The 102606-nt window shown below is 34.2% G+C and carries 69 protein-coding genes; 54 read left to right on the top strand and 15 right to left on the bottom strand.

What is annotated here, in order from left to right:
- Window positions 1–602 (top strand): NUDIX domain-containing protein (locus ABI657_RS03720; protein ID WP_348095892.1); only part of this gene is annotated, 602 nt, incomplete at its 5' end.
- 233 nt (window positions 603–835) lie between these two features.
- Here the strand turns inward: ABI657_RS03720 and ABI657_RS03715 are convergent.
- Complete coding sequence (locus ABI657_RS03715; RefSeq protein WP_348095891.1) at window positions 836–1186, bottom strand: DUF2200 domain-containing protein; 351 nt, start codon at window positions 1184–1186, stop codon at window positions 836–838.
- A 165-nt stretch (window positions 1187–1351) separates the two neighbouring features.
- On the opposite strand from ABI657_RS03715, the gene ABI657_RS03710 reads away from it, so the two are divergent.
- Window positions 1352–2701, top strand: coding sequence for a DEAD/DEAH box helicase (locus tag ABI657_RS03710; protein WP_348095890.1), 1350 nt, complete (start codon window positions 1352–1354; stop codon window positions 2699–2701).
- Window positions 2702–3030: 329 nt separating this feature from the next.
- The gene (locus tag ABI657_RS03705) at window positions 3031–3477 is read left to right on the top strand and encodes a hypothetical protein (protein ID WP_348095889.1); all 447 of its coding nucleotides are present in this window, start codon (window positions 3031–3033) and stop codon (window positions 3475–3477) included.
- Window positions 3478–3562: 85 nt separating this feature from the next.
- Here the strand turns inward: ABI657_RS03705 and ABI657_RS03700 are convergent, their stop codons facing one another.
- The 4 genes from ABI657_RS03700 to ABI657_RS03685 form a co-directional block, all read right to left on the bottom strand.
- Window positions 3563–4141 carry a PhnA domain-containing protein gene (locus tag ABI657_RS03700; RefSeq protein ID WP_348095888.1) on the bottom strand — a complete coding sequence of 193 codons (579 nt, stop codon included), beginning with the start codon at window positions 4139–4141 and terminating at the stop codon, window positions 3563–3565.
- Window positions 4142–4218: 77 nt separating this feature from the next.
- The gene (gene coaD / locus ABI657_RS03695) at window positions 4219–4677 is read right to left on the bottom strand and encodes a pantetheine-phosphate adenylyltransferase (RefSeq protein WP_348095887.1); all 459 of its coding nucleotides are present in this window, start codon (window positions 4675–4677) and stop codon (window positions 4219–4221) included.
- Window positions 4678–4718: 41 nt separating this feature from the next.
- Window positions 4719–5411 carry a YetF domain-containing protein gene (locus ABI657_RS03690; protein ID WP_348095886.1) on the bottom strand — a complete coding sequence of 231 codons (693 nt, stop codon included), beginning with the start codon at window positions 5409–5411 and terminating at the stop codon, window positions 4719–4721.
- A 124-nt stretch (window positions 5412–5535) separates the two neighbouring features.
- Complete coding sequence (locus tag ABI657_RS03685; RefSeq protein ID WP_348095885.1) at window positions 5536–6507, bottom strand: D-alanine--D-alanine ligase; 972 nt, start codon at window positions 6505–6507, stop codon at window positions 5536–5538.
- A 255-nt stretch (window positions 6508–6762) separates the two neighbouring features.
- Here ABI657_RS03685 and ABI657_RS03680 point away from each other — a divergent pair, with 255 nt between their 5' ends.
- Window positions 6763–7383: a PASTA domain-containing protein gene (locus tag ABI657_RS03680; protein ID WP_348095884.1), complete on the top strand. Its 621-nt coding sequence runs from the start codon at window positions 6763–6765 to the stop codon at window positions 7381–7383.
- Window positions 7373–8416, top strand: coding sequence for an RluA family pseudouridine synthase (locus ABI657_RS03675; RefSeq protein ID WP_348095896.1), 1044 nt, complete (start codon window positions 7373–7375; stop codon window positions 8414–8416). Before ABI657_RS03680 ends, ABI657_RS03675 begins: the two co-directional genes overlap by 11 nt.
- A gap of 61 nt (window positions 8417–8477) precedes the next feature.
- Here ABI657_RS03675 and ABI657_RS03670 read toward each other — a convergent pair whose 3' ends face one another.
- The gene (locus ABI657_RS03670; RefSeq protein ID WP_348095883.1) at window positions 8478–9710 is read right to left on the bottom strand and encodes an ATP-binding cassette domain-containing protein; all 1233 of its coding nucleotides are present in this window, start codon (window positions 9708–9710) and stop codon (window positions 8478–8480) included.
- A 333-nt stretch (window positions 9711–10043) separates the two neighbouring features.
- On the opposite strand from ABI657_RS03670, the gene ABI657_RS03665 reads away from it, so the two are divergent.
- Window positions 10044–10778 carry a hypothetical protein gene (locus tag ABI657_RS03665; RefSeq protein WP_348095882.1) on the top strand — a complete coding sequence of 245 codons (735 nt, stop codon included), beginning with the start codon at window positions 10044–10046 and terminating at the stop codon, window positions 10776–10778.
- Window positions 10779–10826: 48 nt separating this feature from the next.
- Window positions 10827–12278, top strand: a complete 1452-nt coding sequence (locus tag ABI657_RS03660; RefSeq protein WP_348095881.1) for a family 43 glycosylhydrolase — start codon at window positions 10827–10829, stop codon at window positions 12276–12278.
- A 117-nt stretch (window positions 12279–12395) separates the two neighbouring features.
- Here ABI657_RS03660 and ABI657_RS03655 read toward each other — a convergent pair whose 3' ends face one another.
- The 3 genes from ABI657_RS03655 to ABI657_RS03645 are packed head-to-tail and all read right to left on the bottom strand — an operon-like array spanning window position 12396 to window position 14674.
- The gene (locus tag ABI657_RS03655) at window positions 12396–13253 is read right to left on the bottom strand and encodes a sulfurtransferase (RefSeq protein ID WP_348095880.1); all 858 of its coding nucleotides are present in this window, start codon (window positions 13251–13253) and stop codon (window positions 12396–12398) included.
- Window positions 13254–13272: 19 nt separating this feature from the next.
- Window positions 13273–13662, bottom strand: coding sequence for a DUF1398 family protein (locus tag ABI657_RS03650; protein ID WP_348095879.1), 390 nt, complete (start codon window positions 13660–13662; stop codon window positions 13273–13275).
- A 19-nt stretch (window positions 13663–13681) separates the two neighbouring features.
- The gene (locus ABI657_RS03645) at window positions 13682–14674 is read right to left on the bottom strand and encodes an alpha/beta hydrolase (protein WP_348095878.1); all 993 of its coding nucleotides are present in this window, start codon (window positions 14672–14674) and stop codon (window positions 13682–13684) included.
- Between the two features lie 385 nt (window positions 14675–15059).
- On the opposite strand from ABI657_RS03645, the gene ABI657_RS03640 reads away from it, so the two are divergent.
- Complete coding sequence (locus tag ABI657_RS03640; protein ID WP_348095877.1) at window positions 15060–18065, top strand: LamG-like jellyroll fold domain-containing protein; 3006 nt, start codon at window positions 15060–15062, stop codon at window positions 18063–18065.
- A 78-nt stretch (window positions 18066–18143) separates the two neighbouring features.
- Here the strand turns inward: ABI657_RS03640 and ABI657_RS03635 are convergent, their stop codons facing one another.
- From ABI657_RS03635 to ABI657_RS03620, 4 genes are all read right to left on the bottom strand, one after another.
- Complete coding sequence (locus ABI657_RS03635) at window positions 18144–18581, bottom strand: acyl-CoA thioesterase (protein ID WP_348095876.1); 438 nt, start codon at window positions 18579–18581, stop codon at window positions 18144–18146.
- Window positions 18582–18705: 124 nt separating this feature from the next.
- Window positions 18706–19731: a saccharopine dehydrogenase NADP-binding domain-containing protein gene (locus ABI657_RS03630; protein ID WP_348095875.1), complete on the bottom strand. Its 1026-nt coding sequence runs from the start codon at window positions 19729–19731 to the stop codon at window positions 18706–18708.
- A gap of 52 nt (window positions 19732–19783) precedes the next feature.
- The gene (locus tag ABI657_RS03625; protein ID WP_348095874.1) at window positions 19784–20251 is read right to left on the bottom strand and encodes a hypothetical protein; all 468 of its coding nucleotides are present in this window, start codon (window positions 20249–20251) and stop codon (window positions 19784–19786) included.
- Window positions 20244–20666: an RDD family protein gene (locus tag ABI657_RS03620; RefSeq protein ID WP_348095873.1), complete on the bottom strand. Its 423-nt coding sequence runs from the start codon at window positions 20664–20666 to the stop codon at window positions 20244–20246. Before ABI657_RS03620 ends, ABI657_RS03625 begins: the two co-directional genes overlap by 8 nt.
- Before the next feature lie 336 nt (window positions 20667–21002).
- On the opposite strand from ABI657_RS03620, the gene dnaK reads away from it, so the two are divergent.
- From dnaK to ABI657_RS03530, 18 genes are all read left to right on the top strand, one after another.
- Window positions 21003–22886: a molecular chaperone DnaK gene (gene dnaK, locus ABI657_RS03615; RefSeq protein WP_348095872.1), complete on the top strand. Its 1884-nt coding sequence runs from the start codon at window positions 21003–21005 to the stop codon at window positions 22884–22886.
- A gap of 140 nt (window positions 22887–23026) precedes the next feature.
- A complete protein-coding gene (corA, locus tag ABI657_RS03610) occupies window positions 23027–24097 on the top strand; it encodes a magnesium/cobalt transporter CorA (RefSeq protein WP_348095871.1) in 1071 nt (356 codons plus the stop codon).
- Between the two features lie 61 nt (window positions 24098–24158).
- On the top strand, window positions 24159–26252 hold the full coding sequence (gene pta, locus ABI657_RS03605) for a phosphate acetyltransferase (RefSeq protein ID WP_348095870.1): 2094 nt from the start codon (window positions 24159–24161) through the stop codon (window positions 26250–26252).
- A 538-nt stretch (window positions 26253–26790) separates the two neighbouring features.
- A complete protein-coding gene (locus tag ABI657_RS03600; RefSeq protein WP_348095869.1) occupies window positions 26791–27975 on the top strand; it encodes an acetate kinase in 1185 nt (394 codons plus the stop codon).
- Window positions 27976–28077: 102 nt separating this feature from the next.
- A complete protein-coding gene (locus tag ABI657_RS03595) occupies window positions 28078–30822 on the top strand; it encodes a histidine kinase (RefSeq protein WP_348095868.1) in 2745 nt (914 codons plus the stop codon).
- Window positions 30823–31065: 243 nt separating this feature from the next.
- Complete coding sequence (locus tag ABI657_RS03590; RefSeq protein ID WP_348095867.1) at window positions 31066–34071, top strand: SusC/RagA family TonB-linked outer membrane protein; 3006 nt, start codon at window positions 31066–31068, stop codon at window positions 34069–34071.
- 4 nt (window positions 34072–34075) lie between these two features.
- Complete coding sequence (locus ABI657_RS03585; RefSeq protein WP_348095866.1) at window positions 34076–35536, top strand: RagB/SusD family nutrient uptake outer membrane protein; 1461 nt, start codon at window positions 34076–34078, stop codon at window positions 35534–35536.
- 73 nt (window positions 35537–35609) lie between these two features.
- Window positions 35610–36983 carry a glucoamylase family protein gene (locus tag ABI657_RS03580; protein ID WP_348095895.1) on the top strand — a complete coding sequence of 458 codons (1374 nt, stop codon included), beginning with the start codon at window positions 35610–35612 and terminating at the stop codon, window positions 36981–36983.
- A 113-nt stretch (window positions 36984–37096) separates the two neighbouring features.
- Window positions 37097–39397: a beta-glucosidase BglX gene (gene bglX, locus ABI657_RS03575; protein ID WP_348095865.1), complete on the top strand. Its 2301-nt coding sequence runs from the start codon at window positions 37097–37099 to the stop codon at window positions 39395–39397.
- Between the two features lie 90 nt (window positions 39398–39487).
- Entirely contained in the window at window positions 39488–41392 is a 1905-nt protein-coding gene (locus ABI657_RS03570) for a discoidin domain-containing protein (protein WP_348095864.1), read from the top strand.
- A gap of 102 nt (window positions 41393–41494) precedes the next feature.
- Complete coding sequence (locus ABI657_RS03565) at window positions 41495–42883, top strand: M20/M25/M40 family metallo-hydrolase (protein WP_348095863.1); 1389 nt, start codon at window positions 41495–41497, stop codon at window positions 42881–42883.
- A 7-nt stretch (window positions 42884–42890) separates the two neighbouring features.
- On the top strand, window positions 42891–43418 hold the full coding sequence (locus ABI657_RS03560) for a hypothetical protein (RefSeq protein WP_348095862.1): 528 nt from the start codon (window positions 42891–42893) through the stop codon (window positions 43416–43418).
- A gap of 514 nt (window positions 43419–43932) precedes the next feature.
- Complete coding sequence (locus tag ABI657_RS03555) at window positions 43933–44256, top strand: DUF6660 family protein (RefSeq protein ID WP_348095861.1); 324 nt, start codon at window positions 43933–43935, stop codon at window positions 44254–44256.
- Window positions 44257–44364: 108 nt separating this feature from the next.
- Entirely contained in the window at window positions 44365–48681 is a 4317-nt protein-coding gene (locus ABI657_RS03550; protein ID WP_348095860.1) for a CusA/CzcA family heavy metal efflux RND transporter, read from the top strand.
- A 2-nt stretch (window positions 48682–48683) separates the two neighbouring features.
- Window positions 48684–49958: an efflux RND transporter periplasmic adaptor subunit gene (locus tag ABI657_RS03545; protein WP_348095859.1), complete on the top strand. Its 1275-nt coding sequence runs from the start codon at window positions 48684–48686 to the stop codon at window positions 49956–49958.
- A gap of 128 nt (window positions 49959–50086) precedes the next feature.
- A complete protein-coding gene (locus ABI657_RS03540) occupies window positions 50087–52111 on the top strand; it encodes a heavy metal translocating P-type ATPase (protein ID WP_348095858.1) in 2025 nt (674 codons plus the stop codon).
- Window positions 52112–52208: 97 nt separating this feature from the next.
- Window positions 52209–52703 (top strand): TlpA disulfide reductase family protein, encoded by a 495-nt coding sequence (locus tag ABI657_RS03535; protein ID WP_348095857.1) that lies wholly within the window; start codon window positions 52209–52211, stop codon window positions 52701–52703.
- Between the two features lie 176 nt (window positions 52704–52879).
- Entirely contained in the window at window positions 52880–55294 is a 2415-nt protein-coding gene (locus ABI657_RS03530; RefSeq protein WP_348095856.1) for a TonB-dependent receptor, read from the top strand.
- Window positions 55295–55354: 60 nt separating this feature from the next.
- Here ABI657_RS03530 and ABI657_RS03525 read toward each other — a convergent pair whose 3' ends face one another.
- Window positions 55355–56953, bottom strand: a complete 1599-nt coding sequence (locus ABI657_RS03525) for a DUF6377 domain-containing protein (RefSeq protein ID WP_348095855.1) — start codon at window positions 56951–56953, stop codon at window positions 55355–55357.
- Window positions 56954–57409: 456 nt separating this feature from the next.
- Here ABI657_RS03525 and ABI657_RS03520 point away from each other — a divergent pair, with 456 nt between their 5' ends.
- The 8 genes from ABI657_RS03520 (at window position 57410) to ABI657_RS03485 (ending at window position 67685) form a co-directional block, all read left to right on the top strand.
- Window positions 57410–57931, top strand: a complete 522-nt coding sequence (locus ABI657_RS03520) for a DUF5004 domain-containing protein (RefSeq protein WP_348095854.1) — start codon at window positions 57410–57412, stop codon at window positions 57929–57931.
- Window positions 57932–58021: 90 nt separating this feature from the next.
- The gene (locus ABI657_RS03515; RefSeq protein ID WP_348095853.1) at window positions 58022–59101 is read left to right on the top strand and encodes a hypothetical protein; all 1080 of its coding nucleotides are present in this window, start codon (window positions 58022–58024) and stop codon (window positions 59099–59101) included.
- Window positions 59102–59130: 29 nt separating this feature from the next.
- Entirely contained in the window at window positions 59131–62127 is a 2997-nt protein-coding gene (locus tag ABI657_RS03510) for a TonB-dependent receptor (RefSeq protein WP_348095852.1), read from the top strand.
- 25 nt (window positions 62128–62152) lie between these two features.
- Window positions 62153–63664, top strand: coding sequence for a RagB/SusD family nutrient uptake outer membrane protein (locus ABI657_RS03505; RefSeq protein WP_348095851.1), 1512 nt, complete (start codon window positions 62153–62155; stop codon window positions 63662–63664).
- Between the two features lie 74 nt (window positions 63665–63738).
- Window positions 63739–64983 carry a glycoside hydrolase family 71/99-like protein gene (locus ABI657_RS03500; RefSeq protein WP_348095850.1) on the top strand — a complete coding sequence of 415 codons (1245 nt, stop codon included), beginning with the start codon at window positions 63739–63741 and terminating at the stop codon, window positions 64981–64983.
- A 25-nt stretch (window positions 64984–65008) separates the two neighbouring features.
- Window positions 65009–67033, top strand: a complete 2025-nt coding sequence (locus tag ABI657_RS03495) for a glycoside hydrolase family 97 protein (protein ID WP_348095849.1) — start codon at window positions 65009–65011, stop codon at window positions 67031–67033.
- Between the two features lie 422 nt (window positions 67034–67455).
- Window positions 67456–67593, top strand: coding sequence for a hypothetical protein (locus tag ABI657_RS03490; protein ID WP_348095848.1), 138 nt, complete (start codon window positions 67456–67458; stop codon window positions 67591–67593).
- On the top strand, window positions 67533–67685 hold the full coding sequence (locus ABI657_RS03485; RefSeq protein ID WP_348095894.1) for a mechanosensitive ion channel domain-containing protein: 153 nt from the start codon (window positions 67533–67535) through the stop codon (window positions 67683–67685). The genes ABI657_RS03490 and ABI657_RS03485 overlap by 61 nt, the downstream gene beginning before the upstream one ends.
- 102 nt (window positions 67686–67787) lie before the next feature.
- Here the strand turns inward: ABI657_RS03485 and ABI657_RS03480 are convergent, their stop codons facing one another.
- Entirely contained in the window at window positions 67788–70412 is a 2625-nt protein-coding gene (locus ABI657_RS03480; RefSeq protein ID WP_348095847.1) for a glycoside hydrolase family 3 C-terminal domain-containing protein, read from the bottom strand.
- Window positions 70413–70652: 240 nt separating this feature from the next.
- Between ABI657_RS03480 and ABI657_RS03475 the strand changes: the two genes are divergently transcribed.
- From ABI657_RS03475 to ABI657_RS03380, 20 genes are all read left to right on the top strand, one after another.
- Window positions 70653–71684, top strand: a complete 1032-nt coding sequence (locus ABI657_RS03475) for a LacI family DNA-binding transcriptional regulator (protein WP_348095846.1) — start codon at window positions 70653–70655, stop codon at window positions 71682–71684.
- A gap of 297 nt (window positions 71685–71981) precedes the next feature.
- Window positions 71982–73034: a LacI family DNA-binding transcriptional regulator gene (locus ABI657_RS03470; RefSeq protein ID WP_348095845.1), complete on the top strand. Its 1053-nt coding sequence runs from the start codon at window positions 71982–71984 to the stop codon at window positions 73032–73034.
- 229 nt (window positions 73035–73263) lie between these two features.
- Window positions 73264–75423: an alpha-glucuronidase family glycosyl hydrolase gene (locus tag ABI657_RS03465; RefSeq protein WP_348095844.1), complete on the top strand. Its 2160-nt coding sequence runs from the start codon at window positions 73264–73266 to the stop codon at window positions 75421–75423.
- Window positions 75424–75445: 22 nt separating this feature from the next.
- Window positions 75446–76183, top strand: coding sequence for an SDR family oxidoreductase (locus ABI657_RS03460; RefSeq protein WP_348095843.1), 738 nt, complete (start codon window positions 75446–75448; stop codon window positions 76181–76183).
- A 178-nt stretch (window positions 76184–76361) separates the two neighbouring features.
- Entirely contained in the window at window positions 76362–77525 is a 1164-nt protein-coding gene (gene uxuA / locus ABI657_RS03455) for a mannonate dehydratase (protein WP_348095893.1), read from the top strand.
- 36 nt (window positions 77526–77561) lie between these two features.
- Entirely contained in the window at window positions 77562–80432 is a 2871-nt protein-coding gene (locus tag ABI657_RS03450; RefSeq protein WP_348095842.1) for a glycosyl hydrolase 115 family protein, read from the top strand.
- 22 nt (window positions 80433–80454) lie between these two features.
- Window positions 80455–81564, top strand: coding sequence for an endo-1,4-beta-xylanase (locus tag ABI657_RS03445; protein WP_348095841.1), 1110 nt, complete (start codon window positions 80455–80457; stop codon window positions 81562–81564).
- Window positions 81565–81769: 205 nt separating this feature from the next.
- The gene (locus tag ABI657_RS03440; protein ID WP_348095840.1) at window positions 81770–83203 is read left to right on the top strand and encodes an MFS transporter; all 1434 of its coding nucleotides are present in this window, start codon (window positions 81770–81772) and stop codon (window positions 83201–83203) included.
- A 28-nt stretch (window positions 83204–83231) separates the two neighbouring features.
- Window positions 83232–84266, top strand: a complete 1035-nt coding sequence (locus tag ABI657_RS03435; RefSeq protein ID WP_348095839.1) for a glycoside hydrolase family 43 protein — start codon at window positions 83232–83234, stop codon at window positions 84264–84266.
- Window positions 84267–84443: 177 nt separating this feature from the next.
- Window positions 84444–85454: a GntR family transcriptional regulator gene (locus tag ABI657_RS03430; protein WP_348095838.1), complete on the top strand. Its 1011-nt coding sequence runs from the start codon at window positions 84444–84446 to the stop codon at window positions 85452–85454.
- A 3-nt stretch (window positions 85455–85457) separates the two neighbouring features.
- Window positions 85458–86942: an FGGY family carbohydrate kinase gene (locus ABI657_RS03425; RefSeq protein ID WP_348095837.1), complete on the top strand. Its 1485-nt coding sequence runs from the start codon at window positions 85458–85460 to the stop codon at window positions 86940–86942.
- Window positions 86943–86949: 7 nt separating this feature from the next.
- Entirely contained in the window at window positions 86950–88275 is a 1326-nt protein-coding gene (xylA, locus tag ABI657_RS03420; protein ID WP_348095836.1) for a xylose isomerase, read from the top strand.
- 162 nt (window positions 88276–88437) lie between these two features.
- Window positions 88438–89094 (top strand): fructose-6-phosphate aldolase, encoded by a 657-nt coding sequence (fsa, locus tag ABI657_RS03415; RefSeq protein ID WP_348095835.1) that lies wholly within the window; start codon window positions 88438–88440, stop codon window positions 89092–89094.
- Window positions 89095–89922: 828 nt separating this feature from the next.
- Entirely contained in the window at window positions 89923–93024 is a 3102-nt protein-coding gene (locus ABI657_RS03410) for a TonB-dependent receptor (protein ID WP_348095834.1), read from the top strand.
- A 12-nt stretch (window positions 93025–93036) separates the two neighbouring features.
- Window positions 93037–94983: a RagB/SusD family nutrient uptake outer membrane protein gene (locus tag ABI657_RS03405; RefSeq protein WP_348095833.1), complete on the top strand. Its 1947-nt coding sequence runs from the start codon at window positions 93037–93039 to the stop codon at window positions 94981–94983.
- A gap of 306 nt (window positions 94984–95289) precedes the next feature.
- Complete coding sequence (locus ABI657_RS03400) at window positions 95290–96630, top strand: glycoside hydrolase family 43 protein (protein ID WP_348095832.1); 1341 nt, start codon at window positions 95290–95292, stop codon at window positions 96628–96630.
- A gap of 7 nt (window positions 96631–96637) precedes the next feature.
- The gene (locus ABI657_RS03395; RefSeq protein ID WP_348095831.1) at window positions 96638–98572 is read left to right on the top strand and encodes a glycoside hydrolase family 97 catalytic domain-containing protein; all 1935 of its coding nucleotides are present in this window, start codon (window positions 96638–96640) and stop codon (window positions 98570–98572) included.
- Between the two features lies 1 nt (window position 98573).
- On the top strand, window positions 98574–99938 hold the full coding sequence (locus tag ABI657_RS03390; protein ID WP_348095830.1) for a glycoside hydrolase family 43 protein: 1365 nt from the start codon (window positions 98574–98576) through the stop codon (window positions 99936–99938).
- A gap of 128 nt (window positions 99939–100066) precedes the next feature.
- Window positions 100067–101830, top strand: coding sequence for a glycoside hydrolase family 43 protein (locus ABI657_RS03385; RefSeq protein ID WP_348095829.1), 1764 nt, complete (start codon window positions 100067–100069; stop codon window positions 101828–101830).
- Between the two features lie 70 nt (window positions 101831–101900).
- A partial coding sequence (locus tag ABI657_RS03380) for a beta-L-arabinofuranosidase domain-containing protein (RefSeq protein WP_348095828.1) occupies window positions 101901–102606 on the top strand: 706 nt, incomplete at its 3' end.

Here is a 102606-nt window from a genome sequence, read left to right as displayed (position 1 = left end):
TGTATAAAGTTTTTGTGAACGACAAACCACTTTTTTTGACAAATGAAATCTCAAGAGAGACTGACTTTCAATTATTTTTGTTAGAGAGTATTGATATTGAGCAGCTTATTGTCAAGATGTTTCAAAATAAAATTCAAAAGGCTTATTTATACCATCCTGATGAAAAAGAGATTATGAAAACTTTAAAAGCTAAAATTCCTGTTAATAAGGCAGGTGGAGGCTTTGTTTATAATAAAAAGAGGGAAGTTTTATTTATTTTTAGAAATGGAAAATGGGATCTGCCAAAAGGTGGAATCGAGAAAGGTGAGGAGATTGAAGATACTGCTATGAGAGAGGTTGAAGAGGAAACAGGTGTAGGTAAACTTCAAATAATAAATAAACTTCAAAAAACGTATCACGTTTTTAAACGCAACGGGAAATACAAACTTAAAATTACCCATTGGTTCGAAATGCATTCTGATTTTGAAGGAACTCCACAAGGCCAGCTTGAAGAAGGAATAGAAAAAGTAGCCTGGTTGAATCCGGAGGAAATAAAAGAAGCCTTAAAAAATTCATACGAAAATATTAAATTGTTATTTGAACAAGAAAATCAATTGCAATAGGAGTTATCAGAGGCTATTTCAAATTAGAATTGAATAGTAACTTTTGCTATTGCATCTCAAATTTGATATTGATAAGTTCGTGCCGAATTAAAAAAATGCCCCAGCGATCTTTGCGTTCGGGCATTTTTTTAATCGAAATAAGAAAGCATTTGTAATGACTGTAAAAACGGATCATTCTCATAAGATTCTAATTGGTATTATCCTGAATTTATTTAATATATTCCTGATTCAGACTAACTTCTTAAAATTTTTTCCATTGACTTTTCTTTAGCCAGTTCATCAATTAGCTTATCTAAGTAGCGAATCTTTTGCATGAGTTTATTTTCGATTTCTTCAATCCTGTATCCACAAATAACACCAGTTATTTGTGAAACATTTTCATTTAATCGAGGCGCTTCTGCAAAAAAAGTTTCAAAATCTTTTTTGTTGTCAATTTGTTGTTGCAGTTGTTCCTGAGTATATCCTGTCAGCCATCTAATTATGGTGTCAACTTCATCTTTTGTCCGGCCTTTTTTCTCTGCTTTAGTGATATAATGTGGATACACGCTAGCAAATGATGTTGTGAAAATTCTATGTTTTTCCATAGTTTTTGATTTAGAATAAAATAGACATAAATTGTTACTTTCAAAAATAGTTAAAAGAATGAAAAGAAAAATTGAGTTACAGTGAAAAAATTTATCAGAAATCATAGTAATTAATTGTTATCTAAAAGGGTATAATCTCCAGTCTAATTTTCCTATTTTTGCAAAATGAATAAAAATCACCATTCCAACAATATACTTTCGAATTTAGGTATCGAGAGTCTTAACGAAATGCAGGAAGCTGCACAGGATGCTATTTTAAACGAAAACAATGTTTTGCTTCTTTCTCCAACCGGATCAGGAAAAACGCTGGCTTTTTTACTGCCAGTATTAGAATTATTACAACCTGAAATTTTATCAGTTCAATGTCTCATTTTAGTGCCTTCTCGTGAATTAGGTTTGCAAATTGAGCAGGTTTGGAAAAAAATGGCGACCACTTATAAAGTAAATATTTGTTACGGAGGTCATTCAATAGATACTGAGATCAAAAATTTAAGCAATCCGCCCGCTGTTTTAATTGGAACTCCCGGAAGAATTGCAGATCATATTGACAGAGAAACTTTCAGGACAGACAAAATTCAGACTTTAATTTTAGATGAATTTGATAAATCACTTCAATTGGGTTTTCATGAGCAGATGTCTTTCATTATCGGAAAATTATCAAAACTGAATAAACGTGTTCTGGTTTCGGCCACTTCTGATATTGAGATTCCGAAATATACACGCGTTGTAAATCCAACTATTTTGGATTTTATTCCTGAGGAAGAGGAGAAAGCAAACCTTTTGATAAAAATGGTTGTGTCATCTTCAAAAGATAAATTAGAGAGTTTGTTTAGTTTGATTTGTTCATTGAAATCACAATCTGCTATTGTTTTCTGTAACCATCGTGATGCTGCAGAACGTATTAGTGATACTTTAAACGAAAAAGGAATTTATGCTACATATTATCATGGCGGAATGGATCAGGATGAGCGTGAGCGTGCTTTAATTCAGTTCAGGAATGGAAGCATGAGTTACTTAATTACTACAGATTTGGCTGCTCGTGGATTGGATATACCTGAAATGAAACACGTAATTCATTATCATCTTCCTTTAAAAGAAGACGAATTTACGCACCGTAATGGTCGTACTGCACGTATGCAGGCTTCTGGAACTGCCTATATTATCATCCACGAAAGTGAAAAACAACTTGATTACATTGATTATGGTATGGATGTTTTAAAGGTCGGAAATGCCACAACTTTGCCTAAACCTCCCGAATATCAAACCATTTACATCAGTGGAGGAAAGAAAACAAAACTTAATAAAATTGATATTGTTGGTTTTTTTTCCCAAAAGGGAAAACTGGAAAAAGGCGATTTGGGCCTCATTGAAGTAAAAGATTTTATATCATTTGCCGCAGTAAAATACAATAAAGTAAAAGATCTTCTTAACCACATCAAAGATGAAAAAATGAAAGGTAAGAGATTTAAAATCGAGGTTGCTAGAAAAGTGGTTAAGAAAGAAGAGGAGAAATAATTTCTATCACAATTTTTTCATTGCGGATGTTTTTAGATTTTTTTTTTTTAAAATTGTAAAATTCAATTATATTTTGTTAGCGCATTTTGTAGTATAATATTTAATATTAAGCATGTTTTTAGTTGTTCTAATTTTATAATACTCCTATAATGATATTGCTACGAAACACTTATTGTGTTGATTTTTAGGTATTTAATTTAAAATCATAACCAGTTGAATGAATTATAAACAACAATTATAATATTATGTTAATAAAATAACGCTATATACTTTAATTTATCACAATTTCTGCGTTTATTGCAGAGCAAATATTAAACCCCAAATTAATTATGAAAAGAATCCTTACCATTGCCATTTTGTTTCTGAGTTTCATCTCTTTTGCACAAATTAAAGTTTTGGAAACTGTTCCAGTTGAAAAATTAGGAAAAGTAAATAACAACTATATTCAAAAAATTGGAGATGAATATACAGTATATTATACAAGTATTCAAAACGAAGATGAATCATCAAGCTTAAGAAAGTTTGCATTTAAAAACCTTAATAATGATTATACAAATCTTTATAATATTATTATAAATGGTTTTACTGCAAGTCCATTATATGATATAAAATTAGAATTGCCTAATAATTATATTTGGTTGCATTATACAGGAAGTGTAAGTCCTGATAAAGCTACTGTTCAGTTTATGGTTTCTTCTAAAGATGCTACTTCTGTTACAAGCAGTATTTCTGAACCACTTATAAAAGATCAGATTAATAAATTATTTCAAAAATAATTATTTCAAAATTATAAATTAAAAAGGCTGTTCAAACTGAACAGCCTTTTTGCTTTGTAATAAATAACTTAATTTATAAGTGTGCTTATATTTTTTTTACGTATTGTGTAATAATTACAATTTGCTGGCCATCGACTTTTCCTTCGATATATTCAGCATTTTCATGGTCAAGACGAATATTTCGTACGGCAGTTCCTTGTTTGGCTACCATACTGGATCCTTTTACTTTTAAATCCTTAATTAAAACCACAGAATCACCGTGTTCCAGGATTACTCCATTGCTGTCACGGTGAATAATTTTGTTTTCATCCTCTTCGCCTTCGCCGGTTGCTTGTGCCCAAGCTAAAGTATCTTCATCTAAATATAGTATATCTAACAATTCCTGTGGCCATCCTGCATTGCGCATACGACTTAACATTCTCCATGCTACCACCTGAACAGCAGTATTTTCATTCCACATGCTGTCGTTTAAACATCTCCAGTGATTCAGATCTACATTCTCAGGGTTTTCAATCTGGTCGATGCAGGTTGTACAGGCTAAAATACTTTCGTCAAGTCCGCCTTTTTGAGCGGGTAGTACCTCATATACTTTTAGGTTTTCTTCAGCGCCGCAAAGTTCACATTTAGATCCGCTGCGTTTGTTTAATTCTCTTTCGATGCTCATTGTTTGGTGTTTATTTGAGAGGCGAAATTAGTTTTAATTTGTATGGCTTACAAATTTATATTGTTTGTCTTGCGTGTTTATTTCTTCACTCTAACCGCATCCGGAACCAGCATTTCATATTTACCACCATTACGCAATACATCACGAACTATGCTCGAACTGATAAAGGAAGTTTGTGCAGCGGTCAGTAAAAAGACGGTTTCAATTTTAGAAAGACGCCTGTTAGTGTGTGCTATGGCTTTTTCGAATTCGAAATCTGCGGGATTGCGCAATCCTCTTAATATAAAATTGGCTTTTAGTTTATGGCATAAATCAAGTGTCAGACCTTCGTATGTTATTACGGATATCTTTGGTTCATCTTTGAAAGTTTCTTCAATAAAGCGCTTTCTTTCTTCGAGTGAAAACATGTATTTTTTTTCGGCATTTACGCCAATGGCAATTACTATTTCATCAAAAAGGGATATTCCTCTTTTGATAATATCTTCGTGACCCAATGTGATGGGATCAAATGATCCGGGAAATATGGCTTTTCTCATTTTTGAGTTTGTATGATTTTGATTGTCTAAGCTTTAAGTTTCTAAGAAATTCTTAATGTTTTTATGGATGAAACCCATTCTTCTTTTTTGCAGACTTTACATTTTGCATTTCCTGCTTGTTGTTCTTCTGTATGACCGCAAAAAGTACAGGAATAAGTACCATCTGTTGGGATTATTTTACTTTTTTCATTAAATAAAGCTGGTAAGATTGGTAATCCGTATCCAACTTTCTCATCTTCATAATAAAATATGCTGACTTCTCCGCTTGGCTCTATAAAGGCATGTTTTACCTGTCCTAAATGTTCAACTGAGTTTACACGAAGCTCAGAAAAAAATTCATCCTGTGCCAAAGTTTCTTTTTTGAAACTAGTTAAAGAAAATTTTCCGTCATCTATAAGGCATTCTGTTTTCCCTTCAATAAATTCTTCAAATTTTTTGCTTTTTCCTGTAAGCCAGGTTACACCGCGATACAGAATGATAATAACTAAGAATACTATGGCAGCCGGCACAATACCTACATCTTCATAAAACATAGGATCGCCTGCCGCAGAACCCAATGCTATTACAATCACAGTTTCGAAAATTGATAATTGTTTTACACCACGTTTTCCGGCAAGTTTCAGGGTTAGTAATAAAATAATGAACATTACTGTAGAACGAAATATGACTTCCAGAAGAAAAATTCCCGGCAATTCGTTAAATAATACTCTATTCCATTCGAAAATTTCTTTCATTTTTGATGTTGCTAAGTTTCAGAGTTACTAGTTTCAGAGTTTTTAGTATTAAAATTTGATCTGTATAACTTCAATATTAAAGGTGCTGAGAATCTTAGAACTTAGCACCTTTAATGTTTAATGACTATTCTAAAGCTAACTCAATAGCATTTGTAAACAATTCTTCAAGTGAAATACCGGCTGCTTTGGCTTGTTGCGGAATCAGGCTTTCGGTTGTTAGTCCTGGAATCGTGTTCATTTCGAGCATATACGGTTCGTTGTCTACAATAATGAATTCGCTTCTTGAGAAACCTTTCATTTTTAAGACTTCGTAGGCGCGTTTTGCCACTTCACTTACTTTTTGGGTTAGTTCATCTGAAATTCTGGCGGGAGTAATTTCCTGTGATTTCCCTTCGTATTTGGCTTCATAATCGAAGAAATCATTGTCGGAAACGATTTCTGTAATTGGCAATACCTTGATTTCTCCTTTGTAATTGATGACACCAACTGAAACCTCGGTTCCGTCAAGAAAACTTTCTATAATGATTTCGTTATCTTCTTTATAAGCTACTTCAATGGCAATTGGCAATTCGGCAGCGGTTTTTACTTTTGAGATTCCGAAACTTGAACCCGCTTTGTTTGGTTTTACGAAACACGGCAAGCCGACTTTTTTAACGATTTCCTCTGTATTGATGATATCCCCTTTGTTTAGGTAATAGGAAATAGCGGTTTTGATTCCGTATGGTTTTAAAACCGATAATAAATCACGTTTATTGAATGTCAATGCCGATTGGTAATAATCGCAGGATGATTGCGAAATACCTAACAATTCAAAATACGCCTGCATTAATCCGTCTTCGCCCGGAGTTCCGTGGATGGCGTTGAAAACACAATCGAATTTGATTTTTTCTCCGTTTACAGTAACTGAAAAATCATTTTTATCAATTGGAAATTCAGCTTCATTTTCATCAACATATACCCATTTTTCCTTAAAAATATGAATACGGAACCCGTTGTATTTTGTTTTGTCAAGATATTGATTTACGACGTTTCCTGAGATAAGCGAAATTTTGTATTCGCTTGAATATCCGCCCATGATGATGGCAATGTTTTTCATTTTTTACTGTTTATATGTTGAATCGAAATATATTTAATAGCTAATCGTTTAATCAAAATGTTGTTATAAAACCCGGAGCCCTAGCCCTGATGGAAGCGGCATCCTTTTGGGCCGGGGTTCGGCGGAAAAGATACAGCGGACAGCAGGAAAAAGCTACTTCTGATAACAGGTAGATAAAGCTTTCTTTTTTTAAACAAAATTATCATTTTTTTTGAAACGAAATAGCTTTATCTTTGCCACAAATAAAAATAAATTATGAGGATACATAAGTATTTTACAAGCAAGGTTTTTTTAATACAAATATTAATTGCGTTTGCTATTATTGCAGTTTTGGCTTATTTATTTATGCATTGGCTGACCTTTACAACTGATCATGGCCATGAAATAGAGGTTCCGAATTTAGCTAAACTGACTGAAGAGCAGGTAGAAGAGAAGCTGGACGAACTGGATCTGGATTATGTGCTTTTGGACAGTGTGGATTACAGAAGTCAATTTCCTAAGTACAGTGTTGTTGAGCAGGATCCGTTGCCGGGGACAAAAGTAAAAGTAGGAAGAAAAATATATATTAAGATTAATTCTTCAGGATTTTCATCTGTTAAAATCCCGGATTTAATTGAAAAAACATACCGTGAAGCTGTTCCGACATTGAAAGCTTTAGGGCTTGAGGAAGGAACAATTACTTATATTCCGAACCTTGGAAAAGATATGGTTCTGGAACTCCGATATAAAGGCAGAAACCTAAAAGCCGGAGACAGAGTGCTGAAAGCGTCCAAAATCGATTTGGTTTTAGGAGACGGTAAAGCAAGTTATGTAGATGAAAGTGAGGCCACAGACAGTACTGCTGTGCCAAATGAAACCCCAAATGATGAACAATAATATTGAAAATTTAGATCTGGAAGACGAGTTATTTGAACATTATAGATTTGAAATTCCGAAAGGTCAGGCGCTTTTGAGAATAGACAAATATCTCATGAATATGATTCAGAATTCTACTCGAAATAAAATTCAGAATGCGGCAAGTGAAGGGAATATTTTTGTGAATGATATTCCGGTAAAATCGAATTATAAGGTAAAACCACTTGATATTATTACGGTGATGTTAACGCATCCGCCGTTTGAAAACCATATTCTGCCGGAAGATCTTCCGTTGAATATTGTGTATGAAGATGATGCTTTGCTTCTGATCAATAAAGAACCTGGAATGGTAGTACATCCAGGTCACGGAAATTACACCGGAACTCTGGTAAATGCTCTGGCGCACCATTTTGATAACCTGCCAATGAACAGCAGTGAACGCCCGGGACTGGTTCACAGAATCGATAAAGATACGTCAGGACTTTTGGTTGTTGCCAAAACAGAAGCTGCCATGACACATTTGGCGAAACAATTTGAAGCCAAAACGTCTGAACGTGAATATATTGCCCTTGTTTGGGGAAATGTTGCGAATGAAGAAGCAACAATTGAAGGAAACCTTGCCAGACACCTAAAAGACCGCATGCAAATGGCGGTTTTTGCAGATCCGGAAATAGGTAAACCCGCAATTACGCATTATAAGGTTTTAGAACGGTTTGGGTATGTGACTTTGATTTCCTGCAGATTAGAAACCGGAAGAACACACCAAATCCGTGCACACTTGAAACACATTGGACATCCGTTATTTAATGATGAACGTTACGGTGGTCACTTGATTTTGAAAGGAACTACGTTTACGAAATACAAACAGTTTATAGAAAATTGTTTTAAAGCTTTGCCGCGTCAGGCACTGCATGCCAAAACACTTGGTTTTATACATCCGAATACTAAGGAAATGATGCGTTTTGATACGGAATTACCGCAGGATTTTCAGGATTGCCTTGATAAATGGCGCAATTATTCTAAAACACATCATGTAGAGGAAGAAGAGAATTAATTAGATAATTACTTTTGAAGATATAAAAGCTCCTTAACGGAGCTTTTTTTTGTTTTAATTGTTACTTTATCTTTCCAATTGATCCTGTTTGTGTTGGAGTCAATTCGAAAACCGAAGTAGGAGAGAGGCCAGCTTCAATTCTATGTGAAACATATAAAATAGTCACATTGGTTTCTTGTTTGATCGTATTAATCAATTGAATGACCAAATCTACATTTTCGTCATCTAGACCTTCAACAGGTTCATCTAAAATTAATAAAGGCGGGTGTTTTAAAACGGCACGAACAATCAGTGCGACTCTTTGCTGACCAATTGAAAGATCAATGAAACGCTTTTTTCTTAAGGAAGCCATCTCAATAACTTCCAGCCATTGCGAAACGATCTGTTTTTGAAGCGTTGTTGGTTCAATATATAATCCGATAGAATCAAAGAAACCAGAGAGGATCATTTCTTCTAAAGTGTGGCTTTTTTGAAATAAATCGGTCATGGAGGTACTGAAGATTCCGATTTGTTTCTTGATATCCCAAACGCTTTCTCCGGTTCCTTTTTTTCTTCCGAACAAATATAATTCCTGTCCAAATCCCTTTGGATTATCTCCGGAAATTAAAGATAATATAGTGCTTTTGCCCGAACCATTCGGACCAATTAACTGCCAGAATTCGCCTTGTCTAATTGTCCATGAAATAGTGTCCAGAATCTTTCGATCATCATAACTGACTGAAATATTATTCATTTTAATTAATACACTTTCGTGGAAGGAATGCAGCTCAACAGCTTTTGGAATTGCTGATGCATTTACGGTTTTAAAATTAGTTCCGGTTTTTGGAATGGGGTGTAACTCAAAAGTATCGTCCTTAATCTGAGCTTTATTTTCAACAAAATTGAGGATATCTGTAACCCGGTTCACAATTTGAATGATAGCAATACTATTAGCTAAATCTTTTAAGGATTCTGCCAGAATTACCCTCGAAGCGTTATCCAAATGATCAAATGGATTGTCAAATATTATAAAATCCGGTTTTTGGCAGATGCAGTATTTTAAAAACTCTTTTTTACGTTCTCCGGATGAAAAAGTTCTTAATTGCCGGTGTGATTCAGGTAAAGCTTCAACAGAATCGTATTGGTATTCTTTTTCGATAAATTTCTCGATTGCAATATCAGAAAAAAGAATTCCTTTTTGATTATTGAAAACAGCTAATTCTTTTTTAGCCTGACCCATAAGTAAAGTATCTATGAACTTTTTTTTGTTTACCTGATTGGATAAGAGGATGTCCCAATGTTGTTTTTGATGCATTATTTATTTATTGAAGATATTGTTTTGTTGTTTAGAGATATCGGTATTCATTCTAATATAATATTTATTCCACTCTATTTAGTGTCAAAATTAGATAACATATTAGCATCGTAAAGATAATTTATTTAAAAAATCTGAAAAACAAACAAACAAATCACTTTAATTCTTTTGATTGTCAATTAAATTCATAAGTATCTCTGCTAATTCATGATTTCATTATTTTAAACGTAAAAATTACACATATAATTACAACCGGTTGCTTTTATTTGTATTTTAGTAAAAAATTGTGCTAATTTTTTAAACAAAAACCAACCATAAACTTTAAAATTTACTATGAACATTAAACACAAAACGTCGTTGAAAGTGATGTGCTTTGTATTTTTGGCAACATTAGGGTTACAAGGATTTACTGTCTCATCGAGAGGCAAAATTGATTCAAATACCAAAAACGATACTGTAAGAAGTATCGAGCCTTACTTTAGTCCGGCAACAAAATCAAAAAAAACACCAGATTCGGATGGATTCATTCAACGTTGGTTATTATTAGAACCAATTAACAAACCAAACCGTAGTAATGCTGTTTTTACTGATAGCTACCTCAGAACGGCATTTTCTACCGAGTATTTTCCAAATCAGTTTACTATTCTTCCTAAAAATGGAGAAAAGGTAAAAGTTGGCGATCAGGAACTAACATGGCATGCACTCGACAGCAAAAAATTCAATGTAAAATTATTTCGTTTAGCTTATGGGTTAAAAAAAGAAATATACGGAGTTGTGTTTTGGTCAGTAACAGTAGTTAACAGCCCAAAAGAAATGAAAAATGTAAGAATGGCAGTAGGGTCAAATTCGGCATCTATGTGGTGGGTAAATGAAAAGGAAGCTGTATTGCTTTCAGGAGACAGACGGATGGTAATGGATGATTGCGTTTCACCTCGTCTTACTCTTAACAAAGGGAAAAATATAATTCGCGGTGCAGTAATCAATGGACCCGGAATGAGTGATTTTTGTGTTCGTTTCCTGGATGAAAAAGGGCAGCCAATAAAGGATTTAACTATTACTCTGGAATAATTAATTAATCCTAATTAAAAATCTCATTTGTAAAAATTTGTAATTATTATGAAAATAAGAAATAAACTAATAGGCGCAATAGCCCTGTTATCAATATGGTTATCCGGAACAGTAAATGCCCAGACAGGAAAACCATTTATACATGATCCATCAACAATAATGGAATGTGAAGGGAAGTATTATACATTTGGCACTCGTGGAGGAGGTTTAATATCCGATGATGGCTGGACTTGGAATGAAGGAGGCGTAAGACCAGGCGGAGGAGCTGCTCCGGATGTAGTAAAAATTGGTGATCGTTATCTTATAGCGTATGGTTCTACCGGTGGTGGTTTAGGCGGCGGACATGACGGACAAATAAATACGATGTGGAACAAGACACTTGATCCAAATTCTCCGGATTTTAAATATTCCGAACCAATAGTTGTTGCTTCTTCAAGTAATATGGAAGATAACGATGCCATTGATCCGGGACTTCTTTTAGATCCTACCAATGGCAGATTATGGTGTTCTTACGGAACCTATTTTGGATTTATTCGTATTGTAGAACTTGATCCTAAAACAGGAGCGCGTGTAAAAGGCAATAAGGCAATAGATATAGCAATTGACTGTGAAGCAACTGATTTGATGTATCGTGATGGATGGTATTACCTGCTTGGAACACATGGAACCTGTTGTGATGGTGCCAACTCTACTTATAATATAGTGGTGGGACGCTCGAAAAAAGTCACAGGCCCTTACCTAGATAATATGGGAAGAGATATGCTGAAAGGAGGCGGTAAAATGGTAATTGCTGCAGGAGGAAGAGTTAACGGACCGGGACACTTTGGACTAATTGACCTTGGTGATGGAGTTCAAAAAATGTCCTGTCATTACGAAGCTGATTTAGACCAAAGCGGACGCAGTGTATTAGGTATTCGTCCTTTGTTATGGAAAAACGGCTGGCCAGTTGCAGGGGATAATTTTAAGGAAGGAACTTATGAAATTGAATCAGAGAGAAGAGGTTATGCCTTAGAATTAGTGGTAGATTTTGTTCGAATGGAGGATAGAAAGCGTCCGTGGGAGCATGACGTTAATGAGCCTGTAAAAGCTATTCCATCACAGCAATTGTCAGATGTAATTGATACATGGCCAAAAGGAGATACAAAAGTTCGTACTGGTGATTATATGTTCCGTCCTCATCAAAAATGGACCATTACAGCGGATCCAAATGCAGGAGGATATCTTGGAGCACCTTATTATAAAATAGTAATAGCAGGAACAGATCGGGCACTAGCAGCAACCGCAGACGCAGAGCTGATAACAGTTCCAAAATTTACCGGTGCATCTGAACAACTCTGGCGTATTGATCAATTAATTGACGGGACGTATAGAATAATGCCTAAGGTTGTTCCAAATTCTAATGAAAAATTAGCTTTGGTGTCTTCTGGTGACAGCACAATCACACTTGCAAAGTTTGATAGGAATAGTGATAATTCTAAATGGAATTTTAGAGCGCACTAATATATTCTTTCTGAAAAAAATGAAAAAGACGCACTTATATTAAGTGTGTCTTTTTTTTGTAGAAAATGAATGTTGTATCATTTGTTAATAGTTTTCAATGAGTAATGACTTATGCTTTTAGCTGAATTGTTTGATTACCATAGGCTTATCATTTCGTGACCATTCACTCCAGGAACCTACGTATAATTTTGGAATCGGAATTCCGGCATAGTCCATTGCCAGCAAAGTATGACAGGCTGTAACACCAGAACCGCAATGTATAATGATGTTTTCAGTTTTTATGTCGCCAATAATTCCTGAATATTTTTCTTTTAATGTTTCTGCTGTATGATAGAACCCACTTTCATCTAAATTTTCACTAAACGGAACATTTATTGCTCCCGGAATATGTCCTGCAATTAAATCGATAGGTTCTGTTAGGCCGTCAAAACGATTTTTATCTCTTACATCAATTACAATATTTTCGTTATTATTTCGAGCTTTTTCGACGTCTTCTATATTTGAAATGCCCAATTTCCATTCAGAAAGTGGATAGATAACTGTTTCTTCAAAAATTTCTATTCCTGAATTTAAAGGAAATCCGGCTTTTATTGCCGCTTGCAATCCACCGTTTACAACCTGAACTTTTTCATGTCCTATTGATCTTAGCATCCACCAAAATCTAGCAGCAGCGTTTGAACCGTTTTTGTCATCATAGACAATGACATGACTAGTAGGTAAAATGCCGATTTTTGAAAGCACTTCTGAAAATTTTTCCAAAGAAGGCAACGGATGTCTTCCTCCATTTTTAGGATTACAATCAACTGTTGACAAATTCCGGTTTAAATGGACATAACGGGCGCCTTTTAAATGTTCAGAGTTGTAATTTTCTTCAGCACTAAGACCCGCTCTGGCATCTATTAAAATAATTTCAGAAGAATTTTTTAACTGAATTAATTCCTCAGGATTAATTATGGGAGACAATTTTTTTGACATCTGGATTCGTTATAACTGATTAACCCGGAATTTTTTCAATCAAAATTTCGGCACCTGATTTATCAAAATACGTACAGTTCATTTCAATAATGTCAACACGCCATTTGGCAATTCCGCATTGTCCGGAGTGATTGCAGAAAGTAATATAATCAGTTTGCCCATCCTGATGCGCTACCAGAAACTCAATAAAACGCTCTTTGTGGGCAGCATCTTCAATTTTTATTTCAGGATATTTTTCGTCAGAAGTTACCATGTAATTGTTTACGCCATAATATTCCACATGTCCGTCATTAACAAAAGTATCATAGCCTTTTACACCTAAAATAATCAGGTCTTGTAAGTAGTTTGGAAAATCAGCACCGCTTTTTACTTTCGCATGTGCTTCTTTTATTTGTTCGATTGTAAACATAAGTTGTGATTTTAATGTTTTATTGTTTTAAAAATACGATTAATGGATTTATAAATTGATCAAAAGATTCGATATGCGGCAAGTGTCCTGTATTTGGGACTTCAACTAATTTTGAATTCAGAATTGCCTTTTGCGTTTTTTTACCTAATTCGGCATAATTTCCCAGCTTCTTTCTGACTTCTTCAGGTGCCCATTGTTTTCCAATTGCCGTTTTGTCCCTTGTTCCAATGATTAAAAGCGTTGGGCTTTTGATATTTTTAAATTCATACAAAACGGGTTGTGTAAAAATCATGTCGTACATCAAAGCAGAGTTCCATGCCACCTTATTATAATCGGGTGCTGTAGTCCAGCCAGCAGCAAGTTCTGCCCATTTTTGGTAATCGGCATTCCATTTTCCATTGTAGTAATTTTCCATTTGGTATTTTTTTATGGCTTCGTAATTTTGTTTTAGTTCACTTTCATACCACCAATCTACTGGTTTATAGGGAACAGCTGTTTTCCAGTCTTCTAACCCTATTGGGTTTTCCAAAACTAATTTTTCAACAGTTTCAGGATACATCAACGTAAATCTTGTAGCTAACATTCCGCCCATCGAATGTCCTAAAATCGTTGTTTTTTCAATGCCCAAATGATCTAATAATTTTTTGGTATTCTCAGCAAATTGCTGAAAAGTATATTGAAAATTATCTGGTTTGGATGATTTTCCAAAACCAATCTGATCAGGAACAATTACACGGAAACCCTCCTTTGCCAAGGCTTTAATAGTAGTCTCCCAATAAGCTCCGTTGAAATTTTTTCCATGCAGTAATACTATGTTTTTAGTATTATAATTATCGGGTTTAATCTCCATGTAGGCCATTTTTAAAACTTGACGCTGGTTGTTAAGTTCTAAAAAATGTACCGGAAATGGATATTCATAATTAGTTAAAAAGATGTCTAAATCCTTTATTTTTTGTGCTTGTGAAAAGCACAAAAAAGGGAATAGAAATAGTAAGATTTTTATAGTTTTCATTTGAAATACATTTCATTCATTATAAATTTACTGTTATGTATTTTCAAAAACAAAATGAGAGCCTTAAAATTATCAAAAAATGGAAATAACATAATATTATGCTGTGACAGATATAATATTCAAAGCTATTGAACAAAATTGTTTATCTCCAATAATTTTGTGTTTTTTGCTTCATCCCAGTCTTTTATAGCGAATCATAATTAAAGAATTCTGTTGTTTAAGTTTATTATAAATTATTTCTATTACTTAGATGGTAAAATACAACTGCACTTCTAATTAATAATATACTGATATTAAAACGACTAACAGGATACGACAGGACGCTCTACTTTTATCTTATAACTAAATTGGTTATAGCTATTTAACCAATTTTAAACCAAGTAAGATGAAGAAAATTACTTTAAACTTTAATTTAACACTAAAAATTTTCATGATTTGTGTGTTAATGCCCACGATTAATAATGTAAATGGACAAACACTTGCATTTCCGGAAGCTACCGGTTTTGGAAAATTTACTACAGGTGCCAGAGGATCGTCAAATCCACAGATTTATTTAGTTACTAATTTAAATGATAGCGGACCAGGTTCATTTCGCGATGCAGTTAGCCAGGAAGGCAGGTTTGTACTATTTAAGGTAGGAGGGATTGTTAATTTACTTACTCAGATTGTCGTTTCGCCTAATACAACTATTGCCGGGCAGACAGCAACGGGAGAAGGAATTGTATTTTTAGGTCCACGTGTAACTTTTTCAGGAGCAAGCAACACTATTGCTAGATATCTTCGTATTAGATATGGTGGAACAGCGCAAAATCAGGATGCATCAGGGCTGTCAAGCGGGACAGACATGATTTTCGACCATATGACTTTTACGTGGGGAACTGATGAAGTTTTTTCAATTAATTGGGATGGCAAAGGTGTGAGTCCTGATAATATCACTATTCAGAATTGTATTATTGGACAGGGATTACATCGCCACAATCACTCAGCGGGAGGATTGATTCAGCCTTCAGGCGGAAAGGTAAGCTTAATTGGAAATTTATATATCTGTAATAAAACACGTAACAACAAGATTAAGGGAATTAACGAGTTTGTAAATAATGTTGTTTATAACTGGGGTAACTATGGCAATACTTATGGACATACCGAATCCGGAGATGCTTACATAATGGGAGGCGATTCTGCCGGAAGATCAGATGTAAACATTATCAATAATTATTTTATTGGAGGCCCAAATACCAGCAGTTCGGTTTCTACACCTTTTAACAGAGGAAATGCGAATTTCTTTTTATATGGTTCAGGTAATTATTTTGATAATAATAAGGATGGAATATTAAATGGTACTTTGGTACCGGCAGATTTATCCGGATATCCGACGGAAGATGCGGCATCAATTCTGTCAACACCGTATGATTATCCCATGAAAAATACAACACTAACTGCCGAGGATGCGTACAATAAAATTGTATCGGGTGTTGGAGCTTCATACCCAAGACGAGATCAGGTAGAGAATTTAATGATTTCTGATTTGATGTCTAAAGGAACGACCGCAACGTATGTATATGTTCAATCTGATTTGACAACAAAATTTGGGTTTATCAACGGAGGCTCAGGACATGTCTATGGTGCTCCGGCTCCTCTGGATACGGATAATGATGGTATACCGGATGCATGGGAAGATAACAATGGATTAGATAAAAATACTGCTGATGCTTTAGCAGTAAGCACAACAAATGCGCCTTATCTGAATATTGAAGTGTATATTAATAGCTTAACGAATGAAACACCGGCAGATTTTCTTATTCCGCCATCAAATGTAAATTTTACCAATGTGGTTACTACCGAAGTTCCGCCATTAAGTTCTTTAACTGTCAATTGGATTGACGGTGCTGCAAATGAAGATAATTATGTAGTAGAGCGTTCAATAAATGGTACCGATTATACTGAGATTGTTACCCTTAATACAAATGTTACAAGTTATAACGACACTGGTTTACTGCCGAATACTACCTATTATTATCGTCTTAAAGCAACAAATAGTACAGAATCATCAGTGTATGAAACCGGAAGCCTGACTACACCGCCAATTCCGTCAGCTCCTGTAAAAGCATCAGCACCTAATCCGGGTACAGGACTTAATAGTGTTCAGTTGACAGGTGGTAATTTAACATTGAAATGGAGTGGCAGTACAAACACACAAACCTATTCTGTATATTTTGGTACTGATCCTTTAAACTTAACTAAGTTGGCCGATTTAGCTTATGTTGCGGCGCCATCATACCTGGTGACAGGTTTAAGTCCGGTAATAACTTACTACTGGAGAATTGATGCTTCTAATGAAAAAGGAACTATTATGGGTGATGTATGGAATTTTCGTGCTCTGGCCCCAGAACTTGTTGGACATTGGCCGTTTAAAGAGGCTGCGGGCGAAGGTCAGCAAATAACAGATATTTCAAATTATGCAAACAATGGACAGTTGGATGCGGCTTTCGATAATAGTACTGTAAGAGTTCCCGGAAAAGCAGACAAAGCTATAGATTTTGCAGCATTATTGCCAAATAAGCTAATGGTAAGCATCCCCAATCAGGATCAGATATTATTTGACAAAAACTCTTTTACTCTTTCATTTTGGATGAAAGCCGATGCCAGTTTAATACCAACCGGATCAACGTTGAGTTCTTATATATTATGCAAAGGCTCGATGACAAAAAATCCAGTAACTGGTGCAACAGGCCGACGATTTAATGTAGAAATTAAAAGTAATCAATTGCGTTATGCTATAGATGATGATAAAACAAAAACAGAACTTGCCTCTACATTAGCAGCGACTAGTTATTTTAATGGGAATTGGGTCAATGTAATGATTATGAGAGATGTTACGGCATCAAAATTAAGAATATTCACCAATGGTATTTTAACCGGTGAAAAAACTGATGCCACAGGAACATCAGTAGGCATAGGAGAGGCAACAGATTTAGTAATTGGTAATATCGGTGCACTTGAATTGTATGCCAATACTACTCCAGCACCTTACAAAGGATTGTTTGATGAACTCAAAATGTTTAACTACGCATTAACAGCATCTGAAGTATTGTCTGCATACAATGAAGCATTATTAAGCACTGAAAAATTTATTGAAAACAAAAACAATGTTACTGTATATCCTAATCCTGTAAAAGAGCAAGTTTTCATCACTATTCCAAACAATAATTTATCTTTTGTAACGGCTACTTTAAGCGATATTACAGGAAGAATTATTGTGAAAGAAAAGATCCAAACTGACGGAAATGGAAATTTTACTTTAAATATTGCCAATAAAAAAGTATCAGGACTTTATATATTAAATGTTTTGGGAGAAAATTTAAACAGCAATTTTAAAATTGTTGCAGAATAATAATCAAGCCATTTATTAAAAAAGAAACCGTTACATTAAGTTGTAACGGTTTTATATTTAGAATGAACAAGTTTTTTATTATAGTCCGATAAAATCATCACTTTTTGGGAAAACACGCAAAGCTTCAATTGCAATTTCCGGAGTTGGAGAAGCTAATTTTCTAAGTTTGGTATCCATCCAGGCTCCGTCAACTGTAATGGTTGCGCAAAGTGTATCATCTTCTCTCCTGAATTCGTGAATAATCGACCAGCGTGAAGCATCGGCTTTCATCTTTGATGTTTTGGTGTGGATAAAAATTTTATCCGAAAGTTTCAATTCTTTTCTGAAAACGCATTCCTCCCTAAATAAAACAGGACCAAATCCCTGAGTTTGCATAACTTTTAATGTTAAACCTAATTGCTCCAGAATTTCAATACGATGCTGAGCACCAAAATCGTAATAAGCACTGTGACGAACGTGAAAATTAGGATCAAGATCTGACCAGCGAAAAGATATTTCTTTTATAAATGATGCCATTTTTACTTCTGTTTTTATGATAAAATTTGAAAATCGAAATTACAAATAAAATGATAAAAGCTGCTTTTTTTATTTATTGAAATTATCATTATCGGAAAGTAAATTCTTGTTGTTATTGAATATTTTAATTCAATTCAGATTCTTCAATGTCTGAAATTACAATATCATCAGTATCCAATGATCGCAAAAAATCGGCTGCATCAAATATTTCTCCCATAACGGTTACGCCTGTATTTTTTATTTTACCTGACAATATTCTGTTTACGGCTTCAACCACCAAAGGTGAAGTTACAGCATAGATATCCTGACCCTGAGCGGTAATTGTTCGTTCTGTTTTGCCATTTTTAGCCAATACTTCTACAGAAAATTGTTGAGACGATCTGTTCTTTTCATCAGTAGGTTTTGGCTCCGGTGTGTTTTCATTTCTAAGATCATCCAAAGAGTTTTGACTCAGATAAGTATTGATGGAATTTACATTCAAATGACGGGAAATAGTGATGATTTCCGAAAGCGGCAAACCAACAACCTCCTTAGTTCCGATTGGGTTTTTGAAATTCCATTTTGTTGTAGGACCGGATTGAAATTCCAGTAATTTTTTGTCTTTAAAAGTTAATCTTTTATAATGATTTCGATCTCCCGTTAATCTGGTTCCTTTTGTTGGATGCCAGGAATCCAGCCCGATATAAATGTTTATTTCGTCAATTTGATTCCAATCCTGAGTTACCGCTGTACTTAATAAGTCGCCTAATCCGCCGTAAAATGCCGCAGCCGGAATTATTATAATCTTATCGTTTTTTGCCTGTTCAGAAAATTGTTCAAATATATCCAATACCGATTTTTGTTCGGCACTTAAATCAATATAATGAATACCTAATCGCAGCGCAGACTGAATGACAGGTGTTGCCGTGTCTAAAAAAGGACCGGCACAATTTATAATAATTTTTGCATCAGAAAAGGCGTTATCTAATGCTTCAGAGTCCTCGATATCTGCCGCTTTTATTTCAGAATTAGGATATTGCTTTTTTAGATCTGTTAACTTTTCATGATCTCTTCCTGAAAGCATTAGTTTATAACCCAGTTTGTAAAGCTGGGCTACAATAAATTTTCCGGTGTGACCGTAAGCTCCGTAAACTGCAATGGTATTTTTCATAGAAAGAATTATTTTATTATTTTAAAAAAGCAGCTATTTAAATGACAGAACTTTAAATGGTTTTTAAGTTATTCCACTCATATTCTATTTTGTTTAATCTTAGATAAAAAATAATAAGAAGTATGAGTTCAAATCTAAATTCAAAACGAATACTTCTGAAAATAAAAGGAAGTATAATCATAGAAAATAAACAAATTGCAATTCCTGCAATAGCATCAAACTTTCCAATTAAAATAGCATTTTGTTTTTCGAACCAGAGCGTATAAGCAGCATATCCTTTGAATATAATAATAGCAATGATAAACAGTCCAATTCCTGAAAAAGCGGTATAAGTTGTAAATCCATAAATTGATAAACGAATATTTGGCGTAAAAAGATTAAAAATTAACGCACCTACAGAACAGCCTCCCATTAGCATAAAAATCCAGCAAAAAGTTTTAATCCACCATGGCAAAAGTTTTCTTCTTATTATTAATGGCTTTTCAAATTCTGTAAATTGGCTCTCTAATTCTTCATTCATGGTTTTTTATAGTTTTTGATTGTATGCTTTGGACTTTTATCATTACCGTTCCACTAAAAATATCGTGAATTGCTCTTTTTTTGTTGTTTGAAAAAATAGTAATAAAAGAAAGCCAGCCAAACAGAAGTTTGAAAAAATAACGGATAAAAGCCTGAAAGAAATTAATTGACTGGGCTTCGTCTTCATTTTTTCGAACTCTGATTCCTTTTATATTATTGCCGATTGTTCCGCCAGCCGCTGTGGCAATTGGTTCGTACAAAAAGAGAGAAATTAGTAAAATCGCTCTTAACCAATTTGGAACGTCTTTAAAATTGGATAAAATATCTGAGAAAATTATCATAAAAGCGATTATTAAAACAGAATCTATTAGCATGGATTGTATTCTTTCTAACATAAAAGGGTATTTTTCTTCCATAGTTTTTTGACGAAGATAATTAAATCCCTGAAATTTTTTAGATATAAGGTTTTCTGATGAAATCTAAGTTTATAGCCCTGATAGAAATGAAAATCCTTTTGTGGCGGCGTTCGCCATAAAAGATTGTAATGTATAGCAGGAATCAGCTCCTGATAATGACACCTAAAGTACTGATATGCCATAGTTGTCAGGTTTTGAAAATGTCATGTTGTCAGATTAATTTTAGTGTGCCGACATGAAACTGACATTTTACTTTGGTTTTTTATATTGGCACAAAGATTGACTTATGCCACCTTGAGTTATAAAATTAGTATATCAAAAATAAATTATATAAAAATGGGTAAAATAATCGGAATTGACTTAGGTACGACGAACTCTTGTGTTTCTGTAATGGAAGGTAACGAAGCAGTTGTTATTCCTAACGCAGAAGGAAAAAGAACAACGCCATCTATCATCGCTTTTGTTGAAGGTGGAGAAATTAAAGTGGGTGATCCTGCAAAAAGACAAGCAGTAACTAATCCAACTAAGACTATTGCTTCTATTAAACGTTTTATGGGACACACTTTTGCTGAAACTACAAATGAAGCAAAGAGAGTATCTTACAAAGTAGTAAAAGGGGACAACAATACGCCACGTGTGGATATTGATGGTCGTTTATATACTGCTCAGGAATTGTCTGCAATGACGCTTCAAAAAATGAAAAAAACTGCTGAAGACTATTTAGGTCAAACTGTAACTGAAGCGGTTATTACTGTTCCTGCTTACTTTAACGATGCACAACGTCAGGCTACGAAAGAAGCTGGAGAAATTGCAGGTCTTAAAGTAATGCGTATCATCAACGAGCCAACTGCTGCGGCACTTGCTTACGGATTAGATAAAAAAGGAACTGATCAAAAAATTGCTGTTTACGATTTAGGTGGAGGTACTTTTGATATCTCTGTTCTTGAATTAGGAGATGGAGTTTTTGAAGTATTGTCTACAAATGGTGATACTCACTTAGGTGGAGATGATTTTGACCACGAAATTATTGACTGGTTAGCTAATGAATTCTTAGCTGAAGAAGGTATTGATTTACGTCTTGACCCAATGTCATTGCAACGTTTGAAAGAAGCTGCAGAGAAAGCAAAAATTGAATTGTCTTCTTCTTCAGAAACTGAAATCAACTTGCCATACGTTACGGCTACGGCTTCAGGACCAAAACACTTAGTTAAAAAATTATCAAGAGCTAAATTTGAGCAATTATCTGATTCATTAGTTAAACGTTCTATGGAGCCAGTTGCTAAAGCATTAAAAGATGCAGGTTTATCTACATCTGATATTGACGAAGTAATCCTTGTTGGAGGTTCTACCCGTATGCCAAGAATCGCTGACGAAGTAGAGAAATTCTTTGGTAAAAAAGCATCTAAAGGTGTTAATCCTGATGAGGTTGTTGCTATTGGAGCTGCTATTCAGGGTGGAGTTTTATCTGGAGATGTAAAAGATGTATTGTTACTTGACGTTACACCTTTATCTTTAGGTATCGAAACTATGGGTGGTGTATTGACTAAATTAATCGAGTCAAACACAACTATTCCAACTAAAAAATCTCAAGTATTCTCAACTGCTGCTGATTCTCAACCATCTGTTGAAATCCACGTTATTCAAGGAGAAAGAGCGATGGCTGCTGATAACAAAACTATCGGTCGTTTTCACTTAGACGGTATTCCACCAGCACCAAGAGGAGTTCCTCAAATCGAGGTTACTTTTGATATTGATGCAAATGGTATCATCAAAGTTTCTGCAACTGATAAAGGAACTGGAAAATCTCACGATATCCGTATCGAAGCTTCTTCTGGATTAACAGCTGAAGAAATCGAAAAAATGAAAAAAGATGCTGAAGCTAATGCTGATGCTGATAAAATAGCTAAAGAAAGAGCTGAGAAATTAAACGAAGCTGACAGCATGATTTTCCAAACAGAAAGTCAATTGAAAGAGTTAGGAAGCAAACTTGCTGACGACCATAAAGTTGCAGTAGAATACGCTTTAACTGAATTGAGAATGGCGCACCAGTCTCAGGACATTCCAGCTATTCAAACCGCTCTTGACAACATCAATGCAGCTTGGAAAACAGCTACAGAAGCAATGTATGCTCAAGGTGAACAAGGTCAACAAGCAGCTCCTCAACAAGAGCAGTCTCAAGGTGACAATGTTGAAGACGTTGAATTTGAAGAAGTAAAATAATTTACTTTTTAGTTTATAAATTAAAAGCCGGATCAGAAACGATTCGGCTTTTTTTATGTCTAAAAGAATCTACAAAATGACTATTCTCATTTCCTTTTTGGATTCTTTTTCGTAATATTACTATAATAAATCATTTTTGAATGAGAAAAATAAAATATAAAAAAGGCCGTAAGCTGCAGCATGTCACATTAGAATATACAGGATCACAAAAAGAGCACAAATCAGAAATGCAGCTTTTTGTATATAATAATGAAGATGTTGTTGAATATGAAAAGTTTACTGTTGAATCTTTAAATACCTGCATTGATTATTCAAAAAACAATTGGCTTAATATTCACGGATTAACCGATATTAATTTAATAAAAACAATTGGTGCTCATTTCAAATTAGATGATTTTTTATTGGCCGATATTTTAAATACTACCAAAAGAACCAAGTTAGAGGAGCAGGAAGGAATTTTATTTTTTAATATAAAATCGCTTTTGCCTTCAGAACACTCAGATGGACTTAAAGTCGAACAGCTTACTTTTATAGTTAAAGATGGAATACTAATTTCATTTCAGGAAAAACGAAGTGATTTTTTTTCGCATATTCGGGAGCGTTTAAGAACGCATGCAGGAATAGTAAGAACTAAAAAAGTAGATTATCTGCTGTATTTATTACTCGATGCCGTAATGGAAAATTTTTACATTACCATTGAAGATGAAGAACACAATATTGAAGAACTTATTGATTTGACCAAAAAAGGAGCGGATCCGGTTATTCTTGAAAAGATTGAAAACCACCGTGATAATTTTAATTTTTTAAAACGTTCTATTATTCCGCTTCGGGATTCGTTGTATTATTTAAAAACCATCAAAGAAGATGATACAAACGACCTAATTCAAAAAGAAACGTTTAATTTTTTCATCCGGCTGCACCAAAAAAGCCTGGAACTTTTAGAGCAAATCGATTCGGATATGAGTTCATTGGAAAGTGCTTCCAATTTTTATTTCTCGGAGCAAACCCGAAAAATGAATGAGATTATGAAAACACTCACAATAATTTCGGCCGTATTTATTCCGCTTACTTTTATTGTTGGGGTATACGGAATGAATTTTGATAATATGCCTGAATTGCATGCCCGAAACGGCTACTTTATTGTTATGATAGTAATGTTTCTATTGGTTATAGCCTTAATTGTTTATTTCAAAAAAAGGCGTTGGTTCTAATCTTAGTCAGTACATTAAAAATACAATTCAAATACATCTTTATAGATTGAAAATATAAATTATGAGTAAAGCGATATATATTGCAACAAGTGATCAGGATAGCGGAAAATCAATTATAACACTCGGTTTGATGAGTATTTTGATTGGTAAAACGTCAAAGGTAGCGTATTTCAGACCAATTGTAGAGGATTTTGTGGATGGAGAATTAGACAATCATATTGAAACGGTTTTGTCATATTTCAACCTTGATATTGAATTTGAAGAGGCTTATGCCATCACCAAAAGCAAACTCATCAAAAAGAAAAATAAAGGAAAAATAGGCGAAGTTTTAGATTTTATTATTGAAAAATATAAAAAACTCGAAGAACGTTTTGATTTTGTTCTGGTGGAAGGAACCAGTTTTACAGGTGAAGGAACTTCAATAGAATTGGATCTGAATGTCCTGATTGCTAAAAATCTCGGAATTCCAACTGTTATTATTGGCTCTGGAGTGGGAAAAACTTTAGATGAATTGGTTGACAGTCTGTATTTGGTTTACGATTCTTTTAAAGTTAAGGAAGTAGAAGTTTTAGGAGTTTTTGCCAATAAAGTTCAGCCTGAAAACATTGAACTGGTTACCAAAGGATTGCAAAAAAGTTTACCTGAGAATGTTTTGATCAATACAATTCCTTTAATTTCGAGTCTGAATAACCCGACAATACAGGAAATTGTTAATGAATTGGATGCAAAAGTACTTTTTGGAGAAAACTACCTCAATAATGAAATTGGGCATTTTAGTGTGGGTGCGATGCAATTACATAACTATCTGGTTCATTTGCAAGATAATGCTTTAGTAATAACGCCTGGAGATCGTTCCGATATTATTTTAGGAGCTTTACAAGCGAATGAATCTGCAAATTATCCAACCATTTCAGGAATTATCTTAACAGGAAATATTCTCCCTGAAGAAAGCATTTTAAAATTAATTGAAGGACTTTCAGCTATTGTTCCGATTCTTGCTGTAGATGGCGGAACGTATCAGATCACAAATAAAATTGGCGGTATCAAGGCAAAAATTTATGCCAATAATACTAATAAAATTGAGACTTCTATAAATACGTTTGAAAAATATGTTGATAATGATGCGTTATCCGAAAGATTAATCACTTTTGTACCTGAAGGAATGACACCCAAAATGTTCCAGTACAATATGGTCAAAAGAGCTAAGCAGCACCGTAAACATATTGTTTTACCGGAAGGAAATGATGATAGAATTATCATGGCCGCATCAAGATTGTTAGATATGGATGTGGTAGATATCTCGATAATTGGGGATAAGAAACAAATTGAAAATAAGATTATCGAGTTAGGAATTACTTTTGATTTTTCCAAAGTCAATATCATCAACCCGATTGAATCGGAAAATTATGAAGATTATGCCAATACCTATTATGAACTTCGCAAAGCAAAGAATGTAAGCATAACAATGGCAAGGGATTTAATGGAAGATGTTTCCTATTTCGGAACCATGATGGTGTATAAAGGCCATGCTGACGGAATGGTTTCCGGAGCTGCACACACCACACAACATACCATTTTACCGGCACTACAATTTATTAAAACAAAACCCAATTCATCAGTAGTTTCCTCTGTGTTTTTTATGTGTCTGGAAGACCGGGTTTCCGTATTTGGAGATTGCGCCATCAATCCAAATCCAACTGCCGAGCAATTGGCCGAAATCGCTATTTCCTCAGCAGATTCGAGTGCTGCTTTCGGAATAGAACCTAAAATTGCGATGCTTTCGTACTCATCAGGATCATCAGGAAAAGGAGATGAGGTGGAGAAAGTTCGGGCGGCAACCGAAATTGTAAAACTAAAACGTCCCGATTTAAAGATTGAAGGACCAATTCAATATGATGCGGCTGTAGATCGTGCAGTAGGAAAAAGCAAAATGCCGGATTCTGAAGTTGCAGGTCAGGCGAGTGTGCTGATTTTTCCTGATTTAAATACAGGAAACAATACCTATAAAGCCGTTCAGAGAGAAACCGGAGCTTTAGCCATTGGACCCATGCTGCAGGGTTTAAACAAGCCTGTAAATGATTTAAGCCGTGGCTGTACGGTAGATGATATTATAAATACAGTAGTTATTACAGCCATTCAGGCGCAGGGATTCTAAATTTTATATTTAAAGATTAGGTAATTAATTTAACAAATATGTTTGAGCATTGAATATTAAAAAAATATACAATTACTTCTTTTATCTGAATACAGGAGCTAAATCTTCGGGAAAGGAAACTACTATTATTTCAAGTTTTGAAGCATTTGTAATATTGGTAATTTTTGCAATTTTAAAGAAAGGTTTATTTTCAAAATTAAAAACTAATTCTCTTTTTGTCTTTGCGTGTTTTTTAGTAATTGTTTTAGTGTTGAATTATTTCAATAAAAAAGTATTCAAAAGAAGAAATTCTGAATTTGCCAGACAATGTATACAAGAATTAAAAAGTAATAAAATTGCATTTAAGGTATACAATGTAATATTTATAATTATTACTTTTTTTATGTCAATCTATATGTTAAGTTATTTTGATTAAATTAAAAATCTGTTTTTATCAGCGTTTTTGCTTAGCAAATCCGTGTCATCCATGTTCCGCTTTGAATAAGATTGAAAAATTAATAATTCAATTTTGAATCTTTCAATAATTAAATAAATTTACATGAAAATATTAATAATAAACTCAGGAAGCTCATCGATAAAATATCAATTAATGGTCATGCCGGAAAACGAAGTAGTTTGTTCGGGTATGATTGACAGAATAGGACTAGAAACTTCCAACATCACCTTTAAAACTGCAGAAATTTCAATAGAAGAAATAATACCGGTCCCAACTCATAAAGTTGGTTTGCAAAAAGTAGCCGAATTGCTTCTGAATGCTGAAAAAGGAGTTATTAAGTCAACTTCGGAGATTAAAGCTGTGGGTCATCGTGTCGTGCATGGAGGATTTTATTTCTCAGATACTACGATTATTACTCAGAAAGTAAAAGATAAAATAAAAGAACTTTCAGAATTGGCTCCCTTGCATAATCCGGCGCATTTAGTTGGAATAAATGTTGCCGAAGAAATTTTTTCAGATGCCAGACAAGTAGCCGTTTTTGATACCGCTTTTCATCAGACCATTCCGGTAGAAGCGTATAAATATGCAATTCCCAATTACCTTTTAACAGAAAACAAAGTAAGGGTTTATGGTTTTCATGGAACGAGCCACAAATATGTTTCTGAAAAAGCAATTGACTATTTAGAAAATAATTCTAAAATAATAACAATTCATTTAGGAAACGGCTGCAGTATGGCCGCTATTAAGGAAGGAAAAAGTATTGATACCACAATGGGATTTTCTCCTTCTAACGGCTTAATTATGGGTACAAGAGCTGGAGATATTGATCAGTCAGTAATTTTTTATTTAGTAAAAAACCTCGGATATACTGCTGATGAAGTAAATGCAATTTTACTAAAACAAAGCGGAATGCTGGGCCTTACCGGTTATAGTGACTTGCGTGATATCGAATCAGAAGCGGAAAAAGGAAATAAGGACTGTCAATTGGCATTATCGATGAACGCATACAGAATTAGAAAAACAATAGGTGCTTACACGGCTGCATTGAATGGTCTGGATGCCATAATCTTTACAGCAGGTATTGGAGAAAATTCATCTTATATGCGTAAGTTGGTTTGTACGGATATGAATTATTTTGGAATTGAAATAGACGATGAAAAGAATCAGATTCGTTCTAAGGAAATTAGAGAAATCAGTAAAACAGATTCAAAAGTGAAGGTTTTAGTGGTTCCGACTGATGAGGAATTTGAAATTGCTAATCAGGTTTATCAGTTGCTTGAAAACTAATTTTAAAAATATATTTTTACTCAAAAGCTTCTCAATAGGGAAGCTTTTTACTTTTTATAAATTAAATATTTGTCAGTATCTTTGAATATAAATCCGAATATTTTGAAATCGATACTTCTAAAATCATTTTTCTTCTTTTTCATCGCATCTCAAATTCAGTCTCAGGAATTACTTCCATTTGTTGAAAACTATAATAAATCAGATTATCAGGGAGATAATCAATTTTGGAATGTTGCCCAGGGAAATGATAATGCCATGTATTTTGCCAATAATCATTATTTATTGCGATATGATGGCGTAGTGTGGGAAAAATATACACTTCCTAATAAAACTATTATTCGTTCTATTCTGATTGAAGGAGATAAAATTTACTCCGGCTCTTATAAGGAATTTGGTTACTGGTACAGAAAAGAGGGTAAAATGCATTATGTTTCGATTACCAAAAACGTTAAATTATTTGATGAAAAAGATAACGAAGAGATCTGGAAAATTTTCAAATTTAATGGTTCGATTTATTTTCAGTCCTTTAATGGTGTTTTTATCTATAATGGAAAAAGTATCCAAAAAATAATTTTTCCTTTTTTAATATCCTACTGTTTCGTAGTGGATAGAAACCTCTATGTTGCATCTGTTGAAAAAGGAATTTTCAAAATGAATGGTTTCAAAATTGCCAGTCCAAAAGGATGGAATGTTCTAAAAAACACTGTTGTTCACGCCATTGAAAAATATCAGGGTGATGTATGGGTTTTTACCCAGAAAAAAGGCGTTTTTATTCAAAAAAACAACAATCTGACAGCTTGGAATAATCCATTAAATGAAATACTAAAGACTGCTACTATTAATGTGGCAAAGTTCGCAAAAAATAATCAGCTTATTATTGGAACAGGCAATAAAGGCATTTATATTTTGAACCTGAATACCAATACCTACAAGAATATCGATCGGGATAATGTTCTGATGAACAATTCGATTTTGAGTATCGGTTTTGATAAGGAGAACGATTTATGGCTGGGATTAGATAATGGTATTGCTCATATTGAAGTGAATTCTCCCATCTCCATTTTTTATGATAATTCCGGAATTTTAGGTTCAGTTTATTCAGTAGCAAACACTCAACAGGGATATCTTATTGCTTCTAACCATGGCGTTTTCGAATACTTATCAGGGAAATTCAACATGCTTCCAAATACTCAGGGGCAAGCATGGAATATTGCTAAAATTGAGGATAAGTATGTTATAGGCCATAACGATGGAACTTTTTGTTATGATAAAGGTTCTTTTTACAAAATTAATAACGTAAGTGGCGGCTGGAATTTATCAAAAAGCAGTATTAGTAACACCTATTTTCAATCGACTTATAGTGGGATTTTAGTTTATGATGCTATTTCCAAATTAAAAGAGCATAAGATAATTAAGGGGATTGCAAAACCTATAAAATATGTAGCCCAAAACAAAAAAAATGAAATTTTTGCTGCCGATAATTATCGTGGTTTGTACCGTGTTTTGTACAATGATAAATATGAAACCCAAAAGGTTGAAAATATTACCCAACAAAGTAAAATAGAAAATGATTTTGGGGTTAAAATTTTCGAATTCAGACAAGAAATACTTTTTCTGATTAATAATTCCTGGTATACCTATAATTCCATTACTAACGAATTAGATGCAAATGATGTTTTTAATGCTAATTTTAAACGTATTAGTGATATAGTTTCAATTGATGATGACCACTTTATGGTACTTCAGGACGGAATTTTGCATCACATTTATGCAGTGGGTAATAAATTTGTATGGAATATTATTCAGGAGAAATATTATAAAGGAAAATTGATTAACGATAATCTCAAAGTCTTTAAAAAAGAGAATCAATACTTATTAAATCTGGATGACGGATTCATTTCACTGGACTTAAAATATGAAAACAAGCAAAATAAAGAGATTAAAATTGAAGCTTTTAATAATGATAATCTAATTGAAGATGATTCTAAAATCAAATTCAATACTGAGTTGAAGTTAAATGTAATTTCAGGAATTTACGGTGCTAAAAAGCCTAATTTATTTTACCAGATCAATAAAAGCCAAAATTTCATTCCAATTTCAGAGGGTTTAATTTTATTAAACAATTTGACCAGCGGAGATCATTCTATAATTATTTACAGATATGATGGAGTACGTTATGATAAAGTTTCAGAATTTAATTTTACAGTTGCACAGCCATGGTATTTTTCAACCTGGATGATTTTATTATATCTTTTATTAATTGGCACTGTTTTATTCTTTTATTACAAATGGAATAAATTACGCTACATTCAAAAATTAAATTTACAAGCCGAAGAACAAAAACATCAAAGGGCTATTCTCGAAATGGAGCTGAAAGCTGAAAATGAATTAAATATACAGGAATACGAAAAACATATCCTGGAACTTGAACTGCAGACCAAATCATCAGAAGTCGCTGGTAAATCTTTATCTATTGCCAAACAAAGTGAAATGATTGAGAATATTCAAAGTATTCTGGATTCAGAAAAAGATTTTAATAAACTAAAAAGTGAAATTAAAAAAGCAATAAGGATTAATGAGGTAAATAAACATGAATGGGAAATTTTTGAATCCAATCTCAATCAGATTCATAATGAGTTTATAATAAATCTTGCTAAAAAGTTCCCTAATCTTACTCAAAAGGACATTAAACTCTGCATCTATCTTAAAATGAATCTTTCTTCTAAAGAAATTGCACCTTTGATGAACATATCATTCAGAGGTGTTGAACTCCATCGGTATAGGTTAAGAAAAAAGTTAAACCTTTCTCAGGATGAAAATCTTTCCAGATTTTTACTTAATCTATAATTTTCACGACATGTTTTAGTGATAGTATATTTTTTCATAGTATTTTTTACAAAATTCAAATACATCATTACTACATCATAACATAATGTTAATAATAATTATTTAGTTTATAGGTTGTTGATTTTAAAAGGTTTAATGTGTTTTTTCTGTTTTATGATGTAGCTGTGTAGTAGTATATATTGATGTACTACAACGTTGTAATTGTTTAATTTGGCTCTACTAACTTAAACGATTAGAAACTGTATGAAAAATTTTATTTTTAGCTTTTTAGCACTCTTATTGCTACCTGCATATATGTCTGGACAGGCAATCAAAGGAAAGGTAGTTGATAATAGTGGAATGGGAGTTCCGGGTGCAATAATTGCGGCTTCGGAATCCAAAACATCAGCAGAAACTGACTTTGATGGAAATTTTACTATCAATGCCAAAGAAGGTGAGGTAATTAAAATCTCAATGCTTGGTTTTGAAGCTGTGTCCCTACCAGCAACAGTAACTCCAATGTCAATAACACTGAACGAATCCGAAGATACTGCTTTAAAAGAAGTAGTAGTAATTGGATACGGAACCAGAAAAAAAATTGATAATACTTCTGCTGTAACCTCTATTAAATCTGAGGAAATCACAAAAATGAAAGTAATCAATGCATCGCAGGCTATACAAGGTAAAGCGGCAGGTGTACAGGTTTCTACTTCTGATGCACCGGGAAGTACACCTTCAGTTGTAATCAGGGGAGCAGGTACTGCATTAGGAGGAAGGAATCCTTTATATGTTGTCGATGGTATGCCTACTGACAATATCAATAACATTAATACTAATGATATTACATCTTATGAAATTCTGAAAGACGCTTCTTCATTAGCTATTTATGGAACCAGAGGTGCGAATGGTGTAATTATGATTACAACAAAATCCGGAAAAGGGAAAATGACTGTTGATGTTGAAAGCTTTGCAGGTTTTAGAAGCCCGTTAAAAAAAGTTGAAATGGCCAATAGCGATGAATTTGTTCGTTATAGCAATGTAGCGTACAGCAACGATTTTCCACAAGGAAGGTTTTCTGCCAGTCAGCCTTATGACACCAATTGGTTTGATGAAATCACCAGAACCGGGTCGTACACACAAAACAATATTTCTATCTCCGGATCTTCAGAAAATGTAAAATATTTTTTTAGTGCCGGTAATTATGAAGAAAAAGGCATTTTAAACGGATCTGATTACGGACGAACCACTATCAGAAGTAATAATGAGTTTAAGATTTCAGACAAACTTAGCGTTACTCAAAATTTTAGTGTCAGTGCAATAAAAAATACACCAGTACCTTTGAGTGCTTTTACCAATGCTTACAGACAGTCTCCATTAGTTCCTGTACGTTATGCAGATGGAAAATATGGTGTGCCATTTGTTTCTAATGGCGTTGTGGCTCAAACAGGAGCCTCTTTTAATAATGTTGGTAATGCTGTATCTCAGTTAGATTATACAAATGAGCAGCAGAATAGCGTTATTTTACAGGGAGGTTTGAAATTAGATTATGAAATTGTAAAATCATTAAAATTTACATCACAATTTAATGGGGAATTTTATACGTACAAACAGTATAACTATGTAGATAATTTAGCACTATGGCTTGCGGCAGATCCTACTCGTGTAGCATCAGGTTACGATACAAAAAGTTTAAATACAAATACTTTAACCAGAGGCAGGGATCAATATTTTAATTGGAATTTGTCTAACTACTTCACTTATAATAAAGTTTTTGCAGAAATTCATGATGTTGAAGTTACTGCCGGTATTGAATCTAATGTACAGGGTATAAGAGAGAAATTAACAATTGACAGAAAAAATGTAAATCCAAATGCTGACTATTGGTCTTTAAAAGATATTAATGTTGCCAGTACAGTGACAGGATATAAAGACGAAGCCTTTAATCAAAGAAGATTAGCGTCATATTTTGCACGTTTTCAATACAAATTGATGGATAGATATTTGGTTACTGGTACTGTCAGACGTGACGGATCATCACAATTTGCTGAGGACAAACGCTGGGGAACATTCCCATCGGTTGGTTTGGGCTGGATTGTAACTAAAGAAAGTTTTTTAAGTAATATTGAAGAACTTAATTTATTAAAAATAAGAGGTTCCTGGGGTAGATTAGGAAATCAAAATGTACCATTGAATACTCAGACATTTACGTCAGGAGTAGATGTGCCGGGACTTGGTTCAGGTACAACAATTAATTCACAGGTTGATCCTAATTTGTCATGGGAGATTGTAGAAGAACTTTCAGGAGGTTTTGATTTTGAGTTATTCAGCAATAAATTGAAAGGATCATTTGATTTATACGACAAAAAAACAACCAACACAATTTTGAATGTAAGACCTTACGGAACATCAGGAATTACACTATCAACACCGGCACATGTTGGAGAAGTATCCAATAAAGGTTATGAAATTGCATTACGTTGGGATGATAAAATAAACGATAATTTAAGTTATTGGGCTGGAGGAAACTTTTCTCATAATAAAAATGAACTCTCAAGCCTTAAAAATGTTCAGATATCACCAATTATTGGAGGAAGTTTAGGAAATGGGCAAAATACAAAAATACTTGATAATACCTCAGTAGGACAGCCTTTAGGCAGTTTTTATATGTATGAATTTGCAGGAATCGACCAGACAAATGGTAATATGCTGTATTACACAGCTACTGGTGATAAAGTAGTTCAGACAGCACTAAACGAGAGAACTGATAAAAAGTATGTTGGATCACTTTTACCAACATCTACTTATGGAGTTACTTTAGGCTTGAATTATAAAAATATTGATTTTTCTGTTGATGGTTATGGAACAGGAGGAGCAAAAGTGTACAATGGCAAGAAAGCACAACGTTTTGGAGGTGAAAATATAGAAGCCTCTGTAGCTAATGACTTCTGGACATCAACTAATACAACGGCTTCCAATCCAAGACCTTCAAATGAAACGCCTTATGCCTCTACTTTTTTCTTAGAATCAGCAGATTTCTTTAGAATCAATAATATTACTTTAGGATATAAGCTCCCATTAAAAGATGATCAGTTTTTTAGCTTTTGCCGAATTTACATAAATGCTATTAATCCGTTTATTTCTCAGAAATACTCTGGTTTTTCACCGGATATTACAAGCGATGGTAAACTGGTAGAAGGCACTCAGGGTGTTGAATTAGATGCTTATCCATCATTGAGATCATTTATAATAGGTGCTAATTTTAAATTTTAAAATCATGAAAAAAATATATATATCAATATTTGTGCTGTCCGGATTACTCTTTTCAGGATGCGCAGATGAATTTTTAGATGTCAATCCTACAGAATCGGTTCCGGCTGATGTTGAACTGATCAATAATGATGAAGGGGCAAAAGGTCTTGTAACGGCGATTTACAATCAGTTTTTAGGCTGGGAAATGTCATCTTTTGCCTGGAATGCTGTTACAAGTATCATCTCAGATGATGCAGATAAAGGTTCTGATCCCGGAGATGCAGGAACTGATAAGGATATAATTGACAACTTAACTTACAACGCTTCGACTCCTTCGTTTCAATCTATCTGGGATTCCAATTACGCAGGAATAAACAGATGTAATCAGGCCCTGGATATATTTCCTAAGCTGGATAAAGTAACACCGGCTTTGAAAGTAAGGTTAGAGGGAGAAGCGAAATTTATGAGAGCCTTTATGTATTTTACTTTACTAAAGGGCTATGGCGGGGTTCCAATTGTTGATCATTTGCCACTTCCAACATCAGAAGAAGACAGAATCATGCAGCTCACCCGCAAGTCTCCGGCAGAAGTATATGCTTTTATTGAAAAGGATTTAAATGATGCCATAACGAATTTGCCTGATAAATCAGCTTATGGAGCAGATGATAAGACAAGAGTTTCCAAAGGATCTGCTTACGCTTTGCTGGCAAAAGTAAATCTATACCAGAAAAATTGGCAGAAAGTAATTGACAATTGTGATAAAGTAACCGGATATGGTTTAGTAGACGATTATGCTTCTCAATTTAAAAAAGAAGGTGAATTTGGTAATGAATCTATTTTTGAAATCAATGGCGTTGGTTCAACTTCAAGTCCTGGTTTCGGAATCGGAAATTACTCTGTTTCTCAGGCACCACGTGGAGCCGGAGGCTGGGGCTGGGGTTTCAATACGCCAAGCCAGGGTTTAGCAGATGCTTTTGAGCCGGGAGATATAAGAAGAGCGGCTACTATTATTTTCAGGGGGTCGGTTTTGTATGACGGTACGGAGGTTCCAGAATCAGTAGCAAATCCAATGTATAACTACAAAGCGTACTCATCTGATTTTTCTAATCAGGAATTTTCAGATACAAATCTTAGATATTTAAGATACGCAGAAGTATTATTAATGAAAGCGGAAGCTTTAAATGAATTAGGACAGACTTCACTTGCTATTCCTCTATTGAATGAAGTTAGGCTCAGAGCAAATTTAGGAGAAACACCTGCTTTAACACAAACGGATGTGAGAACGGCAATATGGAAAGAAAGAAGAGTCGAAATGGCTTTTGAACACGACAGATGGTTTGATCTTATCAGAACAGGTCAGGCTAAAGATGCTATGGCTGCAAATGGAAAAACTTTTATCGTTGGAAAACATGAATTGTTTCCTATTCCAACTTCTTTCCTGAGAGAAGCAGGAACGCTTTCAGAGCAAAATCCTGGAGGTTATTAATTAAGATTTTCAGAATCACTCCTTTCAAATTTGGGAGGAGTGATTATTTTAAGAACACCATAAATTTTTTATGATGATTAGAATTTCAGTTTTACTACTGGCTTTTACTTTTTTTAGTTGTGGTTCGAATACTGATAAGGCAAAGGAAAGTGTATCAGAAAACGTATCTGAAGCTAAACTGACAGATGAGCAGCTTTTGGATGCTATTCAAAAACAAACTTTTAAATATTTCTGGGATTATGCTGAACCGAATTCGGGATTAGCAAGAGAACGTTATCATCCGGATGGTATTTATCCCGAAAACGATTCCAATATTGTTACAACCGGAGGTTCCGGATTTGGATTAATGGCTATTGTTTCGGGGATGTCTCAAGGATATATTACAAAAGATCAGGGCGTTGAAAGATTAAATAAAATAGCAGACTTTTTAGGCAAAGCCGATCGTTTTCATGGAGCATGGTCGCACTGGATTGATGGCAATACAGGAAAAGTTAAACCTTTTGGAACCAAAGATAATGGGGGAGACTTAGTCGAAACATCATTTTTGGCAGCAGGAATGATTACTGTCCGTGAATACCTGAAAGATGGTTCAGAAAAGGAAAAAGAAGTTGCTGAAAAATATGACGCCCTTTGGAAAGGGATTGACTGGAAATGGTACACGAACAAAAAAAATGTTTTGTACTGGCATTGGTCACCAAACTACAAATGGGAGATGGACTTTCCACTGCAGGGATACAATGAATGCCTTATTACTTATGTACTGGCAGCCTCTTCACCAAAGCACTCCATCGATGCAAAAGCATACCATGAAGGCTGGGCCAGAAGCGGTGGAATCGTTTCTACCAAAACAAAATATAATATTCCTTTAATTTTAAAGCATAACGGTGCTGAAGAATTTGGAGGGCCATTATTCTGGGCGCATTATTCTTATGTTGGTTTAGATCCAAATCAATTGAGTGATCAGTATGCTAATTATTTTGATTTGAATGTAAATCAAACCAAAATCAATTATCAGTATTGTGTTGAAAACCCAAAGAAGGTTGCTGGATATGGTGCTGATTATTGGGGGCTTACAGCATCATATTCCAGAAATCCTGATGGATCTGTTGGGTACAATGCACACATGCCTAGCAACGACCAGCAGGTCATTTCGCCAACTGCAGCAATCAGTTCGATTGTCTATACGCCAAAAGAATCGATTGCTTTTATGAGAAATCTATATGAAAATCATAAAAATGAAACCTGGGGCAATGCAGGTTTTTATGATGCATTGAGTTTAGGAAATAAATGGGTTGCAAAACGTTATTTGGCAATTGATCAGGGGCCTGAAGTTGTAATGATCGAAAATTACAGAACAGGACTTTTATGGAAATTATTTATGAATGCACCCGAAATAAGACAAGGTTTACAAAACTTAGGTTTTCATTCAACTAAATACGGCTTTTAGCAAGTCAAAATAAACAATAGGAAATATAAATACCACATTTATTAGATCGCCATTTTTCCGGACCAAAATAGGAATAAGCAATGGCGATTATATAAAATCAATAAATATTTACAATGAAAAAGAAATTAATCATACTTTTTTTAGGATGTACTGTTTTGGGTTTTGCTCAAAAGAAAAATGCTAAAAATGCTGTAAAAATCAAGCCCAAAGCCGAATTTGTTGCCGAATTATTGTCAAAAATGACATTAGACGAGAAATTGGGACAATTGAATTTGCCTACATCAGGGGATATTACAACAGGTCAGGCCAATAGTTCAAATGTAGCAAAAAATATTGCAGAAGGAAAAGTAGGAGGTTTATTCAACATAAAATCGGTACAGAAAATAAAGGAAGTACAAAAAATAGCTGTTGAGAAAAGCCGATTGAAAATCCCCTTGCTTTTTGGTATGGATGTTATTCACGGATACGAAACAACTTTCCCAATTCCGTTAGGATTATCCTGTACCTGGGATATGGATTTAATTGAGAGAAGTGCACAAATCGCAGCAAAAGAAGCAAGTGCAGACGGAATCAACTGGACATTTTCTCCTATGGTAGATGTTTCCCGAGATCCGCGCTGGGGAAGGGTTTCTGAAGGTTCAGGAGAAGATCCGTACTTGGGGAGCCAGATTGCAAAAGCGATGGTAAACGGATACCAACAGAAAGATCTTTCAAAAAATAATACAATTTTAGCCTGTGTTAAACATTTCGCATTATACGGTGCTCCAGAAGGAGGTCGTGATTACAATACGGTAGATATGAGTCATATCAGAATGTTTAATGATTATTTTCCGCCATATAAAGCTGCTGTTGATGCGGGAGTTGGTTCTGTTATGGCGTCTTTCAACGAAATTGACGGAATTCCGGCAACGGGAAATAAATGGCTGATGACGGATATTTTAAGAAAACAATGGGGTTTTAAAGGTTTTGTAGTAACCGATTTTACAGGAATTCCTGAAATGATTGAACACGGAATGGGTGATCTTCAGACAGTTTCTGCCATGTCATTGAATGCGGGGGTTGAAATGGATATGGTGGGCGAAGGGTTTCTGGGGACTTTGAAAAAATCTTTAGACGAGAAAAAAGTAACAATTGAAACAATCGACAATGCCGTAAAACTGATTTTAGAAGCAAAATATGATTTGGGATTATTCCACGATCCGTATAAATATTGCGATGAAAAAAGAGCTAAGACAGAAATTTTTACAGCAGACAGCAGAAAAGAAGCCCGATCAATTGCTGCCCAATCTTTGGTTTTATTAAAGAACCAAAATCAGCTATTACCACTTAAAAAATCAGGAACTATCGCTTTAATCGGACCATTGGCTGATGCCAAAGAAAACATGCCGGGAACCTGGAGCGTGGCTACAAAAATGGAAAATGCTGTATCATTATTAGCTGGAATTAAAGCAGTTGCAGGTACTTCCACGAAAGTGTTATATGCAAAGGGTAGCAACCTGGATTATGATGAAACTTTTGAAACGAATGCTACCATGTTTGGAAAAACATTACATCGTGATGCCCGTTCAAACGAAGAATTGTTAGCAGAAGCTTTAAAGATAGCCAACGAATCAGATGTAATTGTAGCAGCTTTAGGTGAATCAGCAGAAATGAGTGGAGAATCAAGCAGCCGTACGAATTTAGAAATTCCGCAAGCGCAAAAAGATTTATTGAATGCCTTATTAAAAACAGGAAAACCAGTTGTTTTAGTTTTGTTTGATGGTCGTCCGTTAGTTATAACAGAAGAAAATAAAACGGTTCCGGCTATCTTAAACGTTTGGTTTGCCGGTACAGAAGCAGGTTATGCCATTGCGGATGTATTATTCGGTGATGTAAATCCTTCCGGAAAATTAACAGCAACTTTCCCGAGAAGTGTTGGTCAATTACCAATTTACTATGCACATAAAAATACCGGAAGACCACTTTCAAATACAGAAGGAAAATTCGAGAAATTCAGATCTAATTATATCGATGAAAGAAACGAACCTTTATTTCCTTTTGGTTTTGGTTTAAGTTACACGGCTTTTGATTATTCAAATGTGAAAATTTCATCTGATAAAATGGACTTCAACGGAAAACTAACTGTTTCTGCGGATGTTACCAATACAGGGAATTTTGACGGAAAAGAAACTGTTCAGTTATACATCAGGGACTTGGTTGGTTCGGTTACAAGACCAGTCCGCGAATTGAAAGGTTTTCAAAAAATAACACTCAAAAAGGGAGAAAAGCAAACGGTGACATTTGATATCACGGTTGAAGATTTAAAATTTTATAACTCTGATTTACAATTTGTAGCAGAGCCCGGACAGTTTGATATTTTCGTAGGAGGAAGTTCAGCTGCCGATAAGAAAGTTAGTTTTGAATTAACTAAATAGTTGGTTTATTGGTTAGTAATTGCCCTTCGTACTGGTTATACGGAGGGCTTTTTTTAATTCCAACAAAAAAAATAATTATAAATAAGACAAATGTATAAGCTATATGCAATTTTACTATTGGTGCTTTTGATTGGATTTAATCTAAATGCATCAGCACAGAAAACCGAATGGTTCGATCCAAACAAACCTGCAACGACTTATTGTAATCCAATCAATATTGGCTACAATTATACAACAGAAAATCACAACGGCATTCCTGAATCCCGTCGTTCAAGCGCAGATCCGGTTATCATTACTTTTAAAGGGGATTATTATTTGTTTGCAACCAATCAGGCTGGTTTCTTTTGGAGTAAAGATATGTCCAACTGGAATTTTGTTTACGGAAGTTTCCAAAGAAAACCTGCAGATGACGATCAGTGTGCACCAGCTGCATGGGTAGTCAACGACACTTTGTTTTACGTAGGTTCAACCTGGAAAAGAGACCATCCAATCTGGAAAACTGCCGATCCTAAATCGGGAAGATGGCTACGACATGTTGATACAGCTATGTTGCCAACCTGGGATCCTGCGATTTTTCAGGATGATGATAAAAAAGTGTATATGTACTACGGTTCAAGCGGAAAATTGCCTTTGGTAGGAGTTGAGGTTGATTATACAACCTGGCTTCCAAAAGGAAATCAGGCGGATTATGCAAAACTGTATAAAGCGACAGAAGTTGAGGATATTCAAAAGCCTTATGGCGGTATAAAAGAAGTGGTTGGTTTAGATCCTGGATCGCATGGCTGGGAAAGATTCGGACCCAATAATGATATGGAACCCGCTCCTTGGGGTAATTTTATCGAAGGTGCCTGGATGACCAAACACAATGGTAAATATTATATGCAATACGGAGCGCCGGCAACCGAATTTAAAGGATATGCAAATGGAGTTCACGTAGGCGATCATCCGTTAGGACCTTTCAAATATCAAAAACACAATCCAATGTCGTATAAACCTGGCGGATTTGTAATTGGAGCCGGACACGGAAACACCTTTACCGATAATTACGGAAATTACTGGAATACGGGAACCTGCAAAATATCAATAAAAGATCGTTTTGAACGTCGCATCGATATGTTTCCGGCGGGATTTGATAAAGAGGATGTCATGTATTCTAATACTTCTTATGGCGATTTTCCAATCGTTCTTCCCACACAAAAAAGGAATCATGAAAATGGTGCTTCTTCCGGATGGATGTTACTCTCTTATAAAAAAGCGGTAACTGTCTCTTCTTCGGAAGAATGTATGGAAGTCCAAACACACCGGGTAGATCACGGCGGAAAAAAAGTATATGAAAAATTCTGTTATGGAGCTTCAAATTTAACCGATGAAAATATTCAAACGTATTGGTCTGCCAAAACAAATAATCCTGGCGAATGGCTGCAAATGGATTTAGGCAGAAAAATGCAGGTAAATGCTTTGCAGATTAATTATGCTGATCATAAAGCAACACAGTACAACAAAGCAAAGGATATTTATTATCAATATAAAATTTTCATGTCTGATGACGCAGTAAACTGGACATTGGTAGTTGACAAATCTCAAAATGATAGGGATGTTCCTCATGATTATGTGGAGTTAACCAAACCAATTGAAGCCCGTTACATCAAAATGGAAAATATTCATAATGCCTCGGGATTGTTTGCTGTTTCAGATTTCAGGGTTTTTGGAAATGGATTGTCAGAAAAACCAAAATCTGTTTCAGGTTTTAAAGTAAAAAGAGATACGAAAGATTCCCGCAATGCGATGATTAACTGGCAAAAGCAGTCCGATGCCACAGGTTATAGCATTTACTATGGAATTGCTCCTGATAAATTGTACAACAACATAATGGTTTATGATGAAACCTCCTATGACTTCAGAGGTTTGGACAAGGATACAAAATATTATTTTACAATCGAGGCTTTTAATGAAAATGGTATTGCGGCAAAAAACAAAATTATCACAGTAAAATAATTTTTTATCATTTTTAGAAAAGGTATAGAAAAGGTGACAAAAGTTATAAAGAATTTTGTTCTTTTGTAAAACCAAAAAACAACCCCAAATACTTTATAACCAATGAAAAAAACAATTTTTTTAGCTGTTTTAGTTTTAAACGGATTGACTTCATTTGCCCAGTCAAATGAGGAGAAAAACATCAAATTATTTTATAAAAAAGCTTTAACCGATTCAAAATGTTATTCCTGGTTAGAATATTTATCCAATGATATCGGGAGTCGTTTGTCAGGTTCCGAAAGTGCTGCAAAAGCGGTTCAGTATACCAAATCACAACTTGAAACTTTGGGACTGGATAAAGTGTATTTGCAGGAAGTTATGGTACCTCATTGGGTGCGTGGCGAAAAAGAAACTGCTTTTATCTTAGACGGAAAAGTGAAAACAATTGTCCCAATTTGTGCTTTAGGGGGATCGATAGCAACGCCAAAAACCGGACTTACTGCGGAAGTGATAGAAGTGCAGGGGATTGAAGAATTAAAAACTTTAGGTGATAAAGTAAAAGGAAAAATTGTGTTTTTTAACAGACCAATGAATCCTGAAAATATTGAAACTTTTACATCATACGGAGCTTGTGTAGATCAGAGATTTGCCGGCGCAAAAGAAGCTGCAAAACTGGGTGCCGTAGGAACAATTGTTCGTTCGATGAATTTACGTTTAGACGATTTTCCTCATACAGGAGCACAAAGTTATGGTGATCTCCCAAAGGAGCAATATATTCCAACTGCTGCGATAAGTACCAATGGTGCCGAATTATTAAGTGCTACTTTGAAAAGTAATCCGGCTTTGAAATTTTATTTCAAGCAATCCTGCGAGACTTTACCGGATGTTTTGTCTTATAATGTGATAGGGGAAATGACAGGAACAGAACATCCTGAAAATATTATGGTAGTTGGAGGACATTTGGATTCCTGGGACTTAGCCGACGGTTCTCATGATGATGGTGCAGGAGTTGTACAAAGTATGGAGGTAGTTCGTATTCTTAAAAGCTTCAATTATAAACCTAAAAATACTATTCGTGTTGTATTGTTCATGAACGAAGAAAATGGCGGAAAAGGCGGTGCGAAATATGAAGAAGTTTCCAAACAAAAGAATGAAAATCATATTTTTGCATTGGAAAGTGATTCGGGCGGATTTACACCAAGAGGATTTTCAATAGAAGCTGATGATGCTAATTTTAAAAAGATAAAAGGATTTGCACCAGTTTTTGAACCGTATTTAGTACATAGTTTTACAATTGGCCATTCCGGTTCAGATATTGAACATTTGACTTCTAAAGCAATAGTTAAGGCGGGATTAAAGCCTGATTCACAACGTTATTTTGATTATCACCATGCGGCAAATGATAAGTTTGATGCCATAAACAAAAGAGAACTTGAATTAGGTGCAGCAACCATGACAACATTGATATACCTGATGGATCAGAGCGGGATTATACTTCCAATAGCTAATTAATTTTATAATGAAACTCCTTTTAAAGTTTGGTGCTATTTTTTTGTTTGTAACAATAGGATTTGCACAGCATAAATCAGAAAATTTTACCAGAAAATTATATATAAGCGAAAAGAAATATTCAATTCTATTTCCTTATAATTGGTATCTTCAGAAATCAGATTCGCTTGGAAATAAATTTATGCTTCTAAGTGAGAAAAGTTCTGCTAACGATAATTTCATTGAAAATATAAGTTTGTTAATTTCTGATATTGGATATTCCAAAATTAAGTCAAAAAGGATAAAAAAGATAGTAGATAAAAGATTCGGTGTAAGCAGTGAAATTATTTCTAATCGAAAGGTTATAAAAAACGGATTTGAAGGACAGGAAATTGTTTACAAACAATTAATGAGCAACGGTGTCCTTGCAACTATCCTACAATATTATTTTATTAAAGAAAGAGATTTGTATATTCTTAGTTTTTGTAGTAAAAGTGATGAATATTTGTCTTATATGCCAATTTTTCAAAGTGTATATGAAAATTTTGATATTAGATAAATGACACTAATATAAAAAAACATTTCATCTTTTTGTTTGATCAAGAGTAATCCAAAATATAAATCATATAAAATGAAATAGTATTAAATAGTATTAAATAGTATTAAATAGTATTAAATAGTATTAAATAGTATAATTATAATTATTGCTCTATTTTTAATCTCAAATAAAGTCAGCGCTCAAAAAACAACTTGGAAAGCAATGATTGCCAAACTAAAACTTCCTTAAACACAAAGTTAGTGATTTAAAATAATGGAGTTCTACAGTTGTAAAAGACTATATCTTACGGGCTTTGCTATTAAGTTTTTATTAGATTGAAATGGAATCATATTAGCTAAAAATATTCGTGGAAATCAATTAAATGTGATGATTAAAGTATTGGTAGAGAATAAATAACAAACTATTCTTTCAACGATATTTTTTTATAACGGATTAAAGTATTTCTAAGCAAATATTTTAATCCTTTTTTATGTGATGTTATTTTTATTAACATAAAAAACTTATTTTTACACTTGTGAAATGGATAACCATAATATTATCAGTTTATTTAATTGCGCTTTCGATCATGCCTTGTGCAGATTTGGAAGTCAATAGTGTTGTTCATAAAACAAGTCAGTTTTCCACTCAGGAAAGGCATTCACATGATAAAGAAAATGATTTATGTTCTCCATTTTGCGCTTGTAATTGTTGTGGTGCACAGGTTTTGAGTCATCAGGCAAACATCATTTTTGAATTTCCGGTTAAATCAGGTATTATTTCACTTTTATTACCAAATTATAATTCTGTTGTTACTTCCAATTTCTTCGGGAGTATCTGGCAACCGCCTCAAATAGTATAATATAAACCCTTTCGATAATTATCGGAATTTGGGTTAGAAACTTGTGGACTTTCCACACATTATAGCAGACAAATAATTGTCTCATTTCTCATTATATTATACATTCAAATGTTAGATAAAATTATACAATTTAGTATAAAGAATAAGTTCATTATACTATTGTTTACCCTTGTACTAATTGCCTGGGGAAGCTATTCCCTTAAAAAATTACCACTAGATGCCTTACCGGATGTTACTAATAATCAGGTTCAGATTATTACTACTGCACCAACTTTAGCAAGTCAGGAAGTAGAGCAATTGATAACCTATCCGTTGGAACAGTCCGTAAAAACGATTCCCAAAGTTATTGAACTTAGAAGTATTTCTCGTTTTGGATTGTCTGTTGTAACAGTTGTTTTTGAAGATAATGTTGACATCTACTGGGCAAGGGAACAAATATTCCAACGTTTAAAACAAGCAGAAGAAAATATTCCGGACTATGCAGGTTCTCCCGGGTTAGCACCTATTACAACAGGTTTAGGAGAAATTTATCAATACGATGTCTATGCTAAAAAGGGATACGAAAATAAATACAATGCAATTCAATTAAGAACCATTCAGGATTGGATTATTATTCCGCAATTGCAGGGAATCGAGGGTGTTGCTGAGGTAAGTACGTGGGGTGGAAAACTTAAGCAATACGAAATTGCGGTTAATCCAAACACATTGAACAGCCTTGGTGTTACCATTACTGAAATTTTTGAGGCTTTAGAAAAAAACAATCAAAATACAGGTGGTGCTTATATTGAAAAAGACGAATATGCTTATTTCATTCGCGGGGTAGGAATGGCAAAAGGAGTCCGGGATTTAGAAAATGTGGTGGTTAAAAACAGGAATGGTTCTCCGGTTTTAGTTAGGGATGTAGCTGAAGTGAGAGAAGGAATTGCTTTGCGTTACGGAGCTTCCACTAAAGATGGGAAAGGTGAAATTGTATCAGGGTTAGCTTTGATGTTAAAAGGCGAAAATTCAAGTGAAGTCGTCAATAAAATTAAAGAAAAAATGATCCAGATCAATAAAAGCCTTCCTGAAGGAGTTGTAGCTGAACCTTTTATTGACAGAGGAAAATTGGTAGACAACACTATGGGTACGGTCACCAAAAACTTACTTGAAGGAGCTTTGATTGTCATATTTGTATTAATATTATTTTTGGGAAATCTTCGGGCAGGACTAATCGTAGCTTCAGTAATTCCGTTGGCCATGCTTTTTGCCGTAATCCTGATGAATGCATTTGGTGTAAGCGGAAATTTAATGAGCCTCGGAGCAATTGATTTTGGAATAATTGTAGATGGAGCCGTAATAATTGTGGAAGCGACGATGCATCATTTGCAAAATCTCAAACGTAAAAAAGAATTATCGCAGGAAGAAATGGACAGTGAAGTTTATATTTCTGCTTCAAAAATTAGAAATAGCGCTGCCTTTGGAGAGATTATAATCCTAATAGTTTATTTACCCATCTTAGCCTTAATAGGAACAGAGGGAAAAATGTTTAAGCCAATGGCAATGACAGTTGGTTTTGCTATTATTGGTGCGTTTATTCTTTCACTGACTTATGTTCCTATGATGAGCGCCTTGTTTTTATCTAAAAAGACAGAACACAAAGAAAATTTTAGTGATAAAATGATGGCGTGGCTGGAAAATAAATACACTCCTTTTTTAGAAAAAGCATTACAGTTTAAAAAACTTGTTTTAGGTATTGCCTTAGGTTTGTTTTTATTGGGAATAGTAGTTTTTCAAAACATGGGAGGCGAATTTATTCCGACTATCGAAGAAGGGGATTTGGCAATTAATGCTACAATTATGACCGGAAGTTCGCTTACGCAGATGATTAAAACTACCACGGAATATGAAAAAATATTAAAAGCAAAATTTCCTGAGATAAAAACAATAGTTTCAAAAATCGGGAGCGGGGAAATCCCCACAGATCCAATGCCTATTGAAAGTGCCGATTTGATTATTGTGCTAAAAGAAAAGAGCGAATGGACTTCGGCAGACAACTGGGAAGATTTAGCCCATCTGATGAAAGAAGAAATGAAAGTGATTCCAGGTGCTAATATCGAAATTTCACAACCTATCCAGATGCGTTTTAATGAATTGATGACAGGAAGCCGAAGCGATATTGCGATAAAAATTTTCGGGGATGATTTAGAGATTCTTGATGCGAAGGCAAATGAGTTAATTTCGAAAGTGAAAAATATTGAAGGTATTGGAGATTTAAAAGCTGATAAAGTAACAGGATTGCCTCAAATCACGGTAAAATACGATTATAACAAAATTGCTTTATACGGACTTAATATTTCAGACATCAATCAAATTATCCGTTCCTCGTTTGCAGGAGAAAGTGCGGGTAAAATTTATGAGGACAGCAAACGTTTCGATATTGTGGTCAGGATGAACCAGGATAATCGGGGAGATATAACTGATGTGAGTAATTTGTTTGTTCCGCTTCCAAACGGGCAGCAGGTACCGCTTTCTCAGGTAGCTAGTGTGGATTATGAGCAAGGACCGGTACAGGTAAGCCGGGAAGATGGTAAACGCAGAATTACGGTTGGCTTAAATGTTCGGGGTCGGGATATTAAGAGTGTAGTGGAAGAGATACAGGAAAAATTAGATTCCAATTTTAAACTTCCTGCAGGATATTATGTAACCTATGGAGGTCAATTTGAAAATTTGATTGAAGGAACCAAGCGCCTTTCTGTGGCATTGCCAATAGCTTTAGGTTCAATATTAGTTTTGCTTTATTTTACTTTCGGCAGCTTAAAACAAGCCGGATTGATTTTTACTGCAATTCCACTTTCTGCGATAGGAGGTGTTTTTGCGCTTTGGATAAGAGGAATGCCTTTTAGTATTTCGGCAGGTATTGGTTTTATAGCTTTGTTTGGAATAGCTGTTTTAAACGGAATCGTTTTAATATCCTATTTCAATCAGCTCAAAAAAGAAGGAATAACAGATGCTTTGCAGCGGGTTTTGATTGGTGCCAAAACAAGGTTACGTCCCGTTTTAATGACAGCAGCAGTGGCTTCACTTGGATTTTTGCCAATGGCATTATCAACAAGCGGTGGGGCAGAAGTTCAAAAACCTTTGGCAACCGTAGTAATTGGTGGGCTTTTTTCGGCTACTTTTTTGACTTTGATTGTTCTGCCAATTTTATATTTATTGTCAGAAAAACGAACTAAACGGAAAATGAAAATCACAAAACCATTATTAACCCTTATTTTATTGGTTACGGGCAGCGTTTCTTTTGCTCAGGATACACAAGCAGTTTCATTGCAAAAAGCAATAGAAATGGCTAAGTCAAACAATATTGATTTAAAGATTTCGGATAAGGAAATAGAAAAACAAACAATTCTGAAAAAGACAGCTTTTCAGCCTGATGCGCTACAGGTACAATATCAGGGAGGGCAGTTCAATAGTGCCGACTTTGACCATAATATTTCGATACAGCAATATTTTCCAATCGGAAAAATCACCAGATCCAATAGAGAATTACAGGAAGAGCTGGTGAAATTAGCTCAAAAACGTAAAGCTTTATCTGCTTATGAAATAGAAAAAGCAGTAACGCTGGCCTATTATCAATATCTATATGGCATTTCTATTCAGCAATTAAATACAGAATTAAATGATATCTATATACAATTTCTAAAAAATGCCCAGTTACGTTTTCAAACCGGAGAAAGTGGCAATATCGAAGTGATTAGTGCCAAAGCAAAAGTGAAAGAGATTGAAACCCAAAAAGCACAATTAGACTATGATTTGGCGATGTACCAAAAGCAGCTGCAGTTTTTTGTACAGACAGAAGAAAATATTGTACCTGAAATTACGACTCCATTGCAATATCAAATCATTAAAGCGAAAGGAAATTCAGAAATTGAAAACTTGGTAACGGATTATTATCAGCAGCAAATTTCGGTTTATCAAAAAGAAGCCAATACATTCAAATCCATGCGGACTCCAAAGTTAGGATTGGGATATTTTGCACAAACGATTAATACGGAAGCATGGTTTCAGGGATTTACGGCCGGACTTCAGATTCCTTTATTTGGCGGTGTCAATACGGCTAAAGCTCAGGCTTCGGCGATCAACATTTCGCAATCGCAATTGAGTTTAGATAAAAACAAATTAGTTTTAAATCTGCAAAAACAAGAGTTGCAGCATAATTTTGAAAAGCAAAAAAAGGTGCTTGACTATTATCAAAATGAAGGCTTGCAATATGCTGAGCAAATTATAAACACGGCACAAAAAAGTTATGCCAATGGCGATATGAGTTATTGGTCGTACATCAGTTTCTTAAATCAGGCAATTGATATTAAAAAACAACATGCAGAAGCCGTTCATAGCTTTAATCAAAGTGCTATTGAGGTTCAGTTTCCATCAATGAAAAATAATTAAAAATGAAAAATATAAAGGTTTTTACCACCATACAGCTTTATCTAACCAGGAATAGTTCGAAACAGTTTTTTCGAACTACTGAGACTTCTTTAAATGCTAAATGTTTTTTTCTTTATCTTAACTGTGTGATCATTGCGATGAGTTTAATTTCCTGCAATGAAAAAAAAGCAGAAGAAACACATGAAGAAGAAAAATCTGCGACAGAAGTTGCCTTATCTCCATCTCAATTTAAAACTATCGGAATTGAAACAGGATTAATAGAAAACCGAAATTTAAATAAGGTCATAAAAGCCAATGGATATACGACTGTTCCCCCTCAAAATTCAGCTAATGTGGCTGCATTAATAGGAGGAACGGTTAAAGATATTTTTGTTTTGGAAGGTACTTTTGTCAACAAAGGAAAAACTCTGGCAACCATTCAGAATTTAGAAGTAATAGAAATACAGGAAGAGTATCATTCGGCTACAGCCAACATCGAATATTTGAAATTAGAATACAACCGCCAGAAAACGCTGAGTGAGGAAAATGTAAATCCCAGAAAAACATTTCAGGAAGTAAAAGCAAAACTGGCAGTGGAACGAGCAAGGGCACAAGCAGCAAAAAGCAAACTGGATGCGCTGCATGTTGGCACAAAAGGAAATAGTTCACTGGTGCCGATAGTCGCTCCAATAAGTGGCTATGTTGGAAAAATAAATATTGCCAAAGGAGCTTTTGCCGAAACAGGAATAACTTTGTTTGAAGTAGTAGATAATAGTCAAATGCATTTGGATTTGAATGTTTATGAAAAAGATTTAGGCTCAATTGCAGTCGGGCAAATGATTGACTTTGTATTAACGAATCAATCAAACAAGTCAATCAAAGGAAAAATTTTCGGGATTAATAAATCATTTTCCAATGAAAGTAAAACGGTAGCGGTTCATGCAAAAATTGAACCTTCGGACACAAAAGATTTAATTTCAGGAATGTATGTTTCTGCAAATATTAATATTACAAACGCCACAGTACCCGCTTTGCCTAAGGATGCTATTGTTCGAAATGGAGATAAGTACTATGTGTATGTACAAGAAGAAAAGAAGCATTCAGAAAAAAAGAATACAAAAAACACAGAATCTGAAGAAGTTCATTTTAAAGCAATTGAAGTCATTCCGGGTACTACCGATTTAGGTTATACCGAAGTGAAATTTGTAGATGAAATTTCGGCTGATGCCAAAATAGTTTTCAAGGGTGCATTTTATCTTCTTTCAGCAATGAAAGGAGGAGGTGAACATGAACATTAAAACAGTATTTTTATCTATTGAAAAACAACTTGGTATTGTTTTAAGAATATTTTTTATTTAAAAAAAAGCAGCTACAGTTTTAAAGAATTGTAAAATTTCAATTTCGAGAATTTAAGAAAATAATATTTATGGAAATCCATCATACTACAGAAGAAAAAGGCAATAATGGCGATTGTGAAACTTCCAAAAAAGAAAATTCAAAAAAGAACAAACAATCGGGATGCTGTTCAACTCATGATGAACATAATCATACAGATGATGATGGGCATAATCATGATCATAATGATGATCGCAGTTTGTTTCAAATGTTTCTACCGGCGATAATTTCATTTTTGTTATTATTAGTCGCCCTTGGTTTTGATCACTATTTTCCGCAGTCCTGGTTTTCAGGTTATATTCGCATTGGCTGGTATGTTCTCGCTTATTTGCCTGTCGGAATTCCGGTTATCAAAGAAGCTTTTGAAAGTATCGTAAAGGGAGATGTGTTTTCCGAGTTTTTCCTGATGTGTATCGCCACCATTGGTGCTTTTGCTATTGGTGAATATCCGGAAGGAGTTGCCGTAATGCTGTTTTATACTATTGGCGAAGTGTTTCAGTCGATGGCGGTTAGCAGGGCAAAATCTAATATTAAAAGTCTGTTGGATCAGCGACCGGATGAGGTAACTCTTTTAGAAAATAATACTCCTAAAAATGTAAAAGCTGCTGATGTACAAATTGGTGCTATAATTCAGTTAAAACCCGGAGAAAAACTAGGATTGGATGGTGAATTGCTATCTGATTCTGCTTCTTTTAATACAGCGGCTTTGACTGGGGAAAGTAAACCTGACACCAAAAAGAAAGGAGCAATTGTTCTGGCAGGAATGATAAATCTCAATACAGTTACTCTGATCAAAGTAACAACAGCTTATTCTGACAGCAAACTTTCTAAAATATTGGAACTGGTTCAAAATGCTGTAAAACAAAAAGCACCAACAGAACTTTTTATTAGAAAATTTGCTAAGATTTACACACCGATAGTGGTATTTTTGGCGATGGCGATTTGTCTGTTGCCTTTCTTTTTTGTTGATAATTATAATTTTAACCAATGGTTGTACAGGGCCTTGGTTTTTCTCGTTATTTCCTGTCCTTGTGCTTTGGTAATCAGTATACCGTTAGGGTACTTTGGTGGAATTGGAGCTGCCAGCAAACATGGTATTTTATTCAAAGGAAGTAACTTTCTGGATAGTCTGGCAACAATTCAGCATGTGGTTATGGATAAAACCGGTACATTGACAGAAGGCGTTTTTAAAGTTCAGGAAGTAATTATTGCTGATGATTTTCCGAAAGAAGAAATTTTAAAAATGGTAAATACTCTTGAAAGTAAAAGCACACATCCGGTAGCGACTGCAATCCATGATTATGTAGGTGAAATTGATACTACAATAGAAATGAAAAATGTAGAGGAGATTGCAGGTCATGGTTTAAAAGCTGAAATTTCAGGTAAAGAAATATTAGTTGGGAATTTTAAATTAATGGATAAATTTTCTATCACTTATGAAGTCGATCACAGTACAATTGTTTCCACTTTAGTCGCTATTGCTTATGACAGGAAATACGTGGGTTACCTGACTATTGCAGATGTTATCAAGGAAGATGCAAAATTAGCAATTGATAAGCTAAAAGCATTAGGAATAAAAACAACCATGCTTAGTGGTGACAAAACAAATGTTGCGAGTTTCGTAGCTGAAAAATTGGGAATAACTAATTTTTTTGGTGATTTGCTTCCAGATGACAAAGTGAATAAACTGAATGAAATAAAAGCCAAAAATGAAACCGTTGCTTTTGTTGGCGATGGTGTTAATGATGCTCCAGTTGTAGCATTAAGCACTGTAGGTATTGCTATGGGAGGTTTAGGAAGCGATGCTACAATTGAAACCGCAGATGTCGTTATTCAGGACGACAGGCCGGGTAAAATTGCTATGGCAATAAACATAGGAAAACAAACAAGGAAGATTGTCTGGCAAAATATTATTTTGGCTTTTGCGGTAAAAGCCATAGTGCTGACTCTTGGAGCCGGTGGTCTCGCTACCATGTGGGAAGCCGTTTTTGCAGATGTTGGAGTTGCTTTGCTTGCCATATTAAATGCAATGAGAATTCAGAAGATGAAATTTTAGTATCTATCACAATGTGTAATAATTTATTGAAACATTGATGACGTTATTTATATTTGCCAATGATTAAATCGAATAATCCAATAAAATACTACTCAATATGAAGAATTTATTTTTTGTTATAACATTTTTATGGTCCTGTGTCATGACCATAAATGCTCAGGTTGTAGGACTTGAAATTGGAGATATCGCTCCGGAAATTGATCTTCCGGATACAAAAGGAAATAATATTGCACTTTCTTCTTTAAGAGGCGGTATTGTTTTAGTCGATTTTTGGGCTTCCTGGTGCGGACCATGTGTAAAAGAACAACCTGAATTGCTAAAATTATATAACAGTTACCCGGATCAATTTTCGATTTATGGAGTTTCTCTGGATAATAAAAAAGCTGCATGGACTGGAGCAATTGCAAAACTTAAAATTCCATGGACACAGGTGAGTGATCTTAAATATTGGAGCTCACCCGTAGTTGGAGATTACATGTTGCAGGCATTGCCATTAAATTTCTTATTAGATAAAAACGGAATTATTTTGGCAAAAAATATTCATGGCAATCAATTAAATCAAATGGTTAAGGAATTGACAGAGAATAAATAACGGATTATTCTTCTTCAGATATTGTTTATTTTTTATGGCGGATTAAAATATTTTTAAGCAAATATTTTAATCCGTTTTTTTTAGTTTGACGTTATTTTTATTTAGAATGATTAAAAATAATTTGGATAAGAAGATTTTTGGATTTACTTTTGCCCCGAATTTAACACCATACTAAAATGAATAATACCATTAAAACAGCTTTGTTTTCACTTTTATTTTTATGCTCTTTGCATATGATTGGGCAAGAGACAGGCAAAGTAATCGGGAAAATATTTTTAAGCGGAAATACTCCGGCAGAAAACATTTCAATTACTCTTAAAGGAACAAAATATACAGCCGTTACCAACTCAAACGGTCAGTATGAAATAAAAAATGTTAAGCCGGCCAATTATACAATTATTGTCAAATCTTTAGGTATAACAGCAGTAGAAGATTACATTGTAATTACGTCAAAACAAACTACTACTAAAAATTTCACACTTTCTGAAAGTCAGGAAGATCTTGATGAAGTAATTATTACAAAAAATAAATACAAGCAGGATAAACCTTCTTTGTCTTTACGCCTAAATACACCGGTACTTGAAATTCCTCAAAACATACAGATTGTTAGTGCCCAGACCTTAAAAGATCAACAAATTATCAGCATGAGTGATGGTGTTATTCGTAATGTGAGTGGCGCTGTACGTTTAGAGCATTGGGGAGATATGTATACGAACATCACAATGCGCGGATCTCAAATTCAGGCATTCCGTAATGGTTTTAATGTAGTGTCTTCTTTTTGGGGGCCACTTACTGAAGATATGAGTTTTGTAGATCATATTGAATTTGTAAAAGGTCCTGCAGGATTCATGCTTTCAAGCGGCGATCCAAGTGGATTGTATAATGTGGTAACTAAAAAACCAACCGGAATAACAAAAGGGGAAGCTACTATTATGGGTGGAAGCTACGATTTTTACAGAGCAAGTATTGACCTTGACGGAAAATTGGATAAACAGGGTAAGTTTTTATACCGTGTGAATGCAGCAGCACAAAATAAAGGGTCTCATCGTTCATTTGAACACAATGACCGTTATGTATTTGCACCAGTACTTTCTTATCAGATTGATGATAAAACAAAAATTACACTTGAATACAATCTTCAGCACGCTAACATGACCGAAGTAGGTTCTTATTATGTGTTTGGAAAGGGAGGCTATGCAACAACTCCCGTAGATTTTACTATGACGCAGCCTGGTTTGCCTGATACAAAAATTAACGACCACAGTGGATACTTTATGTTTGAACATAAGTTTGATGATAACTGGAAACTTACAGCTCAGACATCCTATTTTAAATATTTACAGGAAGGATATAGCTCATGGCCATCGAATGTTGGACCTGGTGATGTAGATAAAGATTTTGATGGTGTGCCTGAAGGAACTTTAGCCTCTGGTGAAATTATAAGAAATGTAGGTATTTGGGATTCAGAAAGTACAATGTTTTTAGGACAAATCTTCGTCAACGGAAAATTCAATACCGGATCGATTACGCACAAAGTATTGGGAGGTTTGGATATGGCCAACAAAGAATATATGGCAGACTGGAATCAATCTCATGACCTTGACACAGTAGGTGATCCATTTAATGTAAATGCTCCGGATTATGGACCTCCGGCGAATGGAATGCCCAATTTTGATCGTGAAACACCACTTAAAGAAAGAGGATTGGGAGGTGTAATGACATCAAAATTTGCTGCTGGATATGTTCAGGATGAACTTGGTTTTTTTGAAAATATGCTTAGAGTTACACTTGCTGCAAGATATACCTGGATTAGTCAGACAAGCTGGGGAGAAACTCAGGCCGATAGTCATATTACGCCACGTGTTGGGGTAAGTTTTTCTGTAACAGATAACACAGCCATTTATGGATTATATGATCAGGCTTTTTCACCTCAATCAGGGATAATCAGAAACGATGGAAAAGTAAAACCACTTACTGGCAGCAATTTTGAATTGGGTATTAAAAGAGATTGGTTCGATGGATCCTGGAGTACTACTTTGGCAGCTTATCGTATCGTAAAGCAAAATGAACTTACAGGAGATCCTACAAATGCTCCTAATGATCAATATAAAATTGTTTTAGGAGAAAAAAGAGCGCAAGGTGTAGAATTTGATGTAAGAGGAAAAATTATTGATGGATTAAATCTTATTGCCAATTATGCATTCACAGAATCTGTTGTAACAAGTTCCGCGATTACCAGCATTAGTGTTGGATCGGTTGTACCCGGATATGCTAAACATACTGCCAATGCCTGGTTGAATTACAGTATTCAAAACGGCAAATTAAAAGGATTAGGAGCTTCAATAGGAGGTACTTACCTTGCGGGTCGTGAAACAGATACATGGAGTCCCGGAGTTGTAAGATTGCCTGATTATTTTAAATTGGATGGAGGTCTTTCTTATGAAACCAAAAAACTGAAATTAACTGCTAATATGTTTAACATACTGGATAAATATCTTTACAGTGGTTCTTATTACCAATGGCTTGAAGCTTACTACTGGCAGACAGAACAGCCAAGAAACGTAAGACTTGGGGTTACATACAAATTCTAAGTAAATACTATTTTCATAAAAAAAGGGATACGATAATTCGTATCCCTTCTTCTTTTCTGATTAAATCGATTTAATAGCCATTATTTTTTCTTCAAAAGTATCCTTAAAATCTGATTTGCTTTTAATTCTGGTTTTATAAGTATAAATAGTAGCCACAGAAAGTTCCAGAAATTCTGCCATTTGATTGCTGTCCTGAATTCCTAATCGATATAAAGCAAAAATTCGGAGTTCTGTATTTAAGATTTCTCCTTTTTTTATAATTGATTTATGATCATTTGGAAATAAATGATTAAAATCTATAACGAAAGTCGGAAACAATCTCACGAAGATTTCATCAAACTGATGGAAGAGGTTTTCACGCTCTTCTTTTACATTATAGCGCTTTAAACTTGCAATAACTTCATCGGTTTTTTTGGTAATGATTTTATGAAGCGTGCTTTTCTGGATATGATCTATTTTATTGATAAAAGCTGATGTTGCTTTGATGAAATAAGTAATGTATTCTTCTTTGATTGTGTTTGCTTCACTCAGGCTACTATTCATTTCCTGAAGCTGTGCATAAGATGAAGCCATTATTTTTCGTGCCTTGTTTCTTTCTTTTAGCTGCTTGAAAATGATGACTGAAAACAAAATAATAATGACAGTTAACAACGTCAAAAGAATAATTATCCTTTCAAGTTTGTCATTTTTCTCTTTTACATTATTCAGCTGGGCTTTTTCTATAATAGGCAATATCGACGAAATTTCAATTTTACGATGCCTGGCATTGTAAAAAGTAGCGTCATCCATGGCAATGTTAATATATTCATTTGCCTTATCCAAATAACCCATTTTAAACAGTTCATTGGCTAAATTCCGTAATGCAACCGTTTCTTTTGTGGCATTTTTTACATCAGCTATAGCTGCTAATGCCAAATACTCAATGGCCTTTTTTGTATACCCTCTTTCTGAATAAATATAACCGAGACTCGATGTTGCAATTCCATAGTAATCCGGTGGTAAATCATAATTATTGATCCAGTAGCTAAAGGCAAATTCTGCCCCACGCCAATCCTGTTGTTTTAATCTTTTTAAACTCTCGGCAGCCCAATATTCATTAGTATTGGTTCCAATTAATTCCAATGCCTTTTTCAGGAAATGATTCCCTTGCTGCACATAATGAATATTAAAACGCTCGTCTTTATTGTAATCGGCTAAATCATAATAAGCGCGGGCTTTAATGGAATAAAACTCAAATTTATTTTTTATGTCAAGCTGGGTATCGTCAATAACATTTAAGGTATCAATAGCTTCTTTAAAAAGTCCGGAAGAAATCAATACAAAGCCTTCTTTAATTCGGCTTTTTGCTAAATATTTTGGGTTTTTTAAAACATTGGCCTTAATTTTTGCTTCTTCTAAATAATAGTAGGCTGAATCGTATTTGAATGATTTATACTCATCAAATAAAGACATATAACAATTATAAAGCTGTTCATTGTTCTGACTAAGGGTAAATTTGGATACATTTTTTTTTAATGCTTCTATTTTATGATACTTCTGTTTTAAGTACACGTTTTTTTTAAGAAGCACCTTATCTAATTCTTCCAGAACAGGATTTGTCTCTTTAGCAGCCAGAGAAAAGCCTGTAATTAAAAAATATAGAATCAATATTCTTCGCATGGTTCGTTTGGTTTAGGTATAAAATTGTTTGGTATTTATGTTAGTTCGTTTTTAATCAAGCTTTAATAGATAATAAGATTTAGTGCTATTGAATTATTTAAAACAAAGTGGAAATTATAATCTTTGTGTAATAACAAGCTAAAATTGTTAAAAGTAGTGTAATAAGTTACAATTATACAATAAAAAGCAAATATAAATACAGATACTTAAAAAAATATATGTTTTAAATTAGATATTGTCATAATTACCATTATTTTTCTATCATTTTCATCTAAACAGCATCTTGATTTTTATAAAATATATTTTATTCTAAATTAATGTAAATCAATTGTTTGTGTGTTTTTTTGCTTGTTTTTTATCTTGATTTTTACCAGATATTTTTTTTTAGATTTATTTAACATCTAGTTTCGTCGTGTCCTTTCAAAGGATAAAAACTAACAATCAAACCACAAATTTATGAAATGTAAAAGTATTTATTGGTTCGATATTTTCATCTTTGTTTTACTCACAGGATGTACAAATACCGACGATGGAAGCTATGTTGATCCGATTACCCTTTACGAGAAAGTAAATGGCAATTGGGGATTAACAAATTTAAAAATGGTTGATGAATTTGCAAAAGCAAATGCCATAGAGCCACATGAAGAAAACCTGAGTACCTTTTTTAATTACGAGGATTTTAAAATCAACTTCAGCGTAGATGAAAAGAACCAGCCAACGACTTATGAAGTAAGTGGAAATGTTCCGCAATTATTTGCACCAAATGGATATTGGAAATTAGCCTCAGACTTTCAGCAGACCAATGCAAGTGCAGTAAAAATTTACTTGTACAGCGATGCCCAAAAAACGCAAAAAACAGATGAACTCCGATTAACATCCGTGCCTGGAAGCAATGACGAAATGGAAATCCAATTGGTAAGATCTTCCGGCGGAAGTGCGTTCGTATCTTATGTATTCAAATTAAATGCTATTAACTAAAAGTAATATGAAATCGCCATGATTCCAAAAAAACAAACTGGAATTAGAATGGCGATACCATATTCCTTTAAAAACAAATATTATATACATATGAAAAACTTTATATATACAATTTTACTTGTTCTTCTGATGGCTCCAAATTTTACTCAGGCACAAGAAAATGCCGGAGCTGTAGGACCTATGTCTTCCTATCCTGTAATTTACAAATATGATGAGCAGGTTACCTGGTATTTTGATTTATCCGGAACCACTTTCGCAGAAACAGAGGATCTCTACATTTGGATTTGGTCACCATCTGAGCCTGATGCAGGCAATTGGGAGAACTCTTCTGATTTTGCTAAACTGACACACGTTGGTGATAAAATCTGGAGTTTTACATTGACTCCAACCGCTTATTTCTCTAAAACTCCGGAAGAAATTGCAGCAAGTGCAGGATTTTGGTTTCGTCTAAAGAACAAAAACGGATCCAAACAAAGCGATGTAGCTAATATGACATACACTGATTTTTCATCATTTTACACGGCTAATGAAATGATAAAATCATATCCGGCAAAACCAACAGTTGACAAAGGCGTTAGTATTTTGTTTAATTCGAATTTAGTTCCCGGTTTTGCAGGTGTACCAAGTGTACATTTTCATAGTGGATTAAACGACTGGGCAGTAAAGCAGGAATATCAGGCATGGCTTCCGGATGTATCCGAAAAAACAAAACTGAAAGATTTAGGAAATGGTTTCTATAAAATGGATTTGCTTCCGCAAGAATATTACGGAACAGAACCGGGATTTGTGATGGAAAATATTGTTTTTCTGATGGTTGCAAAAGACTGGGCAGCAAATTCAGGAGATCAGGTTATTTATGCAGGTGAATATATTCCGCCACCGCCACCGGTTTTCAGATTTTTTCCTTTACAAATTAGTCAGAAGGATTTTCTTGGAATGTCCAGAAAAAATAATGAATCGGGCGTTAATAAGCTGTTGTACACAATTACCGCGGGCAGTAAAATAATTAACGGAGAGTTTTCCGGCAGTACCAACGAAATTAAAGGTTTCGTCAATTTGGTTTCAGAATTAAAAGGGATTCCGAATTTAACTGAGATTCATGTTTTGGTAAAAGACAACAAAGACAAAACGATTTCAGATACTACGATTCCACTTAAAACGCTAGACTAATTCACTATAAAATTAAAACATCAATTCTAATGCATAGTAAAAATAAAAAAATAGTCGTGCAGCAAATGTGGACTAAAACGCTGGTATTCATGATTTTCATGCTTTTTATTTCGGCAGGAACGTTTGCTCAGGAAAAAAAGCAGATAGCAGGTACCGTTTACGACAATACAGGAAATTTAGTGCCGGGAGCATCCGTAATTGAAACCGGAACAAAAAATGCGACTACGACAGATTTTGACGGGAAATTTTCACTTTCTGTAGCCGTGGGAAATTCTATTGAAGTTTCCTTTATAGGATCAACCACGCAAAAAATCCAGATTACTGAAACTACTAAAAATGTAGATGTTCGTCTTCAAAATGATGGTTACCTGCTGGCTGAAGTTCAGGTAGTATCGGTTGGATACGGAACACAAAAAAGATCGGATTTAACAGGCGCTATATCAACGGTTAGATCTGAAGATCTGGTTAAGGGAACAATCTCTTCTACAGAACAGGTTTTACAGGGAAAAGTGGCAGGACTTAATATCATCCGTCCTTCGGGAGATCCTGCTGCGGGTTCTACATTGCGTTTGCGTGGAGGAACTTCTTTAACGGCAAGCAACAGTCCGCTTATTGTAGTGGATGGAATTGCAGGTGTTGATATTAATGTGGTTCAGCCTTCTGATATTAAATCGGTAGATGTTTTGAAAGATGCTTCGGCGACAGCCATATACGGATCAAGAGGTGCCAATGGAGTTATCATTATTACCACGAAATCGGGTACAAAAGGCGTTTCTGTTACCTACAGCGGATTATCAAGTATCGGATATGTAGCAAACCATTTAGATCTTTTATCAGCCAATCAATGGAGAGGCCATGTACGTCAGACTGGTAATATGGATGCTATTGATTATGGAGGAAATACTGACTGGCAAAAAGAATTAGAGCAGACTGCAATTTCACAATCACATACTTTGAGCATCAACTCCGGTAAGGCAGACAGCGGTTTCAGAACTTCACTTTCGTATTTGAACAATGAAGGTGTAATAAAATCTACAGGTCTTGAAAGATTAAGTGGAAACGTGAGTGCCTATCAATATTTAGGTGATAATAAAGATGTGAAATTTGATATGGGTTTATTCGCCAATATAGATAAATGGCATCCGTTGGATTACAGGATTTTTGAGCGTGCTTATAACTTAAATCCAACTATCCCGGTTTATGATGCGAATGGAGAATTTACTTCTGTTGGAGGAACAATCTATGAAAATCCGGTTGAAATTTTAACCAACAGAACAGTCGATAATGAAAGACACCGTCTTTTGGGATATTTTAAAACAGAAGTCAAATTCCTGAATGACTTTCAGGCTGTAGCCAATATTTCATTAGAACATAATGCTGTACAAGGAAGTACGTATAAGCCATCTTACGCTGTTATGGAAGGAAGAACTGAAGACGGTTATGCCCAAAAAACATATGCCGAATATCAAAATGCACAAGGCGAATTATATGTAAACTACACTAAAGTTATTGATAAACATAATATTAGTGCGCTTACCGGTTATTCTTATCTTGAAAATATTTATCAAGGTTTTGGAGCACAGCGAAGTGGATTTGTATCAGATACTTTCAGCTATAATAATTTGGGAGCCGGTTACAATTATCGCTTAGGAGATGTGTATTCGTATAAAGGAAAATCAAATCTGGTTTCCTTTTATGCACGTGCTAATTATGGTTATGATGGAAAATATTTATTTACGGGTACTGTAAGAAGAGACGGTTCAAGCCGTTTTGGAGAAAATAATAAATGGGGAGTTTTTCCATCGGCATCAGCTGCGTGGAGAATATCCAACGAAGATTTTATGAGTTCATCCAAAGACTGGTTAGGAAATTTAAAACTGAGAGTGGGTTACGGAGTTACGGGTAATCAGGAAGGAATTGGAGAATACAAATCACTTTCGATCTTAGGAGTGGGTAATGACAGTTATTACGATCCGGTTACAGGAACATGGAGTTTGGCTTATTCTCCAAAACAAAATCCGAATCCGGACTTAAAATGGGAGTCAACTGAACAATTGAACGTTGGTATTGATTTTACTCTTTTCAACAGAGTTACAGGTTCATTCGAATGGTATTCTAAAACCACAAAAGATTTGTTATATACGTATGAAGTGCCACAGCCTCCTTATTTAGTGGGAACCATGCTGGCTAACGTTGGAGAAATGTCTAACAAAGGAGTAGAACTTACGTTGAATGCAGATATCATTAAAGGAGATAAATTTTCATGGGATGCAAATTTAACATTAGGTCACAACGTTCAGAAAATTGAAAAATTATCGAATACAACCTATGAAACAGATGTCATCAACAGCGGTTCATTACACGGATTATCCGGAATGTCCGGACAATATTCACAAATTATTGCTGAAGGTTATCCTGTTGGAACTTTCTGGGGTTTTGAAAATGCAGGATTGGATGCTGACGGGAAAATATTGTACTACAATGCAGCAGGCGATAAAGTTTTAGGAGATGTTTTAGTGGATGCAGATAAAAGAGATTTAGGCAATATCCAGCCAGATCTGACTTTAGGAATCGGAATGAATTTTACTTATGGAAGTTTTGATCTTGGTGTAACAGGTTACGGAATGTTTGGTCAAAAAGCGTTAAACGCGACCAACATGATGCTAAACGATCCTAACAGATTACCGGCTTTCAACGTTCCGGATGATTTTTTGAATAGCGGAATTACATCTGCTCCAAAATATTCAAGTTACTGGATCGAAGATGCTTCTTTCTTCAGGCTTCAAACACTTTCTGTTGGATATACTCTACCATTGAAATATAAAAGTTCAAAATTGAGATTGTACTTAATGGGAGAAAATCTTGCCGTGTTTACCAAATATAAAGGAGTAGATCCAGAAATTGGACTGAATGCCCAGGACGGTTCAGACCAGACAGGTCTGGCATCACCGGGAATTGACAAATACAATAATTATCCCCGACCAACAACCATTTCTGTTGGATTGAATTTTACGATAAACAACTAAGCGAATTAACTCAAAAATATAAAAAATGAAAATCAAAATAACAGCAGCAATATTGATGAGCATGCTTTTTACGATATCATGTACAGATTTAAGTGAAGATTTGTATGATAGGGTAGAAGATGGAAACTTTGGAAACACGCCCAAAGAAATTGATGCGCTGGTTGGTGGAGCCTATTCTTCGTTAAGAGGTTTTGCCGATGGAATATCAAATAATTATCCAACCTGCGAATATGTATTTTTCCTGAATGAAACGGTTTCTGATGAAGCTACTATTCCAACAAGAGGAACAAACTGGTACGATGGCGGGCAATATCAGGAAGCACAAAAACATACCTGGAAAGCAGATAACAAAATGATTTTGTCGGCATGGCGTTATAATTACACAGGAATTGCCAAAATCAATTCGATCATTTATCAAATCGACAAATCATCGTTGACAGATGCAGCAAAAGCGCCAATTTATGCCGAATTAAAAGCACTAAGGGCTTATTATTACTACAACCTTCTTGATATGTTTGGGAATGTGCCCATCGTAATTGACTTTGAAGACACGGCTTTACCATCAAATTCTACCAGAAAACAGGTTTATGATTTTGTTGAAAAAGAGTTGCTGGATGCTATTCCGCATTTAACTTCTAATGTAGTATATTCTAAACTGACAAAAAATGTAGCGTACTCCTTATTAGCGAGATTATATCTTAATTCAGAAGCTTTTATAGGAACGGCGCGTTGGCAGGAATGTATTGCTATGTGCCAGAAAGTTACCGGATATACGTTGGCTCCGGATTTCTTTGCCAATTTTGCAACAGCGAATCAAACTTCGCCTGAAATTATATTTGCAGTTCCGTACGATTCAAAAGCCGGAACAGTAGGAAATTATATGAATTCAATGTCTTGTCATTACCTTCATAAACTGACACTTTCAGCTATAGGAGATTATCCCTGGAGTGCCAACGGAATGTGTGCACAGCCGGGTGTTTACTCAGCTTTTGCAGCTACAGATAAAAGAAGAAAATGTATGGTTGCCGGAGATCAGATCAATTTGGCAACGGGACAGGTTATTGTTATGGATAACGGAGAACCATTAACCTATACAGAAGAAGTTACAAGTGTTGCTGATGCTAAGGAAAATCAGGGTGTCCGCTTAGGAAAATACGAAATGAAAGCCGGAGAAATGTGGGAACGTGACCATGATCTTGTTTTGATCCGCTATGCTGAAATTTTGATGATGCAGGCAGAATGTTACGTTCGATTAGGATCTCCTGATCTTGCAAAACCATTTTTACAGCAAATTACAACACGTGCCGGAGAAGAAATGCCAACTGTGATCGATCTTGATTTTATTGATCAGGAATTGCTTAAGGAATTTACTTTTGAAGGAAAAAGAAGAACAGACAATATTCGTTTTGGAACTTTCTTTGATCCATGGTGGGAAAAAGGAGCTACTGAAAAATACAGAGCTATTTTTCCTATTCCAAGCACTGTTTTAACAACTAATAAAAACCTGAAACAGAATCCTGGTTATCCTGAAAACTAGGTTCTGAAATGTCAGTTTTCCACGTTGGTTAGTCGTGGAAAGCTGACCTTTTTTTAAACTCAACACTTAAATAAATGAAAAAATATATCACCTTATTGTTTTTTGGAATCATGAGCATTCTGGCTGCTGCCGGATGCAGTAGTGACGACAATGGTTCAGATGAACCAACAAAACCAGAAACGCTGGCACCCGTCGCAATCGAAAAAACAAACAGTACGAAAATTTATATGCATTATATGTCATGGTTCGAAACCAATGAAAGCAGTGCCGATAAAAAATGGGGCTACCACTGGACAATGGCCAATAAAAATCCGAACAATACTGATGCAAACGGACGACGTGAAATCGCATCACATTATTATCCTCTTATCGGTCCGTATCATTCAGGTGATAAAAATGTGATTGAAAATCATTTGTTAATGATGAAATACGCAGGAGTTGATGGCCTTTTAATTGACTGGTACGGCACTTATGATGTCAACGATTACAGAATTGTAAAAGAAAATACAGAACAGCTTATCGCATTACTGAATAAAGTAGGTTTGGAATATGCGATAGTATATGAGGACAGATTTTTGACCAATGTTGTAAATGCAGGAAAGGCGATTTCGGTAACAAGCGCTGCTAAAACCGATTTGGCATACATGGAAAAGAATTATTTTGAGGATGACAATTACATTAAAATAAACGGAAAACCTCTGTTGTTGAATTTTGGTCCAATTGTATTGCAGACACCTGCAGAATGGACGAATGTTTTTAACATCTTAACTGCAAAACCTACCTTTTTAACGCTTTGGGACCAATCCGTGGAAGCAGGCGCAAATGCATCCGGAGAATACGCTTGGGTTTACAAAGACAACAGCTATCTGACCAATTTTTACATCAATACAAAACCAAAACTGGGTGTTGCAATGGGAAGTGCTTATCCGGGTTTTAAGGATTTTTACGCTCAGGGCGGAGGCGGAGCAGCTATTGGATGGACAATCGAGCATAACAACGGAGCTACTTTGGATGAAACACTTTCTTTGGCTAAAAATGCCAATCTCAATTACCTGCAATTAATTACGTGGAATGACTTTGGAGAGGGAACTATGTTTGAACCGACAACTGATTTTGGTTACACGTATGTTGAAAAAGTAAAAGCATTTTCCGGAGTTAAAAATACCGAATCATTTTTTGCGGAAATAAGCAAACTATACAACTTAAGAATACAAAAGAAAGGCAATGCTGATGCCCAAAAAAAATTAGATCAGGCCTTTAATTATTTTGTTTCTATGCAGCCTGCAAAAGCAAAAGAGTTACTAAATGAAATTAAGTAAGAGTTGTCATTAACACAATTAAATAATGAAAAAAATAAAATACAGCTACTGCCTGATCTTTTTTGCGTCGATATTAATTTACGCTTGCAGTGCAGGTACTAAAAAAATATATAAAATCAGCTCTCCCGGGAAAAATGCCGAATTGGTTTTTGAATTAACTCCTTCCGGTCAGCCTCAGTATAGTTTTTATTCCTATGGAAAATCGGTGATAGAACCTTCTTTATTGGGATTTGAATTTCAGGAGATCCAAAAAATGACAGAAGGTTTTGAAGTTGTTTCCACAGAAGAAAAAGAAGTTGAGAAAACCTGGGAACAGCCTTGGGGAGAATTCAAAAAAGTAAAAGATAATCACAACGAATTGATTGTTCATTTGAAAGAATCAAAAGGCGAGGAGCGTGTGGTTGATATTATTTTCAGGGTTTTTGATGATGGATTAGGTTTTCGATATGAGTTTCCAAAACAACCCAATTTAGGTAAAGTCAAAATATCTAATGAAGTAACGCAATTCACTTTTAAATCGGCAAATGATGTCTGGTGGATTCCGGTGCACCGCGAAAATAGTTATTACGAAAGTGAATATCGTAAAACGCCAATCAGTAAAACAGATACAATTAATACACCGGCAACTTTTGAAACCAAGGAAAAATTATTCGTAGCGATTCACGAAGCCAATTTAACTGATTTTGCGTCTATGACGTTATTAAAAACAAATGATAAACAGTACAAAAGCGATTTGGTGCCTTGGGCAGATGGAGTAAAAGTATATGCTGAAACTCCGTTTAAAACTCCATGGAGAACTATAATTGTAGGCAAAATTCCCGGAGATGTAGCGACTTCTACAATCATGCTAAATCTAAATGAACCATCAAAAATTGATGATCTTTCGTGGATTACTCCTTCAAAATATATTGGAATATGGTGGGGAATGCATTTAGAAAAATACACTTGGGGACAAGGACCAAAACACGGTGCTACAACCAAAATCACTAAAGAATACATTGATTTTGCTGCCAAAAACAATTTTGACGGAGTTCTTGTCGAAGGCTGGAACGAAGGCTGGGATGGCGACTGGACAGCTGACGGATCTGCTTTTAGTTTTGTAAAAGCCTATCCCGATTTTAATCTGGAAGAGATAACAAAATATGCCGATATCAAAAATGTTCGTTTGATTGGACATCATGAAACCGCAGGCGCTACAAAAAATTACGAAAACCAATTGGAAGATGCTTTTAAGTTGTATCAAAAAATGGGTGTGAATACGGTGAAAACAGGTTACGTTAACAAATATCTGGATAAAAAAGAATGGCATGACAGCCAGTATGGAGCCCGTCATTACAGAAAAGTGATGGAAACCGCTGCTAAGTATCACATTATGATTGACAACCATGAACCAATAAAAGGAACGGGTTTGCAAAGAACGTATCCAAATTTCATGTCACAGGAAGGGGCAAGAGGTCAGGAATACAATGCCTGGTCTGTGGATGGAGGAAATACACCCGAACATTTAACTACCTTGCCTTTTACCAGAATGTTATCCGGACCATTGGATTATACACCCGGAAATTTCAATTTTGATTATAAAACTTCTTCAGGGGCAAGAGTGCAGACTACTTTAGCTAATCAGCTGGCATTGTATGTGATTGTTTTCAGTCCGTTGCAAATGGCTTCCGACCTGCCTGAAAATTATGAAGGAAAACCGGAATTTCAGTTTGTAAAAGAAGTTCCCTGCAATTGGTCGGATACTAAAGTTCTGGATTCTAAAATTGGAGAATATACTACAATCGTCCGTAGAGACTGGGAGGAAAAAAACTGGTATTTGGGATCAATCACAAATAAAAATGCCAGAAATCTTAAAATTGCCTTGTCATTTCTGGAAAACGGAAAAGAGTACCAAGCTGAAATTTATGCAGATGGAGCAGGAGCGAATTACAAAACCAATCCGTATCCGTTAACCATTTCAAAACAACAAGTAAATAGTAAAACAGTGCTTGATATTAAATTGGCAGCTGGTGGGGGAACGGCTATAAAATTTTCTCCAATACAAAAATAAGTTAGTTGAGTTTGTTTATTTGAGTTTAAGTTTGAGTAAAAAGTCCGGTATTTTTAAGGTATCGGACTTTTTGATTAAAAAAATAATTAAAAAAACATTGATTATATTCTGTAAGGCTTATAAAACTTATGAATTGTAATTTTAAATATGAATGATTTTTTTAAGGATGTTTATAAACATATAGAGGGTATTATTTTAGTCTTGTCGAGTTAACTCCTAAGCTTATACTAGCCATTGTTGTCGTTCTTATTTCCTTGTTCATTGCTTCTCATATTGGTATAATAGCTGACAATAGCTTAAATAAAAGAATGCATGACCGTTTACTTGCGACTTTTATTGCAAGGTTAATTAAATCCATTCTTTTGATTATAGGCATATTAATTATGTTTAGGATCGTTGGATTGAACTGAATAACAAAAAGTATGTTGGCTGGTGCCGGAATATCTGCTTTTATTATTGGATTTGCACTTAAGGACATGGAGAAAATTTTCTGGCAGGTATACTTCTGGCTTTCAAACGGCCTTTTGCAATTGGTGATGTTATTGAAAGTAACGGCGTAAAGGGTCAAGTAATTGCACTTAACCTTCGGGATACTGAAATCAAAAGTGACAGTAAAATTATTTATCGTGAGAGAAAATGGTTTTGTACTTAAGTAAGTTTTCTCAAAATTATAAAAGCGAACCAATCGCTGGTTCGCTTTTATAAAACATTTTATTTTTAGTTTTGAGGCTCTTAATCAATAATTAAAAATGAATTAATCTATCTGAATAATTTTAGTTAGGACATTACTATTAACAGGATTCTGCTCATCAGGCTGATGTCCGCCAATTGCGATTTTTACTTTACCATTGTATTGCTTGTAATTCCCTTCTGCAGTTACATAAGATAAGTCTTCAGGTAATAAAGTAAAGGTAATCATCTTGCTTTCTCCGGCTTTAAGAGAAATTCTTTCGAAACCTTTCAACGTTTTTATGGGTGCTTTTATCGCTAAGTCCTGATTGATAACATATAACTGAACTACTTCTTCACCATCCATTTTGCCAGTATTAGTTATACGAACAGATAAAGAGGTATTCTTTCCTTTTTCTATTTTAGATGCTATATCTAATTTATCATATTTGAAAGTAGTATAACTTAATCCATAACCAAAACCGTAAAGTGGAGTTCCTTTAAAATAACGGTATGTTCTGTTATCCATTTTATAATCTACAAAAGCGGGTAAATCACTGTCGCTTTTATAAAAAGTAACCGGTAATCGTCCTGCGGGATTGTAATCTCCAAAAATAATATCAGCAACTGCAGTACCAGCTGATTGTCCGCCATACCATGAATTTATAATGGCAGGAATATTTTCTGCCTCCCATGGAAAAGCGATTGCGCTTCCCGTCATCATCACAAATACAACAGGTTTGCCTGTACTTTTTAATGATTTCATCAATTCAGTCTGAACATTAGGAAGTAAAATTGAATTACGGTCACCTCCTTTAAAACCCGGAAATTTAACTTCCATTTCTTCACCTTCCAACTGAGGGGATATACCACCAACAAAAACATAAGCATCAGCATTTTTTGTTCGGTTTAGCAAAGCATTGAAATCTGTTTTCACAAAATTACCTGCCTGTAATGCTACATTTGCTTTTCCTTCACCTTGCCAGTATTCAACAACCAGATTATAACTTGCTTCTTTTTTTGTTTTCAAAACAAATGTCTGTCCGCCCCATCTGTTTCTTTTCCAGGCATTCAGGACTTCTTTTCCATTTACGATAAAACGATAACCATCATCTGCTGTAAGTTCAAAAGTAATAGCTCCGTCCTCATTGGCTTTAAAATTTGTAGTATATCTTGCAGAAAAATTATTGGCTTTGATATTATTTGCAACAACCGATCCTTCCTGCCAAAAATTATTGATTTCAGTTTCTGTTCTGATAAATTCAGGTTTTCCGGAAAGTTCTTTATTACTGTAATATTCTGCCTTGAAACCTTGTTTGCCTTCAAAACTATATTGATTTTTAATGTTGGCATAAACCATTAGGGTATCATTAGTAAAATTGACAGCCTGTTCGTAAATTACTTCAGTATCAGTACCAACTTTATCCTTAATGCCTTGTAATACAGTAGTTAGTTTAGATGGAGTTCCATTGTAATTTCCTAAAATGGCTATTGCATTATCGGCATTAGGACCTAATACTACTATTTTTTTTAATTTTTTATTCAGAGGTAAAACATTCTTTTCATTTTTAAGCAAAACCATAGATTGCCGTGCCATTTTTAATGCATGGGCTTTATGTTCATCACTTTCTAGAACCGAAGCAGGAGTTTGTGCATATTTTACCATTTCTACAGGATCAAACATCCCTAATCTGAAACGAATCATGAAAAGGCGCTTCACAGAAATATCAATTTGATTCTCACTAATCTTTCCGTTTTTTACTGCAGCTACCAAAGCTTTGTAGGCATCTGTACCGCAATCAATATCAGTTCCGTGAAAAACGGCATCTGCAGAGGCCGCTTCCGCATCTGGATGTGTTTTATGGTTTTTATAAAAATCATCAATCGCCCAACAATCTGAAGTTACATAACCCTCAAATTTCCATTGTTTTCTCAAAATATCAGTCATCAGAATATCACTGGCACAACAAGGCTGCGTTCTAAAAGCATTATAAGCGCACATTACCCCTGCAACTTTTGATTCGGTTACTAATTTTTGAAAAGCAGGGAGATAAGTATCCCAAAGCTCATATGGTGTTACATCAACATCAAATGTATGTCGTAAAGGTTCGGGTCCGCTGTGTACGGCATAATGTTTCGCACAAGCTGCTGCTTTTAAATATTTAGGATCATCACCCTGTAAACCCCTAACAAAAAAATCTCCTAAAGTTGCTGTCAGATAAGGGTCCTCACCATAGGTTTCCTGTCCGCGGCCCCAACGTGGATCTCTGAAAATATTAATATTAGGTGTCCAATAGGTTAGTCCAAGATACCGTTCATTTGTGCGTCCCAATTCAACTGCTTTATTATAAATTGCTCTTCCTTCCAATGCAGAATAATCAGCCATTTTAAAAAGTGAATTTTTATCAAAAGTGGCAGCCATTGCAATTGCTTGTGGGTAAACAGTCGTTTTAAAAGGTGTTCTTGCCACTCCGTGAAGTGTTTCATTCCACCAGTCATAAGCAGGAATGTTTAGTCTTGGAATTGCAGGTGAGGAATTCAGCATTTGAGAAACTTTTTCTTCAAGTGTTAATAATCCCACTAAGTTACCTACTCTTTCTTCAAATTTTAACTTAGGATTTTCAAACAAATGTTTTGTAGATTTTACCTGACTGGTACAATAAGCTGAAATGAATATAAACAGAATAAAATGTATTTTTTTTGGTTTCATTTTAATATTTTTTTGGTTTTATAGCTAGTTTAATTGGAATTAATCTAAGATATTAAAGCAATTCGCAACCGATTGTGTAAAGTAATGAAAAATATTTTACTTTTTTATTGGTTGAATTGTAAAAAAAATCGTGAATATAGATATGAAATTTAGTGTAATAAATTAACAAATGCTGAAATGATTTGTTGTAACAATAAATTTTAAAAAAGTTATATTTGTAATTCATTTTTTATTATTATCATGGAAGAAAATAAACATGTAACTATATATGACCTTGCAGAGCGACTAAATCTTGCTACTTCAACAATTTCAAGAGCATTAAAAGACCATCCCACCATAAGTGATAAAACAATAAAAAAAGTAAAAAAAGCGGCAGAGGAAATGGGCTTTGTTCCTAATACACTTGCAGCGGGTTTAAGAGGAAATAAGACTAAAACAATTGGAGTATTAATACCGACTGTTACCCAGCCTTTCTTATCTTCCTTAATTAGTGGAATCGAAATTTCAGCACAAAAATCAGGATATACTGTAATTATTATGCAATCTCATGACTCGTATGAAGAGGAAGTAAAAATGGCCAAATCATTATATAGTAATCGTGTGAGTGGTGTAATTTGTTCGTTAGCAATGGAAACAAGGGATACTTCACATTTTCATCAATTTTCAAACAATAATATTCCTTTAGTTTTTGTAGACAGGGTTCCTAAAGATTATAATACTTTCAGGGTTGTCATAGATAATTATTCTGCGGGTTATAAAGCAACTAAACATCTTATTGAGCAAGGCTGCATTCGTATAGCACATTTAACTGCAGGCTCAGAATTTGGAAATCTATATAATGAAAGAAAGCGGGGTTATATTGAAGCGTTAAAAGATCATAATATTCCTTTGGATGATGAACTAATCATTAATCTGAAATCTGTTACTTATGAAGAAGGAGTAAAAGCAAGTAATCAGTTGTTTGATTTAGATAAAATCCCAGACGGACTTTTTGCTCCCGGTGATATTATAGGTGTAAGTGCTGTACAGACTGCTAAAAAAAGAGGAATAAAAGTTCCCGAAGATATTGCGGTTATTGGGTTTAACAATGATCCAATATCAGAAATTATTGATCCTAATTTATCAACCATCACACATCCTGCAGAAAAAATGGGTAAAGCCGCTGCAGAAATTATTATAAAGAACCTTAAATCTTCAAAAAGTGATGATGCCAAAGAAATAACTTTTTTAAATACAGAAGTTCTTATTCGGGAATCATCCAATAAAAAATAATTTTCCTTACTTACAATATTCTATATAATAAGCTCTATTATATCAATCTTGTCATTTTATTTTTGATCTGGAATAATAAATTTCACTTAATAAATAAATTTTATAGCAACCGATTGTGTATAGTTGTATTTTATATATATTTGTTTCGTAACTAACTTCTCATTTAATAAAAAGCTTTATTGATATTTTTCTTCATCGGCAATTGATAAATAGTTAGTTTAAAATAGTTCAGGAGAGTAAATGATTTTAATATCAGTACTTAAGAAATTAAAGTTATATTTTAACTATTATTAAATTATGGAGGAAAATAAGGATGTTACTATTTACGATATTGCCCTGCGATGTAATCTTGCAACTTCTACGATTTCAAGAGCCTTAAATAATCATCATTCCATAAGTAGTACAACCATAAAAAAAGTAAAAAAAGTTGCAGAAGAAATGGGATTTCGGCCAAATACACTCGCAGCAGGTTTACGTGGAAATCAAACAAAAATAATTGGGGTTTTAGTTACAAGAATCAACAGGCCCTTTCTTTCTTCATTAATAAGTGGTATTGAAGAAACTGCGCAAAAAGCAGGATATAGTGTCATGATTACCCAAAGTCATGATTCTTATGAGGATGAGGTAAATTTATCCAAGGTTCTTTATGATACCAGGGTATGTGGTCTGATATGTTCATTGGCCATGAATACAAGAGATACTTCTCATTTTCAAAAGTTTATCGATAAAAAAATACCTTTGGTCTTTGTAGACAGGGTTCCCAAGGATTTTAACACTTACAGGGTTATGATCGATAATTATTCAGCGGGTTATAAGGCCACAAAACATTTAATCGAACAAGGATGCAAACGTATTGCACATATAACAGGCTCTCAATATAGAAATACTTATAGTGAACGAAAAAGAGGATATGAGGATGCTTTGTCAGAACACAATCTGATTATTGATAGTACTCTTATAATTATTGATACTACATTGACTTTTGAAGAAGGTGAAACAGCAGGTAATTTTTTATTTGATTTGCCTAATCCTCCCGATGGTATTTTCGTTGCTAATGATACTGCAGCTGTTGGAGTAATCCAGGTTGCAAAAAAGCGTGGTCTGAAAATTCCAGAAGAAATTGCAATAGTGGGTTTTAATGATGATCCAATAGCTTCCATCATAGATCCTGGACTGACTACAATTTCACACCCTGCTGTAAAAATGGGTCAAACCTCTGCAAAGAAAATATTGAGCCATTTAAAAGCATTAAAAAAGAATCCAGATTCCTCCAAAAAAGATGATATTACTGAAGTTACATTTTTAAATACTGAAGTTTTAGTCAGAGCATCTTCAAAAAGAAATTTATAAAATTATTTTTATGAATTTCTTTTTATCCAATTAATCTCATAATTGTGTTCCTTTTCATTTAATTTCAAGCTAATTTCAAAAAAAAAATAGATAAAATTTTTTTGTTTAAAAACAATGATATATTTTTACGCAACCGATTGCAATTAAATAAATATTTTTAATAATGCATTTTATTTTGCAATAATTTATCAAACGCTCTATTTATTATTCAAAATTATATCTTTAAAATATGAATTTACGAAAAAATGCATTTTTATTATTTATAATAGTATTTTCCTCAATTATTGATGCTTCGGCTCAAAAAGATTACAAATTATGGCTGCAGTATGAAAAAAAAATTAGTCCTGAAATTTCAGGCTATTTATCTGGTATTAATGGAATAGTAATTTTAGAAAATACAGAAACTTCAAAAATTTCTTCAACAGAATTGCAAACTGCTTTAAGCAAAATGCTGGATAAAGATATTATATCGACAGCAAAATTAGAAGGAGAAAATAAAATAATTGTGGGTTCAAAATCTGCTTTAAGTGGTGAAATTCAAAAATCTATTGGATCTGATTTTGATAAAATAAATGAAGAAGGTTTTATAATTAAATCAATTTCAGTAAATAATAAAAAACATATTCTTATTACAGGAAAAAAAGATATTGGAGTTTTATATGGCGTCTATAACTTTTTGAGATTGGTTCAGACAAATAAATCTATCAAAAATTTAAATATTGCAGATTCTCCAAAAACAAATATTCGAATATTAAATCACTGGGATAATTTAGATCGTACAGTAGAGCGTGGTTACGCCGGTTTTTCTTTATGGAATTGGCAAAAACTTCCAGATTTCATTGATCAGCGATACATTGATTATGCCAGAGCAAACGCATCAATTGGAATTAATGGAACAGTTTTGAGCAATGTAAATGCCAATGCACTAATCTTAACGCCTCAATACTTAGAAAAAGTAGAATCGTTAGCGAATATATTCCGCCCTTATGGCATTAAAGTGTATTTAACAGCAAGATTTTCGGCGCCAATAGAAATTGGGGGTTTAAAAACGGCAGACCCAAAAGATCCAGATGTAATAAATTGGTGGAAAAATAAAACAATAGAAATTTATAAAAGAATTCCCGATTTTGGAGGATTCCTGGTAAAAGCAAATTCAGAAGGTCAGCCCGGTCCACAAAATTATGGACGTGACCATGTTGACGGAGCAAATATGCTGGCCGATGCGGTAGCGCCTTTTGGAGGTGTAATAATGTGGAGGGCTTTTGTGTATTCTGAACATGATGCAAATGACAGGGCTAAACAAGCTTATGCGGAATTTGTGCCTTACGAAGGAAAATTTAAAGAAAATGTAATTGTTCAGGTAAAAAATGGAGCAATCGATTTTCAGCCACGTGAACCTTTTCATCCTATGTTTGGTGCCATGCCAAAAACGCCTTTGATGATGGAGTTTCAGATAACGCAGGAATATTTAGGTTTTAGCACGCATTTGGTTTTTCTGCCTAAATTATTTCAGGAAGTTTTAGAGTCGGATACGTATCAAAATGGCAAAGGTTCTACAGTTGCTAAAGTTATTGATGGCTCGTTAAACAAAACAAAACTAACAGGAATTGCTGGAGTTTCTAACATAGGAAATGATTTAAACTGGACAGGACATCCTTTTACACAAGCAAACTGGTATGGATTTGGAAGACTGGCATGGAATCCATATTTAGATTCTGAAGTTATAGCTGATGAATGGCTTAGATCTACTTTTTCAAATGATGAAAACTTTATTAAACCAATAAAGAAAATGATGATTGAATCAAGAGAAGCAGTTGTAAATTACATGACACCGCTTGGCTTACATCATATTATGGATACGGGTCATCATTATGGTCCTGGTCCATGGGTTTCAAATTTGTCAAGACCAGAATGGAATCCGGTATATTATCATAAAGCCGATAAAAACGGAATCGGCTTTGACAGATCAAAAACAGGAACGAATGCGACTGCACAATATGCTCCAACACTTGAGAAAATTTTTGATAACCTGGATACCTGCCCTGAGAAAGATTTATTATGGTTCCATCATGTTTCCTGGGATTATAAATTAAAAAATGGTCAAACACTTTGGAACGGAATGGCATTAAAATATCAGGAAGGAGTTGATCAGGTAAAAAACATGCAAAATACATGGAATAAAACTGAGAAATATGTTGACACCGAACGTTTTAAGGAAGTTCAGATGTTATTAGAAATTCAATATAAAGAATCAAAGTGGTGGAGGGATGCCTGTTTATTATATTTTCAGCAATATTCTGGAAAAGAATTGCCGGCTGGAGTTGAGAAACCAACACAATCTTTAGAGTATTTCAAATCTTTAAAATTCCCTTTTGCACCGGGAAATTAATATTCAAATTTTTAAAAAAAAAATGAGCATAAAAACAGCAATTGTAACCGGAGGAAATTCGGGTTTGGGTTTTGCAACAGCAAAAAAACTATGTGATAACGGAATTAAAACCTATATTATTGGAAGATCAAAAGAGAAAACAGAAGATGCCTGTAAAGAAATCGGACCCAATGCAATTCCGGTTATTTACGATCTAAATAATCTTGCCGGAATTCCAGTTATGATTGAAAATATTATCAAAGAAAATCCGATTGATATTTTAGTGAATAACGCCGGAATAAATCTTAAAAAAGAATTTTTGGATGTAACTGACGAAGACTTTTTGTCTATAATTCATACGAATCTTTTAAGTGTTTTTGCAGTAAGTAAAGCTGTCGTAAAAAACATGAAAGAAAATAATGGAGGAAGTATTATTAACATCAGTTCGATGGCGTCGCAATATGGCATTCCCAAAGTAATTGCGTATTCGGCAAGTAAAGGCGCAATTGAATCAATGACTAGAGCAATGGCAGTAGAATTGGCACCATTTGGAGTACGTGTAAACTGTATCGCTCCAGGGTTTATTAAAACTAAAATGTCATCTACAGCGTTAGATAATGATCCGGAAAGAAAAAATAAAGTACTCGGGAGAACACCAATGGGATTCTTAGGAGAACCATCAGACATTGCAGATGCGGTTTACTATTTCGCTTTAAGCGAATCAAAATATACGACCGGAACCGTTTTACCAGTAGATGGCGGAAACAGTATAGGGTTTTAAAAATATATATTTAAACACATAGAAACATAGATTTAGTTTGGCGTTAAAGGCGTTTCACTTATTTGAAAACACATAAACGATGTGTTAAAATCTAGATTTTTAAAAACATCTTTTTTCAACATCAAGTAGAGTTATGTCTCTATGTGTTTAAAAAATTAAAGTTATTGCTATGATAAAAATGCAACAAACCATGCGTTGGTTTGGCCCTCAGGATAATGTTACTTTAAAAGATATTATGCAGGCTGGAGCAACAGGCATTGTGACGGCTTTGCATCAGATTCCCGTTGGTGAAATCTGGTCAGTAGAGGCTATTAAACAAAGACAGCAAATCATAAGGGAAGCCGGATTGGATTGGACAGTTGTAGAAAGCCTTCCTGTTCATGAAGAAATAAAGCGTGCTTCCGGAAACTATCTTCAATACATTGAAAATTATAAAATCAGTTTAAAAAACCTTGCTGAGTGTGGTATTAAAATTATTACTTATAATTTTATGCCTATTTTAGACTGGGTTCGAACAGAACATAATTTTATTAATGAAGATGGAAGTAAAGCGTTGTTGTACAATCAGCTGGCTTTTACTTATTTTGATGTGTTTTTACTGCAAAGACCTAATTCTGAAAATGATTATTCAGATGAAGAAAAAGCAAATGCATTGGAATTCGGGCATCAACTTTCAGAAGACGAAAAAGCGTTACTTTTTAAAAATGTTTTATTAGGATTGCCGGGAAGTAAAATCAATTTTACTGCTGAGCAAATTCTTTCACTTTTATATAATTATGCTGAAATTGATAATAATAAACTAAGAGAGAACCTGATTTACTTTTTGTCTGAAGTAACTCCGCTTGCGGATGAATGTGGTTCAAAGTTAGCAATTCATCCTGACGATCCGCCGTTTTCGGTTTTAGGGTTGCCCCGTATTGTTTCAACAGAAAAAGATATCAAAGCAATTTTTGAAACCATTCCTTCCAATGCTAATGGATTGTGTTATTGTACAGGTTCATTAGGAGCGGACCCAAAAAATAATCTGGAGAAAATTATAGATGATTTCGGAGATAGAATTCACTTTTTGCACTTACGGAATACCATCCGCGAAAGCGCAAATATTTTTAGGGAATCGGAACATTTAACCGGTGATTCTAAAATGGAAGTTATAGTCGAAAAACTACTTTTATTAATGAACAAAACAAAAGTCAGTTTACCAATGCGTCCGGATCATGGTTTTTTGCATGCCGTTGATGAAAAAACAGATAGCTATCCTGGTTATTCCTTAGTAGGAAGGCTAAAAGGACTTGCCGAATTAAGAGGTTTGGAAATGGGAATTGCTTATAAATTGAATTTATAATGATACTGATTAAAACAAAATCAAAAAACAATTAAAATGAACTGCCTAAAATTTCCTTCACTATCAATAATATTAATGCTTTTTCTTGTTGGAATCAGCATAAAATCTCATGCTGTAAATGGCGATAAATATGTTATGGATAAGGCTTTTCCAGGAAGTTTTCCATTATCATCAAAAGGAAAAACTGCTTCAATTTTAGTAAGTAAAAATGATTTTGCAGGAGTTTTAAGAGTGATGGAACATCTGGAAAATGATATTTTTAAAGTTACCAGTTTGCATCCAAAACAATTTAATAAATTAACTGAGGCAACGGATTATGTCGTTATTATTGGAACAATTGGTAAAAGCGAAATTATAGATCGATTGATTCTCGAAGGAAAAATAGATGCAAGCCAGCTTAAAGGAAAATGGGAAAAGTTTACAACTCAAATTATAGACAATCCTTCAGCCGGCATTAAAAAAGCATTGGTAATTGCAGGTTCTGATAAAAGAGGGACTATTTATGGAATGTATGATTTGTCAAATCAAATAGGTGTTTCCCCATTCTATTTTTGGTCAGATGTTCCGGTGAAAAAACAATCCGAATTACATGTTTTACAAGGAATTCATACAAAAGGGGAACCAAAAGTAAAATACCGTGGAATCTTTATAAATGATGAGGCTCCGGCATTATCTGGATGGGCATTTGATACGTATGGCGGCTTCAATTCTAAATTTTATGACAAGGTTTTTGAATTGATATTAAGAATGAAAGGCAATTATTTGTGGCCATCAATGTGGGGAAGAATGTTTTATGTGAATGATCCTGAAAATGCTGTTTTAGCAGATGAATACGGAATTGTAATGGGAACATCACATCATGAACCGTTAGCAAGAGCGCATGCAGAATGGGCTAAATTCGGAAAAGGAAAATGGGATTTCAGCAGTAATTCTGAAACCCTGATTTCATTTTGGAAAGAAGGAATGAAAAGAATGGGAAATAAGGAATCTATTGTAACTGTTGGAATGCGGGGTGACGGCGATGAACCAATGACACAAGGAACTGCTATTGGTCTGCTGGAAAATATTGTAAAAACGCAAAGGGATATTATTAAAGAGGTAACCAAAAAACCAATTGAAGAAACACCTCAAATGTGGGCACTTTATAAAGAAGTTCAGGATTATTATGATAAGGGAATGCGTGTGCCAGACGACATTACACTTTTGTTATGTGATGACAATTGGGGAAATATCAGAAAGTTGCCGGAACTGGACGCAAAACCACGAAAAGGGGGCTACGGAATTTACTACCATTTTGATTATGTGGGCGGGCCAAGAAATTATAAATGGATTAATACAAATCAAATTGAACGCACCTGGGAGCAAATGGACTTGGCTTATCAACATGGAGTTGATAAAATTTGGATAGTGAATGTAGGTGATATTAAGCCAATGGAATTTCCAATGGAGTTTTTTCTGGATATGGCGTGGAATCCTGAAGCTTTCAATGCTAACAATATAGATCAGTATTATGTGCAATGGGCAAAAGATAATTTTGGGAATCAAAATCCAGAAGATATTGCTGAAATTTTGAAATTATACGCCAAATACAATGCACGCAGAAAACCTGAATTGCTAAATGAGAAAACGTATAGCCTGACAAATTATAATGAAGCAGAAAATGTAATTGACGATTATAAAAAACTAGCTGATAAAGCGAATTCTATTAATAATAAATTAAAACCAGAATATAAAGATGCTTTTTATCAGTTGGTGTTGTTTCCTGTTTTAGCGAGCACCAACATAAATGAATTATATGTTGCGACAGCAAAAAATCAATTATATGCAAGTCAGGGTCGCGCTTCTGCCAATTCATATGCAAAGCAAGTTAAAGAATTGTTTACAAAAGATAGCCTGTTAACTGATTATTATCATACCAAACTGGCAAATGGAAAATGGAATCATATGATGTCTCAAGTTCACATTGGTTACACATCCTGGCAGGAACCAAAAAAGAATGTAATTCCGAAAACAAAAATTATTGAGTTACCGAATACATCAGAGGCTGGAATTGCGATAGAAGGTTCTGAAAAAGGTTGGCCAAATAGCACTACAGAAATTGTGTTACCTACTTTTAGCTCTTTGGAAAACAACACTAATTACTTTGATTTATTTAATAGGGGAACAAAATCTTTTGATTTTAAAATAAGCTCTAAGGCTAATTGGATCAAGTTTTCAAAATCTAAGGGAAAAATCAATCAGGAAGAAAGGATATTAGTAAGTATTGATTGGAAAAAAGTCCCAAAAGGTGATGTTAAAGACCAATTTACAATCACAGCAAATAATCAAAACTTTACGGTAATTATAAATACGAAAAATGTTGATTCAGGGCAAATTAAAGGTTTTGTTGAAAATAAAGGTTTTGTGTCAATAAATGCACATAACTATTCAAGAGCAACTAATTCAGATATAAAATGGACAACCATTCCTAATATTGGTAAAACTGAATCAGGAGTGACTTTAAAGCCTTCTAATTTCTCAACTCTGGCAATTTCTGAAAATTCCCCAATATTAGAATATGATATTCATTTCTTTACTAAAGGAGATGTAAAAGTATATGCATTTTTTTCACCAACGATTAACTTTAAAAACGGAAATGGTTTGAAATACGGAATTGGTTTTGACACTGAAAGACCTCAAATCATGAATCTTAATCAGGATAGTACAGAAAGAAGCTGGAATACCTCTGTTGCTGATAACATAAAAGTAATTACATCTTTACATAGCATCGAAAATTCAGGAAAACATATTTTAAAAATATATGGGATGGATCCAGCACTGGTGCTTCAAAAAATTGTAATTGAAACAGAATCAGGAGAAATTTTAAAATCATATTTAGGTCCTCCACAAAGTTTTGAAAAGAAATAACTATTTAACCAAAAACAACATTATGAAATTTATCAAACCTTATTTACTGGCAATAACATCATTGCTGTTTGTAAATTGTACTTCAAAAAAAGAGGTAACCTCGTTAAAAAACGCCTATAAGAACGATTTTTATATAGGTACCGCTTTAAGCGCTGATCAAATTGAAGAAAAAGATGCAAAAGTTGATTCGTTAATTCGTAAAGAATTTAATGCCATTACCGCAGAAAATATAATGAAATCAATGTTTGTACACCCGCAAAAAGACAAATATGATTTTGCTTTAACGGAAAAATTTGTTGCATATGGAGAAAAAAATAAAATGTTTATTCATGGGCATACTTTAATCTGGCACAGCCAATTGGCTCCATGGATGCAAAAAATTAAAGACAGTACAGAAATGAAAGCTTTTATGAAAGATCATATCACTACGATTGTTTCTAAATATAAAGGTAGAATTGATTCCTGGGATGTTGTTAACGAAGCTTTAAATGAGGATGGTACGTTAAGAAAATCAGTTTTTTTAAACACACTTGGAGAAAGCTATCTTATTGATGCTTTTAAATTGGCTGCCGCTGCCGATCCAAAAGTAGACTTATATTACAATGATTACAATAATGAAGAACCGGCTAAAAGGGCAGGAAACATTAATTTGATAAAAAAAATCAAAGCTGGTGGAGGAAAAATTGACGGAGTTGGTATTCAGGCACACTGGCGTTTAGAAAGCCCTTCATTAGAAGAAATTGAAAAAAGTATTTTGGAGTATTCAGCACTTGGAGTTAAAGTTGCTTTTACTGAATTAGATATTACGGTTTTACCAAACCCATGGGATTTAAAAGGAGCAGATGTAAATCAAAATTTTGAAGGAAGTGCAAAAATGAATCCTTATCCGAAAGCACTGCCTGATTCAATTCAAAATAAATTAGCCGATCGTTATGCTTCTATTTTTAAACTATTCTTAAAACATAAAGATAAAATTAGCAGAGTAACATTTTGGGGTGTTTATGACGGTCAGTCCTGGTTAAATGGATGGCCAATAAAAGGCAGAACAAATTATCCTTTATTGTTTGATACTCAACTAATTTCTAAAAAAGCATATAATAGCGTATTGGAATTAAAACAACCTAAAAAATAGAATTTTGATTTTGGGGAATCTGTCAAAATAATAGAGGTCTGTCGGTAAAATTTAAATTACTATATTTAATTTTCACACAACCGATTGTTTTATTAAAATATTATTTATCTTGCGCCCCAAATTGGCTATTATTAGCAAGATTTTATTACAAAAGCAAATGATTTTAATTTTGACTAACCACAACTAACCAAATAAAACATAAATAATGAATTTAATTTCTCAAAAATTATCTATTAAGGAAAAAATAGGATATAGTCTGGGCGACCTCGCAGCCAACTTGGTTTTTCAAACATTAATGACATATTTAGCCTATTTTTACACTGATATTTATGGATTATCTCCTACCGATTCTTCTATAATTATGTTAGTTGTAGGTTTGATTGCTGCTTTTGTTTTTAATCCTATAATTGGAGTTTTAGCAGACAGGACCAGTACAAAATGGGGAAAATTCAGACCTTGGATTTTAGCGACGGCGATACCTTTAGGTGCTGTGGCTTTATTGGCTTTCTCAACTCCTGACTTTTCCTATCATGGAAAAGTTATTTATGCCGTAGTAACGTACACCCTATTATTGCTTTTTTACGCCAGTAACAACTTGCCTTATTCAGCTTTAAGTGGAGTTATTACAGGTGATATGAAAGAAAGAAACAGTATGTCTTCTTATCGTTTTGTTGCTGTTATGTTTGCACAATTTTTTGTTCAGGTTTTTATGCTGGGCATTATTAAAAGTGCAGGAAATGGAGATAAGGCAATTGGGATAGAAAAGGTAATGACAGTTTTAGCTATTGTTGGTACTGTAATGTTATTAATTACTTTTTTAACTACAAAAGAACGTATTATTCCAAAGCCTGAACAAAAATCAAGTGTAAGGGAAGATTTGGGAGATTTAATGAAAAATAAGCCATGGATTATAATGCTGTGCCTGACTACTTTAGTATTTATTACTTTAGCGATGAAGGGCGGATCGTATGTTTATTATTTTGAGAATTATGTAAATAAAGAGCAGCTCGCTCTATTTATACAGCCCATTCTGGATGTATTATCAAACATAGGTTTAAATCATTTTGGAACAGATCCTGTTTCGGCAGGATTTGGATTATTCAATGCAGGTGGTATTATTTTTATGATTGTGGGAATTACTTTGTCGAAAAGTCTGGCTGATAAATATGGAAAAAGAAATGTATTTGGATTGTTTTTATTCATTTCTACTTTGTTTGTTATGGCGTTTTATTTTTTCCCGCCAGCTTCTATTAGTTTAATATTTTTCTCCCAGATTTTACATGGATTCTTCTATGGAATAACGATTCCAATTCTTTGGGCTATGATTGCTGACGTTGCTGACTACTCAGAATGGTTAAACAACAGACGCGCAACAGCCATTATATTTTCTGCAATGATGGTTGGTTTAAAAGCTGGTTTGAGTATTGGGGGAGCATTAACAACTTTATTTTTGGGATATTTTCATTATGTTCCAAACTCATTATCTCAAACAGAAACGGCAATTAACGGAATAAAATTATTGGTCAGCATTTTTCCTTCCATTCCATTTTTAATAGGTGTTGCGTTATTGTTTTTCTATAAGATCAATAAAAAAATGGAAGTACAGATAGAAGCTGACCTTAAAGAAAGAAGAGCTTAATTATAATTTAAAACATAAAGATATCACTATGCCTGAAGATAGTATTGAACAAATTAATTTTGAAGAAATTAATAAATTAGCGATTTCACAACCTTTGGTTTCTCATATGTACACAGCTGATCCTTCGGCTCATGTATTCAACGGTAAAATTTATATTTATCCTTCGCATGATATTGATGCAGGGATTCCTTTCAATGATAACGGCGATCATTTTGGAATGGAAGATTATCATGTTTTTTCAATGGATGGCATTACATCAAAAGCGGTAGATAATGGTGTTGCCCTTCACGTAAATGATGTCGCCTGGGCTGAGAAACAAATGTGGGCTCCAGATGCTGCATGCAAAGCCGGAAAATATTACTTGTATTTTCCTGCTAAAAAAGCTGATGGAATTTTTCAGATTGGTGTTGCTGTTAGTGATTCTCCTGTTGGTCCTTTCAAAGCTGAGCCAAAGGCTATTAACGGAAGTTATAGTATTGATCCGGCTGTTTTTGAAGACGAAGACGGAAAATATTATATGTATTTTGGAGGAATTTGGGGTGGCCAGCTTCAAAAATACAGGGACAATAAGTACAATGAAAACAATGAAGAGCCATCAGATAATGAACCTGCGTTAGGACCATTAGTTGCTATGCTGACTGATGATATGTTGGAATTTATCGAAGAACCAAAACAGATTATAATTTTTGATGAGAATGGGGAAGTTTTAAAGGCTGGTGATAATGACCGTCGATTTTTTGAAGCTTCTTGGGTTCATAAATACAATGATAAATATTATTTTTCGTATTCTACCGGTGACACACATTATATTTGTTATGCAATTGGTGATACTCCGTATGGTCCTTTTACCTATCAGGGTCGAATTTTAAATCCTGTTATCGGATGGACATCGCATCACTCTATTTGTAAATTCGAAGATGAATGGTATTTATTTTATCACGATTCAAGTCTTTCTAAGGGTATAACTCATTTAAGAAGTATGAAAGTAACTAAAATTGATTATTTGGAGGATGGCAAAATAATTACAATTGATCCTTACGGAATAAGAAGATTAGTAGATTAAGATTTAAAGTACTGTAAAACATCTTTTAAATTTAATTCTGTAGAAATCAATACACAGGGGCTAATCTTAGATTAGTCCCTTTTTTTCTGAGAAAAAAAATAACAAATTTAACTAAAATATATTTTTTTTATAAATTGAGATCCACTACTTTAGCATACCAGAACAGAACGGAATAGTATGCAAAACGCTGAACAGGAAAAATTTGTATTTGTTATTAATCATGATAGTGACATTCCTAAATATCAACAATTAGTTAATGGAATAAATAATGCTATTGCAGAGAATATTTTGCAAAAAGGAGATTTACTTCCATCTGTTAATAGTATTTGTAAAAACAATCAGCTTTCAAGAGATACAGTTTTTAAAGCATATTCAATATTAAAAGACCAAAAAACAATTGATTCTGTTCCTAATAAAGGATATTATGTTTCTGGGGAAACCAGAAAAGTGCTTTTGGTATTGGATACTTTTAAGGCATATAAAGAAGTTTTATATCATTCATTTGTGAATAATTTAGCGGATAATGTTATCACAGATGTACAGTTCCATCATTATAACATTGATGTCTTCAAAACAATAATTAATAATAGTGTTGGAAAGTATTATAAATATGTAGTAATGAATTTTGATAATAAGGAAGTTTCTTCAATTTTATCATCTATTTCAAATGAAAAATTGCTTTTGATTGATTGGAATATACATTCTAAAAAAGAAAATAATTATATTTTTCAGGATTTCGGAAATGGATTTTATGAATCCCTGAAAGAGGCTGTTGATTTGTTTAAAAAGTATAAAAGTGTTCATTTTATTTATCCTGATTATACAAATCATCCGAAAGAGACATTAGAGTTTTTTAAAAAATTCTGTATTGATTTTAAGTTAAAATATGAAATTATTACAGATCCAAAAAAGTTCAACATAGAAAGTGGGATTGCTTATATAAGTATTAGTGACAGGGTTTTAGGTCATTTTTTAGAACAATGTAAAGAAAAGGATTTTGAGCCTGGAAAGGATGTTGGTTTTTTGTCTTACAATGAAACACCAATGAAAAAATTTATTTATAAAGGAATATCAGTAGTTTCTACTGACTTTAAGGAATTAGGAACAAAAGCTGCGGCATTTATTACGCATGATGAGGTTGTTCAGTGTTATGTACCAACAAAATTAATATTAAGAGAATCATTATAAATTATGTATTATATAGGATATGATATTGGAAGTTCATCTGTCAAGGCAGCCTTGGTAGAAGCCGAAACAGGCAAAAAAATAATTGTTCTGAATGAACCGCAAAATGAAATGGAAATCGTTTCACTTCATTCCGACTGGGCAGAGCAAGATCCCGAAATTTGGTGGAAGCACATTTGTACAGTCACTAAAAGAGCCATTCGTGAGGCAAATATTGATCCGTCAAAAATTACGGGCGTTGGTATTTCCTATCAAATGCACGGACTGGTTATTGTTGATAAAAATTGTGAGCCATTACGAAATTCTATTATTTGGTGTGATAGTAGAGCGGTAGAGATTGGAAATAAAGCTTATGCCGAAATTGGACAAGAAAAATGTTCTGAGCATTTATTGAATTCTCCGGGAAATTTTACTGCTTCAAAGCTTAAATGGGTAAAAGAAAATGAGCCTGAAATTTATAGCAAAATCTATAAATACATGCTTCCGGGTGATTATATCGCCTACAAACTTACCGGAGATGTCACAACAACTAAAAACGGTTTGTCTGAAGGAATGCTTTGGGATTATAAAGAAAATAAAGTAGCCAACTGGTTATTGGATTATTATGGAATTGATCAGTCATTAACACCTACAATTGTAGAAAATTTTACATCTCAGGGAGTTTTAACTGAGAAAGCTTCAAAAGAATCGGGACTTCCAGTTGGTATTCCAGTAGTTTACAGAGCAGGAGACCAGCCTAATAATGCATTATCATTAAATGTTTTAAATCCGGGTGAAGTGGCTGCTACTGGTGGAACTTCTGGAGTATTTTATGCGGTAAGCGGAATACCTTCAGGGAATAAAACCAATAGGGTAAATAACTTTGTACATGTTAATTACGAAGAAAAAAATCCGAGAATTGGTAAGTTGTTAAACATAAACGGAGCAGGAATTCAATACCGTTGGTTACGCAATAACATGGGTGATGAAACCTATGAAACAATGAACAGAAAAGCTTCAAAAATTGCTATCGGTTCTGATGGAGTGGTTGTAATTCCATTCGGAAACGGAGCTGAGCGAATGTTCAATAATAAAAATATCGGAACTCACTTTTTAAACATCAACTTAAATATTCATAACAGTTCCCATTTATTCAGGGCATCTTTAGAAGGAATCGCTTTCTCATTTGTATATGGAATGGAATGTTTAAAGGATGATAATGCGACTATAAACGTGATCAGAGCTGGAAATGATAATTTATTCCGCTCAGAAATTTTCTCTAATACAGTTGCTACGTTAATTGGGCATGAAATAGAAATTTACAATACAACCGGAGCAGTAGGTGCTGCAAGAGCAGTAGGTTTAAGAGATGGTGATTACAATAAATTTGGTTCCAGTATTACGACCAACGATCACGTAATGACCTTTTTACCGCTGAAAAATAAAGAGCCTTATGAAAAGGCGTATCAAAAATGGAAACAAGAGTTAGAACTAATATTAACAAATAAATAAAAAACAAATGATAGTTTTAGGAAATAAAGAATACTTTAAAGGTATTGGCGAAATTAAATTTGAAGGAAAAGAATCTGATAATCCTTTAGCATTTAAATATTACAATCCAGAACAAGTTGTTGCTGGTAAAACAATGCGTGAGCATTTTAGATTTGCTATTGCTTACTGGCATACTTTCTGTGGACAGGGAAGTGACCCGTTTGGACCGGGAACACAAAATTTTGCCTGGGATCAATCTTCAGATGCGGTTCAGGCTGCTAAAGATAAAGCTGATGCTGCTTTTGAATTTATAAGTAAAATGGGATTTGATTATTTCTGTTTTCATGATTATGATTTAGTAGCTGAAGGACCAACTTTTGCTGAGTCTGAAAGACGTTTATCGGCAATTACTGAATATTTAAAACAGAAAAAAGCCGAATCCGGAATAAAATTGCTTTGGGGAACTTCAAACTGTTTTTCGAATCCAAGATTTATGAACGGTGCTGCTACTAATCCAGATTTTAATGTAGTAGCAAGAGCAGGTGGACAGGTAAAATTAGCTTTGGATGCAACTATAGCTTTAGATGGAGAAAACTATGTATTCTGGGGAGGAAGAGAAGGTTATATGTCTCTTTTGAATACAGATATGGGAAGAGAATTAGACCATATGGCTCAATTCTTAACAATGTCAAGAGATTATGCAAGATCTCAGGGTTTTAAAGGAACTTTCTTTATTGAACCAAAACCAATGGAACCATCAAAACATCAATACGATTTTGATTCTGCAACGGCAATTGGATTCTTAAAAGAATACGGTTTGGATAAAGATTTCAAAATTAATATTGAGGTTAACCACGCAACTTTGGCACAGCACACTTTTCAACATGAAATTGAAGTAGCTGCAAAAGCAGGAATGTTAGGAAGTATCGATGCAAACAGAGGTGATTATCAAAATGGTTGGGATACAGATCAATTTCCAAACAATATTCAGGAAACTACAGAAGCAATGCTTGTTTTCTTAAAAGCAGGTGGATTACAAGGTGGTGGAGTTAATTTTGATGCAAAAATTAGAAGAAATTCAACTGACATGGAAGATGTTTTCCTTGCTCACATTGGTGGTGCTGATACTTTTGCAAGAGCTTTATTGACTGCAGATAAAATCATCACTTCATCACCTTACGAAAAATTAAGAAAAGAAAGATATAGTTCTTTTGATTCTGGAAAAGGTAAAGATTTCGCTGATGGAAAGTTAAACCTTAAAGATCTTTATGACCTTGCTAACCAAAATGGTGAACTATCTTTACAAAGTGGTAAACAAGAATTGTTTGAAAATATCATCAATCAATATATATAGGTAAATTTTATAGATCTATGATAGTAAGAAGTTAAAGTTGATTATTCTAATTCCATAATAACTTATGATCAATTATATTAGTCAACTTTAACTTCTTCTGTTTTCTATAATTTTTAAAACTATTAACCCTATTAACAACTAAGTTAATTAAAATTAAAACAAATGAAATTTTTTATAGACACTGCAAATTTAGAAGATATTAAGGAAGCCCAGGCATTAGGAGTTTTAGATGGCGTTACTACAAATCCATCTTTAATGGCTAAAGAAGGAATTTCCGGAAAAGACAATATTTTAAAACATTATCTTGATATCTGCAATATCGTTGATGGTGATGTTTCAGCTGAAGTTATCTCTACCGATTTTGATGGAATGATAAGAGAAGGTGAGGAATTAGCTGCTTTACATAGCCAGATAGTAGTTAAATTACCAATGATCGCTGATGGTATTAAAGCATGCAAATATTTTTCGGATAAAGGAGTTAGAACAAATGTTACTTTGGTTTTCTCTGCTGGACAGGCATTGCTTGCAGCAAAGGCTGGTGCGACTTATGTTTCACCATTTTTAGGCAGGTTAGATGATATCTCGACTGATGGAATGCATCTTATTTCTGAAATCAGAGAGATATATGATAATTATGCTTTTCCAACCCAAATTCTTTCAGCTTCAATTAGACATACTATGCATGTTGTTAACTGTGCAAAAGTAGGGTCAGATGTAATGACCGGACCTTTGTCTTCTATAAAAGGGTTATTAAAACATCCTTTGACTGATATTGGATTAAAACAATTTGTTGAAGATGCCAAAAAGATGAATTTATAATTTAAAGTTGTTTAAATTATATTTGAATAATTAATACAGTTGCAGGAAACCCTTGCGGCTGTTTTTTTTTTTGCTTGTATTTATTGTTAGAATATCGGAAGTGGCTTAATTATGTCTTTAACTTTTTTTATATTTTATACTCTTTATAAATATAAATAAAAGTATTATTCTTATTGATTGCAACAATACTCATATGATAATCTTTTTATTCAAATATCGATTATATACTCATTTACAATTAATCAATTTTTATTTTTTATTTATTTATAACTGCATTGCCTAATTAAAAGTGGATCTGAAAATGTCTTCATTTTTGGTAAAATATAAATTTTTAACTTTATTTTATTCGTAAATTTCTTTCATAAAAGTAATGAAATTTTAAAATTTTATAAACTTTAGAACAACCGATTGTTTGATATTTAATAATATTCTTTTATAAATGATTTCTAAAAAAGCAGCCTGTATTATCCATATTTAATGATATAATTCATGTTATAAGCAGTTTTTAACATTATTTATATTTCAAATTTATTTTTAATAAGTTCTTTTAATCGGATTCTCTTCTGAAATTGATTTTTTATTTTATTTTCTTAAAATACTCTTAATGGCACTATTTTATTTATTTTTTTAAAGTGTATTAAGCTAAATTTTAAATTAATCGCATTTATTTTAAATTATAAAACAATATAGTGTTATTATTATTAGTATTTTTTTTGTAATTCATAAAAAAAAACAACGCAACCGATTGTTCATTACGTAGTTTTTTTTACATTTGTGACAAATACACTTATTGACTAACTAACTAAATATTAATTAAAATCATTTTTTATGACTAACTTTTTTAAAACTAAAAGTAAATCACAATTCTTTAAATGTCTGGGGTTTCTAATCCTGATGTTTATGTTTTCTGTGAATGCTAATGCACAATCAACAGTTTCGGGAACTGTATCTGATGCCAATGGTCCAATACCTGGTGCCAATGTTATCGTAAAGGGAACTAAAAATGGTGCTGCAACAGGTTTTGATGGTAACTATACTATTACGAATGTCCCTGCTAATGCTGTTTTGGTATACAGTTTTTTAGGATTAAATACTAAAGAAGTAAGCGTTCAGGGAAAATCTAAAATCGATGTAGTTTTAGAAGAAAATTCCAATTCCTTAAAAGAAGTTGTTGTTATTGGTTATGGTGTTCAGCGTAAGGAAGCTGTAACCGGATCGGTAGCTTCAATCGGTGGTAGAGAACTGAACGAAGTGCAGTCTGCCAACGTAACACAAGCATTACAAGGAAGATTAGCGGGTGTTGAATTATTACAAACTTCTTCAAAACCTGGAGCAGCTATGCAGATTCGTATCCGTGGTACAAGATCTCTTACAGGAAGCAATGATCCTTTGATTGTTCTTGATGGTGTTCCTTTTGCTGGTCAAATTGGAGATATTAATCCAGTTGATATCAAATCTGTTGATATTTTGAAAGATGCTTCTGCAACTGCTATTTATGGTTCACGTGGTGCGAATGGAGTTATATTAATTACAAGTAACAAAGGACGTAAAAACCAAAAGGCTACATTTAATTACAATGGGTTTAGTGGTATTAAACAAGTTTTTAGTCAATATGATATGATGGATGGTGCTAAGTTCGGTGCGCTTCGTACCGCTGCTCGTTTATATGCTACTGATGGATTGGATGAATCAAGAAGTACAAATACTAATTGGCAGGACGGGCTTTACGGAGCTGGTGAAATGATTAGTCATGATCTAAGTGTTACAGGAGGAACTGAAGGTGGAGCTTACAATGCAGGTTTGGGTTATTATAAAGAAGAGGCGGTATTGCCTGGTCAAAATTTTGAGCGTTTCACACTTAGAGCAGGTTTAGACCAACAGATAGGAAAAGCACTTCGTCTTGGATTCAATACAAATAGTAATTATGCAATTACAAATGGAGATAACATAGGTACAGGTACTGTATTGGGAACTTCTCCTTTAGCTAATCCATATAATGCAGATGGGTCTTTGAAGAGAACTGTTAGGATGCCACTCGATGAAAACTGGGTGTATAATAGAGAAACTATTAACAATCTGGGAGAATCTTATGTTAACTTAAATAAAGCTTTTAGTTCTTATAATAATATTTTTGCTGAAGTTAAAATTCCTGGAGTAGATGGATTAAAATACAGAATGAATACCGGATTAAATTTTCGTGTAGCTAACAGCGGATATTATGAAGGACAAGGAGTATTTGATGTAAATGCGACTACATTATCAGAAGCAGCAATAAGAAATGAGATGTCAACTCAATGGCTTATCGAGAATTTAGTATCATATGATAAGACTTTTGCGGATAAGCATACTATAAACTTTGTTGGACTGTATTCGAATGAGCAATACACGGGTAATACTTCCAGAATAACAAGAAGAGGAATTACTTCTGATGCATTTCAGTTTTACAACTTAGGTCAGAGTGAAGAGCCAATAATTATACCTCCTGGAGATCAGGATTACACACAATGGGGGTTAAGTTCCTACATGGCAAGAGCAATGTATTCCTACGATAATAAATACTTTATTTCAGGAACAGTTCGTTCGGACGGTTCATCAAGATTATCTAAAGATAAGAGATGGGTCACTTATCCGGCAGTTTCTGCAGGTTGGACAGTTTCTAATGAATCTTTTGTGAAGAAACTTTCATGGGTAAATCTATTAAAATTACGTGCTGGTTATGGTGAAACTTCTAATCAGGCTGTAAATCCATATTCTACTTTAGGATCTTTGAGTACCAGACCTTATAATTTTGGAGCTACAAATGCAACAGGAGTATATGTTACAGAATTGACTAATGATAATTTAGGATGGGAGTATTCTACAACCTGGAATTATGGATTGGATTTTGGATTCTTTAATAACCGTTTGTCCGGTACAATTGAATATTACAAAACGAATACAAAAGATCTTTTACAAAGGGTAAATCTTCCGGTAACATCTGGTGTTGGAAGTTATGTAGCGAATGTTGGAGAAAGTGAAAATAAAGGTTACGAAATATCTCTAAACGGAGTAATTCTTGATAATCCAAATGGTTTAAACTGGTCAGTAGGTTTTAACTTATATGCAAATGAGAATAAATTAGTTAAATTGGCATCAGGAGCTTCAAGGGATGAGTCTAACTCTTGGTTTGTTGGTTATAATATCAATTCGATTTATGATTATGAGAAAGTTGGTCTTTGGAAAGAGGGAGATCCATATATGTCAATATTGGAGCCTAACCAGAAATATGGAATTAATGATGCAGGAACTGTTGTAGGATCTATCCAGGTTAAATATAATGGAACTTACAATCCGGATGGTTCGCCAACTCGTGCCATTAATGCAAGTGACAGACAGATAATTGAAACTGATCCGGATTTTCAGGGAGGTTTTAATACTAATTTAAGTTATAAAGGTTTTGATTTCTCTGCAGTTGGAGCATTTAAAAGCGGAGGTGTATTAGTAAGTACTTTATATGGAGGAGCTAGTTACCTTAACCTTCTTAATGGTAGAAGAAGTAATGTAGATGTAGATTACTGGACACCTGATAACAGAGATGCTGAATATCCTAACCCATACGGTCTAAGAAGTGGTGATAACCCAAAATACATGTCAACAATGAGTTATTTTGATGCTTCTTATGTTAAAATTAGAGCAATAACGTTAGGTTATACATTAGATCAGGAGTTTATGAGAAATTTAGGAATTGAAAAATTAAGACTTTATTTTACTGCACAAAATCCTTTTGTATTTTTCTCTCCTTACCATAAAATGTCAGGAATGGATCCTGAAACAAATTCATTTGGAGATGAAAACCAGGCTGTAGCTTCTTACCAACGTAGATTTTTGGTTATTGGAACCAATACACCTACAACCCGAAATTATTTATTAGGACTTAATTTAACATTTTAATCAAGAAGAACTATGAAAAGATATATTTTTAAAAAATTAATTATAGGATCAGTAGTTTTGTTCTCCTTTACAGGCTGCTCTGATATTTTAGAAGAAAAACCGCATGATTTCTACGAACCAGAATATTTTAAAACCCAACAGGGTATAATTCAGGGAATTACCTCGCACTATGCACATTTGAGATGGATATATGGGCAGGCATATTTTTACAATGCTACTCAGACAGGTACAGATGAACACACTTATGCACAACAGGCAGACGGAAATTTTAAAGACCATGATTTATCGGGTGTTGGGGTGATTAATCCTAATTCAAGCAGAGCAGATGTATTGTGGAATAATTCATTTAGTGATATCAATACTGCAAATGGAATTATTGAAAATGGTCCAGCCGTTGGTGTAGCAAGTAGTGTAATTGCTGAGTCTAAATTTTTTAGAGCTTTTGATTATTTTTTATTAGTGCAGACGTTTGGAGGTGTTCCTTTAGATTTAGGACAGGGCGAGTTAAAATTTAATCTTAAACCTTCCAGAACTTCTAAGAGAAATACTGTAACCGAAGTTTACACGAAAACTATTTTTCCTGATCTTATAGCGTCTATAAATGAATTACCTGCTGCTCCAAGGTTTACAGGAACAGCAACAAAGACTTTAGCACGTTTAATATTGGCTAAAGCCTACCTTACTTACGGATGGTGGTTAGAAAACCCAAATAATGTTCCAACCTATCCTGATACACCAAGAACAGATCCTGACGGGCATAATGCGCAATGGTATTTTCAGCAGGCTTATAATTTGTCTTTAGATGGTATTAATAATCCTGGATCATATGGATTATTGCCATACTATTACGATGTAAACTTAGGATCTAATGACCGTAATCAAGAAATGATGCTGTATGCAGACCATACTCAGGCAAGTGAATATTATAATGGAGGAAGTCTTACAAACGGTAGCGGAGGTTCACCAGATCATTTTGCAGGATGGATGTCAACATGGGATTACACCTCTATTAGAAGTATAAATCCGGCAGATGGAAAAGCAGTTTCTAGTGTACAGCGTGCAGCTGACCAATTCTTAGGTCGCCCTTGGGTAAGAATGGCACCTACTATTGAAGTTTTTACCAATACATTTGCAGATAAAACAAATGATTCAAGATATGACGGAACATTTTCTACAGTATACCGTGGAAACTGGAATCTGGCAGGAACAGGATTAACGAATGTAGCAACGCTTAATAATGCTAATGATTTACCGGTAAAACCAGGTGAAGCCATTTTAACTTTCCTGAATGATGAACCAGGAACAGCAATTACTTATTCTGCAACATCTGCAAGCAATATTGGTGCAGGAGTTTTACCGGGCAGAGCTGATTATGTAATTTCTCCATTAGGAATAAGTAGAAGAACCTATCCAGGATTCTGGAAATTAGGTCCATATCGTACTGATAATGGTGGAGGATTAGGACAGCCTAATGCTGGTAGCACAAGACCATTTCCAATTGCTAAATTCTCTGAATTTTACTTTGTTGCGGCAGAAGCAGCAGTAAAAGGAGCAACAGGTAGCATGACTGCCAGAGATCTTATCAATGTAATTCGCGCCCGTGCAGGAAAATGGCGTTGGGACAATAATGGAAGAGTAGCAAAAACTGCAGACAATAGTGCTTTGTTGGTAAGCTCAACTCCTGCAATAATTGATATTAATTATATTTTGGCAGAACGTTCCCGTGAATACTATGGAGAAGGTTACCGTTGGTATGATTTAGTAAGAACACAAAAATGGAATGAGCTTGCGGGTAAATATACAATTGGTGGACCAAATGTTGGAGATCATACTCCAGTAGTTGTTACCAGAACAATAGATCCTCATCATTATTTGCGTCCGATCCCTCAAGGTCAGTTAGATGGTATGGAAATGACTGCTGCTGAAAAAGCTGCATATCAGAATCCAGGATATCTTTAAAATTTATAGATATAATTGCCCCACAATTTAATATTAAAATTTTGAGTTGAATTTTTAAAAAGTTAATACTTAGTTTATTTACATAATTAGTTTTTAACTGGTATTAGTGTTAGTTTAAATTAAAAGCCGGAAGTTTAATCCCTTTCGGCTTTTTCATTATTTTAGATTTATGTTTATTGTAAATAAGTATGAATCAATAGCAATAATAATTACAATGTTAGGTTATAAATCTCTTGGATAAGTTTTAGCTCCAGGATTTATAATAATAATTAAGTGGTAACATATTATTAATTTATTATAATTACTATGAATAAATTTTCAAAACATCATAATGTTAAGATGCTATTAACTTTAGGGTTAATATTTCTTCTGAATATTTCAACGGTTAAAGCCCAACAACCGATAATCCAAACAAAATATACTGCAGATCCTGCACCAATGGTGCATAATGATACTATATTTCTTTATACTTCACATGATGAAGATGATGCAAAAGGTTTTAAAATGCTGAATTGGCTTCTCTACACATCTACTGATATGATCAACTGGACAGAACATGGAATAGTAGCTTCCTTAAAAGATTTTAAATGGGCGAAGCAGGACAATGGTGCCTGGGCTGTACAGTGTATTGAACGTGATGGTAAATTTTACTTATATTGTCCAATGCATGGCGGAGGTATAGGAGTTTTAGTATCAGACAGTCCGTATGGTCCGTTTAAGGATCCAATTGGTAAAAAACTGATTAATTCTGATCATGTCTGGAATGATATAGATCCTAGTCCATTTATTGATGATGACGGTCAGGCCTATTTGTATTGGGGAAATCCGGATTTATATTACGTGAAACTCAATGCAGATATGATATCTTATTCTGGTGAAATTGTAAAAGAAGCTACCAAGCCTAAAAATTATCAGGAAGGACCATGGGTTTGGAAAAAAAATAATCATTATTATTTGTCTTATGCTTCAACCTGTTGTCCCGAAGGAATTGGTTATTCTATGAGTAATTCTCCTTTAGGTCCGTGGGAATATAAAGGAATGATTGTTGATGCAAGTGATAAAACCAGAGGTAACCATCCCGGTATCATAGATTTTAAAGGAAAATCATATTGTTTTGGACATACTTACGATTTGATTAAAAGCGAAACTTCTACATTTTATGAAAGACGTTCTGTAGACGCTGACAGAATTATTTATAATGAAGACGGGACTATTCAAAACCATCCTTATTTTACAAAAGACGGACCTGAGCAAATAGAAACATTAAATCCTTTCTCACGAATTGAAGCCGAGACAATGGCTTGGAGTAAAGGAGTTAAGACAGATAGTGATGTATCAGGCGTGTATGTTACTCAAATTCATAATGGCGATTTTATTCAGATAAGAGGAGTTGATTTTACAAAATCTCCTAAAAAAATAAACCTTATTACAGCATCATTAAATACAGGGATTATAGAGATACATTTAGATAAGCCAGACGGAGAAATTATTACTACTTGTCAAATAGAGAATACGGGTGGAGCCACAAGCTGGAAAACTTTTACCAGCAAAGTAAAAAAAGTAAAAGGTGTGCATGATTTGTTTTTTGTTTTCAAAGGAGGACAAGGGGAATTGTTTAATTTCAATGCATGGAAATTTATTAAATAAGAAAAAAATGAAAAAATTAATTGTTTTATACTGCCTGATTGTTTTTTCTGCAGTTCATTCTCAAAATACGATGTCGGTTTCCAGTCCTAATGGCGATCTAAAAGTAAATGTAGTGCTGAAAAGTGGAAAAATGATGTATTCCGTTAATTACAAGGATGGAATAATAGTAGAGGATTCTCCATTAGGGTTCATTACCAATGCAGGGGATTTTAACACCAATATGAATTTTATAAATTCAACTGTATCCAATGTTGATGAATCATATAAGCAGAATAAAATCAAACAATCAGAGGTAAACTATAAAGCAAATATTTTAAAGTGCTTATTTACAAATTCCAAAGATCAAAAAATAGCTGTTTTATTTCAGGTAAGTAATAATAACATTGCTTTTAGATATGAATTACCGGCTTGGGGAGACACTAAAGTCTGTGTAATTTCAGAAGAAAAAACAGGATTTAAATTCCCGTCATCAACTACTACATTTCTTTCTCCAATGATGAAATCAATGACTGGTTTCGCACGTACTGCACCAAGTTATGAAAGTGGTTACGAAGCTGATGCCCCATTAGATAAAAATACATCTTCGAACGGTTATGTATTTCCGGGACTTTTCCATTTGGGAAATAAAGCATGGGTTTTGTTGTCAGAAACAGGAGTAAGCAGTTTGTATACTGCTTCACATTTAAGCGCTTATAAAGATGGTTTATTTACTGTTGAATATCCAAATCCTGAACAAAATAATGGTTTTGGAAGTTCTGGAGCACAAATAAGTCTGCCGGGAGTTACTCCATGGAGAACAATTACTGTTGGTGAAACATTAAAACCTATTGTTGAGACCACTATTCCTTTTGATGTTGTAAAGGCACTTTACAGCGCATCACAGGATTATAAAATGGGTCGTGCTACCTGGAGCTGGATAGTTTGGCAGGACAACAGTATGAATTACGAAGATCAGGTTAAATATATTGATTTGGCAGCTGAAATGAATTATGAATATATTTTGATTGATGCATGGTGGGATGAAAGAATTGGGTATGAAAAAATGAAAGAACTCATTAAATATGCCAAATCAAAAAATGTTGATGTGTTCTTGTGGTACAATTCTAATGGCTCTGCAAATGATGCCTTCATGACGCCGCTTAACAAAATGAACACAGCAATAGCCCGAAAAACCGAAATGAAATGGCTTAAAGATGCAGGAGTCAAAGGACTTAAGGTTGATTTCTTTGGAGGCGATAAACAGGAAACTATGCGATTATATGAGGATATTCTTTCTGATGCTAATGATTATGGCTTGATGATTATTTTTCATGGTGCGACAGTTCCAAGAGGTTGGGAAAAAATGTACCCGAACTATGTAGGAAGTGAAGCAGTAATAGCGTCAGAGATGCTAATTTTTTCTCAGGATGTTCGTGAAAAAGAAGCTTATTTTGCTTCATTACACCCTTTTATTCGAAATGCGGTAGGCAGTATGGAATTTGGTGGTGTTTTACTAAATAAATTCCTGAATAAAGGAAATGTAAAAGGACAAGAGCGCTTAACAACTGACGCTTTTCAATTGGCTACGGCAGTTTTATTTCAAAACCCTGTTCAAATGTTTGCTTTAACGCCAAACAATCTTAAAGATGTCCCAGCCTTTGAATTGGACTTTATGAAAAAAATTCCAACCACGTGGGATGAAACAGTTTTTATTGATGGTTATCCCGGAAAATACAGCGTAATAGCCAGAAGACAAGCAGAAAAGTGGAATATAGCAGGAATCAATGCAGAAAAGACAGCGAAAAAATTAAAACTTAGCCTGCCAATGCTTTCAGGTAAAAATTGTAAAATCTACAATGATAAAGATGATAAACAAACTTACACAAGCAGTATAAAAATTCCTAAAAACGGTGAATTGTCAATAACAATACAACCTAATGGCGGATTTGTAATAACAAATTAAAATGAAACAGAGCTGTAAAATAATAGCAATACTTATAATCATCTTGAATTACTCTGTTGCAGGAGCGCAAAATCCTATTATACAGACCAATTATACAGCTGACCCGGCTCCAATGGTATATAATGGCAAAGTATATTTATACACCAGCCATGATGAAGATGATTCGACATGGTTTACCATGAATGACTGGCGGTTATATACAACAGACGATATGGTCAATTGGACAGATCATGGAGCAGTGCTGTCTTATAAAGAGTTCAGTTGGGCAAAAATGAATGCGTGGGCACCTCAATGTATAGAACGAAATGGAAAATTTTACATGTATGTGCCCATAACGACAAAAGAAGGAAAAGGGGCAATAGGCGTCGCTGTAGCGGACAGCCCATATGGTCCATTTATAGATCCTTTAGATAAACCTCTGGTTTCTAATAGTAATGCAGATATCGATCCAACCGTTTTTATTGATGATGATGGACAAGCGTATTTATTTTGGGGTAATCCGGTTTGTTATTATGTTAAGCTGAATGAAGATATGATTTCTATTGAAGGTGAAATTAAGCAATTTCCTAATACAGAGGAATCTTTTGGCAAGCGCAAAGGCGAAGAGAATCCTAAAAGACCTACTACTTACGAAGAAGGACCGTGGATGTACAAACGTAATAATCTTTATTATTTATTTTTTGCAGCGGGTCCAATATCAGAGCATATAGGATATTCAACGAGTAATAACCCAACTGGTCCCTGGAAATATCAGGGAGTTGTAATGCCTACGCAAGGAAGTTCCTTTACAAATCATCCCGGGATAATTGATTTTAAAGGGAAAAGTTATTTTTTCTATCACAGCGGTGCTTTACCGGGAGGCAGTGGTTTTACCCGTTCGGTTTGTGTAGAAGAGGCTAAGTTTAATAAAGATGGTTCTATCATACAGATGAACATGACAGATGGTATCAAAAAGAGCTTAAATCCATTAAATCCTTATATTAAGACGGAAGCAGAAACAATAGCGTGGTCTGAAGGTGTAAAATCAATGAAAAATAATGTTGTAGGTAATTTTATCACGGCAAAATACAATGATGCTTTCACCAAAGTAAAAGAAGTAGATTTTCGTAAAGAAGGAGCTTCAAAATTTTCAGCACGAATGGGCACCGTCCATAATGGTAATGTTTCCATGGAAATAAGATTAGACAGTAAACACGGGGATTTAATCGGAACAGTAAATATTCCTATGACAGGTGGAGATGACAGATGGGTACTACAAACAATTGATATAAAAAAGGTATCCGGTATTCATGATGTATATTTCGTTTTCAAAGGAAAAACCAAAAAGGATATCATGTATTTTGATTACTGGAAATTCTCAAAGTAATAAATTTTTCAAAAAAAACAATCGGTTGTTTTTAAAAGTTTAATTTTAGAATTAAAATTAAAATTAAACAAGAATAAATACTTACTAATGAGAAGTATAAAATACATAATAGAAAAAAGAAAAAATTAATGAAAAATAAAGAATTAAAATTTAGCGTAATGAAAAACACACAGCTACTGTTATTATTGAGTATCGTTTTATTTTCCTTTACTGAATCCAACAGTCAAAACAAGCAGAAGAAAAACCAGCCATTATTTTCTAACTTTATTTATGAAGGTAAAGATCAGGTATATATAGATAATCCATTAAAATCAGATGAGTTTTATACTCCAATTTTACAGGGATGTTATCCTGATCCTGCCATTACAAAAAAAGGGGATGATTATTATATGGTTTGTTCCTCTTTTGCGATGTTTCCGGGAGTTCCGGTTTTTCATTCGAAAGATTTAGTAAACTGGACTGATCTGGGAGGTGTATTAAATGATGTTACACAATTCAATCCGCATGACACGGGTATTAGCCAAGGAGTTTATGCTCCGGGTATTACTTACAACCCCCATAATGATACATTCTATATGATTGTAACAGCATTTTCAGGAGGTCTTGGAAATATTATCGTTAAAACAAAAGATCCAAAAAAAGGTTGGGGAAACCCAATAAAGCTTGATTTTGGAGGTATTGATCCTTCGATTTTCTTTGATGATAATGGTAAAGGTTATATCGTACATAATGATGCTCCGGATAAAGGGAAGGAACGTTACAGCGGACATCGTGTTATTAAAATGTGGGAATATGATGTTGAAAATGATAAGGTAATTGCCGGTTCAGATAAAATTATAGTTGATGGAGGAGTTGATCCTGCTCAAAAACCAATTTGGATTGAAGCCCCACATCTTTATAAAAAAGACGGTAAATATTTCTTGATGTGTGCCGAAGGTGGAACCGGAGGATGGCATAGTGAAGTTATTTTTAAAAGTGACAGTCCGAAAGGGCCATTTATTCCTGCACCAAGTAATCCAATTTTAACACAAAGATATTTTGGTAAAGATCGCAAAAACAAAGTAGACTGGGCAGGTCATGCCGATTTGATTAAAGGACCTGGTGATAAATATTATGGTGTTTTCTTAGCAGTTAGGCCTAATGAAAAAAACAGGGTAAATACAGGTCGTGAAACTTTCATACTGCCAGTTGACTGGTCAGGGGAGTTTCCAGTATTTGAAAATGGTTTAATTCCTTTAGAACCAAAACTAAAAATGCCACAAGGTGTAACTCAAAATAAAACAGGTAAGGAAGGATTTTTTCCTAATGGAAATTTCACTTTCAATGATAATTTCACATCAAACAAATTAGATTATCGTTGGATTGGTCTAAGAGGCCCGCGTGAAAAATTTACTGCCATTACCAAAAAAGGATTGCAAATTAATCCATTTGATACCAATATAAAAGATTTAAAACCGACATCAACATTGTTTTATCGTCAACAGCACAATAATTTTTTATTGACAACAACTGTTGATTACAAACCAAAATCAGATAAAGATTTAGCTGGAGTTGTAGCCCTGCAAAACGAAGGTTCTAATTATGTTTTTGGTATTACAATGAAGGATAAGGACTATTATGTTGTACTTCAAAAAAACCAGAAAACAAAAAGAGATGCACCAATAAACTCTACAATTGTAGCAAGTGCTAAAATAGATATTAAAAAGCCTGTTCAGCTTCAAATGAAAGCTAATGGAGATGATTATACATTTGGTTATTCTGTTAATGGAACTGAGTTTGTAAATGTAGGAGGAACGGTTTCCGGAGACATTTTATCAACTGATGTTGCAGGTGGTTTTACAGGCTGTTTATTAGGTTTGTATGCTACTGAAAATAATGATGCAAAGCCTTGATAGAGTAACTTCAACAATGTGATTATGTTACGAATCGCTGCCTTAAGATTAACTATTAAAAAACTGAATTATGAAGTTCAAAAGTTTAAAATATATATTGATACTTATCTGTATTCAATCCTCATTTGCTCAAATGCAGCCATTCAAATTGCAGGAAGTCAAGCTAACTGACGGAATGTTTAAAAATGCTCAGGATGTGGATTTAAAATACATTTTAGAACTTAATCCAGATAAATTGCTCGCTCCTTATTTGATTGATGCCGGATTACCACTGAAAGCTGAACGATATGGCAATTGGGAAAGTTCAGGATTAGACGGACATATAGGAGGCCATTATTTGTCTGCTTTAGCCATGATGTATGCCAGTACGGGAAATACCGAACTAAAAACACGTCTGGATTATATGGTAAATGAACTGGCTCTTTGTCAGGCGAAAAATGGCAACGGCTATGTTGGGGGTATTCCTAATGGAAAAGTTTTTTGGGAGCGTATTCACAATGGAGATATTGATGGAAGCACTTTCGGATTAAATAATACCTGGGTACCCATTTACAATATTCATAAACTTTTTGCTGGTTTACGTGATGCTTATGAAATTACAGATAATGAACAATCTAAAAAAGTTTTAATAGGATTAGGTGATTGGTTTATTGAATTGATAAAACCGCTTTCTAATGAGCAAATTCAGAAAATTTTGGATACCGAACACGGCGGAATTAATGAAACTTTTGCCGATTTGTATATCATTACAAAAGATAAAAAATACCTTGAAGCTG

It is taken from the genome of Flavobacterium sp. (assembly GCF_039930565.1).
Classification (GTDB): Bacteria; Bacteroidota; Bacteroidia; order Flavobacteriales; family Flavobacteriaceae; genus Flavobacterium.
Note: the sequence above shows the minus strand (reverse complement) of the source record. Positions and strands in the feature narration are given on the sequence as shown.

Excerpts from the sequence above, each read along its gene's own strand:
- ABI657_RS03715 (WP_348095891.1), bottom strand. The coding sequence starts at position 1,186 with ATGGAAAAACATAGAATTTTCACAACATCATTTGCTAGCGTGTATCCA.
- ABI657_RS03710 (WP_348095890.1), top strand. The coding sequence starts at position 1,352 with ATGAATAAAAATCACCATTCCAACAATATACTTTCGAATTTAGGTATC.
- ABI657_RS03705 (WP_348095889.1), top strand. The coding sequence starts at position 3,031 with ATGAAAAGAATCCTTACCATTGCCATTTTGTTTCTGAGTTTCATCTCT.
- ABI657_RS03700 (WP_348095888.1), bottom strand. The coding sequence starts at position 4,141 with ATGAGCATCGAAAGAGAATTAAACAAACGCAGCGGATCTAAATGTGAA.
- coaD (WP_348095887.1), bottom strand. The coding sequence starts at position 4,677 with ATGAGAAAAGCCATATTTCCCGGATCATTTGATCCCATCACATTGGGT.
- ABI657_RS03690 (WP_348095886.1), bottom strand. The coding sequence starts at position 5,411 with ATGAAAGAAATTTTCGAATGGAATAGAGTATTATTTAACGAATTGCCG.
- ABI657_RS03685 (WP_348095885.1), bottom strand. The coding sequence starts at position 6,507 with ATGAAAAACATTGCCATCATCATGGGCGGATATTCAAGCGAATACAAA.
- ABI657_RS03680 (WP_348095884.1), top strand. The coding sequence starts at position 6,763 with ATGAGGATACATAAGTATTTTACAAGCAAGGTTTTTTTAATACAAATA.
- ABI657_RS03675 (WP_348095896.1), top strand. The coding sequence starts at position 7,373 with ATGAACAATAATATTGAAAATTTAGATCTGGAAGACGAGTTATTTGAA.
- ABI657_RS03670 (WP_348095883.1), bottom strand. The coding sequence starts at position 9,710 with ATGCATCAAAAACAACATTGGGACATCCTCTTATCCAATCAGGTAAAC.
- ABI657_RS03665 (WP_348095882.1), top strand. The coding sequence starts at position 10,044 with ATGAACATTAAACACAAAACGTCGTTGAAAGTGATGTGCTTTGTATTT.
- ABI657_RS03660 (WP_348095881.1), top strand. The coding sequence starts at position 10,827 with ATGAAAATAAGAAATAAACTAATAGGCGCAATAGCCCTGTTATCAATA.
- ABI657_RS03655 (WP_348095880.1), bottom strand. The coding sequence starts at position 13,253 with ATGTCAAAAAAATTGTCTCCCATAATTAATCCTGAGGAATTAATTCAG.
- ABI657_RS03650 (WP_348095879.1), bottom strand. The coding sequence starts at position 13,662 with ATGTTTACAATCGAACAAATAAAAGAAGCACATGCGAAAGTAAAAAGC.
- ABI657_RS03645 (WP_348095878.1), bottom strand. The coding sequence starts at position 14,674 with ATGAAAACTATAAAAATCTTACTATTTCTATTCCCTTTTTTGTGCTTT.
- ABI657_RS03640 (WP_348095877.1), top strand. The coding sequence starts at position 15,060 with ATGAAGAAAATTACTTTAAACTTTAATTTAACACTAAAAATTTTCATG.
- ABI657_RS03635 (WP_348095876.1), bottom strand. The coding sequence starts at position 18,581 with ATGGCATCATTTATAAAAGAAATATCTTTTCGCTGGTCAGATCTTGAT.
- ABI657_RS03630 (WP_348095875.1), bottom strand. The coding sequence starts at position 19,731 with ATGAAAAATACCATTGCAGTTTACGGAGCTTACGGTCACACCGGAAAA.
- ABI657_RS03625 (WP_348095874.1), bottom strand. The coding sequence starts at position 20,251 with ATGAATGAAGAATTAGAGAGCCAATTTACAGAATTTGAAAAGCCATTA.
- ABI657_RS03620 (WP_348095873.1), bottom strand. The coding sequence starts at position 20,666 with ATGGAAGAAAAATACCCTTTTATGTTAGAAAGAATACAATCCATGCTA.
- dnaK (WP_348095872.1), top strand. The coding sequence starts at position 21,003 with ATGGGTAAAATAATCGGAATTGACTTAGGTACGACGAACTCTTGTGTT.
- corA (WP_348095871.1), top strand. The coding sequence starts at position 23,027 with ATGAGAAAAATAAAATATAAAAAAGGCCGTAAGCTGCAGCATGTCACA.
- pta (WP_348095870.1), top strand. The coding sequence starts at position 24,159 with ATGAGTAAAGCGATATATATTGCAACAAGTGATCAGGATAGCGGAAAA.
- ABI657_RS03600 (WP_348095869.1), top strand. The coding sequence starts at position 26,791 with ATGAAAATATTAATAATAAACTCAGGAAGCTCATCGATAAAATATCAA.
- ABI657_RS03590 (WP_348095867.1), top strand. The coding sequence starts at position 31,066 with ATGAAAAATTTTATTTTTAGCTTTTTAGCACTCTTATTGCTACCTGCA.
- ABI657_RS03585 (WP_348095866.1), top strand. The coding sequence starts at position 34,076 with ATGAAAAAAATATATATATCAATATTTGTGCTGTCCGGATTACTCTTT.
- ABI657_RS03580 (WP_348095895.1), top strand. The coding sequence starts at position 35,610 with ATGATTAGAATTTCAGTTTTACTACTGGCTTTTACTTTTTTTAGTTGT.
- bglX (WP_348095865.1), top strand. The coding sequence starts at position 37,097 with ATGAAAAAGAAATTAATCATACTTTTTTTAGGATGTACTGTTTTGGGT.
- ABI657_RS03570 (WP_348095864.1), top strand. The coding sequence starts at position 39,488 with ATGTATAAGCTATATGCAATTTTACTATTGGTGCTTTTGATTGGATTT.
- ABI657_RS03565 (WP_348095863.1), top strand. The coding sequence starts at position 41,495 with ATGAAAAAAACAATTTTTTTAGCTGTTTTAGTTTTAAACGGATTGACT.
- ABI657_RS03560 (WP_348095862.1), top strand. The coding sequence starts at position 42,891 with ATGAAACTCCTTTTAAAGTTTGGTGCTATTTTTTTGTTTGTAACAATA.
- ABI657_RS03550 (WP_348095860.1), top strand. The coding sequence starts at position 44,365 with ATGTTAGATAAAATTATACAATTTAGTATAAAGAATAAGTTCATTATA.
- ABI657_RS03545 (WP_348095859.1), top strand. The coding sequence starts at position 48,684 with ATGAAAAATATAAAGGTTTTTACCACCATACAGCTTTATCTAACCAGG.
- ABI657_RS03540 (WP_348095858.1), top strand. The coding sequence starts at position 50,087 with ATGGAAATCCATCATACTACAGAAGAAAAAGGCAATAATGGCGATTGT.
- ABI657_RS03535 (WP_348095857.1), top strand. The coding sequence starts at position 52,209 with ATGAAGAATTTATTTTTTGTTATAACATTTTTATGGTCCTGTGTCATG.
- ABI657_RS03530 (WP_348095856.1), top strand. The coding sequence starts at position 52,880 with ATGAATAATACCATTAAAACAGCTTTGTTTTCACTTTTATTTTTATGC.
- ABI657_RS03525 (WP_348095855.1), bottom strand. The coding sequence starts at position 56,953 with ATGCGAAGAATATTGATTCTATATTTTTTAATTACAGGCTTTTCTCTG.
- ABI657_RS03520 (WP_348095854.1), top strand. The coding sequence starts at position 57,410 with ATGAAATGTAAAAGTATTTATTGGTTCGATATTTTCATCTTTGTTTTA.
- ABI657_RS03515 (WP_348095853.1), top strand. The coding sequence starts at position 58,022 with ATGAAAAACTTTATATATACAATTTTACTTGTTCTTCTGATGGCTCCA.
- ABI657_RS03510 (WP_348095852.1), top strand. The coding sequence starts at position 59,131 with ATGCATAGTAAAAATAAAAAAATAGTCGTGCAGCAAATGTGGACTAAA.
- ABI657_RS03505 (WP_348095851.1), top strand. The coding sequence starts at position 62,153 with ATGAAAATCAAAATAACAGCAGCAATATTGATGAGCATGCTTTTTACG.
- ABI657_RS03500 (WP_348095850.1), top strand. The coding sequence starts at position 63,739 with ATGAAAAAATATATCACCTTATTGTTTTTTGGAATCATGAGCATTCTG.
- ABI657_RS03495 (WP_348095849.1), top strand. The coding sequence starts at position 65,009 with ATGAAAAAAATAAAATACAGCTACTGCCTGATCTTTTTTGCGTCGATA.
- ABI657_RS03490 (WP_348095848.1), top strand. The coding sequence starts at position 67,456 with ATGTTGGCTGGTGCCGGAATATCTGCTTTTATTATTGGATTTGCACTT.
- ABI657_RS03480 (WP_348095847.1), bottom strand. The coding sequence starts at position 70,412 with ATGAAACCAAAAAAAATACATTTTATTCTGTTTATATTCATTTCAGCT.
- ABI657_RS03475 (WP_348095846.1), top strand. The coding sequence starts at position 70,653 with ATGGAAGAAAATAAACATGTAACTATATATGACCTTGCAGAGCGACTA.
- ABI657_RS03470 (WP_348095845.1), top strand. The coding sequence starts at position 71,982 with ATGGAGGAAAATAAGGATGTTACTATTTACGATATTGCCCTGCGATGT.
- ABI657_RS03465 (WP_348095844.1), top strand. The coding sequence starts at position 73,264 with ATGAATTTACGAAAAAATGCATTTTTATTATTTATAATAGTATTTTCC.
- ABI657_RS03460 (WP_348095843.1), top strand. The coding sequence starts at position 75,446 with ATGAGCATAAAAACAGCAATTGTAACCGGAGGAAATTCGGGTTTGGGT.
- uxuA (WP_348095893.1), top strand. The coding sequence starts at position 76,362 with ATGCAACAAACCATGCGTTGGTTTGGCCCTCAGGATAATGTTACTTTA.
- ABI657_RS03450 (WP_348095842.1), top strand. The coding sequence starts at position 77,562 with ATGAACTGCCTAAAATTTCCTTCACTATCAATAATATTAATGCTTTTT.
- ABI657_RS03445 (WP_348095841.1), top strand. The coding sequence starts at position 80,455 with ATGAAATTTATCAAACCTTATTTACTGGCAATAACATCATTGCTGTTT.
- ABI657_RS03440 (WP_348095840.1), top strand. The coding sequence starts at position 81,770 with ATGAATTTAATTTCTCAAAAATTATCTATTAAGGAAAAAATAGGATAT.
- ABI657_RS03435 (WP_348095839.1), top strand. The coding sequence starts at position 83,232 with ATGCCTGAAGATAGTATTGAACAAATTAATTTTGAAGAAATTAATAAA.
- ABI657_RS03430 (WP_348095838.1), top strand. The coding sequence starts at position 84,444 with ATGCAAAACGCTGAACAGGAAAAATTTGTATTTGTTATTAATCATGAT.
- ABI657_RS03425 (WP_348095837.1), top strand. The coding sequence starts at position 85,458 with ATGTATTATATAGGATATGATATTGGAAGTTCATCTGTCAAGGCAGCC.
- xylA (WP_348095836.1), top strand. The coding sequence starts at position 86,950 with ATGATAGTTTTAGGAAATAAAGAATACTTTAAAGGTATTGGCGAAATT.
- fsa (WP_348095835.1), top strand. The coding sequence starts at position 88,438 with ATGAAATTTTTTATAGACACTGCAAATTTAGAAGATATTAAGGAAGCC.
- ABI657_RS03410 (WP_348095834.1), top strand. The coding sequence starts at position 89,923 with ATGACTAACTTTTTTAAAACTAAAAGTAAATCACAATTCTTTAAATGT.
- ABI657_RS03405 (WP_348095833.1), top strand. The coding sequence starts at position 93,037 with ATGAAAAGATATATTTTTAAAAAATTAATTATAGGATCAGTAGTTTTG.
- ABI657_RS03400 (WP_348095832.1), top strand. The coding sequence starts at position 95,290 with ATGAATAAATTTTCAAAACATCATAATGTTAAGATGCTATTAACTTTA.
- ABI657_RS03395 (WP_348095831.1), top strand. The coding sequence starts at position 96,638 with ATGAAAAAATTAATTGTTTTATACTGCCTGATTGTTTTTTCTGCAGTT.
- ABI657_RS03390 (WP_348095830.1), top strand. The coding sequence starts at position 98,574 with ATGAAACAGAGCTGTAAAATAATAGCAATACTTATAATCATCTTGAAT.
- ABI657_RS03385 (WP_348095829.1), top strand. The coding sequence starts at position 100,067 with ATGAAAAATAAAGAATTAAAATTTAGCGTAATGAAAAACACACAGCTA.